The organism is Pseudomonas sp. GW823-FHT02C05, from assembly GCF_058797595.1.
The window spans coordinates 451205-564572 of sequence record NZ_JBXAJU010000002.1; the positions used below are offsets into that span (position 1 = coordinate 451205).

Annotated in this window: 108 protein-coding genes and 2 pseudogenes (1 of these 110 only partly in view); 84 read left to right on the top strand and 26 right to left on the bottom strand. The window is 62.5% G+C overall.

Translation table 11 applies throughout. The annotated features are described in order from the left end of the window. Positions 1-40 precede the first annotated feature (40 nt). Both AC1RGE_RS13015 and AC1RGE_RS13020 read right to left on the bottom strand, forming a co-directional pair. Positions 41-484 carry a hypothetical protein gene (locus tag AC1RGE_RS13015; RefSeq protein WP_015634300.1) on the bottom strand — a complete coding sequence of 148 codons (444 nt, stop codon included), beginning with the start codon at positions 482-484 and terminating at the stop codon, positions 41-43. Next, positions 474-884, bottom strand: a complete 411-nt coding sequence (locus AC1RGE_RS13020; protein WP_019093917.1) for a hypothetical protein — start codon at positions 882-884, stop codon at positions 474-476. The genes AC1RGE_RS13015 and AC1RGE_RS13020 overlap by 11 nt, the downstream gene beginning before the upstream one ends. A gap of 272 nt (positions 885-1156) precedes the next feature. Here AC1RGE_RS13020 and AC1RGE_RS13025 point away from each other — a divergent pair, with 272 nt between their 5' ends. The 8 genes from AC1RGE_RS13025 to AC1RGE_RS13060 all read left to right on the top strand — a co-directional run bounded on the left by AC1RGE_RS13025 (position 1157) and on the right by AC1RGE_RS13060 (position 10589). Further along, the gene (locus AC1RGE_RS13025) at positions 1157-1882 is read left to right on the top strand and encodes a tellurite resistance TerB family protein (protein WP_011059476.1); all 726 of its coding nucleotides are present in this window, start codon (positions 1157-1159) and stop codon (positions 1880-1882) included. A 216-nt stretch (positions 1883-2098) separates the two neighbouring features. After that, positions 2099-3721, top strand: a complete 1623-nt coding sequence (locus AC1RGE_RS13030; protein ID WP_011059477.1) for a methyl-accepting chemotaxis protein — start codon at positions 2099-2101, stop codon at positions 3719-3721. Further along, complete coding sequence (locus AC1RGE_RS13035; protein ID WP_161466247.1) at positions 3721-4257, top strand: chemotaxis protein CheW; 537 nt, start codon at positions 3721-3723, stop codon at positions 4255-4257. The genes AC1RGE_RS13030 and AC1RGE_RS13035 overlap by 1 nt, the downstream gene beginning before the upstream one ends. Continuing rightward, positions 4254-5528: a CheR family methyltransferase gene (locus tag AC1RGE_RS13040; protein WP_492584421.1), complete on the top strand. Its 1275-nt coding sequence runs from the start codon at positions 4254-4256 to the stop codon at positions 5526-5528. Before AC1RGE_RS13035 ends, AC1RGE_RS13040 begins: the two co-directional genes overlap by 4 nt. Beyond that, positions 5525-6211 carry a chemotaxis protein CheW gene (locus AC1RGE_RS13045; RefSeq protein ID WP_015634305.1) on the top strand — a complete coding sequence of 229 codons (687 nt, stop codon included), beginning with the start codon at positions 5525-5527 and terminating at the stop codon, positions 6209-6211. Before AC1RGE_RS13040 ends, AC1RGE_RS13045 begins: the two co-directional genes overlap by 4 nt. Further along, positions 6208-8532 (top strand): hybrid sensor histidine kinase/response regulator, encoded by a 2325-nt coding sequence (locus AC1RGE_RS13050; RefSeq protein ID WP_492584423.1) that lies wholly within the window; start codon positions 6208-6210, stop codon positions 8530-8532. Before AC1RGE_RS13045 ends, AC1RGE_RS13050 begins: the two co-directional genes overlap by 4 nt. Further along, positions 8529-9539 carry a chemotaxis response regulator protein-glutamate methylesterase gene (locus AC1RGE_RS13055; RefSeq protein WP_011059482.1) on the top strand — a complete coding sequence of 337 codons (1011 nt, stop codon included), beginning with the start codon at positions 8529-8531 and terminating at the stop codon, positions 9537-9539. The genes AC1RGE_RS13050 and AC1RGE_RS13055 overlap by 4 nt, the downstream gene beginning before the upstream one ends. Before the next feature lie 48 nt (positions 9540-9587). Further along, on the top strand, positions 9588-10589 hold the full coding sequence (locus AC1RGE_RS13060) for a response regulator (protein ID WP_011059483.1): 1002 nt from the start codon (positions 9588-9590) through the stop codon (positions 10587-10589). 5 nt (positions 10590-10594) lie between these two features. Here AC1RGE_RS13060 and AC1RGE_RS13065 read toward each other — a convergent pair whose 3' ends face one another. Then, complete coding sequence (locus tag AC1RGE_RS13065) at positions 10595-11110, bottom strand: hypothetical protein (protein ID WP_015634307.1); 516 nt, start codon at positions 11108-11110, stop codon at positions 10595-10597. Between the two features lie 188 nt (positions 11111-11298). On the opposite strand from AC1RGE_RS13065, the gene prfB reads away from it, so the two are divergent. The 7 genes from prfB (at position 11299) to AC1RGE_RS13100 (ending at position 18145) form a co-directional block, all read left to right on the top strand. Continuing rightward, positions 11299-12394 (top strand): peptide chain release factor 2 gene (gene prfB, locus AC1RGE_RS13070; protein ID WP_100255254.1). Its coding sequence is split into 2 segments (ribosomal slippage): positions 11299-11370 and positions 11372-12394, totalling 1095 coding nucleotides; the frame shifts between segments, so codons are not numbered across the junction. A gap of 112 nt (positions 12395-12506) precedes the next feature. Further along, the gene (lysS, locus tag AC1RGE_RS13075) at positions 12507-14009 is read left to right on the top strand and encodes a lysine--tRNA ligase (RefSeq protein ID WP_072451182.1); all 1503 of its coding nucleotides are present in this window, start codon (positions 12507-12509) and stop codon (positions 14007-14009) included. A 105-nt stretch (positions 14010-14114) separates the two neighbouring features. Continuing rightward, positions 14115-14831, top strand: a complete 717-nt coding sequence (locus AC1RGE_RS13080) for a TetR/AcrR family transcriptional regulator (RefSeq protein ID WP_492584425.1) — start codon at positions 14115-14117, stop codon at positions 14829-14831. A gap of 88 nt (positions 14832-14919) precedes the next feature. Continuing rightward, positions 14920-15465: a hypothetical protein gene (locus AC1RGE_RS13085; RefSeq protein ID WP_492584427.1), complete on the top strand. Its 546-nt coding sequence runs from the start codon at positions 14920-14922 to the stop codon at positions 15463-15465. Between the two features lie 35 nt (positions 15466-15500). Beyond that, positions 15501-16778 (top strand): flavohemoglobin expression-modulating QEGLA motif protein, encoded by a 1278-nt coding sequence (locus AC1RGE_RS13090; protein WP_011059489.1) that lies wholly within the window; start codon positions 15501-15503, stop codon positions 16776-16778. 117 nt (positions 16779-16895) lie between these two features. After that, entirely contained in the window at positions 16896-17822 is a 927-nt protein-coding gene (locus tag AC1RGE_RS13095) for an alpha/beta hydrolase (RefSeq protein WP_492584429.1), read from the top strand. Beyond that, positions 17819-18145: a PA3694 family proteiin gene (locus AC1RGE_RS13100; protein ID WP_011059491.1), complete on the top strand. Its 327-nt coding sequence runs from the start codon at positions 17819-17821 to the stop codon at positions 18143-18145. Before AC1RGE_RS13095 ends, AC1RGE_RS13100 begins: the two co-directional genes overlap by 4 nt. A 112-nt stretch (positions 18146-18257) precedes the next feature. Here the strand turns inward: AC1RGE_RS13100 and lptF are convergent, their stop codons facing one another. The 3 genes from lptF to AC1RGE_RS13115 all read right to left on the bottom strand — a co-directional run bounded on the left by lptF (position 18258) and on the right by AC1RGE_RS13115 (position 20146). Then, positions 18258-19046 (bottom strand): lipotoxin F family OmpA-related lipoprotein LptF, encoded by a 789-nt coding sequence (lptF, locus tag AC1RGE_RS13105; RefSeq protein ID WP_492584431.1) that lies wholly within the window; start codon positions 19044-19046, stop codon positions 18258-18260. A 53-nt stretch (positions 19047-19099) separates the two neighbouring features. Further along, positions 19100-19513 (bottom strand): DUF4398 domain-containing protein, encoded by a 414-nt coding sequence (locus tag AC1RGE_RS13110; RefSeq protein ID WP_016967758.1) that lies wholly within the window; start codon positions 19511-19513, stop codon positions 19100-19102. 288 nt (positions 19514-19801) lie between these two features. Continuing rightward, positions 19802-20146 (bottom strand): hypothetical protein, encoded by a 345-nt coding sequence (locus tag AC1RGE_RS13115; RefSeq protein ID WP_015634311.1) that lies wholly within the window; start codon positions 20144-20146, stop codon positions 19802-19804. Positions 20147-20350: 204 nt separating this feature from the next. Here AC1RGE_RS13115 and ppc point away from each other — a divergent pair, with 204 nt between their 5' ends. The 7 genes from ppc (at position 20351) to AC1RGE_RS13150 (ending at position 27605) form a co-directional block, all read left to right on the top strand. Continuing rightward, the gene (gene ppc / locus AC1RGE_RS13120) at positions 20351-22981 is read left to right on the top strand and encodes a phosphoenolpyruvate carboxylase (RefSeq protein ID WP_492584433.1); all 2631 of its coding nucleotides are present in this window, start codon (positions 20351-20353) and stop codon (positions 22979-22981) included. Positions 22982-23270: 289 nt separating this feature from the next. Continuing rightward, a complete protein-coding gene (gene adk / locus AC1RGE_RS13125) occupies positions 23271-23918 on the top strand; it encodes an adenylate kinase (protein ID WP_015634313.1) in 648 nt (215 codons plus the stop codon). Between the two features lie 90 nt (positions 23919-24008). Further along, the gene (tsaB, locus tag AC1RGE_RS13130; protein ID WP_019093910.1) at positions 24009-24683 is read left to right on the top strand and encodes a tRNA (adenosine(37)-N6)-threonylcarbamoyltransferase complex dimerization subunit type 1 TsaB; all 675 of its coding nucleotides are present in this window, start codon (positions 24009-24011) and stop codon (positions 24681-24683) included. 186 nt (positions 24684-24869) lie between these two features. Next, positions 24870-25172, top strand: coding sequence for a hypothetical protein (locus AC1RGE_RS13135; RefSeq protein ID WP_015634315.1), 303 nt, complete (start codon positions 24870-24872; stop codon positions 25170-25172). After that, positions 25169-26029 (top strand): DUF72 domain-containing protein, encoded by an 861-nt coding sequence (locus AC1RGE_RS13140; RefSeq protein WP_026020060.1) that lies wholly within the window; start codon positions 25169-25171, stop codon positions 26027-26029. Before AC1RGE_RS13135 ends, AC1RGE_RS13140 begins: the two co-directional genes overlap by 4 nt. A gap of 33 nt (positions 26030-26062) precedes the next feature. Beyond that, positions 26063-26893 carry an isocitrate lyase/PEP mutase family protein gene (locus tag AC1RGE_RS13145; protein ID WP_011059500.1) on the top strand — a complete coding sequence of 277 codons (831 nt, stop codon included), beginning with the start codon at positions 26063-26065 and terminating at the stop codon, positions 26891-26893. Positions 26894-26906: 13 nt separating this feature from the next. Next, positions 26907-27605: an extensin-like domain-containing protein gene (locus AC1RGE_RS13150; protein ID WP_011059501.1), complete on the top strand. Its 699-nt coding sequence runs from the start codon at positions 26907-26909 to the stop codon at positions 27603-27605. 8 nt (positions 27606-27613) lie between these two features. Here AC1RGE_RS13150 and AC1RGE_RS13155 read toward each other — a convergent pair whose 3' ends face one another. Then, positions 27614-28231, bottom strand: coding sequence for a hypothetical protein (locus tag AC1RGE_RS13155; RefSeq protein WP_015634318.1), 618 nt, complete (start codon positions 28229-28231; stop codon positions 27614-27616). 94 nt (positions 28232-28325) lie between these two features. Here AC1RGE_RS13155 and AC1RGE_RS13160 point away from each other — a divergent pair, with 94 nt between their 5' ends. After that, positions 28326-29108 (top strand): class I SAM-dependent methyltransferase, encoded by a 783-nt coding sequence (locus AC1RGE_RS13160; RefSeq protein ID WP_011059503.1) that lies wholly within the window; start codon positions 28326-28328, stop codon positions 29106-29108. 98 nt (positions 29109-29206) lie between these two features. Here AC1RGE_RS13160 and AC1RGE_RS13165 read toward each other — a convergent pair whose 3' ends face one another. Then, a complete protein-coding gene (locus tag AC1RGE_RS13165; RefSeq protein WP_011059504.1) occupies positions 29207-29842 on the bottom strand; it encodes a TetR/AcrR family transcriptional regulator in 636 nt (211 codons plus the stop codon). Positions 29843-29936: 94 nt separating this feature from the next. Between AC1RGE_RS13165 and AC1RGE_RS13170 the strand changes: the two genes are divergently transcribed. Further along, entirely contained in the window at positions 29937-31025 is a 1089-nt protein-coding gene (locus AC1RGE_RS13170; protein ID WP_011059505.1) for an efflux RND transporter periplasmic adaptor subunit, read from the top strand. Positions 31026-31031: 6 nt separating this feature from the next. After that, positions 31032-34088, top strand: a complete 3057-nt coding sequence (locus AC1RGE_RS13175; RefSeq protein WP_011059506.1) for an efflux RND transporter permease subunit — start codon at positions 31032-31034, stop codon at positions 34086-34088. 122 nt (positions 34089-34210) lie between these two features. Here the strand turns inward: AC1RGE_RS13175 and AC1RGE_RS13180 are convergent, their stop codons facing one another. From AC1RGE_RS13180 to plsB, 3 genes are read right to left on the bottom strand one after another with little or no spacing between them, the layout of a single operon-like run. Beyond that, complete coding sequence (locus AC1RGE_RS13180) at positions 34211-34900, bottom strand: DUF4197 domain-containing protein (protein ID WP_011059507.1); 690 nt, start codon at positions 34898-34900, stop codon at positions 34211-34213. Positions 34901-34924: 24 nt separating this feature from the next. Beyond that, the gene (locus tag AC1RGE_RS13185; protein ID WP_262213032.1) at positions 34925-35323 is read right to left on the bottom strand and encodes a YbaY family lipoprotein; all 399 of its coding nucleotides are present in this window, start codon (positions 35321-35323) and stop codon (positions 34925-34927) included. A gap of 51 nt (positions 35324-35374) precedes the next feature. Continuing rightward, entirely contained in the window at positions 35375-37879 is a 2505-nt protein-coding gene (plsB, locus tag AC1RGE_RS13190; RefSeq protein ID WP_401261397.1) for a glycerol-3-phosphate 1-O-acyltransferase PlsB, read from the bottom strand. Between the two features lie 247 nt (positions 37880-38126). Between plsB and AC1RGE_RS13195 the strand changes: the two genes are divergently transcribed. Further along, on the top strand, positions 38127-38336 hold the full coding sequence (locus AC1RGE_RS13195; RefSeq protein ID WP_011059510.1) for a cold-shock protein: 210 nt from the start codon (positions 38127-38129) through the stop codon (positions 38334-38336). A 103-nt stretch (positions 38337-38439) separates the two neighbouring features. Here the strand turns inward: AC1RGE_RS13195 and AC1RGE_RS13200 are convergent, their stop codons facing one another. The 4 genes from AC1RGE_RS13200 to AC1RGE_RS13215 all read right to left on the bottom strand — a co-directional run bounded on the left by AC1RGE_RS13200 (position 38440) and on the right by AC1RGE_RS13215 (position 43640). Continuing rightward, a complete protein-coding gene (locus AC1RGE_RS13200; RefSeq protein WP_011059511.1) occupies positions 38440-38817 on the bottom strand; it encodes a hypothetical protein in 378 nt (125 codons plus the stop codon). Positions 38818-38902: 85 nt separating this feature from the next. Next, complete coding sequence (locus tag AC1RGE_RS13205; RefSeq protein ID WP_072451176.1) at positions 38903-39712, bottom strand: putative RNA methyltransferase; 810 nt, start codon at positions 39710-39712, stop codon at positions 38903-38905. Beyond that, positions 39712-40863 (bottom strand): succinyl-diaminopimelate desuccinylase, encoded by a 1152-nt coding sequence (dapE, locus tag AC1RGE_RS13210; protein ID WP_019093668.1) that lies wholly within the window; start codon positions 40861-40863, stop codon positions 39712-39714. Before dapE ends, AC1RGE_RS13205 begins: the two co-directional genes overlap by 1 nt. 185 nt (positions 40864-41048) lie before the next feature. Continuing rightward, positions 41049-43640 (bottom strand): glycosyltransferase, encoded by a 2592-nt coding sequence (locus AC1RGE_RS13215; protein ID WP_011059514.1) that lies wholly within the window; start codon positions 43638-43640, stop codon positions 41049-41051. Between the two features lie 211 nt (positions 43641-43851). Here AC1RGE_RS13215 and tcdA point away from each other — a divergent pair, with 211 nt between their 5' ends. After that, positions 43852-44673 (top strand): tRNA cyclic N6-threonylcarbamoyladenosine(37) synthase TcdA, encoded by an 822-nt coding sequence (gene tcdA, locus AC1RGE_RS13220; RefSeq protein WP_019093667.1) that lies wholly within the window; start codon positions 43852-43854, stop codon positions 44671-44673. A gap of 82 nt (positions 44674-44755) precedes the next feature. Here the strand turns inward: tcdA and AC1RGE_RS13225 are convergent, their stop codons facing one another. From AC1RGE_RS13225 to AC1RGE_RS13240, 4 genes are all read right to left on the bottom strand, one after another. Continuing rightward, the gene (locus tag AC1RGE_RS13225) at positions 44756-45166 is read right to left on the bottom strand and encodes a SufE family protein (protein ID WP_011059516.1); all 411 of its coding nucleotides are present in this window, start codon (positions 45164-45166) and stop codon (positions 44756-44758) included. Further along, positions 45163-46368, bottom strand: a complete 1206-nt coding sequence (locus AC1RGE_RS13230; protein WP_019093666.1) for an aminotransferase class V-fold PLP-dependent enzyme — start codon at positions 46366-46368, stop codon at positions 45163-45165. Before AC1RGE_RS13230 ends, AC1RGE_RS13225 begins: the two co-directional genes overlap by 4 nt. Positions 46369-46444: 76 nt before the next feature. Beyond that, positions 46445-47479 carry a 2,3,4,5-tetrahydropyridine-2,6-dicarboxylate N-succinyltransferase gene (gene dapD / locus AC1RGE_RS13235; RefSeq protein ID WP_011059518.1) on the bottom strand — a complete coding sequence of 345 codons (1035 nt, stop codon included), beginning with the start codon at positions 47477-47479 and terminating at the stop codon, positions 46445-46447. Positions 47480-47512: 33 nt separating this feature from the next. Then, positions 47513-47875 carry an ArsC family reductase gene (locus AC1RGE_RS13240; RefSeq protein WP_492584435.1) on the bottom strand — a complete coding sequence of 121 codons (363 nt, stop codon included), beginning with the start codon at positions 47873-47875 and terminating at the stop codon, positions 47513-47515. Positions 47876-48112: 237 nt separating this feature from the next. Between AC1RGE_RS13240 and AC1RGE_RS13245 the strand changes: the two genes are divergently transcribed. Next, entirely contained in the window at positions 48113-49759 is a 1647-nt protein-coding gene (locus AC1RGE_RS13245) for a Na+/H+ antiporter (protein ID WP_015634329.1), read from the top strand. A gap of 55 nt (positions 49760-49814) precedes the next feature. On the opposite strand, the gene dapC is transcribed toward AC1RGE_RS13245, so the two are convergent. From dapC to map, 3 genes are read right to left on the bottom strand one after another with little or no spacing between them, the layout of a single operon-like run. After that, a complete protein-coding gene (gene dapC, locus AC1RGE_RS13250; RefSeq protein ID WP_492584437.1) occupies positions 49815-51014 on the bottom strand; it encodes a succinyldiaminopimelate transaminase in 1200 nt (399 codons plus the stop codon). Positions 51015-51052: 38 nt separating this feature from the next. After that, positions 51053-53755, bottom strand: coding sequence for a [protein-PII] uridylyltransferase (locus AC1RGE_RS13255; RefSeq protein ID WP_011059522.1), 2703 nt, complete (start codon positions 53753-53755; stop codon positions 51053-51055). A 48-nt stretch (positions 53756-53803) separates the two neighbouring features. Next, positions 53804-54586, bottom strand: a complete 783-nt coding sequence (gene map / locus AC1RGE_RS13260) for a type I methionyl aminopeptidase (RefSeq protein WP_011059523.1) — start codon at positions 54584-54586, stop codon at positions 53804-53806. 408 nt (positions 54587-54994) lie between these two features. Between map and rpsB the strand changes: the two genes are divergently transcribed. The 23 genes from rpsB to ispD all read left to right on the top strand — a co-directional run bounded on the left by rpsB (position 54995) and on the right by ispD (position 81133). Continuing rightward, on the top strand, positions 54995-55732 hold the full coding sequence (gene rpsB, locus AC1RGE_RS13265) for a 30S ribosomal protein S2 (protein ID WP_011059524.1): 738 nt from the start codon (positions 54995-54997) through the stop codon (positions 55730-55732). A gap of 203 nt (positions 55733-55935) precedes the next feature. After that, on the top strand, positions 55936-56802 hold the full coding sequence (tsf, locus tag AC1RGE_RS13270; RefSeq protein ID WP_011059525.1) for a translation elongation factor Ts: 867 nt from the start codon (positions 55936-55938) through the stop codon (positions 56800-56802). 209 nt (positions 56803-57011) lie between these two features. Beyond that, positions 57012-57755, top strand: coding sequence for a UMP kinase (gene pyrH / locus AC1RGE_RS13275; protein WP_011059526.1), 744 nt, complete (start codon positions 57012-57014; stop codon positions 57753-57755). Next, positions 57752-58309 carry a ribosome recycling factor gene (gene frr / locus AC1RGE_RS13280; RefSeq protein ID WP_011059527.1) on the top strand — a complete coding sequence of 186 codons (558 nt, stop codon included), beginning with the start codon at positions 57752-57754 and terminating at the stop codon, positions 58307-58309. Before pyrH ends, frr begins: the two co-directional genes overlap by 4 nt. Positions 58310-58324: 15 nt before the next feature. Beyond that, positions 58325-59080, top strand: coding sequence for a polyprenyl diphosphate synthase (gene uppS, locus AC1RGE_RS13285; RefSeq protein WP_011059528.1), 756 nt, complete (start codon positions 58325-58327; stop codon positions 59078-59080). Further along, on the top strand, positions 59080-59886 hold the full coding sequence (locus tag AC1RGE_RS13290; protein WP_011059529.1) for a phosphatidate cytidylyltransferase: 807 nt from the start codon (positions 59080-59082) through the stop codon (positions 59884-59886). The genes uppS and AC1RGE_RS13290 overlap by 1 nt, the downstream gene beginning before the upstream one ends. Further along, positions 59883-61073, top strand: a complete 1191-nt coding sequence (gene ispC / locus AC1RGE_RS13295) for a 1-deoxy-D-xylulose-5-phosphate reductoisomerase (protein WP_053149254.1) — start codon at positions 59883-59885, stop codon at positions 61071-61073. The genes AC1RGE_RS13290 and ispC overlap by 4 nt, the downstream gene beginning before the upstream one ends. Before the next feature lie 49 nt (positions 61074-61122). Next, positions 61123-62475 carry a sigma E protease regulator RseP gene (rseP, locus tag AC1RGE_RS13300; protein WP_011059531.1) on the top strand — a complete coding sequence of 451 codons (1353 nt, stop codon included), beginning with the start codon at positions 61123-61125 and terminating at the stop codon, positions 62473-62475. A 74-nt stretch (positions 62476-62549) separates the two neighbouring features. Continuing rightward, positions 62550-64940: an outer membrane protein assembly factor BamA gene (bamA, locus tag AC1RGE_RS13305; protein WP_492584439.1), complete on the top strand. Its 2391-nt coding sequence runs from the start codon at positions 62550-62552 to the stop codon at positions 64938-64940. 45 nt (positions 64941-64985) lie between these two features. Beyond that, on the top strand, positions 64986-65489 hold the full coding sequence (locus tag AC1RGE_RS13310) for an OmpH/Skp family outer membrane protein (RefSeq protein WP_011059533.1): 504 nt from the start codon (positions 64986-64988) through the stop codon (positions 65487-65489). A 3-nt stretch (positions 65490-65492) separates the two neighbouring features. After that, a complete protein-coding gene (lpxD, locus tag AC1RGE_RS13315; protein WP_011059534.1) occupies positions 65493-66548 on the top strand; it encodes a UDP-3-O-(3-hydroxymyristoyl)glucosamine N-acyltransferase in 1056 nt (351 codons plus the stop codon). A 109-nt stretch (positions 66549-66657) separates the two neighbouring features. After that, positions 66658-67098, top strand: coding sequence for a 3-hydroxyacyl-ACP dehydratase FabZ (gene fabZ, locus AC1RGE_RS13320; protein WP_007924058.1), 441 nt, complete (start codon positions 66658-66660; stop codon positions 67096-67098). After that, positions 67095-67871, top strand: coding sequence for an acyl-ACP--UDP-N-acetylglucosamine O-acyltransferase (gene lpxA, locus AC1RGE_RS13325; RefSeq protein ID WP_011059535.1), 777 nt, complete (start codon positions 67095-67097; stop codon positions 67869-67871). The genes fabZ and lpxA overlap by 4 nt, the downstream gene beginning before the upstream one ends. A gap of 2 nt (positions 67872-67873) precedes the next feature. Next, entirely contained in the window at positions 67874-68998 is a 1125-nt protein-coding gene (gene lpxB / locus AC1RGE_RS13330) for a lipid-A-disaccharide synthase (protein ID WP_015634335.1), read from the top strand. Between the two features lie 17 nt (positions 68999-69015). Then, the gene (gene rnhB / locus AC1RGE_RS13335) at positions 69016-69648 is read left to right on the top strand and encodes a ribonuclease HII (protein ID WP_015634336.1); all 633 of its coding nucleotides are present in this window, start codon (positions 69016-69018) and stop codon (positions 69646-69648) included. Positions 69649-69717: 69 nt separating this feature from the next. Continuing rightward, positions 69718-73239, top strand: coding sequence for a DNA polymerase III subunit alpha (dnaE, locus tag AC1RGE_RS13340; RefSeq protein ID WP_053149264.1), 3522 nt, complete (start codon positions 69718-69720; stop codon positions 73237-73239). A gap of 139 nt (positions 73240-73378) precedes the next feature. After that, the gene (locus AC1RGE_RS13345) at positions 73379-74326 is read left to right on the top strand and encodes an acetyl-CoA carboxylase carboxyltransferase subunit alpha (RefSeq protein WP_011059539.1); all 948 of its coding nucleotides are present in this window, start codon (positions 73379-73381) and stop codon (positions 74324-74326) included. A gap of 133 nt (positions 74327-74459) precedes the next feature. After that, positions 74460-75776, top strand: coding sequence for a tRNA lysidine(34) synthetase TilS (gene tilS / locus AC1RGE_RS13350; RefSeq protein WP_492584441.1), 1317 nt, complete (start codon positions 74460-74462; stop codon positions 75774-75776). Between the two features lie 274 nt (positions 75777-76050). After that, positions 76051-77682: a CTP synthase gene (pyrG, locus tag AC1RGE_RS13355; RefSeq protein WP_011059541.1), complete on the top strand. Its 1632-nt coding sequence runs from the start codon at positions 76051-76053 to the stop codon at positions 77680-77682. 5 nt (positions 77683-77687) lie between these two features. Further along, positions 77688-78533, top strand: coding sequence for a 3-deoxy-8-phosphooctulonate synthase (gene kdsA / locus AC1RGE_RS13360; protein WP_011059542.1), 846 nt, complete (start codon positions 77688-77690; stop codon positions 78531-78533). A 155-nt stretch (positions 78534-78688) separates the two neighbouring features. Further along, complete coding sequence (gene eno, locus AC1RGE_RS13365; protein WP_011059543.1) at positions 78689-79978, top strand: phosphopyruvate hydratase; 1290 nt, start codon at positions 78689-78691, stop codon at positions 79976-79978. 172 nt (positions 79979-80150) lie between these two features. Next, complete coding sequence (gene ftsB / locus AC1RGE_RS13370) at positions 80151-80429, top strand: cell division protein FtsB (protein ID WP_011059544.1); 279 nt, start codon at positions 80151-80153, stop codon at positions 80427-80429. Beyond that, positions 80426-81133, top strand: coding sequence for a 2-C-methyl-D-erythritol 4-phosphate cytidylyltransferase (gene ispD / locus AC1RGE_RS13375; RefSeq protein WP_011059545.1), 708 nt, complete (start codon positions 80426-80428; stop codon positions 81131-81133). The genes ftsB and ispD overlap by 4 nt, the downstream gene beginning before the upstream one ends. A gap of 117 nt (positions 81134-81250) precedes the next feature. On the opposite strand, the gene AC1RGE_RS13380 is transcribed toward ispD, so the two are convergent. After that, positions 81251-82150: a LysR substrate-binding domain-containing protein gene (locus AC1RGE_RS13380; RefSeq protein WP_011059546.1), complete on the bottom strand. Its 900-nt coding sequence runs from the start codon at positions 82148-82150 to the stop codon at positions 81251-81253. Positions 82151-82254: 104 nt separating this feature from the next. Here AC1RGE_RS13380 and AC1RGE_RS13385 point away from each other — a divergent pair, with 104 nt between their 5' ends. From AC1RGE_RS13385 to rpoS, 8 genes are all read left to right on the top strand, one after another. Then, on the top strand, positions 82255-83367 hold the full coding sequence (locus tag AC1RGE_RS13385; RefSeq protein WP_011059547.1) for an S-(hydroxymethyl)glutathione dehydrogenase/class III alcohol dehydrogenase: 1113 nt from the start codon (positions 82255-82257) through the stop codon (positions 83365-83367). Positions 83368-83453: 86 nt separating this feature from the next. Further along, positions 83454-84299 carry an S-formylglutathione hydrolase gene (gene fghA / locus AC1RGE_RS13390; RefSeq protein ID WP_019093198.1) on the top strand — a complete coding sequence of 282 codons (846 nt, stop codon included), beginning with the start codon at positions 83454-83456 and terminating at the stop codon, positions 84297-84299. Positions 84300-84351: 52 nt separating this feature from the next. After that, a complete protein-coding gene (gene ispF / locus AC1RGE_RS13395; RefSeq protein ID WP_011059549.1) occupies positions 84352-84825 on the top strand; it encodes a 2-C-methyl-D-erythritol 2,4-cyclodiphosphate synthase in 474 nt (157 codons plus the stop codon). Next, the gene (gene truD / locus AC1RGE_RS13400; RefSeq protein WP_072443135.1) at positions 84822-85880 is read left to right on the top strand and encodes a tRNA pseudouridine(13) synthase TruD; all 1059 of its coding nucleotides are present in this window, start codon (positions 84822-84824) and stop codon (positions 85878-85880) included. Before ispF ends, truD begins: the two co-directional genes overlap by 4 nt. Beyond that, positions 85868-86617: a 5'/3'-nucleotidase SurE gene (gene surE, locus AC1RGE_RS13405; RefSeq protein WP_011059551.1), complete on the top strand. Its 750-nt coding sequence runs from the start codon at positions 85868-85870 to the stop codon at positions 86615-86617. Before truD ends, surE begins: the two co-directional genes overlap by 13 nt. 41 nt (positions 86618-86658) lie before the next feature. Further along, positions 86659-87294, top strand: coding sequence for a protein-L-isoaspartate(D-aspartate) O-methyltransferase (locus AC1RGE_RS13410; RefSeq protein ID WP_169892832.1), 636 nt, complete (start codon positions 86659-86661; stop codon positions 87292-87294). 212 nt (positions 87295-87506) lie between these two features. Next, positions 87507-88367: a peptidoglycan DD-metalloendopeptidase family protein gene (locus tag AC1RGE_RS13415; protein ID WP_011059553.1), complete on the top strand. Its 861-nt coding sequence runs from the start codon at positions 87507-87509 to the stop codon at positions 88365-88367. A 106-nt stretch (positions 88368-88473) separates the two neighbouring features. Next, positions 88474-89481: an RNA polymerase sigma factor RpoS gene (rpoS, locus tag AC1RGE_RS13420; RefSeq protein WP_011059554.1), complete on the top strand. Its 1008-nt coding sequence runs from the start codon at positions 88474-88476 to the stop codon at positions 89479-89481. A 512-nt stretch (positions 89482-89993) separates the two neighbouring features. Here the strand turns inward: rpoS and fdxA are convergent. Together fdxA and mutS are read right to left on the bottom strand one after the other, a co-directional pair. Then, positions 89994-90317 carry a ferredoxin FdxA gene (gene fdxA / locus AC1RGE_RS13425; RefSeq protein ID WP_011059555.1) on the bottom strand — a complete coding sequence of 108 codons (324 nt, stop codon included), beginning with the start codon at positions 90315-90317 and terminating at the stop codon, positions 89994-89996. A 143-nt stretch (positions 90318-90460) separates the two neighbouring features. Further along, complete coding sequence (mutS, locus tag AC1RGE_RS13430) at positions 90461-93040, bottom strand: DNA mismatch repair protein MutS (RefSeq protein ID WP_011059556.1); 2580 nt, start codon at positions 93038-93040, stop codon at positions 90461-90463. A 186-nt stretch (positions 93041-93226) separates the two neighbouring features. Between mutS and AC1RGE_RS13435 the strand changes: the two genes are divergently transcribed. The 25 genes and pseudogenes from AC1RGE_RS13435 (at position 93227) to recX (ending at position 112459) form a co-directional block, all read left to right on the top strand. Further along, positions 93227-93973, top strand: coding sequence for a LexA family transcriptional regulator (locus tag AC1RGE_RS13435; protein ID WP_019093195.1), 747 nt, complete (start codon positions 93227-93229; stop codon positions 93971-93973). Positions 93974-94489: 516 nt separating this feature from the next. Beyond that, complete coding sequence (locus AC1RGE_RS13440; protein ID WP_011059558.1) at positions 94490-94840, top strand: phage holin family protein; 351 nt, start codon at positions 94490-94492, stop codon at positions 94838-94840. Positions 94841-94938: 98 nt separating this feature from the next. Beyond that, positions 94939-95250: pseudogene (locus AC1RGE_RS13445) on the top strand (phage late control D family protein); the annotation flags it as partial. Between the two features lie 49 nt (positions 95251-95299). Next, positions 95300-96436: a glycosyl hydrolase family 18 protein gene (locus tag AC1RGE_RS13450; protein ID WP_492584443.1), complete on the top strand. Its 1137-nt coding sequence runs from the start codon at positions 95300-95302 to the stop codon at positions 96434-96436. A gap of 157 nt (positions 96437-96593) precedes the next feature. Further along, positions 96594-97175, top strand: coding sequence for a phage tail terminator protein (locus AC1RGE_RS13455; RefSeq protein ID WP_492584444.1), 582 nt, complete (start codon positions 96594-96596; stop codon positions 97173-97175). Continuing rightward, positions 97172-97354 (top strand): DUF2635 domain-containing protein, encoded by a 183-nt coding sequence (locus tag AC1RGE_RS13460; protein ID WP_011059562.1) that lies wholly within the window; start codon positions 97172-97174, stop codon positions 97352-97354. The genes AC1RGE_RS13455 and AC1RGE_RS13460 overlap by 4 nt, the downstream gene beginning before the upstream one ends. Continuing rightward, complete coding sequence (locus AC1RGE_RS13465; protein WP_492584446.1) at positions 97354-98850, top strand: phage tail sheath subtilisin-like domain-containing protein; 1497 nt, start codon at positions 97354-97356, stop codon at positions 98848-98850. The genes AC1RGE_RS13460 and AC1RGE_RS13465 overlap by 1 nt, the downstream gene beginning before the upstream one ends. 66 nt (positions 98851-98916) lie before the next feature. After that, positions 98917-99264 (top strand): phage tail tube protein, encoded by a 348-nt coding sequence (locus AC1RGE_RS13470; protein WP_011059564.1) that lies wholly within the window; start codon positions 98917-98919, stop codon positions 99262-99264. After that, positions 99261-99557 (top strand): phage tail assembly protein, encoded by a 297-nt coding sequence (locus AC1RGE_RS13475; RefSeq protein WP_011059565.1) that lies wholly within the window; start codon positions 99261-99263, stop codon positions 99555-99557. The genes AC1RGE_RS13470 and AC1RGE_RS13475 overlap by 4 nt, the downstream gene beginning before the upstream one ends. Positions 99558-99687: 130 nt before the next feature. Then, entirely contained in the window at positions 99688-101286 is a 1599-nt protein-coding gene (locus AC1RGE_RS13480) for a phage tail protein (RefSeq protein WP_492584448.1), read from the top strand. Then, positions 101276-102520 (top strand): DNA circularization protein, encoded by a 1245-nt coding sequence (locus AC1RGE_RS13485; protein WP_492584450.1) that lies wholly within the window; start codon positions 101276-101278, stop codon positions 102518-102520. Before AC1RGE_RS13480 ends, AC1RGE_RS13485 begins: the two co-directional genes overlap by 11 nt. Before the next feature lie 3 nt (positions 102521-102523). Continuing rightward, a complete protein-coding gene (locus AC1RGE_RS13490) occupies positions 102524-103564 on the top strand; it encodes a phage baseplate assembly protein (RefSeq protein WP_492584452.1) in 1041 nt (346 codons plus the stop codon). A 110-nt stretch (positions 103565-103674) separates the two neighbouring features. Next, on the top strand, positions 103675-104181 hold the full coding sequence (locus tag AC1RGE_RS13495; RefSeq protein WP_492584453.1) for a phage baseplate assembly protein V: 507 nt from the start codon (positions 103675-103677) through the stop codon (positions 104179-104181). A gap of 2 nt (positions 104182-104183) precedes the next feature. Further along, positions 104184-104582, top strand: a complete 399-nt coding sequence (locus tag AC1RGE_RS13500; protein ID WP_011059570.1) for a phage GP46 family protein — start codon at positions 104184-104186, stop codon at positions 104580-104582. Continuing rightward, positions 104572-105612 carry a baseplate J/gp47 family protein gene (locus AC1RGE_RS13505; protein ID WP_492584455.1) on the top strand — a complete coding sequence of 347 codons (1041 nt, stop codon included), beginning with the start codon at positions 104572-104574 and terminating at the stop codon, positions 105610-105612. The genes AC1RGE_RS13500 and AC1RGE_RS13505 overlap by 11 nt, the downstream gene beginning before the upstream one ends. After that, positions 105600-106199: a YmfQ family protein gene (locus AC1RGE_RS13510; protein ID WP_011059572.1), complete on the top strand. Its 600-nt coding sequence runs from the start codon at positions 105600-105602 to the stop codon at positions 106197-106199. Before AC1RGE_RS13505 ends, AC1RGE_RS13510 begins: the two co-directional genes overlap by 13 nt. Positions 106200-106214: 15 nt before the next feature. Then, a pseudogene (locus AC1RGE_RS13515) lies at positions 106215-107025 on the top strand (phage tail protein); the annotation flags it as partial. A gap of 295 nt (positions 107026-107320) precedes the next feature. Beyond that, complete coding sequence (locus tag AC1RGE_RS13520) at positions 107321-107698, top strand: phage tail assembly chaperone (protein ID WP_011059574.1); 378 nt, start codon at positions 107321-107323, stop codon at positions 107696-107698. 50 nt (positions 107699-107748) lie between these two features. Then, a complete protein-coding gene (locus AC1RGE_RS13525; RefSeq protein ID WP_220223787.1) occupies positions 107749-108312 on the top strand; it encodes a glycoside hydrolase family 19 protein in 564 nt (187 codons plus the stop codon). A 108-nt stretch (positions 108313-108420) separates the two neighbouring features. After that, positions 108421-108936 (top strand): hypothetical protein, encoded by a 516-nt coding sequence (locus AC1RGE_RS13530; RefSeq protein ID WP_492584457.1) that lies wholly within the window; start codon positions 108421-108423, stop codon positions 108934-108936. A 73-nt stretch (positions 108937-109009) separates the two neighbouring features. Further along, a complete protein-coding gene (locus AC1RGE_RS13535; protein WP_080512171.1) occupies positions 109010-109195 on the top strand; it encodes a Com family DNA-binding transcriptional regulator in 186 nt (61 codons plus the stop codon). Between the two features lie 8 nt (positions 109196-109203). Then, positions 109204-110046: a putidacin L1 family lectin-like bacteriocin gene (locus AC1RGE_RS13540; protein ID WP_011059577.1), complete on the top strand. Its 843-nt coding sequence runs from the start codon at positions 109204-109206 to the stop codon at positions 110044-110046. A 300-nt stretch (positions 110047-110346) separates the two neighbouring features. Next, positions 110347-110847, top strand: a complete 501-nt coding sequence (locus tag AC1RGE_RS13545; RefSeq protein ID WP_011059578.1) for a CinA family protein — start codon at positions 110347-110349, stop codon at positions 110845-110847. An 83-nt stretch (positions 110848-110930) separates the two neighbouring features. After that, positions 110931-111983 (top strand): recombinase RecA, encoded by a 1053-nt coding sequence (recA, locus tag AC1RGE_RS13550; protein WP_011059579.1) that lies wholly within the window; start codon positions 110931-110933, stop codon positions 111981-111983. An 8-nt stretch (positions 111984-111991) separates the two neighbouring features. Next, positions 111992-112459 carry a recombination regulator RecX gene (gene recX / locus AC1RGE_RS13555; RefSeq protein ID WP_492584459.1) on the top strand — a complete coding sequence of 156 codons (468 nt, stop codon included), beginning with the start codon at positions 111992-111994 and terminating at the stop codon, positions 112457-112459. 40 nt (positions 112460-112499) lie between these two features. On the opposite strand, the gene AC1RGE_RS13560 is transcribed toward recX, so the two are convergent. Further along, positions 112500-113368, bottom strand: the 3' portion of a protein-coding gene (locus tag AC1RGE_RS13560) for an LOG family protein (RefSeq protein ID WP_011059581.1). 250 nt of this gene lie beyond the right edge of the window; the window shows 869 of its 1119 coding nt (coding positions 251-1119); its start codon lies beyond the right edge, outside the window; its stop codon occupies positions 112500-112502.

Consider the following 113368-nt stretch of genomic DNA (forward strand, 5'->3'; position numbering starts at 1 on the left):
ATCCGGGGGCGATACAGAACAGGCATGTGGGCAAGCAGGCTCATTGGCTTTGCGGGTCGCAATACAGCACCGAGCTGCCGGGAGTATGGCGGTCTTCGGTGAGCAGCGGGCGTTCCCGGCCATCACCGAAGAAGGCGGTTCCCAGACGCTGGCGCACGCTGTCGACACTGTCCTTGAGATACAGGGCGTGGACCGAGAACGGCCCGCGATAGGGAATCATCACCGCGCTGACTGCCAGGCCGTGGTACTGGTCGTCGACGCAATAGCGGGCGGCTTCGTCCAGCTCGCAGGGCTGCAGTTGGCGTTCGCTGAAGTACGCGCCCCGGGGCTGGTGGTCGCTGGCGTCCAGATAGACGTTTTCCATGGAGCAGTCGGCAAGCCCGGCGAACTGCTGCTCCAGGCTCATGGCCAGGCAGGGGCGGCCAATGATCAGCAGCACAAGCGCCAGCCAGAAGCGCGCAATTGGGGTGTTTCTACTGGGCATGCAACTGCTCCCCGGGCAGGCACAGCCGGCACAGACCCTGCGCCAGCCAGATCGCCAGCAATGGCGGCACGGTCATCAGGAAGCAATAGACGTAGCCGCGTATCGGATGGTCGGGAAACATTGCCCAGGCGGTGAACAGCGCCAGGGTGCCGATCAGGACCAGCTTGACCTTGAGCTGGGGCACCAAGACCTGCAGGAAGCTGACGACGATCAGCAGTTGCAGCAGCAGTTCCACCATCATCCCCAGACCGAAGCCCTTGGCGAGAGCGCCGAAGTGGCTGCGGTACACCGGTATGCCCCAGACATGGGCGTAATAGAACAGCAGCGGTGGCAGGCAATGGGGCGCCAGGCCGGTGAGGATTCGCGTCACCTGATAACGGCTGGCAGCGTCCAGGCTCATGGGCGGCACTCGCAGGCGGTGGCGGGGTTGTCACGGGGCATGGGCGCATCCTTGCTGCCGGAAGGTATGGGGTGAGCCCGGGCAGTGGCGCCGGTGCTTTTCAGGAGGCGGATAGTGCCGTAACTCGGGGCGCCAATCCAGTGGGGCGACGCCGGTGTTCCAGGCCGGGCAAAGCAACATTCAGAAGCACTATCGCGGCATCGACCCGGGCACTTCTCTCTAGGCTTACAGCCTTATGTGTCGACATGACACCTATTTTCCGGAGGCAGCAGATGAACACCCGTGGATTGCTCGATCAATTACTCAGGTCCGGCCAGGAAATGCTGCAGAACAAGGCAGGCGCAGCGCCGGCGGAGCACGGCAAGGGCTCGCAGGGCGGCCTCGGCGGCTTGCTCGGTGGCCAGTCCGGCGGCCTCGGTGGGCTGCTTTCCGGCGCCGGTGGCGGTGCCTTGGCAGCCGGGGCCATGGGCCTGCTGCTGGGCAACAAGAAGGCCCGCAAGTACGGCGGCAAGGCCCTGACCTACGGCGGTCTCGCGGCCCTCGGCGTGCTGGCCTACAAAGCCTACGGCAACTGGCAGGCGCAGCAGGGCGCCGCCCCGCGCAGCGAACCCCAGACCCTGGACCGCCTGCCGGCGCAGCAGGTGGAATTGCACAGCCAGGCGATCCTCAAGGCGCTGGTGGCGGCGGCCAAGGCCGACGGCCATGTGGACGAGCGCGAGCGGGCGCTGATCGAGGGCGAGTTCCGCAAGCTGGACAACGACCCGCAATTGCAGCAGTGGCTGCACAGTGAACTGAACAAGCCCCTGGACCCGGCGGATGTCGCCCGGGCCGCGAGCACGCCGGAAATGGCCGCGGAAATGTACCTGGCCAGCGTGATGCTGGTGGATGAAGAGCACTTCATGGAAAAAGCTTACCTGGACGAGCTGGCGCGCCAGTTGCAACTGGCGCCGGGGCTCAAGGCCGAACTGGAGAACCAGGTGCGCCAGAACAACCTCTGAAGCGGTGTTGGGAGTGCCGTTCGCCAGGGATGGCGGTTCTGCCGGGTGGATTTGCCGAATTGCCTTGGCCGGGGTGATAAAACTGCCGCTGAGCCGCCATCCAGAGCGGGTGCACAAATTTATCGAAAGTGCCAACCGTGGTGCTAAACCACCCATAAAACCTGCATCGTCCTCGGCTATACTCCCCACATTTTTGAATGGCCTCGAGGACTGACTGTGAAGAACTGGACGTTGCGCCAACGCATTTTGGCGAGCTTTGCGGTGATTATCGCCATCATGCTGTTGATGGTCGTCGTCTCGTACTCGCGGCTGTTGAAGATCGAATCCGGTGAAGAGCGCATGCGCAATGACGCGGTGCCCGGGGTCTATTTCAGTTCGATGATCCGCAGCGCCTGGGTCGACACCTACCTGCAGACCCAGGAAATCATCGGCCTCAAGCAGAATCAGGACATCAGCGCCGAGGACAAGGCGGACTTCAAGGCCTTCGAAGAACGCCTGCAGACCCAGATGACCAATTACAAGCAGACCATCAACAGCCGCGAGGACCAGAGCGAGTTCGATGCCTTCGAGAAGGATCTTCAAGAGTTCAACCGCATCCAGGCCGCCGTGCTCGATCTGCACCAGCGTCGCCAGGAGGCCGAGGCAATCCGCCTGTTCAATGAGCAACTGACCCCGGCCTGGACCGCCGGGCGGATGAAACTCAACGACATCATCAGCGAAAACAAGGCCGTGGCCGACTCCGCCACCGCCGCCATCGACGATGCAGTGGCCGCGGCCAAGGTCAGCATGGGCGTGTCGTTGCTGCTGGCGGTGCTGGCTGCCGGGCTCTGCGGCCTGCTGCTGATGCGCGCAATCATGGCGCCGATGAACCGCATCGTGAGCATTCTGGAAATCATGCGCACCGGTGACCTGAGCGGCCGCCTGAACCTGGACCGCAAGGACGAGTTCGGCGCCGTGGAAACCGGCTTCAACGACATGATGACCGAGCTCACCGCCCTGGTGTCCCAGGCCCAGCGCTCCTCGGTGCAGGTCACCACCTCGGTGACCGAGATCGCCGCCACCTCCAAGCAGCAACAGGCCACCGCCACCGAGACGGCCGCCACCACCACGGAAATCGGCGCCACCTCGCGGGAGATCGCCGCGACCTCCCGGGACCTGGTGCGCACCATGACTGAAGTGTCCAGCGCCGCCGACCAGGCCTCGGTGCTTGCCGGCTCCGGCCAGCAGGGCCTGGCGCGCATGGAAGACACCATGCACTCGGTGATGGGCGCGGCAGACCTGGTGAACGCCAAGCTGGCGATCCTCAACGAGAAGGCCGGCAACATCAACCAGGTGGTGGTGACCATCGTCAAGGTCGCCGACCAGACCAACCTGCTGTCGCTCAACGCCGCCATCGAGGCCGAGAAGGCCGGCGAGTACGGCCGTGGTTTTGCCGTGGTCGCCACTGAAGTGCGGCGCCTGGCGGATCAGACCGCAGTGGCCACCTATGACATCGAGCAGATGGTCCGTGAGATCCAGTCGGCGGTGTCGGCGGGGGTCATGGGCATGGACAAGTTTTCCGAGGAGGTGCGCCGCGGCATGGCCGAGGTGCAGCAGGTGGGTGAACAGCTGTCGCAGATCATCCATCAGGTCCAGGCCTTGGCTCCGCGGGTGTTGATGGTCAATGAGGGCATGCAGGCCCAGGCCACGGGTGCCGAGCAGATCAACCATGCCCTGGTGCAACTGGGGGATGCCAGCAGCCAGACCGTCGAGTCCCTGCGCCAGGCCAGCTTTGCCATTGACGAGCTGAGCCAGGTGGCGGTGGGGCTGCGCAGCGGCGTTTCGCGTTTCAAAGTCTGATGGATGAGCTCGCGCACAAGCGCAACGGCGCAACTGGTGCCAGGAATGCTCTGTTCCTGGTGTTCCGCATCGGCCAGGAGCGCTATGCGCTGCAGGCCGTGGATGTGGTGGAGGTGTTGCCGCGCCTGCAGCTCAAGCCCATTGCACAGGCGCCGTCCTGGGTGGCCGGGGTGTTTGCCTATCGCGGCGTGGTGGTGCCAGTCATCGACCTGTGCGAGCTGACCTTCGGCCGCCCGGCGCAGTTGCGCACCAGTACCCGGCTGGTGCTGGTGCACTACCGTGGCGATGTCGGGCAGCCGGCGCGGATTCTCGGGCTGTTGCTGGAGCAGGCCAACGACACCCTGCGCTGCGACCCGGCGCAGTTCCAGCCCTATGGCCTGGACAACCGCCAGGCGCCATACCTGGGGCCGGTGCGCGAAGACGCCCAGGGCCTGCTGCAATGGGTGCGGGTCGACGACCTGCTGCCCCTCAAGGTGCGTGAGCTGCTGTTTCCCGCCGTGCCCCTGGATCCGGCATCGCTTGAGGAGCCTCGATGAGCGAGGAGCAACGATTTTTCGATTTCCTCAAGGAACGTATCGGTCTGGATGTCGCCTCCGTGGGGCCGGCGATCATCGAGCGCGCGGTACGCCAGCGCTGCAATGCCCTGTATGCCCGCAGCAGCGATGAGTACTGGCAGAAACTGCAAGGCTCGCGGGATGAGCAGCAGGCCCTGATCGAAGCGGTGATCGTTCCGGAAACCTGGTTTTTCCGCTATCCGGAATCCTTCGCGACCCTGGTCAAGCTGGCCAAGGCGCGGCTGGCGCAGATCAAGGGCATGCGGGCCCTGCGCCTGTTGAGCCTGCCGTGCTCCACCGGCGAGGAGCCCTATTCCATCGCCATGGCCCTGCTCGATGGCGGCCTGGCGCCGCATCAGTTCAAGGTCGACGGCCTGGACGTCAGCCCGTTGTCGGTGGAGCGGGCCAAGGCTGCGCTGTACGGCAAGAATTCCTTTCGTGGCCAGCCCATCGAGTTTCGCGAGCGGCATTTCAACGCTGAAGAGGGCGAGCGTTATCGCCTGAGCGAGCGGGTTCGTGAGCAGGTGCGGTTGCAGGTGGGCAATGTCCTGGATCCGGGCTTGCTGGCCAGTGAACCGGCCTTCGATTTCGTGTTCTGCCGCAACCTGCTGATCTATTTTGACCAGCCGACCCAGCGCCAGGTGTTCGAGGTGCTCAAGCGCCTGACCCATGAAGAGGGCGTGCTGTTCATCGGCCCCGCCGAAGGCAGCCTCCTGGGCCGCCTGGGCATGCGCTCCATCGGCATCCCGCAGTCCTTCGCCTTCAGCCGCCACCATGAGCCCGAGCCGGCCCCGGTGGTGCTGCCGCAACCCTTGCCGCTGCCGGTTCCCGTGCGCAGCGTGGTGCCCCCGGCGCCGCGCCCACGGCCATTCGCCGGGCGCCCGGTTGCGGCGCCGTTGAGCAACGGCGTGCTGATGGAAAGTGATGCCGCCAGCCTGCTGGCCACCATTGCCGCCCTGGCCAACGAGGGCAAGAGCGCCGAGGCCCGTGCCGCCTGCGAGCGTTATTTGCAGCAGCACGAGCCGGTGGCCCAGGTGTTCTACTGGCTGGGCCTGCTCAGTGATGTGGCCGGCAACGCCATGGAAGCCCAGGGTTACTACCGCAAGGCCCTGTACCTGGCGCCCCAGCACCCCGAAGCCCTGGCGCACCTGGGCGCGCTGCTGGCTTCCCAGGGTGATGTGGCCGGGGCCCAACGATTGCAGGAGCGCGCGGCCCGCAGCGTTCGCTCTGCCGACAGTGAGTTGAAACGATGAGCCATCCCTATTCATTGGACGTCACCCGTGAAGATGCGCAGGCCATCGATGATTGCTGGAACCGCATCGGTATCCATGGCGACAAGTCCTGCCCGTTGCTGGCCGAGCACATTCATTGCCGCAACTGCTCGGTGTATTCGGCCGCCGCCACCCGCCTGCTGGACCGCTATTCGTTGCGCCAGGAGGACCGCGAGCATTCGGTGGTGCTGGAGGCCGACAGCGATGTGGTCACTCGCTCGCTGCTGATGTTCCGCCTCGGCGAAGAGTGGCTGGGCCTGCCGACCCGCTGCCTGCTGGAAGTGGCACCGCAGCAGGCGATTCATTCCTTGCCGCACCAGCGCTCGCGCGCCCTGCTGGGGGTGGCCAATGTCCGCGGGGCGCTGGTGGCCTGCCTGTCGCTGACCGAGCTTCTGGGGCTGGATCCTTCCCCGGCCGCGCCGGCAGGAGGACGGGTGATGCCGCGCATGCTGATCATCGGCGCCGCCGGAGGCCCGGTGGTGGTGCCGGTGGACGAAGTGCACGGCATCCACGCCATCGACGAGCGCATCCTCAACGGCGCCTCGGCCTCCGGCGAGCAGGCCAATGCCAAGTACACCCGTGGCGTGTTGCAATGGCAGGGGCGCAGCCTGCGCCTGCTGGACGAAGAGCAATTGCTCGCGGCCGTGACCCGGAGCCTGACATGACCCCCGATCAGATGCGCGACGCCTCGCTGCTGGAGCTGTTCAGCCTGGAAGCCGAAGCCCAGACCCAGGTGCTCAGCACCGGGCTGCTGGCCCTGGAGCGCAACCCGACCCAGGCCGACCAGTTGGAAGCCTGCATGCGCGCAGCCCATTCCCTCAAGGGCGCGGCGCGGATTGTCGGGGTCGATGCCGGGGTCAGCGTTGCCCACGTGATGGAAGACTGCCTGGTGAGCGCCCAGGAAGGGCGGCTGTACCTGCAGCCCGAGCATATCGACGCCCTGCTGCAGGGCACCGACCTGCTGATGCGCATCGCCACCCCGGGCGGTGCGGAGCTGGTCGCCGCGGACATCCCGTTGTACGTGGCCCTGATGGAGCGCCTGTTGACCCCAGGGGCCGCGATGCCGGCGGCGCAAACGCCGGAACCGCCAGTACCGGAGCTGCCAATCGCACAACCGCAAGCCCCGGTGCAAGCCCATGGAGCGTTCCTGGGCGAGCCCGAGGCCGAGCCCGTGCTGCTGGCTGCCAGCGAACCCGCCCATGAGCCCGCTCGCCCGGGCAAGCGCATGACCGAAGGCGGCGAGCGGGTGCTGCGGGTCACGGCCGAGCGTCTCAACAGCCTGCTGGACCTGTCGAGCAAATCCCTGGTGGAAACCCAGCGGCTCAAGCCCTACCTGGCCACCTTGCAGCGCCTGCGGCGGATCCAGAGCAACAGCCTGACCGCCCTGGAAAACCTCAACCTGCACCTCAAGGAACATGCCTTGAGCCTGGAGGCTCAGGAGGCCCTGGCGGATGCGCGGCGCCTGCTGGCCGAATCCCAGCAGTTGCTGGCGGAAAAAACCGCCGAGCTCGACGAATTCGGCTGGCAGGCCAGCCAGCGCGCCCAGGTGCTCTACGACACCGCGCTGGCCTGCCGCATGCGGCCCTTTGCCGACGTACTCACCGGCCAGGTGCGCATGGTTCGCGACCTGGGTCGCAGCCTGGGCAAGCAGGTACGCCTGGAGATCGAGGGGGAGAAGACCCAGGTCGACCGCGATGTGCTGGAAAAACTCGAAGCGCCGCTGACCCACTTGCTGCGCAACGCCGTCGATCACGGCATCGAACTGCCGGAGCAGCGCCAGCTGGCGGGCAAGCCGGCGGAAGGGGTGATTCGCCTGCGGGCATCCCACCAGGCCGGTCTGCTGGTGCTGGAACTCAGTGACGACGGCAATGGGGTCGATCTGGAGCGTTTGCGCCAGAGCATTGTCGAGCGCCAGTTGTCGCCGGCGCAGACCGCGGCCCAGCTCAGTGAGGAAGAGTTGCTGACCTTCCTGTTCCTGCCGGGCTTCAGCCTGCGGGACAAGGTCACCGAGGTCTCCGGTCGCGGCGTCGGCCTGGATGCGGTGCAGCACATGGTGCGTCAGCTGCGCGGGGCGGTGGTGCTGGAACAGGACACTGGCCAGGGCAGCCGTTTCCACCTGGAGGTGCCGCTGACCCTGTCGGTGGTACGCAGCCTGGTGGTGGAGGTCGGCGACGAGGCCTACGCCTTCCCGCTGGCCCATATCGAACGCATGTGCGACCTGGAGCCCGAGGTCATCGTCCAGGTGGAAGGGCGCCAGCATTTCTGGCACGAAGGCCGGCATGTCGGCCTGGTCGCCGCCAGCCAGTTGCTGCAGCGGCCGGCAACCCAGGAAAGCGCGCCAACTCTGAAGGTGGTGGTGATCCGCGAGCGCGATGCGGTGTACGGGATCGCCGTGGAGCGTTTCATCGGCGAGCGCACCCTGGTAGTGCTGCCGCTGGACGACCGCCTGGGCAAGATTCAGGACATCTCCGCCGGAGCCCTGCTCGATGACGGCCGGGTGGCGCTGATCGTGGATGTCGAGGACATGCTGCGCTCGGTGGACAAACTGCTCAATACCGGGCGTCTGGAGCGCATTGCGCGCAACCATCAGCAGCACGCACAGGCCGCGCGCAAGCGTATTCTGGTGGTGGACGATTCGCTGACGGTGCGTGAATTGCAACGCAAGCTGCTGATCAACCGCGGTTACGACGTGGCGGTGGCAGTGGATGGCATGGATGGCTGGAATGCCTTGCGTTCGGAAAGCTTCGACCTGTTGATCACCGACATCGACATGCCGCGAATGGATGGAATTGAATTGGTCACACTCTTGCGTCGTGACAATCGCCTGCAGTCCCTGCCGGTGATGGTGGTGTCCTACAAGGACCGTGAGGAAGACCGGCGCCGTGGACTGGATGCCGGTGCCGACTATTATCTAGCCAAAGCCAGTTTCCATGACGACGCCCTGCTGGATGCAGTGGTGGAACTGATTGGAGGAGCGCGGGCATGAAGATAGCGATAGTCAATGACATGCCCATGGCCGTGGAGGCCCTGCGCCGTGCCCTGGCCTTCGACCCCAGCCACGAGGTGGTGTGGGTCGCCACCAATGGTGCGGAAGCGGTGAAGTACTGTGCCGAACTGACCCCGGACCTGATTCTCATGGACCTGATCATGCCGGTGATGGATGGCGTCGAGGCCACGCGGCGGATCATGGCCGAGTCGCCGTGCGCCATCGTGATCGTCACCGTCGATCGCCAGCAGAATGTGCACCGGGTGTTCGAAGCCATGGGCCACGGCGCGCTGGATGTGGTGGACACTCCGGCCCTGGGCGCGGGCAATGCCCAGGAAGCGGCGGCGCCACTGTTGCGCAAGATCCTCAATATCGGTTGGCTGATCGGCCAGCGCGGCAGCCGGGTGCGTTCCGCGCCCCAGCCACTGCGCAGCGGTGCGCCACGCCAGAGCCTGGTGGCCATTGGCTCCTCCGCGGGTGGGCCGGCGGCTCTGGAAGTGTTGCTCAAGGGCTTGCCAAAGGACTTTGCCGCCGCCATCGTGCTGGTCCAGCACGTTGATCAGGTGTTTGCCGCAGGCATGGCCGAATGGCTCAGCAGTGCCTCCGGCCTGGAGGTGCGCCTGGCCCGGGAAGGCGAGCCGCCGCAAAGCGGCAAGGTCCTGCTGGCGGGCACCAACCATCATATCCGTCTGTTGAAGAACGGCACCCTGGCCTATACCGCCGAGCCGGTGAACGAGATCTACCGGCCCTCCATCGATGTGTTTTTCGAGAGCGTTGCCAGTTTCTGGAATGGCGATGCGGTGGGGGTGCTGCTGACCGGCATGGGCCGTGACGGCGCCCAGGGCTTGAAGCTGATGCGTGATCAGGGTTATCTGACCATCGCCCAGGACCAGAACAGCAGTGCGGTGTATGGCATGCCCAAGGCGGCCGCTGCCATCGGCGCCGCCTCAGAGATTCGCCCGCTGGACAAGATCGCTCCACGTTTGCTGGAGATATTTGCCAAATGACTGATAAACGCAGCTGTCCTGGCCAGGTAGCAATTCAGGTGACAACCCATGAATGACTTACAGCTCGACGAATTCAAGACCGACGAAAATGCCGCCATGGTGTTGCTGGTGGACGACCAGGCCATGATCGGCGAAGCGGTGCGGCGTGGGTTGGCGAACGAGGAAAACATCGATTTCCACTTCTGCGCCGATCCGCACCAGGCCATTGCCCAGGCGATCCGCATCAAGCCCACGGTGATTCTCCAGGACCTGGTGATGCCGGGCCTGGACGGCCTGACCCTGGTGCGCGAGTACCGCAACCACCCGGCGACCCAGAACATCCCGATCATCGTTCTCTCCACCAAGGAAGACCCGCTGATCAAGAGCGCGGCCTTTGCCGCCGGGGCCAACGACTACCTGGTCAAGCTGCCGGACAACATCGAGCTGGTGGCGCGCATTCGCTATCACTCCCGTTCCTACATGACCCTGTTGCAGCGTGACGCGGCCTACCGCGCCCTGCGGGTCAGCCAGCAGCAACTGCTGGACACCAACCTGGTGCTGCAACGGCTGATGAACTCCGACGGCCTGACCGGGCTGTCCAACCGCCGGCATTTCGATGAGTACCTGGAGCTGGAGTGGCGGCGGGCGATGCGTGAACAGAGCCAGCTGTCGCTGTTGATGATCGACGTCGACTACTTCAAGACCTACAACGACACCTTCGGCCACCTGGAGGGCGACGAAGCCCTGCGCAAGGTGGCCACGGCGATTCGCGAGGCCAGCAGCCGGCCTTCCGACCTGCCGGCCCGCTACGGCGGCGAAGAGTTCGTGCTGGTGCTGCCCAATACCTCGCCGGGCGGGGCGCGACTGGTGGCCGAGAAGCTGCGCCAGACCGTGGAAGCCTTGAAAATCCCCCATATCGCGCCGGTGGAGGGCGCGAGCCTGACCATCAGCATCGGTCTTTCCACCGTAACGCCGCAGCCCAACAGCCATTGCCGGCAGTTGATTTCGGCGGCGGACAAGGGGCTGTACCTGGCCAAGAACAACGGCCGCAACCAGGTCGGGATCGAGTAACCGCCTCAGCTTCCAGGCTGCTCGTCGGTCGCCGGGTCCCGAGGGACGGTGACCAGGGTGTCGCCGAACAGGTAGTAGCTGTGGCTCGCGGTTTGCGAGCAGGTGAGAAGGGCGGCTTCGACCCTGTATCGGGTGTGCAGGTCGAGCCTTTTCTCGTTGAAGAGGTTGTTCAGCCGGCAGCAGGCGGCGATGGGGTAGTCACCGAAGCTGTAGCTGAAGTGGCCATTTCTGTGGCTGGAGACCCAGGTGGCACTAAATTGGCCTTGCAGCCACTGGGTCCGGGCTGCCACCTCGCTTTGCTGGCCTTTCAGACGATGCAAGACCCACCACCACAGGAAGATCGCCCACGGCACCAGCAGGGCGCAGGCCAGCTGTGGGGAGATCAACAGCCAGACCCCTTGCAGCAGGATCAGCACGAACAGGCTCAGGAACAGGCATATGAATGCCTGTGCTCCCCTGAGATTGCGACGCTCGCGGGCCTTGATGTAGCGGATTTGCGAGTCGCTGAGGGTTCTCTCCATGGCGGGCTGTTTCCTGGTTCTGCTGGCAATCGAGTGCGAGAAGTGGCATTCACGCTCGGATTGTATAGGTCCTGGCGCTTAAATTAGCGGGTCTAATTGCGCTTAAAGCCGCTAAGCGGGCTGCCGTGAATCAGTGATTCCGTTATAATCTCCGGCTTTCAAAAGTTCGCCAACGAGTGCCGCCCCCCATGGAAATCAACCCGATCCTGAACACCATCAAGGACCTGTCCGAGCGCTCCGAAACTATTCGGGGGTATCTTTGACTACGATCAAAAGCATGAGCGTCTGACCGAGGTCAATCGCGAGCTTGAAGATCCGAGTGTCTGGAACAAACCCGAATACGCCCAGGAACTGGGCCGCGAGCGCGCAGCGCTGGCACAGATCGTCGAGACCCTGGACGAACTGAACGGCGGCCTGGCCGATTGCCGCGATCTGCTGGACATGGCGGTCGAGGAAGAGGACGAAGGCGCGGTAGGCGATGTCGTCGCCGAGCTGGCCCGTCTCGAGGAAAACCTCGCCAAGCTCGAATTCCGCCGCATGTTCAGCCACGAAATGGACCCGAACAACGCCTACCTGGACATCCAGGCCGGCTCCGGCGGCACCGAGGCCCAGGACTGGGCCAACATCCTGCTGCGCATGTACCTGCGCTGGGCCGACAAACGCGGTTTCGACGCGACCATCATGGAACTGTCGGCCGGTGAAGTCGCCGGTATCAAAGGTGCGACCGTGCACATCAAGGGCGAATACGCCTTTGGCTGGCTGCGCACCGAGATCGGCGTGCACCGTCTGGTGCGCAAGAGCCCGTTCGACTCCGGCAACCGTCGCCACACCTCGTTTTCCGCCGTTTTCGTCTCGCCCGAGATCGACGACAAGGTGGAAATCGAAATCAACCCGGCAGACCTGCGGATCGACACCTATCGTTCCTCCGGTGCCGGCGGTCAGCACGTAAACACCACCGACTCGGCCGTACGTATCACCCACGTACCGACCAACACCGTGGTCAGCTGCCAGAACGAACGTTCCCAGCACGCCAACAAGGACACCGCCATGAAAATGCTGCGGGCCAAGTTGTACGAGCAGGAAATGCAGAAGCGCAACGCCGCGTCGCAAGCGCTGGAAGACACCAAGTCGGACATCGGCTGGGGTCACCAGATCCGCTCCTACGTGCTCGATGCGTCGCGGATCAAGGATCTGCGCACCAACATCGAACGCAGCGACTGCGACAAGGTACTCGACGGCGACATCGACGAATACTTGGAAGCCAGCCTGAAATCGGGCTTGTAATACTGCAATACGGGATCGGCTGACACGGTGCGATCCCGTAGGAGCCGGCTTGCCGGCGATCTCCAGGCCGAAGGCCTGGGGGCAATGAACCTGTGATGGAATTTCAAAAGACATGAGCGACCAACAACTCGACCCGCAAGCCCTGCAACAGGAAGAAAACTCCCTGATCGCCCTGCGCAAGGAAAAGCTTGCTGCCGAGCGCGCCAAGGGCAATGCCTTCCCGAACGACTTCCGCCGCGAAAACTACTGCGAAGATCTGCAGAAGAAATACGCGGACAAGACCAAGGAAGAGCTCGCAGAGGCTGCAATCCCGGTCAAGGTTGCCGGTCGCATCATGCTCAACCGTGGCTCGTTCATGGTGATCCAGGACATGACCGGTCGCATTCAGGTCTACGTCAACCGTAAAACCCTGTCCGAAGAAACCCTGGCCTGCGTCAAGACCTGGGACATGGGCGACATCATCGCTGCCGAAGGCACTCTGGCCCGTTCCGGCAAGGGTGACCTGTACGTTGAAATGACCAATGTGCGCCTGCTGACCAAGTCGCTGCGCCCGCTGCCGGACAAGCACCACGGCCTGACCGACACCGAGCAGCGCTACCGTCAGCGCTACGTCGACCTGATCGTCAACGAAGAAGTACGCCAGACTTTCCGCGTGCGTTCGCAAGTGATCGCCCACATCCGCAGCTTCCTGATGAAGCGCGACTTCCTCGAAGTCGAAACGCCGATGCTGCAGACCATCCCTGGCGGCGCGGCGGCCAAGCCGTTCGAAACCCACCACAACGCGCTGGACATGGAAATGTTCCTGCGTATCGCCCCTGAGCTGTATCTGAAGCGCCTGGTGGTTGGCGGTTTCGAGAAAGTGTTCGAGATCAACCGCAACTTCCGTAACGAAGGCGTTTCGACCCGTCACAACCCTGAATTCACCATGTTGGAGTTCTACCAGGCTTACGCCGACTACGAAGACAACATGGACCTGACCGAAGAACTGTTCCGCGAACTGGCGCAGTTGGTCCTGGGCAGCACCGACGTGCCGTACGGCGACAAGGTGTTCCACTTCGGCGAGCCGTTCGCGCGCCTGTCGGTGTTCGACTCGATCCTCAAGTACAACCCCGAGCTGACCGCTGATGACCTGAACGATATCGACAAGGCTCGCGCCATCGCCAAGAAGGCCGGTGCCAAGGTGCTGGGCTTCGAAGGCCTGGGCAAGTTGCAGGTGATGATTTTCGAGGAACTGGTGGAGCACAAGCTGGAGCAGCCGCACTTCATTACCCAGTACCCGTTCGAAGTGTCGCCGCTGGCCCGTCGCAACGACGATAACCCCAACGTCACCGACCGTTTCGAGCTGTTCATTGGTGGTCGCGAAATCGCCAACGCCTACTCCGAGTTGAACGACGCGGAAGACCAGGCCGAGCGCTTCATGGCCCAGGTGGCGGACAAGGACGCCGGTGATGACGAAGCCATGCACTACGACGCCGACTTCGTCCGTGCCCTGGAATACGGCATGCCGCCCACCGCCGGCGAGGGCATCGGTATCGACCGCCTGGTGATGTTGCTGACCAACTCGCCGTCGATTCGCGACGTGATCCTGTTCCCGCACATGCGGCCGCAAGCTTAAGTGCTCTGAATAATCAGCCGCCTTTATCAGGCGGCTTTTTATTGTCTGGTTGGAACTGACGTACCGCTTCTAATTCTGTGTGATTTTTAAGAGGGAATACCTGTCGTGAACCGCGCAATTGCTCAAGAAGGTGCAGCTGGCATCGCCACTGCGGTGGCTGAAAGTGTTCAGTACCAGGGCCGCAAGGCCAGCCGCCAAGGCAGTGAGCAGCGTAGACAGGACATTCTCGATGCCGCCATGCGCATTGTCGTGCGTGACGGCGTGCGGGCCGTGCGCCATCGTGCGGTGGCCGCCGAAGCCGGTGTGCCCTTGTCGGCCACCACCTATTACTTCAAGGATATCGATGACCTGCTCACCGATACCTTCGCCCAGTACGTGGAGCGCAGCGCGGCGTTCATGGCCAAGCTGTGGGCCAGCAACGAGGGGCTGCTGCGGGAAATGGTCGCCTATGGCGACGGCAGCGCTGCCTCGCGCTCGCAACTGGCCGACGATATCGCGCGTATGACCGCCGATTACGTACGGCGCCAGTTGAGTACCCGTCGTGAACACTTGATGGCCGAGCAGGCCTTCCGCCAGGAAGCCTTGCTCAACCCGCGCCTGGCGCAGCTGGTGCGCTCGCACCAGCAGATCCTGCTGCACGGCACTTGCCAGTTTTTCCAGGTCCTGGGCTCGCGGGAGCCGCAGCAGGATGCCAAGGTATTGACGTCGATAATCGGCCGGATGGAATATCAGGGCCTGCTCAACGGCGCCGAGCCGCTGGTGGAAGAAGAGATACTCGGCATCCTCACGCGCTATATGCATCTGGTTCTGGCTTCGGTCTGAGCCGCCCGGCCTGGCTTGCCGGCTGCGGCCTGGCGGTCGTGGCCCGCGCCAGCGGCTACAGTGATTCTGGTGTTCATGGGAGAGTTGCATGCAAGCCTGGCGCGTCCTGATTGCCCTGTCGTTCCTGCTGCTCAGCGGTTGCCTGGTGGCCTTCAAGGAGCCGCTGCCGGCTGCGCAGGCGGCGCCTGCCCAATTGCTGGGCAAGTGGGCCAGCAAGAATGCCTGGGGCGAGCCGCTGAACATCCAGCTCAGCCAGATCGGCGCCAACCGCTACCGTGCCTCGAGTTACCCAGGCGGCACGGCGCGCCCGCGGGACACCTATGATTTCACCGTCTCCCGGCATGGCAACCGCTGGTACCTGTCGGCGGCGGTGCCCCAGGCCTTTGGCGGGCACTACAGCATTGCCGGCTTCGAGTTGACGGCAAGGCACGAACTGGTGCTTTACACCCTGGATCTGGAACAGATTCGCCAGGCCCTGGGTCAAAAGGCCTTGAACGGTGAGCCCATGGCCACGGCCGAAGGCGATGGCGTGCTGATCAGCAGCCCCTTGCCCGAGGTCTTCGCCTACCTGGACGACCCCGCCAATTCCGACGTGTTCGTCGAGGCGGCGCGCTTCAAGCGCGTGGGCAAGTGACCCCGCGCTACAGACCCATTCAATAGGAGCTTTTGGTGGACGATTACCAGCAGACGATACGCACCTTGTCCGATCGCATAGTGCTGGCCCAGACACCGATCCGCGTGCTGGATGCGGTGAAGTGGGACGAGAACGTCCGCAAAGGCTTTCTCAAGGCCAAGGGCAAGGAAATGCCGGCGGTGGACCGCGCCTATTACGAGGGGCGGCCACTGTCTTTCGATTCTGGCGCGGTGAAGCTGGAATTCCAGAACATCGAGCGCGACATCACCCGCCAACTGGGCCAGTTCAACCCGGTGGGGCAGATCATGCGCCGCATGTGCAAGGAATACCGCATGGTGGTGCGCATGCTCGAAGCACGGGGTACCGGCGACTTCGGCCTGATCTCGCAGGAGCTGTACGGCGCCGCATCCGATGCCTTCCATGCCGGCGACCCGACCCTGGCGGACCTGGGGCTGATGATGTCCGATTACCTGAACAACATCGACGGTCGGGGCGATCTCAAGGACGAACCCAAGACCCTGAGTGCCAAGGATGCCGTGAGCCTGCTGCAGAGCCGCCTGAACAAGGTGTTCGGCGAGGCCGAGGAAACCATCCGGGTGTTCGAGTCCGACGGTATCGTCGCCGACGCCGCGGCGGGCGCCGACTACATCAAGATCCGCAGCGATGCGATGTTCAACAACCGTGACGTGCGGGCCCTGGAAGTCCATGAGGGGCTGGTGCACGTGGGCACCACCCTGAACGGCCTCAACCAGCCGATCTGCACCTTCCTGGCCAAGGGCCCGCCCTCGTCCACGGTGACCCAGGAGGGGCTGGCGATCCTGATGGAGATCATCACCTTTGCCTCTTACCCCAGCCGCTTGCGCAAGCTGACCAACCGCACCCGGGCCATCCATATGGTGGAGGAGGGCGCGGACTTCCTGCAGGTGTTCGAGTTCTTCCGCGAGCAGGGCTTCGAGATGGCCGAGAGCTACGGCAATGCCAGCCGGGTGTTCCGCGGGTCGGTGCCCACGGGGCTGCCGTTTACCAAAGACTTGTCCTACCTCAAGGGCTTCATCATGGTTTACAACTACATTCAGCTGGCTGTGCGCAAGGGCAAGCTGGAGCAGGTGCCGCTGCTGTTCTGCGGCAAGACCACCCTCGAGGACATGCGCACCCTGCGCCAGCTGGTGGACGAAGGGCTGGTGGTGGCACCCAAGTACCTGCCCGAACAGTTTCGCGACATGAACGCGCTGTCGGCCTGGATGTGTTTCTCCAACTTCCTCAACCACCTGAGCCTGGACCGGATCGAGGCGGACTACTCCAACATTCTTTGACTTCTGCCGGGGGGCGCACATGGACGTATCCACAGACAGCTGTAGCCACTGGCACAGGCTGCGACAAGGCCCGCAGGGCCTTCAGCGCCCATCCGGGTACACGCCAGGGGGCTGCGGATGAGCCGGGTCCTGAAGTACTGCGCAGTGTTTGCCCTGGTGCTGGGCCTGCAGGGCTGTAGTTCGCTGCTGTTCTATCCCGAACCCGGACTACCTTTCACCCCTGAGCGGGCCAGGCTCGAATACCGTGACGTGACCCTGACCACCGCCGACGGCCTCAAGCTGCACGGCTGGTGGCTGCCGGCCAAACCCGGAGTGGCAGTCAAGGGCACGGTGCTGCACCTGCATGGCAACGGCGGCAATCTGGCCTGGCACCTGGGGGGCAGTTGGTGGCTGCCGGAGCAGGGCTATCAGGTGCTGCTGGTGGACTATCGCGGTTATGGCCTGTCCGAAGGTGCACCGAGCCTGCCGGCGATCTATCAGGATCTGGATGCCGCGTTCAAGTGGCTGGACCAGGCTCCCGAAGTGCAGGGCAAGCCATTGATCGTGCTGGGGCAAAGCCTGGGGGGCGCCCTGGCCATCCACTACCTGGTACAGCACCCCGAGCGCCAGGCCCAGCTCAAGGCCATCGTCCTCGATGGGGTACCGGCCAGTTATCGCGATGTCGGGCGCTATGCCCTGAGCACTTCCTGGCTGACCTGGCCGTTGCAGGTGCCGTTGTCGTGGGTGGTGCCGGATACCGACAGCGCGATTCACTCGATGCCGCGCCTGACCGGGGTGCCGAAACTGATCTACCACAGCATCGACGATCCCATCGTGCCCCTTTCCAATGGCATCCGTGTGTATCAAGCTGCGCCCCCGCCCAGGGTCCTGCAACTGACCCGCGGCGGCCATGTGCAAACCTTTGCCGATCCGACCTGGCGCCGCGTGATGCTGCGCTACCTCGATGATCCGCAGCATTTCAACGGGTTGCGCCGCCTGGGGGAAATCCCCAATTACCCGACGCCCCCGAATTCAGCAGTTGAACCTCCAGAGAGTCCGCAATGAGTGAAGAACGCAACGCCATTCCCATGATCATCACCGGTATCTGCAGCATCATCGTCACCGTGGGCAGCCTGTGGTACTACGGCTACCTGCACTTCGCCAAACCGGAGGATGCATTGCTGCTCAGCGACTTCACCATGCTCAAGACCGTGCCCGGCGAGGACTACAAGATCTCCCTGCAACCGGCCGATGAAGTGGCCCAGTGCATCGACGGTGTCCTGGTGCTGTTCGACACCCAGCAGAAAGGCCTGACCGGGGTGCTGGTGAACAAGAAGAAGCAGGCCGTGCGCTGCATGGGGCAGGAAACCCCGCAACTGGAGCAGTGATCTGTTCGCCGGCAAGCCGGCTCCTGCTTGGATAACGGCATAAAAAAACGCCGCCGACCTGAAAGGGTCGGCGGCGTTTTGTCTTACCTGCCTATATAAGCAGGGCGTCCGATCAGTTGCTGCTGACCGACGAACGCGGTGCTACCGGCTGGTTGTCGTTGGAGATGGTGACTTCCACGCGACGGTTCATGGCGCGGCCGGAAACACTGCCGTTATCGGCTACCGGGTACTCCTTGCCATAGCCTTGGCTAACGATGCGCGACGGGTCGACACCCATGCGGATCAGCGCCATCTGCACCGAGCCGGCACGGCGCTCGGACAGCGACTGGTTGTAGGAATCGCTGCCGGTGCTGTCGGTGTAGCCTTCGACGATCACCTTGCGATCAGGGTTCTGCTGGAGGAATTGCGCCAGCTTGTTGATGTTCACCAGGCCGCTGGATTTCAGGTCGGACTTGTTGGTGGCGAACAGCACGTCACCGAAGGTCACCAGGGTGCCGCGGTCGGTCTGCTTGGCGTTGAGGCTGTTCTGCAGTTGCTTGATCTGCGCGTCGCGGGCATCGAGGATGGCGCGGGCGCGCTGGTCGCCGGCGTCCTTGAGCTTGGCTTCGGCGGTGCGCAAGGCAATGGTTTCCTTGGCCACTTCAACCCGCTGGTTGGTCAGGTAGGCCAGTTGGTCGACCTTCTTTTCGTCCTCTTTGTCCAGGTAGGCCTTGTCGGCCTTGTCCATCCAGTCGGCGGCGTCCTTGGTTTCCAGGGCGGCGACCTTGCTGGCTTGCGGGTTGGCCTGCAGGGCGGAGAAGTTGGTGCGGGCGTTTTCCAGGTTGGCGTTAGGCGGGGTGGAGCAGGCCGCCAGGGCTACGCTCATGGCCAACAGGGCTGGGATCATCAATTGGTTGCGCATAATGGTTCGTCCTTTCAATCAAATACGAGTACGTGGGAATCGGCGGCGGCTTCTTACTGCACGCTACGCATACCTTCCTGACGCAGTTCCTGAACGCCTTTTTGTGAGTCTTTCAGCGCCTGCTCGGCCTTGGCGGCCTGGGCCTTGCGCTCTGCTACGCGTGCGTCCCACTCGGCTTGTTCGGCCAGGCGGCGGGCTTCGTCGTACTTTTTGTCGTGCATGGCAATCTCGGCTTGCTTGAGCTTGTCCTGCGCCGACTTCATTTCCACGGCGGCGAATTCGGTACCGCCTGCGCTCACTGCGCTATTGACCGCAGATTGCGTGACCGCGTACTGCTCGGAGGGCGGGTTCCCGGCACAACCGGCCAGTACCATGCTGCTACCGAGGGCCAGCGCGGCCAGCTTCAGCCCGCGCAGAGAGGTGAACGAGGATTTGGCAGTGCTGATCTTCATGGTCTTCAACTCCATTGGGTAACTCCTGGAAAACATCAAAATCCATCCTGGTTCTGCTGCCGTGACGCTTCAGTGACAACGGGCGCTGATGGCAAAATTTGAAACGGCCGTTCCAGTGATGGCTAATGGGTGTGACCCGAGGCGTTTTTGAATAGTTCATAGAAAGATGGCGATTGGCCGGAAAAAAATCTGACGCGTCGGCCAAGGCTCTAGACCGGGAACTTTTGCCGTGCGCAGGGGTATCCCCGACCCTTTGCAGGGCCGGGAAGGATGATGCTCAGGTTGACGCAAGAATATGGACGTTCAGTGCTTGGGCTTATCGGACTGGCTCGCCAGCAGGTGCAGGTGCTGGCGCGACAAGGCCAGGAAACGAGGGGTGGGGCCCACATCCTCGTACAGTGGATCGCCCTCTTCATCGGTGGCCACGACGTGCTGGCCCTGGATGTAGGGGAAGCTTGCCTCCAGCTCTTCCAGAGCGGCGCCGATCAGCTCTCCGAGCAGTTCTTCGGTCTGGCGTTTGGGGTACATCTCGGAAAGGGCGGCCAGGCGTGCGGCGGCTTCCACATCCAGGTGAATCCGGTAGCCGGTCCGGGTCAGGCGACCCTTGGCGTTTTCTTCCCAGTGTTGCGCAAGTTCACGGATTTTCATGATGACCTCAATGAACACCTGCTCGTGGCAGGCTGGGTTGAGTGGACCGGCCGGGGCCGGTGGGCGGCCCTCGTGCGGCCTATGCTTGAGACTAGCTGCATCGCCGAAGGTTTGGTGCGCTTTGCCCCACGCTTGCTAAGCGAGGTGTGCAGGCGGCACTCTTGAGCCTTCCGTGCCGCCTTGAGTCCGCTGGAGAACACCTCGATGACCGATATTGATGCGCGCTTGCGCGAAGACGTTCACCTCTTGGGGGAACTGCTGGGCAATACCATCCGCGACCAGTACGGGGAGGTTTTCCTCGACAAGATCGAGCAGATTCGCAAAGGCGCCAAGGCCGATCGCCGGGGCTCGCCGGGGGCCGAACTGAGCGCCAGCCTCGACCAGTTGAGCGAGGACGAACTGCTGCCGGTGGCCAGGGCCTTCAACCAGTTCCTCAACCTGGCGAACATCGCCGAGCAGTATCAGTTGATCCACCGCCGCGACGAGTCGCAGCCGGCACCCTTCGAGGCTCGGGTGCTGCCGGAGCTGCTGGCTCGCCTGCGGGCCGAAGGGCATAGCGCCGATGCTCTGGCCCGGCAACTGGGGCGCCTGGAAATCGAGCTGGTGCTGACCGCTCACCCCACCGAAGTGGCGCGCCGCACCCTGATCCAGAAATACGATGCGATTGCCGGGCAACTGGCGGCCCAGGACCACCGTGACCTCACCAGCGCCGAGCGCGGGCAGATCCAGGAGCGCCTGCAACGCTTGATCGCCGAGGCCTGGCACACCGAGGAAATCCGTCGGACCCGACCCACCCCGGTGGATGAAGCCAAGTGGGGCTTTGCGGTGATCGAGCATTCGCTGTGGCAGGCGATTCCCAATTACCTGCGCAAGGCCGACAAGGCCTTGTTCGAGGCCACCGGGCTGCACCTGCCGCTGGAGTCGGCGCCGATCCGCTTTGCGTCGTGGATGGGCGGCGACCGTGATGGCAACCCCAATGTCACCGCTGCGGTAACCCGCGAAGTGCTGCTGCTGGCGCGCTGGATGGCCGCCGACCTGTACCTGCGGGACATCGACCACCTGGCGGCCGAGCTGTCCATGCAGCAGGCCAGCCCGGCGCTCCTGGCCAGGGCCGGAGATAGCGCCGAGCCTTATCGGGCGCTGCTCAAGCAATTGCGTGAACGCCTGCGGGCCACCCGCAACTGGGCCCACGCGGCGCTCAGCGCGGCGGTGCCGGCGGGCGCCGAGGTGTTGCACAACAACCGTGACCTGCTGGAGCCGCTGCAGCTGTGCTACCAGTCGTTGCACGAGTGCGGCATGGGAGTGATTGCCGACGGGCCGCTGCTCGACTGTCTGCGCCGGGCAGTGACCTTCGGTCTGTTCCTGGTGCGCCTGGATGTACGCCAGGATTCCAGCCGGCATACCTCGGCCATGACCGAAATCACCGATTACCTGGGCCTGGGGCGTTACGAGGACTGGAGCGAGGAGGATCGCATCACCTTCCTGATGCGCGAACTGAGCAGCCGTCGGCCGTTGTTGCCAGGCTATTTCAAGCCCTCGGCGGACACCGCCGAAGTGCTCGCCACCTGCCGCGAAATCGCTGGTGCGCCAGCGGCGTCCCTGGGTTCCTATGTGATTTCCATGGCCGGCGCGGCCTCCGATGTGCTGGCGGTGCAGTTGCTGCTCAAGGAATCCGGTGTGCTGCGGCCGATGCGCGTGGTGCCTCTGTTCGAGACCCTGGCGGACCTGGACAACGCCGGCCCGGTGATGGAAAAACTGCTGCACATGCCGGGCTATCGTTCGCGCCTGCAAGGGCCGCAGGAAGTGATGATCGGCTACTCCGACTCGGCCAAGGATGCCGGCACCACGGCTGCGGCCTGGGCCCAGTACCGGGCCCAGGAGCGGCTGGTGGACATCTGCCGCGAGCAACAGGTGGAACTGCTGCTGTTCCACGGCCGCGGTGGCACCGTGGGGCGTGGCGGCGGCCCGGCCCACGCGGCCATTCTGTCGCAGCCGCCGGGTTCGGTGGCGGGGCGTTTCCGCACCACCGAGCAAGGGGAAATGATCCGCTTCAAATTCGGCCTGCCGGACATCGCCGAGCAGAACCTCAACCTCTATCTGGCCGCGGTACTGGAGGCGACCCTGTTGCCGCCGCCGCCACCGCAGCCGGCCTGGCGTCACCTGATGGACGAGCTGGCCAGCGATGGCGTCCGGGCCTACCGCGAGGTGGTGCGGGACAATCCGCAGTTCGTCGAGTACTTCCGCCAGTCCACTCCGGAACAGGAGCTGGGCCGCCTGCCGCTGGGCAGCCGCCCGGCCAAGCGCCGTGCCGGGGGCATCGAGAGCCTGCGGGCGATCCCCTGGATCTTCGGCTGGACCCAGACCCGCCTGATGTTGCCCGCCTGGCTCGGCTGGGAAGCGGCCTTGAGCAAGGCCCTGGCCCGTGGCGAGGGTGACCTGCTGGGGCAGATGCGTGAGCAATGGCCGTTCTTCCGCACCCGCATCGACATGCTGGAGATGGTGCTGGCCAAGGCCGATGCGGATATTGCCCGCTCCTATGACGAGCGCCTGGTGGAGGCCGAACTGTTGCCGTTGGGCGAGCATTTACGCGACCTATTGTCGCAGGCTTGCGCGGTGGTCCTGGGCCTGACCGGGCAGTCGCAACTGCTGGCGCACAGCCCCGATACCCTGGAGTTCATCCGCCTGCGCAACACCTACCTCGACCCGCTGCATCTGTTGCAGGCCGAGCTGCTGGCGCGCTCGCGCAAGCAGCAGGCGCCGCAAGGAAGCCCCGTGGAACAGGCGTTGCTGGTCTCCGTGGCCGGTATCGCCGCTGGCTTGCGCAATACCGGCTGAGGTGCGAGAGGGCTGCCAGCCAGCTGCGCGGCAGCCCCGATCAAGGCAATTGCGAGGTGTCGTTCTGGTTCATCTGGCGACACTTTGTTGTCGGGTTGCGACTTGTTCTACCCGGCCAATGGGGCACAAAAGGGCCGGGTTCCTCCGACTTTCGACTGCTTGTGTGCGCTGTGTCGGCTGTGTATCTTGATCAGCCTTTGGCCGTTTGGGCGGCCACACCCCCATTTTTGAGATTGGCCCCACGAGGCGAATCCGAGCGTTTCTAAATAAAAAATTGAGGAGCACATCGATGCGCGTAATTCTGCTGGGAGCTCCCGGGGCCGGTAAAGGTACTCAGGCAAAGTTCATCACCGAAAAGTTCGGTATTCCACAGATCTCCACCGGTGACATGCTGCGTGCTGCGGTCAAGGCCGGCACCGAGCTGGGCCTGAAGGCCAAGAGCGTGATGGACAGCGGTGGCCTGGTGTCCGATGACCTGATCATCAACCTGGTCAAGGAACGCATCAGCCAGGCCGACTGCGCCAATGGCTTCCTGTTCGACGGCTTCCCGCGCACCATTCCCCAGGCCGAAGCGCTGGTGAAGGCCGGTGTCGAGCTGGACAACGTGGTGGAAATCGCCGTCGACGACGAAGAGATCGTCCAGCGCATCGCCGGTCGCCGTGTGCACGAAGCTTCGGGCCGGGTCTACCACACCGTCTACAACCCGCCGAAGATCGCCGGCAAGGATGACATCACCGGTGAAGACCTGGTGCAGCGCAAGGACGACACCGAGGAAACCGTGCGTCATCGCCTGTCGGTCTACCACTCGCAGACCAAGCCGCTGGTGGAGTTCTACCAGCAACTGGCTGCCACCCAGGGCAAGCCTAAGTACAGCCATATCCCTGGCGTCGGTTCGGTGGAAGTGATCACCGGCAAGGTACTCGAAGCCCTGAGCTGAGTTGCCTGAGCGTTTGATCGTTGAACGGCCCGCTTGCGGGCCGTTGCTGTTTATAATGCGTCACTTTTTTCAATGCCTATGGAACCCCGAATGAGCACCTTGCTGGCCCTGGACACCGCGACTGAAGCTTGCTCCGTTGCTTTGCTGCATGACGGCAAGGTCACGAGCCATTACGAGGTGATCCCGCGCCTGCATGCGCAGAAGCTGTTGCCGATGATCCAGGAACTGCTGGCCAATGCCGGGGTGACCTTGCAACAGGTCGAGGCCATTGCCTTTGGCCGTGGCCCGGGCGCCTTCACCGGGGTGCGCATCGCCATCGGCGTGGTGCAGGGCCTGGCCTTTGCCCTGGAGCGCCCGGTGCTGCCGGTATCCAACCTGGCGGTGCTGGCCCAGCGCGCTCTGCGCGAGCATGGCGCGACCCAGGTGGCTTCGGCCATCGATGCGCGCATGGATGAAGTCTATTGGGGCTGCTACCAGGAAGTTGCCGGCGAGATGCGCCTGGTGGGCGCGGAAGCGGTATTGCCGCCGGAAGTCGCGGCCCTGCCCGAAGGTTCCAGCGGCGACTGGTTCGGCGCGGGCACCGGTTGGGGGTATGGCGAGCGCATTGCCGTCGAACTCAGCGGCCAGGACGCCGGCATGCTGCCGCATGCGGTCGACCTGCTGACCCTGGCGCAATTTGCCTGGGAGCGCGGCGAGGCGATCGTTGCCGACCAGGCCCAACCTGTCTATCTGCGGGACAAGGTCGCTACTCCCAAGGCCCGTTGAACCCAGAGCAAATGTGCGCGGTTATGCGGATAACTCCTGCATACGCCCGCCAATCGTCCGTTTTTTCAGCCTGAACCTGCCCGGTTTTAAACCTTTTGGCTTTTCTGTGTTCTAGTTATCACTTGGGCATTTGCTAAGTCGAAGCGGTGCCGCTAAATTGCCATCATCGACCCCGGGCTTTTCTGTATGCGTATAGACGGCATCTCCTCTCAGTCCTACCCCATCAAGCGCAAGCCTCGCAAAGGCCGTGCGCTGGTAGACGAGTCCCTGGACGATGCCGACGCCATTGAAGTGCAGCCCGAGCCTTCGGCCCAGAGCCGTTCCCAGGCTTCTTCCCCACGTACCGGCAATCTTCCCGCCCGCCCCCAGGACATGATCTTCCAGCGGGCGATGAAAAAGAGCGTGGCCAACGCCCTGGCCAGCTACCTGACCACCGCCGGCTTTGTCGATTGGGATATGGAAGTGGTGGGTCTCGACCTGCATATCTGATGCTGCCTTATTTCCTCGGTTGTCCTTCCTGGAGCGAAAACGCCTGGCGTGAGTACCTGTACCCGGAAGACGCCCGGCCCAATGATTTCCTCGGCCTGTATTGCCAGGTCTTCAACGCCGTCGAAGGCAATACCACCTTCTATGCACGGCCGGCGCCCGGAACCGTGCAGCGCTGGGCCGAGATCATGCCCGAGCACTTTCGCTTTACCGCCAAGTTCCCCGGTGACATCAGTCACGGCGGCGACCTGCGCGAGCAGTTGAGCGCCGCTGAGTCCTTTATCCAGCTGCTCAGCCCCCTGGGTGAGCGGGTGTCGCCGCTGTGGCTGCAGTTGCCGGCCAGCTTTGCGCCACAGCGTCTGGCGGAACTGGCCGGGTTCATCGATGGCCTGGAGCGGCCGCTGGCGGTGGAAGTGCGGCACCCGGAGTTCTTCACCAAGGGCGATGCCGAACGCATGCTCAACCGGCTGCTGCGCGAGCGTGGCGTGGAACGTATCTGCCTCGACCCGCGGGCCCTGTTCAGTTGCACGTCGACCGCTCCTGCGGTGCTGCATGCGCAGTCGAAAAAGCCCAAGGTGCCACCGCGCCCCGCAGCCTTCACCCAGTTTCCCCAGGTGCGCTTCATCGGTCATCCGGAGCTTGAGGCCAACGATCCTTTCCTTGAGCCCTGGATCGACAAGGTCGCCGGCTGGATCGAAGAGGGGCGTACGCCCTACGTGTTCCTGCACACTTCGGACAACCGTCTGGCGGCCGAACTGGCGCGGCGTTTTCACGCCCGGCTGATGCAACGTTTGCCTGGCTTGCCCGCATTGCCTGAGTTATACAGAGAGCCCGCTGCGGAGCAACTCGGCTTGCTCTGAAGCGCCTTCACGGCCTTCTTCAGGAGCGAGCCAATGGACGCGCAAACCCTTCGAGCCACTGCCTTCAGGGCCCTGCATGAACGTGCCGGAGCCTTCGTCATTCCCAACCCCTGGGATGCCGGTTCGGCGAAGATGCTCGCCAGCCTCGGCTTCGAGGCCCTGGCCACCACCAGCGCCGGCTATGCCTTTTCCCTGGGGCGCCCGGATGCCGAAGGTGCACTCAGCCTGGAGGACACGCTGGACAACGTGCGCAGCATCGTCGGCGCCAGCAGCCTGCCGGTGGCGGCGGACCTGGAAAACGGGTTTTCCGACAGCCCCGAAGGCTGTGCCCAGGCGCTGCTTCTTGCGGCGGCCAGCGGTGTGGTCGGTGCTTCGATCGAGGACGCCACGGGCCATGCCGAGCAGCCGATCTACGATTTCCAGCTGGCGGTGGAACGCATCGAGGCCTGCGTGGCGGCCGTTCGCAGTCTGCCCTTTCCCTTTACCCTGACCGCCCGGGCGGAAAACCTGCTGCACGGGCGTGATGATCTGGCAGACACCATTCGCCGCTTGCAGGCCTTTGCCGAGGCCGGTGCCGATGTGCTCTATGCCCCGGCCCTGGGCAGTGCCGAGGATATCCAGCAGGTGGTGCGGGCGGTGGCGCCCAAGCCGGTGAACGTGCTGATGTCGGGAGGCCTCAACCTCAGCGTGGCGCAACTGGCGGAGCTGGGCGTCAAGCGCATCAGTGTCGGTTCGGCCCTGGCGCGGGCCGCTTACGGAGCCTTCTACCGGGCTGCGCAAGATATCCATAGCCACGGGCGTTTCGATTTTGCCGACCGGGCGATGCCGTTCGGGCAGATCAATCAAATGTTCAAGCAGCCGTGAAACGGGAGTGTCTGTGCGGGTAGTGAAAGTCCTGGGCGCCTTGTTGTTGCTGGGCGCCCTGTTGTTGATCGGTGTTCGCCTGGGCTGGTTGCCCGTCGCGGACAGTTGGAATCCCTGGGCGCCGCTGGACGTGCGGGCCAAGCCCAACCTGTTGACCCGTTTCAAGCTGGCGCGGCTGCGGGATGACCCGCAACTGTGCGACCAGGTGCTGGCGGGCTCGGGTTTGCGTACCAGCCGCCAGCTCGACAGCCGCAGGGACGTCGCTTGCCCATTGAGCAATACCCTGCGTGTACAGGGTGGCGACGTGGCCCTGAGCAGCAGCTTTCTTGCCAGTTGCCCGCTGGCGGTGGCCTTTGCCCTGTATGAGCGCCACGGCCTGCAGTCGGCCGCGCAGGCGGTGTACGGCCAGCGGGTGGCGCGAGTCGATCACCTGGGCAGTTTCGCCTGCCGCAACATGTACAGCCGCGAGAGCGGTGCCCGCAGCCAGCATGCCAGTGCCAATGCCCTGGACATCGCCGGCTTTCGCCTGGGGGATGGGCGCAGCATCAGCGTGCTCCGGGATTGGCCCAAGGACAGCAATGAAGGCCGGTTTCTGCGCCTGGCCCGGGATGGCGCCTGTGATGCGTTCAACGTGGTGCTGGGGCCGGACTACAACAATGCCCATCGCAACCACTTTCATCTGGATGTAGGGCCTTGGTGGGTGTGTCGCTGAGGCTGGGCTCAGGCGGCGATGCGCAGGTTCTGCAGGATCAGTGGGCGGGCCCAGCCGATATCGAAGTCCATCGCCCGCTGTTGCTCGATGAGTTCCTGAGGCGGGAACGGCTCGGCGGGTTTGTCCAGCAGGTCCAGTTCGAATTCGGCGATCGGCAGGTGCAGTGGGCGGGGCTCCGGCGCAGGGCCTGGAGCAGGAATCGGCTGGCCGGCGTTGAGCACGATCGGGCGTACCCAGCCACTTTCGAAATCCTGCTGGCGCTGCTGGGCCACGATCTCTTCTGGCGGGAAGGGCGGGGCGGGTTTATCCAGCAGGTCCATTTCAAACTCGGCGATAGGCAGGAACAGCGGCTCCGGCGGGCGGACCTCGGTGTCTTGCACGTCGCAATGACGCTGGTTGACGATCTGCGCCAGCACATCGCTGCCGCCAGCCGGTTCAACCGGGCCATCGATGGCCACCGCCGGTACCGATTCAACGCTCGCACCTTCACCCCGTTGCTCGGCCAGGGCCTGGGCAAAGAAGTCCTGCCACAGATGGCTGACGCCGCTCAGTGCCTGGGAGTTGCGCAGGCCATAGTCGCCGTGGGGCGAGATATAACCTATCGATGTGCGTTGAATGTCTGACATTGCTCTCGGTCGACGCTTGAGCTCTGGCAAAATGGCCGATAGTCCTGTTATCGGCAGTTTTTGCCGATCATTAATTTTTTGAGTGTGTTTTCAGATGAATGAGCAACCCGCAGCCTGCCGCATCAAAGTCGAGGCCCTGGGCGCCGGATTCGCCCCAGCGGCCGAGCAATGGGCCGAGCGCCTGGGGCTGGCGCTGCAGGTCGATGAGGCCGAGTTCGCCTTGCAAGTGGGGGAGCAGGGCCTGCAGTTGCAGCAATTGGGGCCGGACGCGCCCGGGCCGGTACGGGTGGATTTCGTCGAGGGTGGTGCAGCCCATCGGCGGCTGTACGGCGGCGGCAGCGGGCAGATGATCGCCAAGGCGGTGGGCGTGGCCCAGGGCGTGCGACCACGGGTGCTGGATGCCACGGCCGGTCTGGGCAAGGATGGCTTCGTGCTGGCGACCCTGGGTTGCGAGATGAGCCTGATCGAGCGCCAGCCATTGATTGGTGCGCTATTGGAAGACGGCCTGGCCCGCGCTGCGCAGGACGCCGAGGTAGGGCCTATCGTGGCCCGCATGCACCTGCTCAAGGGCAATTCCATCGAGCTGATGCGCAACTGGCAGGGTGAACCGCCCCAGGTGATCTACCTCGACCCGATGTTTCCCCATCGGGAGAAAAGTGCCCTGGTGAAGAAGGAAATGCGCTTGTTCCGGCCACTGGTGGGCGATGACAACGACGCCCCGGCCCTGCTCGCCGCGGCCCTGGCCCTGGCCAGCCACCGGGTGGTGGTCAAGCGTCCGCGCAAGGCGCCGTGCATCGAAGGGCCCAAGCCCAGCCATGGGCTGGAGGGCAAATCCAGCCGCTACGACATCTACCCGAAGAAGGCCCTCAAGGCCTGAGCCCCCTGTAGCAGCCAGCTTGCCGGCGAAGGCGGTCTTCAGTCCGCTTCGCTGGCAAGCCCGCTCCTACATCAGCCAGCGCTTGCACCTGCCGGTTTCTACGGCCGGTAGGCGCGGATGAACAGCGCCACCACTTCCTGCACATGCTCCTCTGCGGCGGCGCCCCTCAAGGGTTCGCCGCAGCCGTAGAGCAGGCGGAAATTCGCCCCGCCCTTGAGCATGCAGAAAAAGTGCTCGGCGGCGTTGCGCGGCTTGTCGATGCGCAGGGTGCCCAGTTGATTGATCTTCGCCAGCAGCCGCTCCATGCCCTGCAGCACCCGTTCGGGACCGGCCTCGATGAAGATCTGCGAGAGCTTGGGGTCCTGGCTGCCCAGCGTCATGATCAGGCGGTGCAGGTTCACCGACTCGTCGCTGTTGATCAGATGGTGAAAGCCCCGGGCGATGTTCAGCAGAACATTCTCCACCGGCGTTTCGGGGGTCAGTTCGTAGATCAGCGTGGGCAGCTGTTCTTCGCACTTGGCCACCACAGCGGCGGTGAACAAGGTCTCCTTGTCATTGAAATGGCTGTAGACCGTGAGCTTTGAAACCCCGGCCTCAGCGGCGACCGCATCCATGCTGGTACTGGCGTAGCCATTGCTCAAGAACAGGACTTTGGCTGCTTCGAGAATGGCCTGGCGCTTGGCCAGATCCTTGGGCCTGCCTGGCCCAACGTTTGCGGAAATATTGTCGGACATTTTTTCGCTGTTAATACTGGACTGGTGAGTTTGCTATTAATAACATACCGGCCAGTATAAATATTCCAAGCACCATTAGCGAAAGGTCGCCGCCATGTTCCGCTATGCCTTGCCAGTCAGCCTGGCTTTTTTTCTGTCTGCTTGTGGGCACGAAGAGCCCGTTCAAATTGGCATCCGGCCGGCCATGGTGGTCCAGCCAGAGCCTTCTGCAAGAGCTTCGGACAGCTACCCGGGCGAGGTGCGCGCCCGCTATGAGCCGGACCTGGCATTCCGTATCGGCGGCAAGGTCAGCCGACGGCTGGTGGAGGAGGGCGAGCGGGTCAAGGCCAACCAGCCCCTGGCGGAGCTCGACCCGCAGGACGTGCGCCTGCAACTTGAAGCCACCCGGGCCCAGGTCACTGCAGCCAGCGCCAACCTCAACCTGGTGCGCGCCGAGCGTGATCGCTACAAGACCCTGCTGGAGCGGCAGATGGTCAGCCATTCCCAATACGACAACGCCGAGAACCTCTACCGTTCCGGCGAAGCGCGCCTGAAGCAGATCAAGGCCGAGTTCGATGTGGCCAACAACCAGGCCGGCTACGCGGTGCTGCGCGCGCCGCAGGACGGCGTGGTGGCCAAGCGTGCGGTGGAAGTGGGGCAGGTGGTGGCGGCCGGGCAGACGGTCTTCACCCTGGCCACCGATGGCGAGCGTGAGGTGCTGATCAGCTTCCCCGAACAGAACTACGGCCGCTTCAAGGTCGGCCAGCCGGTATCGGTGGAGCTCTGGACCCAGCCGGGCCAGCGTTTCGACGGGCGCATCCGCGAGCTGTCGCCTGCTGCCGATCCCAAGTCCCGGACCTTCGCCGCGCGTATTGCCTTCACTGCCGGCAAGGTTCCCGCCGAGCTGGGCCAGAGTGCCCGGGTGTTCATCCAGAGCGGCGATGCGGTGCCGCTGTCGGTGCCGCTGTCGGCGTTGTCCGCGGAAGGCGGGGCGACTTATGTCTGGCGGGTGGATGCCAACAATACCCTGCACAAGACCCCGGTGCGGGTCGGCGCCTTCGGCGAGAAGAGCGTGCCGGTGCTGGAAGGGCTGAGCGCCAGCGATTGGGTGGTGGCCGCGGGGGTGCATGTGCTCCATGAGGGCTTGCAGGTGCGCCCGGTGGATCGCTCCAACCGCGTGGTCAATCTGGCGGCCAAGGAGTAATCCCCGATGGGTTTCAACCTTTCCGCCTGGGCGTTGCGCAATCGCCAGATCGTTCTGTTCCTGATGCTGCTGCTGGCCATTGTCGGTGCGCTGTCCTACACCAAGCTGGGGCAGAGCGAGGATCCGCCTTTCACCTTCAAGGCCATGGTGATCCGCACCAACTGGCCCGGGGCCACGGCCCAGGAAGTCTCGCGCCAGGTCACCGAGCGCATTGAAAAGAAGCTGATGGAGACTGGCGAGTACGACCGCATCGTGTCCTTCTCGCGGCCGGGGGAGTCCCAGGTGACCTTCATCGCCCGGGACTCGATGCACTCCAACGAGGTTCCCGAGCTGTGGTACCAGGTACGCAAGAAGATCAGCGATATCCGGCAGACCCTGCCGCCCGGTATCCAGGGGCCGTTCTTCAACGATGAGTTCGGCACCACCTTCGGCAATATCTATGCGTTGACCGGGCAGGGCTTCGACTACGCGGTACTCAAGGACTACGCCGACCGCATCCAGATCCAGCTGCAACGGGTCAAGGACGTGGGCAAGGTCGACCTGCTGGGCCTGCAGGACGAGAAAATCTGGATCGAGCTGTCCAACGTCAAGCTGGCGACCCTGGGCCTGCCCCTGGCGGCGGTGCAACAGGCCCTGGAAGAACAGAACGCAGTGTCCACCGCCGGGTTCTTCGAGACCCCGAGCGAGCGGGTGCAACTGCGGGTGTCGGGCAATTTCCAGACCGTGGAGCAGATCCGCAATTTCCCGATCCGCGTCGCCGGTCGTACCTTCCGCATTGGTGATGTGGCGGACGTGCGTCGTGGTTTCAACGATCCACCCGCGCCGCGCATGCGCTTCATGGGTGAAGACGCCATCGGCCTGGCTGTGGCGATGAAGGAGGGGGGTGACATCCTGGTGCTGGGCAAGGCCCTGGAAGGCGAGTTCTCGCGCCTGCAGAAAAGCCTGCCGGCGGGGATGGAACTGCGCAAGGTGTCCGACCAGCCGGCGGCGGTGAAGACTGGGGTGGGCGAGTTCGTCCGGGTGCTGGCCGAGGCCCTGATCATCGTGCTGCTGGTGAGTTTCTTCTCCCTGGGAGTGCGGACCGGGATGGTGGTGGCCCTGGCGATTCCCCTGGTGCTGGCGATGACCTTCGCCACCATGTACTACCTGGGGATCGGCCTGCACAAGATTTCCCTGGGGGCACTGGTGCTGGCCCTGGGCTTGCTGGTGGACGACGCGATCATTGCGGTAGAGATGATGGCGATCAAGATGGAGCAGGGCTTCGACCGGATCAAGGCCGCCAGCTTCGCCTGGACCAGTACCGCCTTCCCCATGCTCACCGGCACCCTGATCACTGCGGCGGGCTTCCTGCCGATCGCCACGGCCCAGTCCGGCACGGGCGAATACACCCGTTCGATCTTCCAGGTGGTGACCATTGCCCTGGTGGCCTCGTGGATTGCAGCCGTGGTGTTCGTGCCGTACCTGGGGGAAAAACTGTTGCCGGACCTGGCGAAGATCCACGCCGCCAAGCACGGCGCCGAATCCAATCCCCACGGTACACCCTTCTACCAGCGGGTCCGGCGGGTAGTGGGCTGGTGCGTGGAGCGGCGCAAGACGGTGATCGTCCTGACCATCCTGCTGTTCGTCGGCTCGGTGATGCTGTTCCGTTTCGTTCCCCAGCAGTTCTTCCCGGCCTCGGGTCGCCTGGAACTGATGGTCGACCTGAAGCTGGCGGAAGGCGCGTCCCTGAGCAACACCGCCGATGAGGTCAAGCGCCTGGAAGCCCTGCTCAAGGAGCATGCGGGCATCGACAACTACGTGGCCTACGTGGGCACCGGTTCGCCGCGGTTCTACCTGCCGCTGGACCAGCAACTGCCGGCCACCAGCTTTGCCCAGTTCGTGGTGCTGGCCAAGAGCATCGAGGAGCGTGAAGAGCTGCGCGGCTGGTTGATCGAAACCCTCAACGAGCAGTTCCCGGCGCTGCGCTCGCGGGTCACGCGCCTGGAGAACGGGCCGCCCGTGGGCTACCCGGTGCAGTTCCGGGTCACCGGCGAGCACATCGAGGAAGTCCGCGCCCTGGCGCGCAAGGTAGCGGCCAAGGTGCGAGAGAACCCCCATGTGGTCAACGTGCACCTGGACTGGGAAGAGCCCAGCAAGGTGGTCTACCTGAACATCGACCAGGACCGGGCCCGGGCCTTGGGAGTGAGCACCGCCAACCTGTCGAAATTCCTCCAGAGTTCGCTGATCGGCTCCACCGTCAGCCAGTACCGGGAAGACAACGAGCTGATCGAGATCCTGCTGCGGGGCACCCGCGAGGAACGCACCGAGCTGTCGTTGCTGCCGAGCCTGGCGGTGCCTACCGAGAATGGCCAGAGCGTGTCCCTGTCCCAGGTGGCGACCCTGGAGTACGGCTTCGAAGAAGGGGTGATCTGGCACCGCAACCGCCTGCCCAACGTCACCGTGCGCGCCGATATCTACGGCAAGGAGCAGCCGGCGACCCTGGTGCAGCAGATCCTGCCGACCCTGGAGCCGGTTCGCGCCGAGCTGCCCGATGGTTACCTGCTGGAAGTGGGTGGCACGGTCGAGGACTCGACCCGGGGCCAGAACTCGGTGAAGGCCGGCGTGCCGCTGTTCATCGTGGTGGTGCTGACCTTGCTGATGATCCAGCTGCGCAGTTTCTCGCGCACGGCCATGGTGTTCCTCACGGCGCCCCTGGGATTGATCGGGGTCACCTTGTTCCTGCTGGTGTTCCGCCAGCCCTTCGGCTTCGTGGCCATGCTCGGCACCATTGCCCTGTCGGGGATGATCATGCGCAACTCGGTGATCCTGGTGGACCAGATCGAGCAGGACATCAAGGCGGGGCACAAGCCCTGGGATGCGATCATCGAAGCCACGGTGCGGCGTTTCCGGCCCATCGTGCTGACCGCCCTGGCGGCGGTGCTGGCGATGATCCCGCTGTCGCGCAGTGTGTTCTTCGGGCCGATGGCAGTGGCCATCATGGGTGGGCTGATCGTGGCGACGGCGCTGACCCTGTTGTTCCTGCCGGCGCTGTATGCGGCCTGGTTCAGGGTCAAGAAAACCTAGGAACCGGTATGCGGGAATACATCCTGTAGGAGCCGGCTTGCCGGCGAAGAGGCCCTTGGGGCAGGCGCTTGTCCTGGCGACGTCTTCGCCGGCAAGCTGGCTCCTACAGGTAGCGGGGAGGCTTACAGGGTGCCGAAGACTTTCTTGGCCAGGCTGGTGGCGGCTGCCGCCGGGTTCTGGCGAATGGTTTCTTCCTGCTTGCCGATCATTTCGAACAGGCCATTGAGGGCTTGTTCGGTCACGTAACTCTCGATGTTGGCGCTCTTGGCATCCAGCACGCCGAGCGTCGCAGCCTGGCCGGCGAAGGAGTTGTACTGCTTGGCCAGGCCGACCTGGTCAGTGGCCTGCTTGACGATCGGCAGGAACTTGGCGCGGATCTGCTCGCGGCTGCTCTTGTCCAGGTATTGGGTGGCGGAGTCCTTGCCGCCGGCAAGAATGCCCTTGGCGTCAGCCACGGTCATCTTCTTCACGGCATCCACCAACAGGGCCTGGGCTTGCGGCACAGCGGCCTCGGCAGCCTTGTTCATGCTGGTTTCAAGCTGATCGACCTGGTCGCCCATGCCGAACTGTTTCATTTTTTTCGCGACCTTGCCCAGGTTGCCCGGCAGCTCGATGCGCACCTCGGGGTTGTTGCTGAAACCACCTGGGGTGCCCAGCTGTTTGACGGCGATCTGCGCACCCTGGGTCAGGGCATCTTTCAGGCCACCGCTGGCGTCACCCTGGGACAGGTCGCTCAGGGACAGGGCCAGGGCGCTGGCGGAGATCAACAGGCCAGCGCACAGGCTGGTGAAACGAAGCGAAGTACGGAGCATGGCGGCTTCCTTGTGCAATAAGAATTAACGAACAGCATCGACCCGCAGCTTCAAGGGCTGCGGGTCGCTGCCGTCGAGTTTAACGGCGTTGTTTTCGGTGGTGATGAAGACCAGCTGGCCAGCCACTTCAATCCGCGCGCTGACCGAATAGCGGTGGCCGGGCTTGACCTGGGTCGGGTCGTAGCTGAGGTGAAAGGGCAGCGGCACCTGGCCCTTGACCGGACCGCTCTGCTCGGCCAGGACCACGGCAGGGGCGTCGGCCAGTGACACGTCCTGCAGGCTCACGCTCAGGGTGGCGGCCGGAGGCAGGGCGATGCGCTGCAAGTAGAAGACTTCGCCGTCGAGGCTGGCCTTGGCAGGGGGATTCATGGACTGGCAAGCGCCGAGCAGCGCGGTGGCGGCCAGCAGGCTGAGCTTTTTCATCGCGGATCTCCGTATCGAGGGCGCCGCAGCTGCTCCGGCGCCCGTAAGAATCTAGTCGTTTTGCGCAGGTGCCGCGAGCTGGTCGGCGGCGTCTTCGCTGCGGTGCAGGGCGACCTGGCGGATCGACAGGCGAATTTCTGCCGGCAGCACGCGCTTGGCGGCACCTTCGGCCAGTTCCCCCAGTGCTTCGTGGTAGCTCAGCTTGCCGGCTTCGTCGCGGCGCAGCACACCCTGGTCCAGCAGGGTCTGGATAAAGTGGCGGAACAGGCTCTTGTCGAAGAACTCCGGGGCATTGAGGCCATGCAGGATCGACAGGCGCTGGGCCATGACCGTGCACAGGTCTTCCAGCTCCTCGGCGCTGATGCTGTTCTGGCCGCTGTTGAGCAACAGGGAAATGGCCATGTAGAAGCGTTGCAGGGTCTGGGCAATGCTCTTGGACAGCAGGGTCAGCAGGACGAAATGCCGCGAGCTCGGGGCCGGACGCTGGTACAGGTCCTTCTCGAAGCGCAGCAGGCCCTGTTCGACAAAGGCCTCCAGCCACTGGTCCACCACCGCGTCCAGCTCATCCAGCGGCCAGCGGATGAACAGCTCCGATTGCAGGTAGGGATAAAGCGCGCGGGTATAACGCAGGATCTGTTCGCGGCTCATGCGCGACGAGCTCTGGAAGAAGCTCGCCAGCAACGCCGGCAGGGCGAAGATGTGCAGCACGTTGTTGCGGTAGTAGGTCATCAGGACGGCGTTCTGCTCGTCCAGGTAGAGGATCTTGCCCAGGGCGTCGCTCTGTTCGGCCAGCAGGTCCATGTCCTTGACGTGCTGGATCAGAGCCCGGCCGTCGCCTTCGGGCAAGGTGGTGTGGGGCGAGTAGGGCACGCGACGCAGTAGCGCCAGGTACAGGTCCAGGACCCGCGCCATGGCGCGGTCGTCCAGGGCCAGGCGGGTGGTGGAGAGCAGGGCCAGGGCCACCAGGTTCACCGGGTTGATCGCCGCGGCTTCGTTGAGGTGCTGGGCCACCCGCTCGCCGAGACGGTTGGTGGCTTCATTGAGCCAGGCCGGGCGGTACTGCGGGCCCAGCTCCTGGGTCCGCCAGTCCGGCTGTTCCTGGTCGAGGAATTCCGCCAGCTTGATCGGTTCGCCGAAGTTCACTGCCACCTGGCCGAAGCGCTGCTTGAGGGCGCCGATGACCTTGAAGATGTCGAAAATCGACTCTTTCTTCTTGCTCGCGCCGCGCAGCTCGCCCAGGTAGGTCCGGCCTTCCAGCACCCTTTCATAGCCGATGTACACCGGTACGAAGACGATGGGCATGCGCGAGGAGCGCAGGAAGCTGCGCAGGGTGATTGCCAGCATCCCGGTCTTGGGTTGCAGCATGCGCCCGGTGCGCGAACGGCCGCCCTCGACGAAGTACTCCACCGGGAAACCCTTGGTGAACAAGGTGTGCAGGTATTCGTTGAACACCGAGGTGTAGAGCGGGTTGCCCTTGAAGGTGCGGCGCATGAAGAAGGCCCCGCCGCGACGCAGCAGGCCGCCGATCACCGGCATGTTGAGGTTGATCCCGGCGGCGATGTGCGGCGGGGTCAGGCCGTTGCGAAACAGCAGGTAGGACAGCAGCAGGTAGTCGATATGGCTGCGGTGGCAGGGCACGTAGATCACTTCGTGGCCCTGGGCGATCTTCTGCACGCCTTCGAGGTGGTTGACCTTGATCCCGTCGTAGATCTTGTTCCAGAACCAGCTCAGCACCACTTCCAGGAAGCGGATCGCGGTGTAGGTGTAGTCCGAGGCGATCTCGTTGCCGTAGCGCAGGGCCTGGGCCTTGGCTTTTTCCGGGGAAATCTTTTCGCGCTCGGCCTCGTCGAGGATCGCCTGTTTCACCAGGGGCTGGTTGAGCAGGCCCTTGACCAGGTTGCGCCGGTGGGAAATGTCCGGGCCGATGACCGCAGCCTTGAGGTTGCGAAAGTGCACCCGCAGGATGCGCTGGGCCATGCGCACGGTGCGCTCGTGGCCCTTGTTGTGCTCGATCAGCTCGCGCAGGTTGATCGGTGCGGAGAACTGCACCCGGGTCTTGCGTCCCAGGATCATGATGCTCAGCAGCCGGCGCAGGCGCCCGGTGACCGCCCAGCTGTCGGCGAACAGCAGCTTCCACGGGCTCGACTCGCTGTCCGGCGACTGGCCCCAGAACACGCTGACCGGAATGATCTGTGCATCTTCGGCGGCATTCTGGGTCAGTGCGCTGACCAGCCGGGTCAGGGTCGGTGGCGCCCCGCGCTTGTCCTGGCGACCAAGCCAGTCGGGCTCCGGGGTCAGGTAGAAGAAGGCCGCCGGTTCCAGCAGGTTGCCCACCGACACCGGCAGTACCGGACGTGGCAGCCCGGCCTTGGTGCATTCGGTATCGACCACGGCGAGATCGGTCAGGGACGGGTTTTGCAGGACGTAGAACACCGGTCGGCTGCGGTCGAGGTCGAGGGTGAAGGACGACTGGTTGATGGTTTCCGAGCGGACCCAGAGGTACAGCAGTCGGCGCAAGGTGCCAAACACAAGACGGCGGATCGGGGAGCGGGTCATACGGCTTCTGCGTGAGTGAGTAGAAAACCGAGCAACTGCTCGGGGCCGGTAGTGTGCCGGATTCGCCGAAAATCGGCAAAAAAGCGCCGAAACAAGATTGAGTTGAGAGTTTTTACGCCTGTCATATACTCGGCCGACTCTCCCGCGGTCGTATCGCTTTCACTCATAGAGAGGCAGGCTGGGGGAAAGTTCTCAGGGTTTGGTTGCAGTGCGCCAATCCAATAATAAAAAAATGAGGTATGGATTCATGACTACTCGTGAGACAGGCAACGTGAAGTGGTTCAACGACGCCAAGGGCTACGGTTTTATCCAGCGTGAAGGCGGGGCGGACGTATTTGTCCACTACCGGGCGATCCGTGGCGAAGGCCACCGCTCCCTGACCGAAGGCCAGCAGGTGGAATACGCTGTGGTCGAAGGCCAGAAAGGTCTGCAAGCCGAAGACGTCGTCGGCCTGTAACCCACCCTGTAGGAGCTGGCTTGCCAGCGAAGGCGCCCGTCTATCGAACGCAAGTCTTGAAGGCCTCTTCGCCGGCAAGCCGGCTCCTACGGGTATGCACTGTTCAGGCAGTGCGCCAGGTAATCTCTTCTTCACCGTCGGCGCTGATGCGAATCCAGCGATCGGCGGACTCTTCACCCTCTTCCTCGACCCAGCTGCCCGGTGCGCAGCGCACCTCCACATTCAACGCGGCAAAGGCGGCGCGGGCGCAGGCGATGTCGTCATCCCACGGGGTCTGGTCGCTTTCCAGGTACAGGCTGTTCCACTTGCCCACGGCCTTGGGCAGCCAGGTCACGGGCACCTGGCCTGCGGTGCATTTGTAGGTCTGGCCTTTTTGTACCCAGTCGCTGCACGGGCCAAGCACGGCGCCCAGCCAGGCGGCGATGGCCTTGTAGTCGACGTCGGCGTCTTTCAGGTAAATCTCGATATCGGGCTGGCGCATGGATGTCCTCATTGCCGGTCTGAAAAATCCATTCGCGGATTTCTTCGGCCGCGAGCACAGGCTCGGGGCCTTGGGTTTTAGTGGGTTATTGCAGCACGAAGTAATCGTAGCGCATCGATACGCTGACCTCGAAAGGCTCGGCCTGCTCGATCACCGCGGCGCGGCGCTCGGCGCTGGCGCGCCAGCCGTGGGGCGTCATGGCCAGCAGGTTGGCGCGGTCTTGCGGGCGTTCCAGGTGCAGCTTGAACTCCAGGGTTTCGCTGTGGGCCAGGGCCATGCCTTCGGGCACCAGGGCCAGGTGCTTGTCGTCGGTGTATTCGCGCACTTCGTCGTACAGGCGTTCGCGCAGTTCCATCAGGTGGCCGCTGGTGGGACCTACCTTCATCAGGCCGCCGCCGGGGCTGAGCAGGCGCTTGGCCTCCCGCCAGTCGAGGGGGCTGAAGACGCTAGCCAGGAACTGGCAGCTGGCGTCCGCCAGGGGGATGCGCGCCATGCTGGCGACCATCCAGGTCAGTTGCGGGGCACGACGGCAGGCGCGCTTCACCGCCTCCCGGGAAATATCCAGGGCGTAGCCATCGGCAGCGGGCAGGGCCTGGGCCAGTTGCGCGGTGTAGTAACCCTCGCCACAGCCGATGTCGACCCAGCGCTGGGGCGCGCGTTCTGCCGCCAGCTCCGCCAGGCGCCGGGCCACCGGGGCGTAGTGCCCGGCGTTGAGAAAGTCGCGGCGGGCCTCGACCATGGCCTGGTTGTCGCCCGGGTCACGGCTGTTCTTGTGCTGCACCGGCAGCAGGTTCAGGTAGCCCTGGCGTGCCCGGTCGAAACGATGCCCGGCCGGGCAGACCACGCCGTTGTCCACGGCGTTCAGCGGGGCACTGCAGAGAGGACAGGCAAGCATCAGGCGAGCAACTTGATCAGGGTCTGGTAGTAGATTTCGGTCAGCACATCGAGGTCGCTGGCCAGTACCCGCTCGTTGACCTGATGGATGGTGGCGTTGACCGGGCCCAGCTCCACTACCTGGGTGCCCAGGGTGGCGATGAAGCGCCCGTCGGAGGTGCCGCCACTGGTGGAGGCCTTGGTGTCGCGCCCGGTGACCTGCTTGATGCTGGCCGATACCGCGTCCAGCAGGGCGCCGGGTTCGGTGAGGAACGGCAACCCGGACAGGGCCCACTCCACATGCCAGTCCAGGCCGTGCTTGTCGAGGATGGCCGCGACCCGCTGCTGCAGGCCTTCCACCGTGGATTCGGTGGAGAAGCGGAAGTTGAACAGCGCGGTCAGTTCACCGGGAATCACGTTGGTGGCGCCGGTGCCGGAATTGAGGTTGGAGATCTGGAAACTGGTGGGTGGGAAGAAGGCGTTGCCGTCGTCCCAGTGCTCCGCCGCCAGTTCCGCCAGGGCCGGCGCCGCCAGGTGGATCGGGTTCTTCGCCAGGTGCGGGTAGGCCACGTGGCCCTGTACCCCGCGCACGGTGAGCTTGGCGCCGAGGGAGCCGCGGCGGCCGTTCTTGACTACGTCGCCCACCAGGCTGGTGCTCGAAGGCTCACCGACGATGCACCAGTCCAGGCGCTCCTTGCGTGCCGCCAGGCGCTCCACCACGGCCTTGGTGCCATGGTGCGCGGGGCCTTCTTCGTCGCTGGTGATGAGGAAGGCTACCGAGCCCTTGTGGTCCGGGTAGTCGGTGACGAAACGCTCAGCGGCTACCAGCATGGCCGCCAGGCTGCCCTTCATGTCCGCTGCGCCACGGCCGCAGAGCATGCCGTGCTCGTCGATCAGAGCGTCGAACGGGTCGTTCTGCCAGGCCTGGACCGGGCCGGTAGGCACCACGTCGGTGTGGCCGGCAAAACACAGCACCGGGCCTTCATGCTGGCCATGGCTGGCCCAGAAGTTGTCCACGTCCTCGATGCGCATCGGTTCCAGCTTGAAGCCGGCATCCCCCAGGCGCTGCATCATCAGCTTCTGGCAGTCGGCGTCGATCGGCGTCACCGAGGGGCGACGGATCAGATCACAGGCAAGTTGCAGGGTCGGCGAAAGCTCGGCATGGGCCGTCATGGGTAACTCCGGTGCAAGGCATTGTGCAGGAGCCGGCGGGGCGGCGAGGGCGGTTTAATCGATACACCGCGTTGCTTGGTTCGCTGGCAAGCCAGCTCCTACAGGGTTGGGCGAGGCGCGCAAAATGGCGGATATCTTAAAGCAAAACGGCGGCCAGAGGCCGCCGTTTAGTGCTTTGGATCGATTTAGGCTGCGGGAGCCGGCTGGCTTTCTTCCGCCGGTTTTGGCAGCGACGAAAGGAAGGCCATGACCAGCGCTGCCACGTAAGGCAAAGACTGCACCAGGAGCATGGTCACCCAGAAGCGCATGTCGTTGCTCGGCAGGCCCTGCACCAGGAAGATCCCCAGCGCCGCGCCCCACAACAGCAGCATGATGAACAGCTCTTCCCGGGCTTCCGAGATCGCCACCCAGAAGCCGTGGTTGTCGGCGTTCTTCGGGGTGCGGAAGAACGGAATGCTGCTGGTGAAGAAGCCGTACAGCACCGCCTTGGCGATGGTGTGGGACAAGGCCAGGCCCGCCAGGGCCGCGCAGAACGCGTCCTTGAGGTTGACCCCCACCGCACGGCGGTAGAGGAAGATGATCTTGCCCACCTTGAACACGAACAGCGCCAGCGGCGGGATGGCGAAGATCAGCAGCGGCGGGTCGACCCGTTGCGGCACGATGATCATCGCCGCCGACCACAGCAGGGCGCCGACGGTGAAGAAGATGTTCATGCCGTCCGCTACCCACGGCAGCCAACCCGCGAGGAAGTGGTAGCGCTGGCCACGGGTCAGCTCGGTGTTCTTGCCGCGCAGCAGGCTGGCGGTGTGGCGCTTGATGATCTGGATCGCGCCATAGGCCCAGCGGAAACGCTGCTTCTTGAAGTCGATGAAGGTGTCGGGCATCAGGCCCTTGCCGTAGCTTTCGTGGTGGTACGCCGCCGACAGGCCTTTCTCGAACACCCGCAGGCCCAGCTCGGCGTCTTCGCAGATGCACCAGTCGGCCCAGCCCAGCTCTTCGAGCACTGTGCGCCGGGTCATGGTCATGGTGCCGTGCTGGATGATCGCGTCACGGTCGTTGCGGGTGACCATGCCGATATGGAAGAAGCCTTTGTATTCCGCGTAGCAGAGCTTCTTGAAGGTGCTTTCGTTCTGGTCGCGATAGTCCTGGGGCGACTGCACGATGGCGATCTTCGGATCGGCGAAGTGCGGCACCATGTGCTTGAGCCAGTTGCGGTCGACGCAGTAGTCGGAGTCGATCACCGCGATCACTTCGGCGTCCTTGGCGGTGTGCGGCAACAGATAGTTCAGCGCACCGCCCTTGAAGCCGGCCAGGGGCGCGACGTGGAAGAACTTGAAGCGCGGGCCGAGGGTCTCGCAATAGGCCTGCACCGGTTCCCAGACCGCCGGGTCCTTGGTGTTGTTGTCGATGATCAGGACTTCGAAGTCCGGGTAATCGAGGTTGGCCAGGGCATTGAGGGTCTGTTTGACCATCTCCGGCGGCTCGTTGTAGCAGGGCACGTGGATCGAGACTTTCGGCCGGTAGCTGGAGTCCCCCTCCACCGGCAGGAATTCGCGCCGGCGCTTGTGGATCCACACCGCTTCGGCCAGTTCATGGGCCTCGGTCAGCAGCACGATGAACACCCCCAGCGCGCCGAGGGCCAGGAGGAAGCCCACCGTCAGGCTGAACCAGGTGCTGTATTGCTGGCTGTAGTCGTAGCCGATCCACACCAGCACCGAACCGCAGAGGAACGCGATAAAGGTCAGGAAGGTGCGGCCGCGCTGGCGCAGGGCCGAGCCGTCGATCATCAGCAGGGTCAGCGACAGCAGCGCCAGCACCACCGAGCCGATGGCCAGCACCCGCCATTGCGGGATGGCCACCACCGGGCCTTCGAAGTTGAATTTCTGCTGGCGCGCGGCGTTGAACACGCCCCAGTAGGCGCCCACCGAACCTTCGTCGCTGGCCTTCCACGGCTGGTCGAAGGCTTCGATGACAAAGTAGTTGTAGCCCTGGCGGTTGAGCTTGTTGACCAGGGTACGCAGGTAGATCGCCTGGTCCGCCGGGCTGGCGTCGGCGCCACCACGCATGCGGCCGTTGCTCGGCCAGCCGACCTCGGACAGCAGCAGCGGTTTTTTCGGGAACATCTTCTTCAGGTCCCGGGCGCGGTCGAGGACGAACTGCTCGGCCTTGTCCACCGGGATGAACTCCCAGTAGGGCAGGATGTGCGCGGCGATCAGGTCGACGTGCTTGGCCAGCCCCGGGTTTTCCTCCCAGACGTGCCATTGCTCCGAGGTGGTGACCGGAACTTTTACCGCGGCACGCACCCGGTCGAGAATCACCGACAGTTGGTCGGCGGTGATTTCCTTGCGGAAGATCGCCTCGTTACCCACCACCACCCGCACGACGCTGCGGGAGGTATTGGCCAGTTCGATGGCACGCATGATTTCCCGCTCGTTGCGCTCCAGGTCCGGGCTGATCCAGATCCCCAGGGTCACGCGCAGGCCGAACTCTTCCGCGAGCCTCGGGATGTCTTCCAGGCTGCCGTCCACCGAATAGGTACGGATGTTGTCGGTCAGCTTGCTCATGATCTCCAGGTCGCGACGCATTTCATCGTCGGACGGGTACTGGTCCTTCTGCGGGAACTGGCCCTGCTGGAAAGGCGAGTAGGAAAAACCGGAGATCTGTTCCGGCCAGTCGGGGGCCGAGACCGGGCGATTGATCAGCGCCCAGAAACCGGTGAACAGCGCGGCAATGGCCAGCACTATCACCAGGTTGAGTCCAAATTTACGCGATGACATAGCTATTTCGGGTTCCAAAAGGTGTGGAACGAGGGAAGGGTTGGCAGGCGCCAAACGGCGGGCATCCTACACCGGCCCTCAACTGAGCGTACAGCGCACAGAGGAAAGCCAGACCTTGGGCACTGTATTCGGGTTTAAGTTCTTTACTTGTAGCTTCAAGGTTAAAACTTGTCGCGTTGAGGCCCTATAATGCGCGCCGGTTTTTTAGGTGATGGTCATGAGTACAGAAGATCCACGGTTTGCCGGCGTCGCCCGTTTGTATGGCATTGAAGGCCTGGAGCGGCTGCGGGCGGCCCATGTGGCGATCGTCGGAGTCGGCGGGGTCGGTTCCTGGGCGGCGGAAGCCATCGCCCGTTGCGGGGTGGGCGAGATCTCGCTGTTCGACCTCGATGACGTCTGCGTCAGCAACAGCAACCGCCAGTTGCACGCGCTGGACAGCACTGTGGGCAAGCCCAAGGTCGAGGTCATGGCCGAACGCCTGCGGGGCATCAATCCGGGCTGCAGGGTGCACGCGGTGGCGGACTTCGTCACCCGCGAGACCATGGCCGAGTACATCACCCCAGACATCGATTGCGTGATCGATTGCATCGACAGTGTCAATGCCAAGGCGGCGCTGATTGCCTGGTGCAAGCGACGCAAGATCCAGATCATCACCACCGGCGGCGCGGGGGGGCAGATCGACCCGACGCTGATCCAGGTCTGCGACCTGAACCGTACCTTCAATGACCCGTTGGCCTCCAAGGTGCGGTCCACCCTGCGCCGCGACTACGGTTTCTCGCGCACCGTAACCCGGCACTACAGCGTGCCTTGCGTGTTTTCCACCGAGCAGCTGCGTTATCCGAAGCCGGACGGCAGCATCTGCCTGCAGAAGAGTTTTGTCGGCGATGGCGTCAAGCTCGACTGTGCCGGCGGCTTTGGCGCGGTGATGATGGTGACCGCGACCTTCGGCATGGTGGCGGCGACCAAGGCAGTGGACAAGATTGTCGCCGGCGTGCGCCGCCCGTCGGAGCGCAGCAAGCCCGCCGCCCCGTAGGAGCTGGCTTGCCAGCGAAGAGGGCCGCGAGGAGGGTGCAAGGCTTATGGGCCTGTTGGCCAGCAAGCAGGCTCCTACGGAGTTAGGGGGCGCTGGCCAGTTCGCTCATGCGTTGCAAGACGGCGTTCAGGCCATTGCTGCGTGAAGGCGAGAGTTGGCGCGACAGGCCCAACTGGTTGAACCAGTCGGCCAGGTCCACTTCCCGCAACTGCTGTGCCGTCAGGCCATTGACCCGCGCCAGGAGCAGGGCCACCAGCCCGCGAATCAGCCGCGCGTCGCTGGCCGCGGCAAACTGCCAATGACCGTTTTCCAGGGCCGCCACCAGCCAGACCTGGCTTTCACAGCCGTGCACCCGGTTGGCCTCGACCTGGTCGGCCTCGCTCAGGGGCGGCAGGCGCTCGCCCCATTGCATCAGCAGGCGCGCCCGCTGTTCCCAGCCGGCAGCCCCCTGGAAAATCTCCAGGGCGGCGACGGCATCCGCCGGCAGGCTCATCGCAGCAGCTCCAGGGCCTGATCCAGGGCTTCGAAGAAACGCTCCAGGTCCTCGGAATCGTTGTACAGCGCCAATGACACGCGAATCGCTCCGGCCAACCCCAGGCTCTTCATCAGCGGCATGGCGCAGTGGTGCCCGGCGCGTACGGCAATGCCTTGTTCGGTCAGCAGGTGCGCCAGGTCGGCGTTGTGCACCCCATCCACGACAAAACTGACCAGGGCCACTTGCGGCGAGCCCAGCAGGCGGATGCCATTGCGCGCCTGCAAGCCGTGCAGCAGGTAGGCGTGCAGCGCTGCTTCTTGGTCGGCCAGTGCTTGCTGATCCAGGCCGGCGAGATAATCCAGGGTGGCACCCAGGCCGATGACCCCGGCAATCGGCGGTGTACCGGCCTCGAACCCCAGGGGGGCGGGGCGGAAGCTGGCGTGCTGGTAATCGGCGTCCTGGACCATTTCACCGCCGAACTGCCAGTGGCGCAGGCCCTTGAGTGCTGCATGACGGCCAAACAGCACGCCGACCCCATCCGGGCCGTACAGCTTGTGACTGGAGAACACATAGAAGTCGCAGCCCAGGGCCTGCACATCGTGGCGGCCATGGACCACGCCCTGGGCGCCGTCGATCACCGTCAGTGCGCCCTGGGCCCTGGCCATGGCCAGCAGTGGGGTCAAGGGTTGCCAGGCGCCAAGCACATTGGACAGCTGGCTCACCGCCAGCAAACGGGTGCGCGGGCCGATCAAGCGGCTTGCCGCGTCGACGTCGATCAGGCCGTCCGGGTCCAGGGGCAGGACCAGCAGCTTGAGCCCGCGACGTTGGGCCAGTTGCTGCCAGGGCAGCAGGTTGGCGTGGTGCTCCAGGGCGCTGATGACGATTTCATCGCCCGGGGAAAATTGGTGCTCCAGGCCGTAGGCCAGAAGATTCAGCGCGGAGGTCGCGCCGTGGGTGAAGACGATCTGCCCACTGTCACCGGCATTCAGCCATTGGCCGACCTTGCTGCGGCTGTCTTCGAACGCTTGGGTGGCGTGGGCGCCCGGCAGGTGTTGCGCACGATGCACATTGGCCGCGCCATTGGCGTAGTAGTGCGCCAGCGCGTCCAGCAGGGCTTGGGGTTTTTGCGTGGTGGCGGCGTTGTCCAGGTACGTCTGGTCCTGGCGATGCAGGGCGGCGATGGCCGGGAAGTCGGCGCGCCAGGGGGAGGCTACAAGCATGGTGGCAGAACTCGTTTGAACAGGCCGGGCGCCGATGATAAGCGCCCGACCGGTTCCAGTGAAACCGAATCGCTGCTTAGTTGTGAGCGTGCAGCGCTTCGTTCAGCTCGATGGCCGACTTGTGGGTCTTGCACTCCACGGCGCCGGTTTCCGAGTTGCGACGGAACAGCAGGTCCGGCTGGCCGGCCAGTTCCCGGGCCTTGAGCACTTTGACCAGTTGGTTGTTCTCGTCCAGCAGCGCCACCTTGGTGCCGGCGGTCACGTACAGGCCCGACTCCACGGTATTGCGGTCGCCCAGCGGGATGCCGATACCGGCGTTGGCGCCGATCAGGCAACCTTCGCCGACCTTGATCACGATGTTGCCGCCACCCGACAGGGTGCCCATGGTGGAGCAACCGCCGCCCAGGTCCGACCCCTTGCCGACGAACACGCCTGCGGAAACCCGGCCTTCGATCATGCCCGGGCCTTCGGTGCCGGCGTTGAAGTTGACGAAGCCTTCGTGCATCACGGTGGTGCCTTCGCCGATGTAGGCGCCCAGGCGGATCCGCGCACTGTCAGCGATACGCACGCCGCTCGGCACCACGTAGTCGGTCATTTTCGGGAATTTGTCCACCGAGAACACTTCCAGCAGCTCGCCGCGCAGGCGGGCTTCCAGTTGACGCTCGGCCAGCTCGCCGAGGTCGATGGCGCCCTGGCTGGTCCAGGCCACGTTCGGCAGCAGCGGGAACACGCCGGCCAGGCTCAGGCCGTGCGGCTTGACCAGGCGGTGGGACAGCAGGTGCAGCTTGAGGTAGGCCTCTGGAGTGGAGGTCAGTTGGGCATCTTCGGCCAGCAGGGTCGCTACCAGCGGCTTGTGGCTTTCGGCCAGGCGGGTCAGCAGGGCGGCCTGGGTGGCGTCGATGCTTTTCAGTGCGTCGGCCATTTGCGCGGCCTGGGCGGTGGTGAACGTGATGGCCTGGTTGCCTTCGCTGTAGCCGAGGATCGGCGCTACGGCAGCGACGATTTCAGCTGCAGGCTGGAGCAGGGGCGATGCGTAAAACACTTCCAGCCAAGCGCCTTGACGGTTCTGGGTGCCGACACCGAATGCCAGGCTGAACAGGGTAGTGGACATGCAGTTACCTCTTGCGAAATTGATTGAGCAGGCTTACTTGAGCGCCGCTGCGTAAAGCTCTGGCTTGAAGCCAATCAGGGTCTTGTCTCCGAGATCGAGCACCGGGCGCTTGATCATCGAAGGTTGCGCGAGCATCAGTTCAACGGCTTTCGCCTGGTCGAGATCGGCTTTGCTTTCGTCATCGAGTTTGCGAAAGGTCGTGCCCGCGCGGTTCAACACCACCTGCCAGCCGTGCTCGTCGCACCACTGATTCAGGTGCTCACGGTCAATGCCGGAGGTTTTGTAATCATGGAAGTCATAGCTGACAGCGTGTTCATCGAGCCAGGTGCGCGCCTTTTTCATGGTGTCACAGGCTTTGATGCCGAAAAGGTGCAACGTTTTGCTTGAAGCGGTCAAGGAATTGCCCCCTTTGGAGATGCTGGAGATGAAAGGTCACGGATTATGCCACGACCGCGCCGATTCGGCGTCGGCTGCTGCGGGGCTTTGTCGCATTGTGTTTCCACGCCCGGGCGCCGTTGCGACTTTTGTGCAGCGGCGTAAACGCAGCTTAAGCGGCTAATATGGCACTTCTGCGGTGAATTCCTGCCGCCGTTGTGTGTCTGCTTTGAAGTTTCAGATCGGGAAGCCCGCTTTATGCAAACCGCCTATACCGTCCTCATCCTGCTGATGCTGGTGAGCCTCTCGCGTCTTGTCGGACGGGTGATTCCACTGCCGCTGCCCCTGGTGCAGATTGCCGCCGGCGCCTTGCTGGCCTGGCCGACCCTGGGGTTGCACGTGGCCCTGGACCCGGAGCTGTTTCTCTTCCTGTTCTTGCCGCCGCTGTTGTTTTCCGATGGCTGGCGCATGCCCAAGCGCGAATTCTGGCGCCTGCGCGGGCCGATCCTGACCCTGGCAGTAGGGCTGGTGCTGTTCACCGTGGTGGGCGCCGGCTACTTCATCCATTGGCTGCTGCCGAGCATTCCGTTGCCGGTGGCCTTTGCCCTGGCCGCCGTGCTTTCGCCCACCGACGCCGTGGCGGTATCGGCGATTTCCCAGAACCGCTTGCCCACGCCCCTGATGCACATGCTCCAGGGGGAGGCGCTGATGAATGACGCCTCGGGCCTGGTGACCTTCAAGTTCGCCTTGGCAGCGGCGGTGACCGGGGTGTTCTCCCTGGCCAACGCCAGCCTGACCTTCGTCCTGGTGGCGGTGGGCGGCCTGGCGGTCGGGGTGGCACTGAGCTGGCTGGTGGGGCGCCTGCGGGCCTGGATGATCGCCCGAGGCTGGGATGACCCGGCGACCCACGTGGTGTTCATGCTGCTTTTGCCGTTCGCCGCCTATGTGCTGGCCGAGCGCCTTGGGGCCTCGGGCATTCTCTCGGCGGTGGCGGCGGGGATGATGCAGAGCTGGCTCGACCTGCTGCCGCGCCAGACCAGCACCCGGCTGCTCAATCGCAGCGTCTGGTCACTGCTGGAGTTCGCCTTCAACGGCCTGATCTTCCTGCTCCTGGGGTTGCAGCTGCCGGACATCATCAAGGCCGTGGTCAGTCACGAGACCTCGCTGTGGCCGACCCTGTTCTACCGTTGCCTGGATGTGGTGGCGATTTTCCTGGTGCTGCTGGTGTTGCGTTTCATCTGGGTGCAGAGCATCTGGCGCCTGTCCGGCCTGCTGCGGCGCTGGCGCGGCAAGGGCGAATTGACCCTGGTACCGACCGCCCGTTCCTGCTGGTTGCTGACCGTGGGTGGAGTGCGCGGGGCGGTAACCCTGGCCGGTGTGATGTCGGTACCGTTGTTTCTCGGTGCCGGCGAAGCCTTTCCGGAGCGCGACCTGCTGATCTTCATCGCTGCCGGGGTGATCCTGCTGTCCCTGGTGGCGGCCTGCATTGCCCTGCCGCTGCTGCTGCGCGGCATTGTGAAGAGCCCTGACGACAAGCGCCGTGGGGAAGTGCGGGATGCCTGGCGCAAGACTGCCGAAGCGGCGATCCATGCCCTGGAAGCCGAAGAAGTGGCTGACACCGGTGAGACCCCGGATGCTGCCCAGGCGGCCCTGGCCACCGAACTCAAGGGGCGCTTGATGGCCGAGTACCGGCATCAGTTGGAGGTCTACAACGATTCCGCCGAGGCCCAGGCCCTGGCGTTCCAGATGGACTTGCTGGAGCGGCGCCTGCGGATCAAGGCCCTGCGTGCGCAACGGCTGGAGCTGTATCGGCTGAGCCGCCAGCATCAGATTGGCGACGATGTGCTACGCGAAGTACTGGCCGACTTGGATATGAGCGAGGCCAATCTGGGGCAGGTGAAGTGAGGCGTTCGCCGGCAGTCGGCTCCTGCTGTGGGAGCCGGCTTGCCGGCTAAAGACCTCAAGCGCGACGCAGCACGAAATCGCGAATCCGTTCCGCGGCTTCCACGCATTCCGCCAGCGGCGCTACCAGCGCCATGCGTACCCGGCCGGCGCCCGGGTTGGTGCCGTCCACATCCCGCGACAGGTAGGAGCCCGGAACCACGGTCACATGCTCCTGTTCGAACAGGTCGCGGCAGAAGGCTGCGTCATCCCCGGCCACGTTCGGCCACAGGTAGAAGCTGCCGTCCGGGCGCTGCACATCCATCACGGGCGCAAGGATCGCCAGCACCGCGTCGAATTTCTCCCGGTACAAGGCGCGGTTGGCGCGCACGTGCACTTCGTCGTTCCAGGCGGCGACGCTGGCCAGTTGGGTCTGCACCGGCATGGCGCAGCCGTGGTAGGTGCGGTACAGCAGGAAGCCCTTGAGAATCTCGGCATCACCGGCGACGAAGCCCGAGCGCAGGCCCGGCAGGTTGGAGCGCTTGGACAGGCTGTGGAACACCACGCAGCGCTTGAAGTCCTTGCGGCCCAGTTCGACGCAGGCGCTGAGCAGGCCCGGGGGCGGTGTCTGTTCGTCGAAGTACAGCTCGCTGTAGCACTCGTCGGCGGCGATCACGAAGTCGTGCTCGTCGGCCAGCGCGATCAGCTTCTTCAGGGTGTCCAGCGGGATCAGCGCGCCGGTGGGGTTGCCCGGCGAGCACAGGAAGAGGATCTGGCAGCGCTGCCAGATCTCCGCCGGCACGGCGTCGAAGTCCGGGTTGAAGCCGTTTTCGTCGAGGCACGGCAGGTAGTGCGGCTTGGCCCCGGCGAGGAAGGCCGCGCCTTCGTAGATCTGATAGAAGGGGTTGGGGCTGACCACCAGGGCATCTTCGCCGCGGTTGACCACGGTCTGGGTGAAGGCGAACAGCGCTTCGCGGGTGCCGTTGACCGGCAGTACATTGCGCGCCGGGTCGAGCCAGAGCGCGGGCATGCCAAAGCGCCGTTCGCACCAGCCGGCGATGGCTTCGCGCAGGGCCGGGATGCCCAGGGTGGTGGGGTAGACCGCCATCTGATCGAGGTTGCTGGCCAGGGCTTCGGCGACAAAGCTTGGCGAGCGGTGCTTGGGTTCGCCGATGGACAGGGCGATGGCGCGCTTGTCCGGGTTGGGCGTCACGGTGCCGAGCAAGGCGCGCAGCTTTTCGAACGGGTAGGGCTGCAACTGGTTCAGAGCGTTGTTCATGGAGGCGGTATCTCACTCAAAGCGGTAGTTCGGACCCGTCAGATGCTCAGGCGGGTCATTTCGATAGTCGGTTCGTGGCTGACGCTCAACTGCTCGACGATCGCATCCTGCAAGCGGCTGCACAGCTGGGGGTCGGACAGGGGCTGGTTGTGCGCATCGGTGATGAAGAACACGTCTTCCACGCGCTCGCCCAGGGTGGCGATCTTGGCGTTCTGCAGCGACAGGTCGAACTCCAGGAAGATCTTGCCGATCCGCGCCAGCAAACCCGGGCGATCCGGGGCGCTGAGTTCCAGCACGGTCACCGGGCGTTGGGCGTCGTTGTGGATAGTCACCTCGGGGGCGAAGGCAAAATGCTTGAGCTGGCGCGGCACCCGGCGCTGGATGATGGTCGGGTAGTCGTCGGGGTTGCGCAGGGCGTCGGTCAGGCCCTTGCGGATCTGCTCGACTCGCTGCGGGTTGTTGCCGATGGATTCGCCGTCGTTGTCCAGGACGATGTAGGTGTCGAGGGTGAACTGGCTGCTGGAGGTGATGATGCGCGCGTCATGGATGTTCAGGTTGAGCTGGTCCATGGCGGCCACGGTCACCGCGAAGAAGTCGTGCTGGTCCGGGGCGTAGATGAAGATCTGGGTGCCGCCCTCGAACTCGCGCTGGGTGATTTCCTTGATCAGCACCAGCGGCCCGCCATCGGCCGGCTGCTGGAGGATCGCGTCGCTGTGCCAGGCCACGTCGCCGGCGGTGTGGCGCAGGAAGTAGTCGTCCCCCAGTTGGGACCAGAGTTGTTCCACTTCGTCCGGGTCGGTGCCGTTGCGCACCAGGATGTCCAGGGCGGCGCTCTGGGTCTGGCGGATCTGCTCTTCGCGGTCCACCGGGTTTTCCAGGCCGCGGCGCAGGGCTCGCTTGGTTTCGGTGTAGAGCTGGCGCAACAGGCTGGCGCGCCAGGAGTTCCACAGCGTCGGGTTGGTGGCGTAGATATCGGCGACGGTCAGTACGTAGAGGTAGTCGAGGCGGGTCTGGTCGACCACGATCTGTGCGAAATCGTGAATCACCTGCGGGTCGGACAGGTCCTTGCGCTGAGCCGTGGTGGACATCACCAGGTGGTTCTGCACCAGCCAGACGATCAGCCGGGTATCCCACTGCGGCAACTGGTGGCGCACGCAGAAGGCTTCGGCATCCACGGCGCCGATTTCCGAGTGGTCGCCATGACGGCCCTTGCCGATGTCGTGGTACAAACCGGCCAGGTAGATCAGCTCGGGCTTGGGCAGCTTGCCCATGAGCTTGCTGGCCAGCGGGAATTTCTCGGAGATCGGCGTGTACTGCATTTTGCGCAGGTGCTTGATCAGGTTCAGCGTGTGGGCGTCCACGGTATAGATGTGGAACAGGTCGTGCTGCATCTGCCCGACGATGAAGCCGAACTCCGGCAGGTAGCGTCCGAGAATGCCGTAGCGGTTCATCCGCCGCAGGTTGCGGTGGATGCCGATTTCGCACTTGAACAGCTCGATGAACAGGCTGGTGTTGCGGATATCGTGGCGGAAGTCGTCATCGATCAGGTGCCGGTGTTCGCGCAGCAGGCGGATGGTGTCGGCGCGCACGCCCTTGATTTCCGGGTGCTGGGCCATCAGCACGAAGATCTCCAGCATGGCGAACGGCGTGCGCTTGAATACGTTGTCGTTGATCGCCTCGATGTAGCCGTCGTGCAGTTGGAAACGCGCATTGATCGGCTGTGGCGGTGCTTCGTCCTCGGGGGCGAGGATCACCTCCTCGAAGTGCTGGATGATCAGGTCACTCAACTGGGCGATGCTCATCACCACCCGGTAGTACTGCTGCATGAAGCTTTCGATGCTCTGTTTCGCATCTTCGCCCTCGAAGCCCAGCAGGGTGGCGATGGAGCGCTGGTGGTCGAGCAACAGGCGGTCCTCGGCGCGCCCCGCGAGCATGTGCAGCGCGTAGCGGACCTTCCACAGGAACTCCTGGGACGAGGCCAGGAGCGCGTTTTCGCTTTCCACCAGGAAGCCTTCGCCGGCCAGGGCCCGCAGGTTCAGGGTGCCGTACTGGCGGCGCGCGACCCAGAGGATGGTCTGGATGTCCCGCAACCCACCCGGCGAGCCTTTGACGTTGGGCTCCAGGTTGTATTCGGTGTCGTTGTACTTGTGATGGCGGGCCTTCTGCTCGGCCCGCTTGGCCAGGAAGAAATCCTTGCTCGGCCACATGTGCTCGGTGCTGGTCACTTGCAGCATGCGCTGGCGCAGGTGCTCGGGGCCGGCAATGGTGCGGCTTTCCATCAGGTTGGTGATCACCGTCAGGTCGGCCCGCGCCTGTTCGGCGCATTCGTCCACCGAGCGCACGCTTTGCCCGACTTCCAGGCCAATGTCCCAGAGCAGGGTAAGAAAGCGTTCGATGGAGTCGCGGAAAATTTCGTGGTCGGCGCTGTCCAGGAGGATCAGCAGGTCGATGTCGGAATAGGGGTGCAGCTCGCCGCGACCGTAGCCGCCGACCGCCACCAGGGCGATGTCGGCGTCTTCGCTCCAGCTGAACTGGTCCCAGGCCTTTTGCAGGATGTTATCGATGAACCAGGCGCGGTCTTCGATCAGCCGGCGGATCTCCCGCCCACTGCGAAAGCGCGTATCCAGCACTTCCCGTGCCTGGCGGATGGCCTTCTTGAAGGCGGCGATAGGGCTGGCCTTCAGGGCCAGTTCCGCCTGGAACTGGCCGCGGTCGAAGAGTTCGGGGTCCACCTGCGGCATCGATTGGCTTTCCTTTCTATCTATAAGGTCGGGACGCAGCGTTGTGGATCAGGCAGATACCCGGGCGATGGTGTCATCGCTGCGCAGGGTGAAGATCTCGTAGCCGGTCTCGGTCACCAGCAGGGTGTGTTCCCACTGCGCGGAGAGCTTGCGGTCCTTGGTGATGGCGGTCCAGCCGTCGCCCAGGACCTTGGTGTCGGCCTTGCCCTGGTTGATCATCGGCTCGATGGTGAAGGTCATGCCGGCCTTGAGTTCCATGCCGGTACCGGCACGGCCGTAGTGCAGGATCTGCGGCTCTTCGTGGAACACCTTGCCGATGCCGTGGCCGCAGAACTCGCGAACCACCGAGAAACCGTTCTTTTCCGCGTGCTTCTGGATCACTTCGCCGATGTCGCCCAGGCGGCAGCCCGGTTTCACCAGTTCAATGGCCTTGTACATGCATTCCTGGGTGATCTGCGACAGGCGCTCGGCCCAGACCGGCACGGTGCCGACGTGGAACATGCGGCTGGTGTCGCCGTGGTAGCCGTCCTTGATGACGGTCACATCGATGTTCAGGGTGTCGCCATCCTTCAGCGGCTTCTCGTTGGGAATGCCGTGGCACACCACGTGGTTGATCGAGGTGCAGATGGATTTGGGGAAGCCCTTGTAGTTCAGCGGGGCAGGGATCGCACCCTGCACATTGACGATGTAGTCATGGCAGATGCGGTCCAGTTCTTCGGTGGTGACACCGGGTTTGACATGCTCGGCAATCATTTCCAGCACGTCGGCGGCCAGTTTGCCGGCGACACGCATTTTGGCGATGTCCTCGGGAGTTTTGAGGGTGACGGTCATACAGGCTCTCTTGACGCCCAGGGGCGCGATAAACACGGAAATGGCTCGAAAACCCGCATGCGCAAGGCTTGGCCTACGATGGGCCAGCAAGGTTTTCAAAAGCCGCAAAGGTGCGATTCTAACAGAGGCTCAGCGCAAATCTGAGGTTCTGCTGGCGCTTCTCTCTATACAATGGTGCATTCTGGACCGATTCCAAGAGGCGGGCAAAATGCCTGCGGATCGCCGAGTGTGAATCCGGGTTCCGTTTTTGCCCTTGCTGTGGTATAAAATGCGCCGCTTTCCGGGGATGCCCCGAAAAGCTCAAACCCACACACGTGTCGACACGATGACCTGGGTGCCCTCAGCACAAGCTGTTGGTTGGTCATTGGGATACGTGGAGGCCTAACCCGACTTAATTAAGGAACTATCATGTCCCAAGTCAACATGCGCGATATGCTGAAGGCCGGTGTGCACTTCGGTCACCAAACCCGTTACTGGAATCCGAAAATGGGCAAGTACATTTTCGGCGCGCGCAACAAGATCCACATCATCAACCTTGAAAAAACCCTGCCAATGTTCAACGAAGCTCTGACTTTCGTAGAGCGTCTGGCCCAGGGCAAAAACAAGATTCTGTTCGTCGGCACCAAGCGTTCCGCTGGCAAGATCGTTGCTGAAGAAGCAGCACGTTGCGGTTCGCCGTACGTCGATCACCGCTGGTTGGGCGGCATGCTGACCAACTACAAAACCATCCGTGCTTCCATCAAGCGTCTGCGTGACCTTGAAGTGCAAGCAGAAGACGGCACCTTCGCCAAGCTGACCAAGAAAGAGGCGCTGATGCGCACTCGCGATCTGGAAAAGCTGGATCGTTCCCTGGGTGGTATCAAGGACATGGGCGGCCTGCCTGACGCACTGTTCGTGATCGACGTTGACCACGAGCGCATCGCGATCACCGAAGCCAACAAGCTGGGCATCCCGGTCATCGGCGTTGTCGATACCAACAGCAGCCCGGAAGGCGTTGACTACATCATCCCAGGCAACGATGACGCCATTCGCGCCATCCAGCTGTACATGGGTTCGATGGCTGACGCTGTGATCCGTGGTCGCAACAACGTTGCTGGCGGCACCGAAGTGTTCGAAGAAGCTGCAGCACCGGCGGCTGAAGCCTGAGTAACTGACGCGTAGCGTTGACTCAGCACGCAAAAAGGGGGCTTGGCCCCCTTTTTGCCAACTCGAAAATCATTTCGTCGTCGCGCCCCAACAGTTTCTGTAATGCGGGGCTGTTATGAAGTGGTTTCGGGGCAATGCCCAAGAATTGAGCGCCCGTTCGATCGGGTGGAATGGTTGAAAACCTATCCAAGAGGATTTTGAAAATGGCAGAGATTACTGCAGCGTTGGTCAAAGAACTGCGCGAGCGTACCGGCGAAGGCATGATGGATTGCAAAAAGGCCTTGACCAAGGCCGGCGGCGACATCGAAAAAGCCATTGATGACATGCGTGCTTCCGGCGCCATCAAGGCTGCCAAGAAAGCAGGCAACGTTGCTGCTGAAGGCGCTATCGCCATCAAGGACGACGGTAAAGCCGCTGTCCTGCTGGAAGTCAACTCGCAGACCGACTTCCTGGCTCTGCAGGACGATTTCAAGGCATTCGTTGCCGCTAGCGTGGAAAAGGCTTTCGCTGACAAGCTGACTGACGCCGCTCCGCTGATCGAAGCTCAAGAAGCTGCGCGCCTGATCCTGGTTGGCAAGACTGGCGAGAACGTCAACATCCGTCGTCTGGCTCGCGTTGAAGGCGACGTGGTCGGCACCTACCTGCACGGCAACAAGATCGGTGTTGCGGTTGTTCTGAAAGGCGGTTCCGTTGAACTGGCCAAAGACATCGCCATGCACGTAGCGGCCAGCAACCCTGAGTTCCTGCTGCCATCGCAAGTTTCGGCTGAAGCGATCGAGCGTGAAAAGGCTGTGTTCCTGCAGCTGAACGAAGACAAGATGAAAGGCAAGCCAGCCGAAATCGTTGAAAAAATGATCGCTGGTCGTATCAGCAAGTTCCTGGCCGAAGCCAGCCTGGTTGAGCAAGCTTTCGTCAAGGATCCAGAAATCACCGTAGGTGCTCTGGCCAAGAAAGGCGGCGCTGAAATCGTTTCCTTCACCCGTTTCGCGGTAGGTGAAGGCATCGAGAAGAAAGAAGACAACTTCGCCGAAGAAGTTGCTGCACAACTGGCTGCTGCCAAGCAACAGTAAGACGGTTTTTTCAACTGTCGCCCAGAAGAGGCTGCCCGCTCACGCGCGCAGCCTCTTTTCAAATGGGCAGGGTAATTTAGTTGTTTATCCTCGGAACCGCCTTACAAAGTCGTGTTCTGATGGCGCTGTGACAGCGTCAAGCTAGAGTGAACGCAGGCTGTAAACAGCCCGCAAAGAATTTTTTAAATACGCCGCAGGAGAGATTCGCAATGGCTCAGCAGGGCAGTGGTTATCAAGCTCGCTATAAACGCATTCTACTCAAGCTTAGCGGCGAGGCCCTGATGGGCTCGGAAGAGTTCGGGATCGATCCCAAGGTGCTGGATCGCATGGCGCTGGAAGTCGGCCAGCTGGTTGGTATCGGCGTCCAGGTAGGCTTGGTGATCGGTGGTGGCAACCTGTTCCGCGGCGCTGCATTGAGCGCGGCCGGGATGGATCGGGTCACGGGCGACCACATGGGCATGCTGGCCACTGTGATGAACGCCCTGGCCATGCGTGATGCACTGGAACGTGCGAATATCTCGGCCATCGTGATGTCGGCTATTTCCATGGTCGGCGTGACCGATCACTATGACCGTCGCAAGGCGATGCGCCACCTGAACTCCAAAGAGGTGGTGATCTTCGCGGCCGGTACCGGCAACCCGTTCTTCACCACCGACTCCGCAGCCTGCCTGCGCGCTATCGAGATCGATGCCGACGTGGTGCTCAAGGCAACCAAGGTCGATGGTGTTTACACTGCAGACCCGTTCAAGGACCCGCATGCCGAGAAGTTCGATCATCTGACTTACGATGAAGTGCTGGATCGCAAGCTGGGAGTGATGGACCTGACGGCAATCTGCCTGTGCCGCGACCACAAGATGCCGCTGCGGGTATTTAACATGAACAAGCCCGGCGCCCTGCTGAATATCGTGCATGGTGGCGCTGAAGGAACCCTGATCGAGGAAGGCGAGCAATGATCAACGAAATCAAGAAAGACGCTCAAGAGCGCATGAAGAAATCCCTGGAGTCCCTGGCCCATGCATTCGGCCAGATTCGCACCGGCAAGGCTCACCCCAGCATCCTGGGCAGTGTGATGGTGCCTTACTACGGTACCGACACACCGTTGAGTGGCGTTGCCAACGTTACCGTGAAGGACTCCCAGACCCTGCAGGTAGTGCCGTTCGAGCGCAATATGCTCGGAGCCATCGACAAGGCCATCGGCAGTGCCGGTCTTAACCTCAATCCGACCAACCTGGGTGAGCTGCTGCTGATCAAGATGGCACCGCTGACCGAGGAAACCCGCAAGGGCTTCACCAAGCAGGCGCGTGCTGCCGCCGAGGATGCGCGGGTTGCAGTGCGCAATATTCGCCGCGATGCCCTGGGTGAGTTGAAGAAGCTGACCAAGGACAAGGAAATCAGCGAAGACGAAGAGCGCCGTGGCAGCGCCGAAATCGATAAGCTGATCAAGGACTTTGAAGCTCAGATCGCCAAGGCGACTGAGGAAAAAGAAAAGGACTTGATGGCCGTATAAGGGTCAGGCGTTTTCATGGAAAAGACCAAGCAGTCTGTGTTGTCCTCGGTGCCGCGCCATGTGGCGATCATCATGGACGGTAATAACCGCTGGGCAAAAAAACGCTTTATGCCGGGTGTCGCCGGGCATAAGGCGGGTGTCGATGCGGTACGTGCAGTGATCGAAGTGTGCGCTGAGGCCAAGGTCGAGGTGCTGACCCTGTTTGCCTTTTCCAGTGAAAACTGGCAGCGCCCGGCTGACGAAGTCAGTGCCTTGATGGATCTGTTCTTCAAGGCCCTGCGTCGTGAAGCCAAGCGCCTCAACGAGAACAACATCAGCCTGCGGATCATTGGCGATCGTTCACGCTTCCATCCCGAGTTGCAGGCGGCGATGCGCGAAGCGGAGGCCATTACCGCGGGTAGTGATCGTTTCATCCTGCAGATCGCCGCCAACTATGGCGGCCAGTGGGATATCGCTCAGGCCGCCCAACGCCTGGCGCGCGAGGTCCAGGCCGGGCATCTGCGGCCCGAGGACATCACTCCGGGCCTGCTGCAGACCTGCCTGGCGACCGGCGACCTGCCGCTGCCGGACCTGTGCATCCGGACCGGTGGCGAGCATCGCATCAGCAATTTCCTGTTGTGGCAGCTGGCCTATGCCGAGCTGTATTTCTCCGACCTGTTCTGGCCGGACTTCAAACACGAAGCCATGCGTAACGCATTGGCCGATTACGCATCTCGCCAGCGGCGCTTCGGTAAGACGAGCGAGCAGGTCGAGGCTGGAGCCCGGGTTTAATGCTTAAACAACGAATCATTACTGCGCTGATCCTGCTGCCGATCGCCTTGTGCGGGTTCTTCCTGCTCGAAGGCTCGGGGTTCGCCCTGTTCATCGGCCTGGTAGTAAGCCTCGGTGCTTGGGAATGGGCGCGCCTGGCGGGCTTCGAGGCGCAGCCGGCTCGGGTGGCCTTCGCCGTGGTGGTGGCGGCGCTGTTGTTCCTGATGCATCTGGTTCCGGGCGTTGCGCCCTGGGTGCTGGGGGCTGCGGTGCTGTGGTGGGCGCTGGCGACCTACCTGGTGCTGACCTATCCGCGTTCCAGCGAGCAATGGTCCGGTGCCGCACCCAAATTGTTGATCGGCCTGCTGATTCTGCTGCCGGCCTGGCAAGGGCTGGTGTTCATCAAGCAATTGCCACTGGGCAACTGGTTGATCATGGCGGTGATGGTGCTGGTGTGGGGCGCGGATATCGGTGCCTACTTCTCCGGCAAGGCCTTCGGCAAGCGCAAGCTGGCGCCCCAGGTCAGCCCGGGCAAGAGCTGGGAGGGCGTGTACGGCGGCCTGGCGTTGAGCCTGGTGATCACCGCGGTGGTGGGGCTGGTGCGTGACTGGACCCTGGGGCAGATGATCCTGGGGCTGCTGGGTGCAGCGATCGTTGTATTCATTTCGGTGGTCGGCGACCTGACCGAGAGCATGTTCAAGCGCCAGTCGGGTATCAAGGACAGTAGCAACCTGTTGCCCGGTCATGGTGGGGTGCTGGACCGCATCGACAGCCTGACCGCGGCCATTCCGGTGTTTGCCGTGCTGTTGTGGATGGCTGCGCTGTGACTGCTGTACAGCAGATCACGGTTCTGGGGGCTACCGGCTCTATCGGTCTGAGCACCCTGGATGTGATTGCCCGTCATCCGGATCGTTATCAAGTGTTTGCCCTGACGGGCTTCACGCGTCTGGCCGAGTTGCTGGCGTTGTGCGTAAAGCATGAGCCCCGTTTTGCGGTGGTGCCCGAGGCCGCGGCCGCCAGCCGCCTTCAGCAAGATTTGCGCGCCGCCGGCCTGGCTACCCAGGTGCTGGTGGGGGAGCAGGGGTTGTGCGAGGTGGCCTCGGCTCCGGAAGTCGATGCCGTGATGGCGGCGATTGTCGGGGCGGCGGGGCTGCGCCCGACTCTGGCGGCGGTTGAGGCCGGCAAGAAGATCCTGTTGGCCAACAAGGAAGCGCTGGTGATGTCTGGCGCGCTGTTCATGCAGGCAGTGGGCAAGAGTGGTTCCGTGCTGTTGCCTATCGACAGTGAACACAATGCGATCTTTCAATGCATGCCCGCGGATTTTTCCCGCGGGCTGAGTCGGGTCGGTGTGCGACGTATTCTTCTGACGGCTTCGGGCGGTCCTTTCCGTCAGACGCCTCTGGAAGAGCTTGAGCATGTTTCCCCCGAACAGGCCTGTGCCCATCCGAACTGGTCCATGGGGCGCAAGATCTCCGTGGACTCGGCAAGCATGATGAACAAGGGGCTGGAGCTGATCGAGGCCTGCTGGCTATTTGATGCCAGGCCTTCCCAGGTTGAAGTGGTGGTGCACCCGCAAAGCGTGATCCACTCGCTGGTGGATTACGTCGATGGCTCGGTCCTGGCGCAGTTGGGTAATCCGGATATGCGCACCCCGATCGCCAATGCCCTGGCCTGGCCGGAGCGCATTGATTCCGGTGTAGCGCCGCTGGATCTGTTCGCCATTGCTCGCCTGGATTTCCAGGCACCCGACGAGCAGCGGTTCCCTTGCCTGCGCCTGGCACGGCAAGCTGCCGAGGCGGGTAACAGCGCTCCGGCCATGCTGAATGCGGCCAATGAGGTGGCGGTATCGGCGTTTCTCGAGCGGCGCATCCGCTACCCGGAGATCGCGAGTATCATCGATGAGGTTTTAACCCGTGAGCCTGTGGTCGCAGTCAATGAACTCGACGCAGTGTTTGCGGCAGACGCCAGGGCTCGAGTCCTGGCGCAACAATGGTTGCAGCGTAACGGGCGATAGGATTCGCGACCGGGGCGAGTGGCGGCGAATAGGATTGCGGAGAAAGTAGATGAGCGCGCTCTATATGATTGTCGGCACCCTGGTAGCCCTGGGTGTGCTGGTCACCTTCCATGAATTCGGTCACTTCTGGGTCGCCCGTCGCTGTGGCGTCAAGGTTCTGCGCTTCTCCGTGGGCTTTGGCATGCCCTTGCTGCGCTGGCATGATCGTCGCGGCACCGAGTTCGTCATCGCCGCTATCCCGCTGGGCGGCTATGTGAAGATGCTGGATGAGCGTGAAGGCGAGGTAGCTGCCGAGGAGCTCGATCAGTCCTTCAACCGCAAGTCGGTTCGCCAGCGTATCGCGATTGTTGCTGCCGGTCCGATTGCCAACTTCCTCCTCGCACTGGTGTTTTTCTGGGCCCTGGCGATGCTGGGCAGCCAGCAGGTGCGGCCGGTCATCGGTGATGTAGAGGCTGGCAGTATTGCTGCCAAGGCCGGGCTCAGTGCCGGCCAGGAAATCGTCGCCATCGACGGCGAGCCGACTACCGGCTGGGCGGCCGTGAACCTGCAACTGGTGCGGCGCCTGGGTGAAAGCGGTGCGCTGCAGGTGCTGGTGCGTGAGCAGGGCGCCACTGTGGATTCGCCACGCCAGCTGGAATTGGATAAATGGTTGAAAGGGGCTGATGAGCCGGATCCGATTCGCTCCCTGGGCATTCGTCCGTGGCGTCCGGCCCTGCCGCCGGTGCTGGCTGAACTTGACCCCAAGGGCCCGGCCCAGGCCGCTGGCCTGAAGACCGGCGATCGTCTGTTGGCCCTTGATGGCCAGCCCCTCAATGACTGGCAGCAAGTGGTGGATTGGGTCCGTGTGCACCCTGATACGAAAATTGTGCTGCATGTCGAGCGCGATGGTGCTCAAATCGACGTCCCCGTGACCTTGGCCAGCCGCGGTGAAAGCAAAGCGCCAAATGGCTACCTGGGGGCCGGGGTGAAAGCGGTAGATTGGCCGCCGCAGATGCTTCGCGAGGTCAGCTACGGGCCGTTGGAGGCGATTGGTGAAGGGGCCCGACGGACCTGGACCATGAGCGTTCTGACCCTCGAATCGCTGAAGAAAATGTTGTTCGGCGAGCTCTCGGTAAAAAACTTGAGTGGACCGATAACCATTGCTAAAGTGGCGGGCGCTTCTGCCCAGTCGGGCATTGCTGATTTCTTGAATTTCCTTGCTTATCTGAGTATTAGCCTGGGTGTTCTGAATTTGTTGCCCATCCCGGTGCTGGATGGGGGGCATTTGCTGTTTTATCTGATCGAGTGGGCGCGTGGTCGTCCCTTGTCGGATCGGGTGCAAGGTTGGGGGATACAGATCGGTATCAGCTTGGTGGTCGGAGTCATGTTGCTTGCTCTGGTCAACGATCTGGGTCGTCTGTAACGCTTCGCTGAATTGCGAATCTGCCGCATTTTGCGGCAGTTTGTTTATTGCCAGTTGGAATAAGAAAGGACTTCATGAAACGTCTGCTGCTAACTGCGGTTCTCACCGTATTGATGATCGCCGAAGTTCACGCCGAGTCCTTCACTATCTCCGATATCCGCGTCAACGGCCTCCAGCGCGTTTCCGCGGGTAGCGTCTTTGGTGCCTTGCCGTTGAACGTCGGCGAGCAGGCGGACGACCGTCGCCTGGTGGAATCCACTCGTGCGCTGTTCAAAACCGGTTTCTTTCAAGACATCCAGCTGGGCCGCGATGGCAACGTCCTGGTCATCACGGTAGTCGAACGTCCGTCGGTTGCCAGTATCGAGATCGAAGGCAACAAGGCGATCTCCACTGACGACCTGATGAAAGGGCTCAAGCAGTCCGGCCTGGCGGAAGGTGAAATCTTCCAGCGCGCGACCCTCGAAGGCGTGCGCAACGAGCTGCAGCGTCAATACGTCGCTCAGGGTCGTTACTCGGCCAGCGTTGAAACCGAAGTCGTGCCGCAGCCACGTAACCGGGTTGGCCTGAAGGTCAAGATCAACGAAGGCACAGTCGCAGCCATCCAGCACATCAACGTGGTAGGCAACACCGTCTTCCCCGATGAAGACCTGATCGGTCTGTTCGAACTCAAGACCACCAACTGGCTGTCGTTCTTCAAGAACGACGACAAGTACGCCCGTGAAAAACTCTCCGGTGACCTGGAGCGCCTGCGTTCCTACTACCTGGACCGCGGCTATATCAACATGGATATCGCCTCGACCCAGGTGTCCATCACCCCGGACAAGAAGCATGTCTACATTACCGTCAACGTCAACGAAGGCGAGAAGTACAGCGTTCGTGACGTGAAGCTCAGCGGTGACCTGAAAGTCCCTGAAGACCAGGTCAAGGCGCTGCTGCTGGTGGAGAAGGGCCAGGTGTTCTCGCGCAAGCTGATGACCACCACTTCCGAACTCATCACTCGCCGCCTGGGCAACGAGGGTTATACCTTCGCCAACGTCAACGGCGTGCCTCAGCCTCACGATGAAGACCACACCGTGGACATCACCTTTGTGGTGGACCCGGGCAAGCGTGCTTACGTCAACCGCATCAACTTCCGTGGCAACACCAAGTCCGAGGACGAAGTGCTGCGCCGCGAGATGCGCCAGATGGAAGGCGGCTGGGCTTCGACCTACCTGATCGATCAATCCAAGACTCGCCTTGAGCGCCTGGGTTTCTTCAAGGAAGTCAACGTCGAGACCCCGGCCGTGCCGGGTGTTGATGACCAGGTAGACGTGAACTACGCGGTTGAAGAACAAGCGTCCGGTTCGATCACCGCCAGCGTCGGTTTTGCCCAGAGCGCGGGCCTGATCCTCGGTGGTTCGATCACCCAGAACAACTTCCTGGGTACCGGTAACAAGGTCAGCATCGGCCTGACCCGCAGCGAATACCAGAGCCGCTACAACTTCGGCTACGTAGACCCCTACTGGACCGCCGATGGCGTGAGCCTGGGCTACAACGCCTTCTATCGCACCACTGACTACAAAGACCTCGACGTCGACGTGGCAAGCTATGCGGTGGACAGCCTGGGTGCCGGCGTGAGCGTGGGCTATCCGATCAGCGAGACTTCGCGCCTGACCTTCGGCTTGACTGCACAGCAGGACAAGATCAAGACCGGCCTGTACACCGTCGACGAAATCTTCGACTTCGTGAACAAGCAGGGCGACAACTACCTGAACTTCAAGGCGTCGGCCGGTTGGTCCGAATCGACCCTGAACAAAGGCGTATTGGCGACCCGCGGTCACTCGCAAAGCCTGGTGCTGGAAACCACTATCCCTGGCAGCGACCTGTCGTTCTTCAAGCTCGACTACCGTGGCCAACTGTTCACGCCATTGAGCGAGAACTACACCATGCGCTTCCATACCGAGCTGGGTTATGGCGACGGCTTTGGTGATACCAAGGGGCTGCCGTTCTACGAGAATTACTATGCTGGTGGTTTCAACTCGGTTCGCGGCTTTAAGGACAGCACCCTGGGCCCACGCAGTACCCCGAGCCGTGGTGTAGCTGTAACCGGCAACGCTGGTACAGCCAGGGACCCGGATCAGGATCCACTGCCATTCGGCGGTAACGTATTGATCCAGGGTGGTGCCGAGTTGCTGTTCCCGCTGCCGTTTGTCAAGGATCAGCGTTCCCTGCGTACGTCCCTGTTCTGGGATGTGGGTAACGTCTTCAACTCTCGTTGCGAATCCACGTCCAACACCATTGCGGCGTCGAACGTGAAAACGCAGTGCAACGATATCAGCCTGAGCAATCTGGCCAGTTCGGTGGGTGTCGGTGTGACTTGGGTCACCGCTCTGGGTCCATTGAGCTTCGCCCTGGCAATGCCGATCAAGAAACCGGATGACGCTGAAACTCAGGTGTTCCAATTCTCTCTCGGTCAGACTTTCTAACAGCCTGATCCAAGATAACGACAATGGATTTTGTAGGAGTGCATCGTGCGTAAGTTGACTCAATTGGTTCTCCTGGCCACCGTTCTGGTCGCGAGCCCGGCATTTGCCGAAATGAAAATCGCTGTCCTGAACTATCAGATGGCCCTGCTGGAATCTGACGCAGCCAAGAAGTACGCCGTGGATGCCGAGAAAAAGTTCGGCCCGCAGTTGACCAAGCTGAAGACTCTGGAAAGCAGCGCCAAAGGCATCCAGGACCGTCTGGTGGCCGGTGGCGACAAGATGCAGCAGGGCGAGCGTGAACGCCTGGAGCTCGAGTTCAAGCAAAAGGCCCGTGACTTCCAGTTCCAGTCCAAGGAGCTGAACGAAGCCAAAGCCGTTGCCGACCGCGAAATGCTCAAGCAGCTGAAGCCGAAGCTGGACAGCGCTGTGGAAGAAGTCATCAAGAAAGGCGGCTTCGACCTGGTCTTCGAGCGTGGCGCAGTGATTGATGTCAAACCTCAGTACGACATCACTCGCCAGGTTATCGAGCGTATGAATCAGCTGAAGTAAGCCATGACCGCGACCATAAAGCTCGGCCAGTTGGCCGAGTTCCTCGGCGCCACCTTGAGTGGCGACGGGGAGAAGGAAATCACTGGGCTAGCCACCTTGCAGGAGGCTGGCCCAGCTCAGTTGAGCTTTTTGGCAAATCCCCAGTACCGCAAGTACCTGGTGGATTGTCAGGCCGGCGCGGTGCTGTTGAAGGCCGCGGATGCCGAAGCCTATGCCGGTGATGCACTGGTAGTGGCCGATCCCTACTTGGCCTATGCGCGCATTTCCCATTTGTTCGATCCCAAGCCAAAGGCACAGGCAGGTGTTCATCCTTCTGCGGTGATTGCCGCTGATGCGCAGGTAGATCCTGCGGCCAGCATTGGTCCCTTTGCCGTGATCGAGAGCGGTGCGCGGATTGCTGCAGGTGTGACCATCGGCGCTCACTGCTTTATCGGCGCCCGCTGCGAAATCGGCGAAGGTGGCTGGTTGGCACCACGGGTGACCCTGTACCACGACGTGCGTATCGGCAAGCGTGTGGTCATTCAGTCAGGTGCTGTGCTGGGGGGGGAAGGCTTTGGTTTTGCCAATGAAAAAGGCGTCTGGCAGAAAATCGCCCAGATTGGCGGCGTGACCATCGGTGACGATGTGGAAATCGGCGTCAACACGGCGATCGACCGCGGTGCCCTGGCCGATACCGTCATTGGCAATGGCGTGAAGCTGGACAACCAGATCCAGATCGCCCACAACGTCCAGGTCGGTGATCACACCGCCATGGCTGCTTGTGTGGGGATCTCCGGCAGTACCAAGATCGGCAAGCACTGTATGCTCGCCGGTGGCGTGGGCCTGGTTGGGCATATCGATATTTGCGACAACGTATTCCTCACCGGGATGACCATGGTGACCCACTCGATTACTGAGCCGGGCGCCTACTCTTCCGGTACGGCCATGCAGCCTGCTGCCGAGTGGCGCAAAAGCGCGGCACGCATCCGCCAGCTGGATGACCTTGCACGGCGCTTGCGTCAGTTGGAAAAGCGCGTTGGGGACGTGACCCCCGGCGGCAATGCTTCATCTGATGGCTGATACCATTTCCATATCAAGTGTGCACAGCCGCTAGACTGCCTCCTTGATTTGCTAGAGGAGCGTGCGTTAGTCGCGCGCTCCCACTCTTTACTACAGGCTTCCCCCCGAAATGATGGACATCAACGAGATTCGCGAATACTTGCCTCACCGTTACCCTTTCCTGTTGGTGGATCGGGTAGTGGACCTGGATGTTGAAGGCAAGTGCATTCGTGCCTACAAGAATGTCAGCATCAATGAACCGTTCTTCAATGGTCACTTCCCTGCGCACCCGATCATGCCGGGCGTGCTGATCATCGAGGCCATGGCTCAGGCTGCGGGCATTCTCGGTTTCAAGATGCTCGACGTGAAGCCCGCCGACGGCACCCTCTATTACTTCGTCGGTTCCGACAAGCTGCGCTTCCGCCAGCCGGTGCTGCCGGGCGACCAGTTGATCCTTGAAGCCAAGTTCATCAGCTGCAAGCGCCAGATCTGGAAGTTCGAATGCCAGGCTTCGGTCGACGGCAAGCCGGTGTGCTCTGCCGAGATCATCTGTGCGGAACGCAAACTATGAGTTTGATTGACCCTCGCGCAATCATCGATCCGACGGCCGTCCTGGCCGACGACGTTGAGGTTGGCCCGTGGTCGATCGTCGGCGCTGGTGTGGAAATCGGCGAGGGTACAGTGATCGGGCCCCATGTGATTCTCAAGGGCCCCACCCGGATCGGTAAGCACAACCGCATCTACCAGTTTTCGTCGGTAGGTGAGGACACGCCTGATCTGAAATACAAGGGCGAGGAAACCCGCCTGGTGATCGGTGACCACAACGTGATCCGCGAAGGCGTGACCATTCACCGTGGCACCGTCCAGGATCGTTCCGAAACCACTCTGGGTGATCACAACCTGGTCATGGCCTATGCCCACATCGGCCATGACAGCGTTATCGGCAACCACTGCATCCTGGTCAACAACACCGCCTTGGCCGGCCATGTGCATGTGGATGACTGGGCGATTCTCTCCGGTTTCACCCTGGTGCATCAGTATTGCCATATCGGCGCCCACAGCTTTTCCGGCATGGGCACCGCCATCGGCAAGGACGTGCCGGCATTCGTCACCGTATTCGGCAACCCCGCCGAAGCCCGCAGCATGAACTTCGAAGGCATGCGCCGTCGCGGCTTCAGCGAAGATGCGATCCACGCGCTGCGTCGTGCCTACAAGACGGTCTATCGCCAGGGGCTGACGGTTGATCAGGCCTTGGCCGAGCTGGCCGAGCCGGCTGCACAGTTCCCTGAAGTCGCGGTCTTTCGTGACTCGATCCAGTCCTCGACTCGCGGCATCACCCGTTAATCATGAGCACTCTGCGTATTGCGCTGGTGGCTGGCGAAGCCTCCGGCGACATTCTCGGCGCCGGTTTGATGCGAGCTCTCAAGGCTCAGCACCCGGCCGTCGAATTCATAGGGGTCGGTGGTCCGCTGATGGAGGCCGAAGGCCTTGTTTCCTATTTCCCCATGGAGCGCCTGGCGGTCATGGGGCTGGTAGAGGTGCTTGGGCGCCTGCGTGAGCTTCTGGCTCGACGCAAGAAGCTGATCCAGACCCTGATTGCTGAAAAGCCGGATGTATTTATCGGTATCGATGCCCCGGATTTCACCCTGAATATCGAACTCAAGCTGCGTCAGGCCGGGATCAAGACCGTGCACTACGTCAGCCCTTCGGTCTGGGCCTGGCGGCAGAAGCGGGTGCTGAAGATCCGCGAAGGCTGCGACCTGATGCTGACCCTGTTCCCCTTCGAAGCCCGCTTCTATGAAGAGAAGGGGGTACCGGTGAAGTTCGTCGGTCACTCTCTGGCCGATGCCATTCCGCTGGAGGCCGACCGAGCCGCTGCACGCGCGGAGCTGGGGTTGCCAGAAGGGCCGTTGGTGGCCTTGATGCCCGGTAGTCGCGGTGGCGAAGTAGGGCGCCTGGGCGCCTTGTTCCTGGATGCCGCTCAGCGCCTGCGGGCCATGCGCCCCGGCGTGCGTTTCATCATGCCTTGTGCCAGCCCGGAGCGGCGGGTCCAGCTGGAGCAGTTGCTGGCCAATCGTGATCTGCCACTGACGTTGCTCGATGGCCAGTCCCACAAGGCGCTGGCTGCTTGCGATGCGGTGTTGATCGCCTCCGGTACCGCGACCCTGGAAGCCTTGCTCTACAAGCGCCCGATGGTCGTGGCTTATCGCCTGGCGCCGCTGACCTTCTGGATTCTCAAGCGCATGGTCAAGAGCCCGTACATTTCCCTGCCGAACCTGCTGGCCCAGCGCCTCCTGGTGCCTGAGCTGCTGCAGGACGATGCCACGGCCGATGCTCTGGCCCAGACCTTGTCGCCGCTGATCGAAGGTGGTGAAGAGCAGACTCGCGGCTTTGACGAGATCCACCGAACCTTGCGTCGCGACGCATCCAACCAGGCCGCGCAAGCCGTGCTTGGGCTGATCGGCAAATGACTGTGAGTAACCCGAAAATGCAAATGGGCCTGGATTTCACCTTGGTGGCGGACGCCGAGGACCTGGTGGCCGGGGTCGATGAGGTCGGCCGCGGTCCTTTGTGTGGTGCAGTGGTCACCGCGGCAGTGATTCTCGACCCGACGCGGCCGATTCTCGGCCTCAACGATTCGAAGAAGCTCACCGAAGCCCGGCGCGAGAAGCTGTTCGACGAAATCTGCGAGAAAGCCCTGAGCTGGTGCATCGCCCGGGCTGAGGTCGAGGAAATCGACGAGCTGAATATCCTCCATGCCACGATGTTGGCCATGCAGCGCGCGGTGGAGGGGCTGAGTGTGACCCCGAAGCTGGCGATGATCGATGGCAACCGTTGCCCGAAGCTGGCGATGCCGGCTGAAGCGGTGGTCAAGGGCGATAGCAAGGTTCCGGCGATTGCTGCGGCATCGATCCTGGCCAAGGTCAGCCGTGACCGAGAAATGGCCGCTTTCGAGCTGATCTATCCGGGATATGGCATCGGTGGCCACAAGGGCTACCCGACCCCGGTGCATCTGGAAGCCCTGGCCCGCCTGGGGCCGACCCCGATTCACCGGCGCTCTTTCGCTCCGGTGCGGCAAGCCTACGAAGCCCGCGAGGCGCTGGGCGAGATTCAGTCCTGAGGCTGATGTTTTAGTCGAGGCCCGGTACAATCCGGGCCTTGTTGTTTTCGCGCTTATTACAGGATCACTATGCCGGCTTCATTCGTTCACCTGCGCCTGCACACTGAATATTCCCTGGTCGACGGTCTGGTGCGGATCAAGCCGCTGGTCAAGGCGCTGGCCGGCATGGGCATGCCGGCGGTGGCGGTCACCGACCAGAACAACATGTGTTCCCTGGTCAAGTTCTATAAAACCAGCATGGGGGCGGGGATCAAGCCGATCTGCGGCGCCGACCTGTGGCTGTCGAACAAGGACCCGGATAACCCCCTGAGCCGCATCAGCCTGCTGGTGATGAACGCCGTGGGTTATCGCAACCTGACCGAGCTGATTTCCCGCGGCTTCATCGATGGCCAGCGCAACGGCCAGATCATCATCGAGCGTGAGTGGGTGGCGGAGGCCGCGGAAGGCTTGATCATGCTCTCGGCGGCCAAGGAGGGCGAGATCGGCATGGCCCTGATCGCCGGCGATCTCGAGGTTGCCGAGACCCTGGCCCGGGAGTGGATGGCCGTATTCCCCGAGCGCTTCTACCTGGAAGTGCAGCGTACCAACCGCCCCAACGACGAAGAGCAATTGCACGCTGCGGTGGCCCTGGCCGACAAGATCGGCGCGCCGCTGGTGGCGACCAACGACGTGCGTTTCATCAAGCAGGAAGACTTCGAAGCCCACGAAACCCGGGTTTGCATCGGTGAAGGCCGGGCCCTGGACGATCCGCGCCGCTCAAAGAACTACAGCGACCAGCAGTACCTGAAAAGCGCCGAGGAAATGGCCGAGCTGTTCAGTGACCTGCCCGAGGCGCTGGAAAACACTGTCGAGATCGCCAAGCGCTGCAACATCGAGGTCAAGCTGGGCAAGCACTTCTTGCCTGACTACCCGATTCCCGATGGCATGACCATCGATGAGTATTTTCGCAAGGTTTCCTTCGACGGCCTGGAAGAGCGCCTCAGCGTGCTGCTGCCCAAGGACACCACCGAGGACTACGAGGCCAAGCGTCAGGTCTACGTCGACCGGCTGAATTTCGAACTGGATATCATCATCCAGATGGGCTTCCCCGGTTACTTCCTGATCGTTATGGACTTTATCCAGTGGGCCAAGAGCAACGGCGTACCGGTAGGTCCGGGCCGGGGGTCGGGTGCCGGTTCCCTGGTGGCCTATGTGCAGAAGATCACTGACCTCGATCCGCTGGAATACGACCTGCTGTTCGAACGTTTCCTTAACCCGGAACGGGTCTCCATGCCCGACTTCGACGTCGACTTCTGCATGGACGGTCGCGACCGGGTGATCGACTACGTGGCCGAGAAATACGGCCGCAACGCGGTGAGCCAGATCATCACCTTCGGTTCCATGGCGGCCAAGGCGGTGGTCCGTGACGTGGCGCGGGTGCAGGGCAAGTCCTACGGCTTGGCCGACCGTCTGTCGAAGATGATCCCCTTCGAAGTCGGCATGACCCTGGAAAAAGCCTACGAGCAAGAGGAGATCCTGCGGGACTTCATCAAGGTCGATGAAGAGGCGGCGGAAATCTGGGAGATGGCGCGCAAGCTCGAGGGCGTGGTGCGTAACGTCGGCAAGCACGCCGGGGGTGTGGTAATCGCGCCCACCAAGCTCACCGACTTCTCGCCGATCTACTGCGATGAAGAAGGCGGCGGCCTGGTGACCCAGTTCGACAAGGATGACGTCGAGGCTGCTGGCCTGGTGAAGTTCGACTTCCTCGGTCTGCGGACCCTGACCATCATCGACTGGGCACTGAAAACCATTAACCGCGACCGCGCCAAGGTCGGCGAGGAACCGCTGGATATCGCTTTTATCCCGCTGGACGACAAGCCGACCTACAGCCTGTTGCAGAAAGCAGAAACCACCGCGGTATTCCAGCTTGAATCCCGGGGCATGAAGGAGCTGATCAAGAAGCTCAAGCCCGACTGCCTGGAAGACCTGATCGCACTGGTGGCCCTGTTCCGTCCGGGGCCGCTGCAATCGGGCATGGTGGATGACTTCATCAACCGCAAGCACGGCCGCGCCGAGCTGGCCTACCCGCACCCGGACTATCAGTACGACGGCCTGCAGCCGGTACTGGCGCCGACCTACGGCATCATCCTGTACCAGGAACAGGTGATGCAGATTGCCCAGGTCATGGCCGGCTACACCCTGGGCGGTGCGGACATGCTGCGTCGGGCCATGGGTAAGAAAAAGCCCGAGGAGATGGCCAAGCAGCGTGGCGGCTTCATTGAGGGTTGCGCCAGCAACAACATCGATGCGGACCTGGCGGGCAACATCTTCGACCTGGTGGAAAAGTTCGCCGGCTACGGCTTCAACAAATCCCACTCCGCCGCCTACGGCCTGGTGTCGTACCAGACCGCCTGGCTCAAGGCGCACTACCCGGCGCCGTTCATGGCGGCGGTACTCTCCGCGGATATGCACAACACCGACAAGGTCGTGACCTTGATCGAGGAAGTGCGGATCATGAAGTTGCGCCTCGACGCGCCGGACGTGAACACCTCCGAGTTCAAGTTCACGGTGAACGACGAAGGTCGCATCGTCTACGGCCTGGGGGCGATCAAGGGCGTCGGCGAGGGGCCGGTGGAAGCCATCACCGAAGCCCGCGAGGAAGGCCCTTTCAAGGATCTGTTCGATTTCTGCGCCAGGGTCGACCTCAAGCGCATCAACAAGCGGACCCTGGACGGCTTGATTCGAAGCGGCGCCCTGGACCGCCTGGGGCCGCACTTCTTCGATGAGCCCAAGGCCTACCAGGCCAATATCGACCAGAACCGCGCCGTGCTGCTGGCGGCCATGGAAGAAGCGATCAAGGCCGCGGAGCAGACCGCCCGTACCCACGACAGTGGCCACGCCGACCTGTTCGGCGGGGTCTTCGTCGATGAGGATGCGGATGTCTACGCCAACCATCGCAAGGCCAAGGAACTGACCCTCAAGGAACGCCTGAAAGGCGAGAAAGATACCCTGGGGCTGTACCTGACCGGGCACCCGATCGACGAATACGAAGGCGAGATCCGTCGTTTCGCCCGCCAGCGCATCATCGACCTGAAGCCGGCCCGGGATACCCAGACCGTGGCCGGCATGATCATCGCCCTGCGGGTGATGAAGAACAAAAAGGGCGACAAGATGGGCTTCATCACCCTCGACGACCGCTCGGGGCGGATCGAGGCCTCGCTGTTTGCCGATGCGTTCCACTCGGCGCAGTCGCTGCTGCAGACCGACGCCATGGTGGTGGTGGAGGGCGAGGTCAGCAACGACGACTTCTCCGGCGGCCTGCGCCTGCGGGTCAAGCGGGTGATGAGCATGGAGGATGCGCGGACCAACCTGGCGGAAAGCCTGCGCCTGAAGATCCACAGCGATGCCCTGAAGGGCGATCAGCTACGCTGGCTGGGTGATCTGTTCAAGCGCCACCGCGGCGCATGCCCGATCACCATGGAGTACACCCGGGATGACGCCAAGGCCCTGCTGCAGTTTGGCGAGAACTGGCGGATTGATCCGGCGGACAGCTTGATTCAAGCCCTGCGTGACCAGTTCGGGCGAGACAACGTCTTCCTCCAATACCGTTGACGGTGAGGTGCCATCATTGCGCCTCATCGTCACTTGAATTTTTAATCTCGACCTCAACGCGTCCGTCCCTTAAGGTAGGGCGCGAATAGACAACCGGCCGGCCCAAGCTCCCTTGGACGTCGAGCCCAGACGGACGCCTATGAACCCGAATTTTCTTGATTTCGAACAGCCGATCGCCGACCTGCAAGCCAAGATCGAAGAGTTGCGCTTGGTCGGTAATGACAATTCGCTGAATATCGGCGATGAGATTTCCCGCCTGCAGGACAAGAGCAACACCCTGACCGAGGACATCTTCGGCAAGCTCACCAGCTGGCAGATCGCACGTCTGGCGCGGCACCCGCGTCGCCCGTACACCCTGGACTACATCCAGCACATCTTCACCGAGTTCGACGAGCTGCATGGCGATCGCCACTTCTCCGACGACGCCGCCATCGTAGGCGGCGTTGCTCGCCTGGACGAGCAGCCGGTAATGATCATCGGGCACCAGAAAGGCCGTGAAGTACGCGAGAAGGTCCGCCGCAACTTCGGCATGCCGCGTCCGGAAGGCTACCGCAAGGCCTGCCGCCTGATGGAGATGGCCGAGCGCTTCAAGATGCCGATCCTGACCTTCATCGACACACCCGGCGCCTATCCGGGCATCGATGCTGAAGAGCGCAACCAGAGCGAGGCCATTGCCTGGAACCTGCGGGTCATGGCGCGCCTGAAGACCCCGATCATCGCCACCGTGATTGGTGAGGGTGGTTCCGGCGGTGCCTTGGCCATCGGTGTCTGTGACCAGTTGAACATGCTGCAGTACTCCACCTACGCGGTGATCTCGCCGGAAGGCTGCGCCTCGATCCTGTGGAAAACCTCGGAAAAGGCTGCCGATGCCGCCGAAGCCATGGGTATTACCGCCGAGCGCCTCAAAGGCCTGGGTATTGTCGACAAGGTCATCGGCGAGCCATTGGGCGGTGCCCATCGGGATCCGGCTGCCGCGGCGGCCTCGATCCGTGCCGAGCTCAGCACGCAGCTGGCCATGCTCAAGGAAATGGACAACGACACCTTGCTGGCCCGTCGCTATGACCGCCTGATGAGCTACGGTCTCTGATCGAGCACTGCCTCCCCTTGTAGGGGCACGCTCGTTCGCGACCCAGGCGCCGCCATCGATTCGATGGCGGCGTTGTTGCTTATGCGGGCAAGCAGTACGCCACCCGGCCGCTCCTACAGGTCTTGAACACGTCATGAACGCTCTCTCCGCCAAACTACTGCACAGCCTCGCGCCCTGGCGCGACTCCAGGAGTTGGCGCGTGGCTTTCTCCGGTGGCCTGGATTCCACCGTCCTGTTGCATCTGCTCGCCGATCTGGCGCAGCACCATCGCCTTCCTCCACTTTCGGCTGTGCATATCCATCATGGACTTCAGGCTGCGGCCGACGCCTGGCCGGAGCATTGTCAGGCCTTCTGTGATGCGCTGGGGGTGCCGCTGCAGGTGCTTCGCGTCCATGTGCCAGCCGGTGCCAGCCTGGAGCGCGCCGCCCGTGAGGCACGCTATGGCGCTTTCGCGCGGCTCACGGCGAGCACTGAAGTGCTGCTGACGGCGCAGCATCGTGACGACCAGGCGGAAACGCTGCTGTTTCGCCTGCTGCGCGGTGCCGGAGTTAGGGGCTTGTCGGCAATGCCGTCAGCGCGGCCGTTGGGTGACGGGCACCTGCTGCGACCCTTGCTTGATGTGTCACGTGCCGAGCTGCAGTGCTACGCCGCGGAGCATCAGTTGAGCTGGGTCGAAGACCCATCCAACGCCGATCATCAGTATTCGCGCAATTACCTGCGCCACCAGGTCATGCCGGCAATCACCGCGCGCTGGCCCCAGGCGGCACTCAGCATGAGCCGCAGCGCCGCGCACTTGAATGAAGCCCAGGGCCTGCTCGATGAGCTGGCGATCATGGATCTGGATGCAGCCCGCGGTGCTAGCGTCTGGCCCTGGCTGGATCTGCCCTCACTAGCCCTGGCACCTTTGCAGTCTTTGTCGGGCGCGCGCCAACGCAATGCCTTGAGCCATTGGTTGAGCCGGTTTGGCCGTCTGCCGGATACCGATCACTGGCGCGGCTGGGACAGCCTGCGAGACGCGGGTGCCGCAGGGCGACCGGTGTGGCGTTTGGCCGATGGCGAGTTGCATCGTGCGGCAGGGCGAGTCTGGTGGCTGTCCGGCAGCTGGCTGCAACCGGTCGACGGACGGTTGCAGTGGCTCGATCCGCAAAAGCCCTTGCATCTGCCGGGCAACGGTCAGGTGTCGTTCCCTGGGCCAGTGCCGACCGGGTCGCTGCATATCCGCTATCGCCAGGGGGGCGAGATCATGCAGCTGGCCGGCCGCGGCCATCGGGACTTGAAGCGTTTGCTCAATGAAAGCGGGCTGCCGGGTTTCGTCCGTGGCAGATTGCCGCTGCTGTATCAGGACGACCGCTTGCTCGCGGTGGCGAACCTGCCGGCGCTTGCGACAAACCCCCAGGGTGGCTGGCCATTGCAATGGCTGCCACCAACCAGCGATCAAGGTTTGAGCTGAAAGGGGCTTTCCGGTAGACTACGCTCCCTTCTTGATACAACTTCTGTGGATTCGCCTGAATTGCAGGAGTTGCCGATTACCAAGCAGTCTTTGCTGGGCGATTCCAAAAAATGTGTAGCGAGCAACCTACCGGTGTTTTTGCATCCGGTCTGTCACCACGCGGCGGTTTTTTTGAAAGGTGCACTGTGATTAATGCAGGTGATCGGGGGCTTCGGCCTTCCTTCGCTTTCCCCGGCGGCACTGACCGCTTTAACGCAGACTTCTAGGGTTTTTCATGACGCGCTACATATTCGTCACGGGCGGTGTTGTTTCTTCATTGGGGAAAGGCATTGCCTCGGCTTCATTGGCGGCCATCCTGGAGGCGCGGGGGCTTAAGGTCACCATGCTCAAGCTGGACCCGTACATCAACGTCGACCCGGGCACCATGAGCCCGTTCCAGCACGGTGAAGTGTTCGTCACCCACGACGGCGCCGAGACCGACCTGGACCTGGGCCACTACGAGCGGTTCATCCGCACGACCATGACCCAGAACAACAACTTCACCACCGGCCGCGTGTACGAGCACGTGCTGCGCAAGGAGCGCCGTGGTGATTATCTGGGTGCCACCATCCAGGTGATTCCGCACATCACCGACGAGATCAAGCGTCGCATCATCAAGGGCGCCGGCGATGCCGACGTGGCCCTGGTGGAAATCGGCGGTACTGTGGGTGACATCGAGTCGCAACCGTTCCTCGAAGCCATCCGTCAACTGCGTGTGGAAGTCGGTTCCAAGCGCGCGATGCTGATGCACCTGACGCTGGTTCCGTACATCGCCACCGCTGGCGAGACCAAGACCAAGCCGACCCAGCACTCGGTAAAAGAGCTGCGTTCGATCGGCTTGCAGCCGGATGTGCTGATCTGCCGCTCCGACCATCCGGTGGATGTGTCGTCGCGCCGCAAGATCGCGCTGTTCACCAACGTTGAAGAGCGTGCGGTGATCTCCCTGGAAGACGTCGACACCATCTACAAGATCCCGGCTGTACTGCACGCCCAGGGCCTGGACGATTTCGTCGTCGAGCGTTTCGGCCTGCAGTGCAACGGTGCTGACCTGTCCGAGTGGGAAAAAGTGGTGGACGCCAAGCTCAACCCAGAGCACGAAGTCACCATCGCCATGGTCGGCAAGTACATGGAACTGCTGGACGCCTACAAGTCGCTGATCGAAGCGATGAGTCATGCCGGCATTACCAACCGTACCAAGGTCAACCTGCGCTACATCGATTCCGAAGACATCGAGAACCAGGGCACCGCGCTGCTGGAAGGCGTCGACGCGATCCTGGTTCCAGGCGGTTTCGGCCTGCGTGGCGTGGAAGGCAAGATCACCGCGGTGCAATACGCTCGCGAGAACAAGGTGCCGTACCTGGGTATCTGCCTGGGCATGCAAGTGGCGGTCATCGAGTTCGCCCGTAATGTCATGGGCTGGAAAGACGCCAACTCCACCGAGTTCGATCGCACCAGCGGCCATCCGGTCGTCGGCCTGATCACCGAGTGGGAAGACGCCACCGGTGCCGTTGAAGTGCGTACCGAAGCTTCCGACCTGGGCGGCACCATGCGTCTGGGTGCTCAGGAATGCTTGCTGGAAGCGGGCTCCAAGGTCCACGACTGCTACGCCAAGGACGTGATCATCGAGCGTCACCGTCACCGTTACGAAGTGAACAACAAGCTGCTGCCGCAACTGATCGAAGCTGGCCTGAAGATCTCCGGTCGCTCGGGTGACGGCGCGCTGGTTGAAGTGGTCGAGGCCCAGGATCATCCATGGTTCGTCGCTTGCCAGTTCCACCCCGAGTTCACCTCGACTCCCCGTGACGGCCACCCACTGTTCAGCGGTTTCGTCAAAGCAGCATTGGCTCAACACCAGAAGAAGGCGTGACCCTGATGGCGCAGAAGATCATCCGCGTAGGCAACATCGAGATCGCCAACGACAAGCCGATGGTGCTGTTCGGCGGCATGAACGTGCTGGAAAGCCGCGACATGGCGATGCAGGTTTGTGAAGAATACGTGCGGGTCACCGAGAAGCTCGGTATCCCCTACGTGTTCAAGGCCAGTTTCGACAAGGCCAACCGTTCGTCGGTGACCTCCTACCGTGGCCCGGGCCTGGAAGAAGGCATGCGGATTTTCGAAGACGTGAAGCAGGCCTTTGGCGTGCCGATCATCACCGACGTCCACGAGCCGGCCCAGGCTGCCGTGGTCGCCGAAGTCTGCGACATCATCCAGCTGCCGGCCTTCCTTTCGCGGCAGACCGACCTGGTGGTGGCCATGGCCAAGACCGGCGCGGTGATCAACATCAAGAAAGCCCAGTTCCTCGCACCCCAGGAAATGAAACACATCCTGAGCAAGTGCGAAGAGGCGGGCAACGATCAGTTGATCCTCTGCGAGCGCGGTTCCAGCTTCGGCTACAACAACCTGGTCGTGGACATGCTCGGTTTCGGCATCATGAAGCAGTTCGAATACCCGGTGTTCTTCGATGTGACCCACGCCCTGCAGATGCCGGGTGGTCGCGCCGACTCCGCTGGCGGTCGCCGGGCCCAGGTCACCGACCTGGCCAAGGCCGGCATGAGCCAGTCTCTTGCCGGGCTGTTCCTCGAAGCCCATCCGGATCCGGACAACGCCAAGTGCGACGGTCCTTGCGCCCTGCGCCTGGACAAGCTCGAGCCGTTCCTGGCCCAGCTCAAGGCCCTGGACGAGCTGGTCAAGAGTTTTCCGACGGTAGAAACCGCGTAAAACCGATTTCTCCGGTAAAGTACCGCACGATTATTGCTCAGGCCCCCGGGCCTGAGCCTTATCGTCTGCAAGACTGCCCGCTTTCCCCGCCTTGCCGACGGTAAAAGATTTCCTACAGCTGCGTCGTTTTCGTCAACTTTGGAGTGTTTACAACAATGGCAAAAATCGTCGACATCAAAGGTCGTGAAGTTCTCGACTCCCGTGGCAACCCCACTGTCGAAGCGGACGTGCTTCTCGACAACGGCATCATCGGCAGTGCATGCGCGCCGTCCGGTGCTTCCACCGGCTCGCGCGAAGCGCTGGAGCTGCGTGATGGCGACAAGAGCCGTTACCTGGGCAAGGGCGTGCTCAAGGCGGTAGCCAACATCAACGGTCCGATCCGCGACCTGCTGCTGGGTAAGGACCCGATCGATCAGAAGGCCCTGGATCAGGCCATGATCAAGCTCGACGGTACCGAGAACAAGGCCACCCTGGGCGCCAACGCGATCCTCGCCGTGTCCCTGGCTGCTGCCAAGGCCGCCGCTCAGGACCAGGACCTGCCGCTGTACGCCCACATCGCCAACCTCAATGGCACTCCGGGCGTCTACTCGATGCCGGTACCGATGATGAACATCATCAACGGTGGCGAGCACGCCGATAACAACGTCGACATCCAGGAGTTCATGGTGCAGCCGGTTGGCGCCAAGTCCTTCTCGGAAGGCCTGCGCATGGGCACTGAAATCTTCCATCACCTCAAAGCCGTGCTGAAGGCCCGTGGCCTGAACACCGCAGTGGGTGACGAAGGCGGTTTCGCACCGAACCTGGCTTCCAACGAAGACGCTCTGAAAGTGATCTCCGAAGCCGTGGCCAACGCCGGTTACACCCTGGGCACCGACGTGACCCTGGCCCTGGACTGCGCTGCCAGCGAATTCTATGAAGATGGCAAGTACAACCTGTCCGGCGAAGGCCAGGTGTTCACCGCCGAAGGTTTCGCCGAGTACCTCAAAGGCCTGACCCAGCGCTACCCGATCATCTCCATCGAAGACGGCCTGGACGAGTCCGACTGGGCCGGCTGGAAAATCCTTACCGACAAGATCGGCGAGAAGGTTCAACTGGTCGGCGACGACCTGTTCGTGACCAACACCAAGATCCTGAAAGAAGGCATCGACAAGAAGATCGCCAACTCGATCCTGATCAAGTTCAACCAGATCGGCACCCTGACCGAAACCCTGGAAGCCATCCAGATGGCCAAGGCTGCCGGCTACACTGCGGTGATCTCCCACCGTTCCGGTGAAACCGAAGATTCGACCATCGCCGACCTGGCCGTGGGTACCTCGGCTGGCCAGATCAAGACCGGCTCCCTGTGCCGTTCCGACCGCGTTTCCAAGTACAACCAATTGCTGCGTATCGAAGAGCAATTGAACGGCAAGGCCAAGTACAACGGTCGCGGTGAGTTTCGCGGCTAAGCAGTAGATGGTAAAAAGACACCGGATTGTGTCGGGAAAATCGCTACAGCGAGTTTTTTGCCACTAATCTGATGCCTTAAGAGCACAAGCCTGGGTCTTCCAGGCTTCGTGCTATCAGTAGGTCCGAAGTTGTTGGCATGGCTGTCTTTTTTCACTGGATACCCGATATTCGATGCGCAGTCCCAATTGGTTGTTCCTGGTCTTGCTCTTGCTGCTGGCTGGCTTGCAGTACCGCCTGTGGGTGGGGAACGGCAGCTTGGCCCAGGTTGCTGACCTGACTCAGCAGATTGCCGACCAGCACGCTGAAAACGAGCGTTTGCTGGAACGAAATCGCGTACTCGATGCGGAAGTCATGGAGCTGAAAAAAGGCATGGAGACCGTGGAAGAACGGGCTCGCCATGAGTTGGGTATGGTCAAGGAGGGTGAAACCCTCTACCAGTTGGCCCAATGAGCGACGTATTGCCGGCCTTCTGGGCCGTGATTCCTGCCGCGGGCGTTGGTGCCCGCATGGCCGCGGACCGCCCCAAGCAGTACCTGCAACTGGGTGGACGCACAATTCTTGAACACAGCCTGGGCTGCTTTCTCGACCACCCCGGGCTCAAGGGGCTGGTGGTCAGCCTGGCGGTTGATGATCCTTACTGGCCGGCCCTGGCTTGCGCCCATGATTCGCGGATCCAGCGGGTCGAAGGTGGTGCTGAGCGTTCCGGCTCGGTGCTCAATGCCTTGCTCCATCTGCATGCCCAGGGCGCAGCCGATGACGACTGGGTGCTGGTTCACGATGCCGCCCGGCCCAATCTTTCCCGGGATGACCTGGACAAACTGCTGGGTGAGTTGATGGATGACCCGGTGGGGGGGCTGCTCGCAGTTCCGGCCCGGGACACCCTGAAACGTGTGGACAAGCACGGTCGAGTGCTGGAAACCGTTGACCGCAGTTTGATCTGGCAAGCCTACACACCGCAGATGTTCCGCCTCGGTGCCCTGCATCGGGCCCTGGCCGACAGCCTGGTGGCCGATGTGGCGATTACCGATGAAGCTTCGGCGATGGAATGGGCCGGCCAGGCGCCGCGCCTGATCGAAGGCCGCTCGGATAACCTCAAGGTCACCCGTCCCGAAGACCTGGAATGGTTGCGCCAGCGCTGGTCCAACCGCCGCTGACTGCCGGCTTGCGCTGCACCTTGTAGCTGCTGGTGCAGGCTGCGAACGACTCGGAAGGAGGCGCCGCTCTTGAGGCCCTGAAGGCCCGGCGGGCCTTGTCACCGCCTGCGGCAGCAGCTATAGGTCGCGGTATTCCGGGCGCTGCGCCAGCCCTTGTTTCAGATAATCCACCAGCTTGCGCACTTTCGGTGACAGGTGCCGTTGCTGCGGGTACAGCGCCCAGACTGCGGTGTTGGGCGGTTGGTGAGCTTCCAGCAAGGAAATCAGCGTACCGTTCTGCAGGTGCTCCAGGACGTAGTAGTCCGGCAACTGGCACAGCCCTACCCCTTGCAAGGCCGCATCCAGCACCGCCTGCCCGCTGTTGCAGCGCCAATTACCCTGCACCCGTTGCGAAAATTCGCGCCCATCCAGTTCTAATTGCCAGATATCCGAGCTGCCGATCAGGCAGTTGTGCCGGCTCAACTCCGACAGGCTGTGTGGGCGTCCATAACGTTCCAGGTAGGAGGGCGAGGCGCATAGGTACATGCGGCGTGGGGCCAGGCGAGTGGCGACCAGGCGCGAGTCCTGCAGGCGCCCAAGGCGAATCGCCAGGTCCAGCCCTTCATGCACCAGATCCAGGGGGCGGTTGCTGAGCTCTATATCCACCCGCAACTGCGGATAAAGGCTCATGAACCGGGTAACCAGGGGCACGATAAAGCGCTCGCCGTAGGCCACTGCACAGGTCATGCGCAGCATTCCCTTGGGCTCGCTGGTCAGGTCGCCTACGGCCCGCAGGGCCTCCTCGCGACCATCCTGCAAGCGTTGGCAATGCTGGAGAAAGGTCTGCCCGGCCTCGGTCAGGGTCACCCGGCGGGTACTGCGATACAGCAGGCGAGTCTGCAAGCGTTCCTCGAGCCGCGCCACCTGACGGCTGATATGGGACGAAGAAACCCCCAGGCGCTCGGCGGCGGCGGTGAACTGGCTGCATTCGGCGACCGCGACAAATTCGTCGATACCTTCCCAACGGTTGTCATTCATTGATTGTCCCCATACAGCAATAATGTTTTGCTTTTGCGTGGATTATTCATCGCATTGCGCTGTTTTACACTCAGCGCCTCGTTTTTATTCGCTGGAGAGTCAGGATGATCAAGTCACGTGCTGCCGTAGCCTTCGAGGCCAAGAAGCCGCTGGAAATCGTCGAAGTGGATGTCGCCATGCCCAAGGCGGGCGAGGTGCTGCTGCGGGTCGTCGCCTCCGGCGTCTGCCACACCGACGCCTACACGCTGTCTGGTGCCGACCCTGAAGGCATCTTCCCGGCGATCCTCGGCCACGAAGGCGGTGCGGTGGTGGAGGCGGTGGGCGAGGGCGTGACCTCGGTGGCTGTGGGTGACCATGTGATCCCGCTGTACACTCCGGAATGCGGCAAGTGCAAATTCTGCCTGTCGGGCAAGACCAACCTCTGTCAGGCCATTCGCGCCACCCAGGGCAAGGGTCTGATGCCTGATGGCACCACGCGTTTTTCCTACAAGGGTCAGCCGATTTTCCACTACATGGGTACCTCGACCTTTTCCGAGTACACCGTGCTCCCGGAAATCTCCGTGGCCAAGATTCCCAAGGAAGCGCCGCTGGAAAAGGTCTGCCTGCTGGGGTGCGGCGTGACCACCGGGATCGGAGCGGTGATCAACACCGCCAAGGTCAAGGCCGGTGATACCGTGGCCATCTTCGGCCTGGGCGGCATTGGCCTGTCGGCGGTCATCGGTGCGGTCAAGGCCAAGGCCGGGCGTATCATCGCCATCGATATCAACCCGGCCAAGTTCGAGATCGCCAAGCAACTGGGCGCCACCGACTGCGTCAATCCGAAGGATTTCGACCGTCCGATTCAGGAGGTCATTGTCGACATGACTGATGGCGGCGTGGATTTCTCCTTCGAGTGCATCGGCAATGTGCAACTGATGCGTGCGGCCCTGGAGTGCTGCCACAAGGGCTGGGGCGAATCGGTAATCATCGGCGTGGCCGGTGCCGGCCAGGAAATCTCCACCCGTCCCTTCCAACTGGTGACCGGCCGGGTATGGCGCGGCTCAGCCTTTGGTGGCGTGCGCGGGCGCAGCGAGCTGCCAAGCTACGTGGAAATGTCCCAGACCGGCGAGATCCCCCTGGATACCTTCATCACCCACACCATGGGCCTGGAAGATATCAACAAGGCGTTCGACCTAATGCACGAAGGCAAGAGCATTCGCTCCGTCATTCACTTCTAAGAGCAGCGGCAGGCGGCAAGCCACAGGCGCCAAGCGGGAGTTCCGCTTGCGGCCCATGGCTTGCGGCGTGCCGCTGGAGGTCTGCCATGAGTCTGGAAAACCTTTCCTGCCAGAAAAGCTTCGGCGGCTGGCATAAACGCTACAAGCATCATTCCCGGGTGCTGGGCTGTGACATGGTGTTCGCCGTGTATTTGCCGCCCCAGGCCGAACAGGGCGGCAAGCTGCCGGTGCTTTACTGGTTGTCCGGCCTGACCTGTACCGACGAGAACTTCATGCACAAGGCCGGGGCTCAACGCATGGCTGCCGAGCTGGGCTTGATCATCGTCGCTCCGGATACCAGCCCGCGTGGCCCCGGCGTGCCCGGTGACCCGGACGGTGCCTGGGATTTCGGTCTGGGTGCCGGGTTCTACCTGAACGCGACGCAGGAGCCCTGGGCCCAGCATTACCGGATGCACGATTATGTGGTGAACGAGCTGCCGGAGCTGGTGGAGGCGCATTTTCCCGCTTCGCACAAGCGTGGGATCAGCGGGCACTCCATGGGCGGTCACGGGGCATTGGTGTGCGCGCTGCGTAATCCGGGGCGCTATCAGTCGGTTTCGGCCTTCGCTCCCATCAGCAACCCGATGGATTGCCCCTGGGGGCAGAAGGCGTTTTCCCGTTACCTGGGGGAGGAACGCTCACGCTGGCGCGAGTGGGATGCCAGCGTGCTGATCGCCGAAGTCACCGAGAAGCTGCCGTTGCTGGTGGATCAGGGGGATCGTGACGATTTCCTCGCCGGCCAGCTCAAGCCTGAAGTGCTGCAGCAAGCGGCAAAGAATGCCGGGCATGAGCTGACGTTGCGGATGCAGCCGGGGTACGACCACAGCTACTTCTTTATCGCCAGTTTCATAGACGACCACTTGCAGCACCATGCACGTGCTCTTAACGCCTAATACCTGCCAAAGCAGGTAGAATCACGCCCTGACTTTTTCGGGGCGTTTTTTTATGCGTATTGGCCACGGCTACGATGTGCACCGTTTCGCTGAGGGCGACTTCATCACGTTGGGGGGGGTGCGTATTGCCCACCATTTCGGGCTGCTCGCGCACTCCGATGGTGATGTGCTGTTACACGCACTCAGTGATGCCCTTCTGGGCGCTGCCGCGCTGGGTGATATCGGCAAGCACTTTCCGGACACCGACCCGCAGTTCAAGGGCGCCGACAGCCGTGTCCTGCTGCGTCATGTTGTCGCGCTGATTCATGCCAAGGGCTGGAAGATCGGCAACGTCGACAACACCATCGTCGCCCAGGCACCGAAAATGGCACCTCACATTGAAACCATGCGGGCCTTGATTGCCGAGGACCTGCAGGTCGAGCTGGACCAGGTGAACGTGAAGGCAACCACCACCGAAAAACTCGGCTTTGTCGGCCGCGAGGAAGGCATCGCCGTGCATTCCGTGGCCTTGTTGCAACGCCCATGAATGAACTGCAATTGTTGGGCCCGCGGGCCTATGGCGATGCCCTGGGCAGCGCCGTACTCAAGGCCACTGCCGAAGACTTCCAGGTTGATGAAGTACTCGATATCCCGCTGAGCGGGGAAGGCGAGCATCTGTGGCTGTGGGTGGAAAAACGCGGCTTGAACACCGAGGAAGCGGCGCGGCGGATCGCCAAGGCGGCGGGGGTGTCGTTGCGCACTGTCAGCTATGCCGGGCTCAAGGATCGCCAGGCGCTGACCCGCCAGTGGTTCAGTGTGCAACTGCCGGGCAAGGCCGATCCGGATCTTGGCGCAGCGGAAAATCACACTCTGAAGATCCTCGAGGCCACCCGCCACAAGCGCAAATTGCAGCGTGGGGCCCATGCCGCCAATGGCTTTACCCTGCGTCTGACAGAGCTCAAGGCGGATCAGGCAGCCATCGACGAGCGCCTGAAGAGGATTGCCGCTCAAGGTATTCCCAACTATTTCGGCGCCCAGCGCTTCGGCTACGACGGTGGCAACCTGACGGACGCCCGTAGCTGGGCTGCCCGCCAGGCGCTGCCGGAGCAGCGCAATGTGCGTTCGCGCCTGTTGTCCACCGCCCGCAGCTACCTGTTCAACCAGGCGCTGGCAGCGCGAGTGGCGGACGGCACTTGGCAGCAGGCGCAAGTGGGCGACTTGCTGGCATTTACCGACAGCCGCAGCTTTTTCATGGCCGGCCCGGATGAATGCACGGATCCGCGCCTGGCAATTCTTGACTTGCATCCCACAGGCCCGTTGTGGGGCGAAGGCGAGTCTCCGGCGGGTGGTGCGGTTCATGAACTTGAACAGCAGATGGCCGACCGCGAGGCGGCACTGTGCGAATGGCTGATAAAAGCCGGCATGAGCCACGAACGACGCATCCTGCGGCTGCCCATTGGCGGTTTGACGTGGCATTATCCCGAGCCTGATATTCTGCAACTGGAATTCGTCCTCCCGGCCGGATGTTTCGCCACCGCCTTGGTGCGTGAACTCGTCGATCTGGTGCCGGTGGGGCAGACGGACAGCTCATGCGCATTCTGATTTCTAACGATGATGGGGTAACTGCACCCGGTATCGCGGCGTTGCACGCTGCGCTGGCGGATTACGCCGAGTGCGTGGTTATCGCTCCGGATCAAGACAAAAGCGGCGCCAGCAGCTCGCTGACGCTCGACCGTCCGTTGCATCCGCACACCCTTGGCAACGGCTTTATCAGCATCAATGGCACCCCCACCGACTGTGTTCACCTGGGGCTCAACGGCCTGCTGGAGCATGACCCGGACATGGTGGTGTCGGGCATCAACCTGGGGGCCAACCTCGGTGATGACGTGCTGTACTCCGGGACGGTCGCCGCTGCATTGGAAGGGCGCTTCCTGCAACGCCCTGCGATCGCCTTTTCGCTGGTCTCGCGCCAGGTGGAGAACCTTGCGACCGCAGCCTATTTCGCGCGCAAGCTGGTGCAAGCCCAGGGCTTGCTGGATTTACCACCACGGACGGTGTTGAACGTGAATATTCCCAACCTGCCGCTTGATCATATTCGGGGCATCCAGCTGACCCGCCTGGGCCATCGCGCCCGTGCTGCGGCACCGATGAAGGTGGTCGACCCCCGCGGCAAGGCGGGTTACTGGATCGCTGCCGCCGGCGACGCCGAGGACGGCGGGCCCGGTACCGACTTTCATGCAGTGATGCAGGGCTACGTGTCTGTCACGCCGCTGCAGCTGGATCGCACCTTCAATGACGCGTTCAGGAGTCTGGATGGCTGGTTGGAGGGGCTGCGCTGATGGCTCGCGAGCAAGACGATCTGCTGCGGCGGGGAATCGGCATGACTTCCCAGCGTACCCGCGAACGCCTGATCCAGCGCCTGTATGACGAGGGGTTGTCCAACCCTCAGGTACTGGAAGTGATTCGGCGCACACCGCGGCATCTGTTTGTCGATGAGGCCCTGGCCCATCGTGCCTATGAAGACACGGCGCTGCCGATCGGCCACAACCAGACCATCTCCCAGCCTTATATGGTGGCCCGCATGAGTGAGCTGCTGCTGGCGGCCGGGCCGCTGGACAAGGTACTGGAGATCGGTACCGGCTCGGGCTACCAGACGGCGGTGTTGTCGCAGCTGGTGGAGCGGGTGTTTTCGGTGGAGCGGATCAAGGTCCTGCAAGACCGGGCCAAGGAGCGCCTGCAGGAATTGAACCTGCGCAACGTCGTGTTTCGCTGGGGAGACGGCTGGGAAGGTTGGCCGGCGCTGGCGCCCTATAACGGCATCATCGTCACTGCCGTCGCCACCGATATCCCCCAGGCCCTGCTCGATCAACTCGCGCCTGGCGGGCGCCTGGTGATTCCGGTGGGGGCAGGGGAGGTGCAGCAGTTGATGCTGATCATCCGTGAAGAACAGGGCTTTGCCCGGCACGTCCTGGGGGCGGTGCGTTTTGTGCCGTTGCTCAATGGTCCCCTGGCCTGAAGGCATTTATCAGGCTGGGGTGAATTCTGTCTGGCGGGCTGTGTCTTAGTGCCGTATCGATCGTCAATGAGTGATACGACGGTCAGAGGCAGGTTCTTGCGGCTGTCCTTGTGCTGGGCCAGCGGTAAAGCGCCTGTGTCCAGTTATACTTGCGTCACTTCACGCCTGAGTCAGGCAATCTATATCGTCAACCACCACAAAGGGAGCGGCGGGTGAGTCTCACAGTCATTGCGCAGCGTATAGGTACAACAAGCTTTCAGCGACTGATGATTGGCCTTGCCTTGAGTTCCTTGTTGGTCGGTTGCTCCAGCACCAAATCCAGCAGCGTGGGGGTGGTCGAGCGCAGTAACACTGTTGCGCCGCAGCGCCCTACGGTGACCACCGGGCAGTACGCGGTGCGTCGCGGAGACACCTTGTTTTCCATTGCCTTCCGCTATGGCTGGGACTACAAGGCGCTGGCCGCTCGCAACAACATCGCCGAGCCTTACACCATCCATCCCGGGCAGGTCATTCGCTTTGACGGCCGCACTGGCACTACGCCGGCGACGGTTGTTACCAGCACCCAGTCCAGTGCCTCTTCCTCCAGCAAGACCACGGTCATTCGTCGCCCGGCAGGCACCACGACAACGCCTGCAACTGCCACCACCACCAACCCAGCGAGCAAGCCGGCGCCTGCTCCGGCTACCCCCGCGGGCCCCGCTCCTACGGGTTGGGGATGGCCTTCGAACGGTGTTCTGATTGGAAAATTTTCTTCAAACGGTAGTTTGAATAAAGGCATTGATATCGCCGGAGATTTGGGACAGCCTGTTTTAGCTGCGTCTGATGGGACGGTGGTTTACGCCGGGAGTGGCTTAAGGGGCTACGGCGAATTAGTCATCATCAAACACAACGAAACCTACGTCAGTGCTTACGGCCACAACCGCAAGCTATTGGTTCGGGAGGGACAGCAGGTCAAAGTCGGACAGACAATTGCCGAGATGGGATCAACTGGTACAGACCGGGTGAAACTGCACTTTGAGATTCGCCGACAAGGTAAACCTGTAGATCCGCTGCAATTCCTGCCACGTCGTTGATCCGTTACCAGCCTGTTCCGCTCACGTAGAGGGAACAGGCTCCAGCGTTGCCAGGGATAAAGGCGCCGCTTGAGCCTGAGGTCGAACTCACCAAAGGACTATAACAATGGCTCTCAGTAAAGAAGTGCCGGAGTTTGACATCGACGATGAGGTTCTCCTTATGGAGAGCAGCATCGATATGGATTCGATGTCGAATAATGAGGGGGCAACTCCACCTTCCGTTCGCACCAAATCCAAAAGCTCCGCTTCATTAAAGCAACACAAATACATTGATTACACGCGTGCACTCGATGCGACGCAGCTGTACCTCAATGAAATCGGTTTTTCTCCATTGCTCTCCCCCGAAGAGGAAGTGCACTTTGCGCGGTTGTCGCAAAGTGGTGATCCGGCCGGGCGCAAGCGCATGATTGAAAGCAACTTGCGGCTGGTGGTGAAAATCGCCCGGCGCTATGTCAATCGTGGCCTGTCGCTGCTGGACCTGATCGAAGAGGGCAACCTCGGGCTGATCCGAGCGGTGGAGAAGTTCGATCCGGAACGCGGCTTCCGCTTCTCGACCTATGCCACCTGGTGGATTCGTCAGACCATCGAGCGGGCCATCATGAATCAGACCCGGACCATCCGGTTGCCGATCCATGTGGTCAAAGAACTCAACGTCTACTTGCGCGCCGCCCGTGAGTTGACGCAAAAACTCGATCATGAACCCTCCCCCGAAGAAATCGCCAACCTGCTGGAGAAGCCGGTGGCCGAAGTCAAACGCATGCTCGGCCTGAACGAGCGGGTTTCTTCGGTTGATGTCTCCCTGGGCCCGGATTCGGACAAGACCCTGCTGGATACCCTGACCGACGACCGTCCGACAGATCCTTGTGAGCTGTTGCAGGACGACGATCTGTCACAAAGTATCGATCAGTGGCTTTCCGAATTGACCGAGAAGCAGCGCGAAGTGGTGGTTCGACGCTTCGGTCTGCGTGGACACGAGAGCAGCACCCTTGAAGATGTGGGCCTGGAGATCGGTCTGACCCGTGAGCGGGTTCGGCAGATCCAGGTTGAAGGGCTCAAGCGCCTTCGGGAAATTCTCGAGAAGAATGGATTGTCCAGTGAGTCGCTGTTTCAGTAGCCACTGGATCGATTCACAAGAGCCCCGATCGACTCGGGGCTTTTTATTGCACGCAGCTTGTGGTTTTGAATGGGCTATTGCCAGAGAAGTTGGCTTAACTCTCAACCGTCATGTAAGCCAAAGATTACTTTTTCGTACGCATTCGGTTCTCGGCTACTTCTGCGTTGTCTAGTTTTGCGTAGGCTGTTTTTTATATTATTGATTTATATAATATTTTTTATGAATGGCTATGAGTTTCGACAAAGTTTCACACGAATAGTGCGATTGCTCTTGCCGGGGAACTCTCTAATATCAGCCCTGTGTCGACGGATAGACACAGCCATCAAGGACGATGGTCAGGACATCGCAGGAAGCGATTCATCAGGACGATGAAAAGGAACACAGGGACTAGGGAAAAATGTGGGCGGGTCATACCGCCCCTTTTTTTCGTCTGTCGAAAAGTCCCGCCGGCATTTCCTTGCCCCAGAAACGCAAAAAGGCCCGCAAGGGGCCTTTTGGGAACGCGGGGGGAATCAGCGTTCGAGATCCTTGATCTTGCCTTTGACGCCATCCCACTCTTCGGCATCCGGCAACGGATCTTTCTTTTCAGTGATATTCGGCCAGATCTCTGCCAGCTCGACGTTCAACTGAATGAATTCTTGCATCTCTTCCGGGACTTCATCCTCGGAGAAAATCGCTACAGCGGGGCATTCAGGCTCACACAGTGCGCAATCAATGCACTCATCCGGGTGAATCACCAGGAAGTTCGGGCCTTCGTAAAAGCAGTCCACCGGACAGACTTCTACGCAGTCGGTGTACTTGCACTTGATGCAGTTGTCGGTGACGACGAAGGTCATTTCTAATTCTCTCCTCAGGCGGCGGCAGCGGAGCCCCTACATGACGGGGTCGCCAGGTTTGGGAGCGATAGTCTGCGCAACCAGGCTAATAGTCCGCAGCATCCCAAACCGCGCGAGATTCTAACAGCTTGAAGGCGTTCGCGTTAGATGCGTGTCTTCAATGTATAGAGCATTTCCAGCGCTCGGCGTGGCGTCATGTCATCCAGATCCAGCTTGGCCAGGTCGTCGAGCACCGGGTGCGGCAGGCTGGCGAACATGTCGCTTTGTTGCGGAACCGAGGGTTTGCCCGGCGCTTGAGGCGCCACTTCATGGGGCAAGCTGGTGGTTTCCAGGCGGCTCAAGTGCTCCCGGGCGCGGGTGATGACTGCGCTGGGAACCCCGGCCAGCTGGGCTACCGCCAGCCCATAGCTCTGGCTGGCTGGGCCTGGAAGGACATGGTGCAGGAACACAATGCGCTCATTGTGCTCGGTGGCATTGAGGTGCACGTTGGCCACCAGCGGCTCGCTTTCCGGCAGTACCGTCAGTTCGAAATAGTGGGTGGCGAACAGGGTATAGGCGCGCAGGTGGGCGAGACGTTCTGCCGCAGCCCAGGCCAGGGAAAGTCCGTCAAAGGTGCTGGTACCGCGTCCCACTTCGTCCATCAGCACCAGGCTGCGTTCCGTTGCGTTGTGCAGGATGTTCGCGGTTTCGCTCATTTCCACCATGAAGGTCGAACGGCCGCCGGCCAGGTCGTCGCTGGAACCGATCCGGGTAAAGATCCGGTCCACCAGGGACAGCTCGCAGCTCGCCGCCGGGACGAAGCTGCCGATATGGGCCAGCAGCACGATCAGGGCCGTCTGGCGCATATAGGTGGATTTACCGCCCATGTTCGGACCGGTGATCACCAGCATCCGCGTGTTGTCGTCCAGGCTCAGGTCGTTGGCCACGAACGGAGTGGTCAATACTTGCTCCACCACTGGGTGACGACCCTGGGTGATGCGCATGCAAGGCTCGCTGACAAAACGTGGGCAGTTGAGGTCCAGGTTCAAGGCGCGCTCGGCCAGGTTGCTCAACACGTCCAGCTCAGCCAGGGCACCAGCGGTATCCTGCAACGGCGGCAAATGGCTGATCAGGGTTTCCAGCAGCGCGTCGTAGAGCATCTTCTCCCGGGCCAGGGCACGGCTCTTGGCCGATAGCGCCTTGTCTTCGAACTCCTTGAGTTCCGGAGTGATGAAGCGCTCGGCGCCTTTCAATGTCTGGCGGCGAATGTAGTCCGCCGGGGCCTGTTCGGCCTGCTTGCTTGGCAGCTCGATGAAATAGCCATGGATACGGTTGTAGCCGACCTTGAGGTTGGCCAGGCCGGTACGGGCTTTCTCGCGGGCTTCCAGGTCAATCAGGAACTGTCCGGCGTTCTCGCTCAGCGACTGCAGCTCGTCGAGCTCGGCGTCGTAGCCGGTCTTGAGTACACCGCCGTCACGGATCACCGCCGGCGGGTTGTCGATGATGGCCTTGGCCAGCAGAGCGGCCAGCTCCGGGTAGGTGCTGGTGGTGGCGGCCAGCTGATTGAGGTGAGTGGCCTCCAGCTCGGTCATGGCTTCTTGCAGCTCGGGCAGTGCAGCCAGGGCATCACGTAGACGGGCCAAGTCCCGCGGACGAGCATTGCGCAGGCCGATTCGCGCCAGAATCCGCTCGATATCGCCGATTTCCTTCAACTGCGGTTGCAGCCGTTCGAAACGGTAGCCGTCCAGCAGGCAAGTAATAGAGGACTGGCGCGCTTCCAGCACCTTGAGGTCGCGCAGCGGGCGGTTCAGCCAGCGGGTCAGCAAACGGCTGCCCATGGCGGTCTGGCAGCGGTCGACCACCGATTGCAGGGTGTTGTCGCGCCCGCCCGCCAGGTTGGTGTCCAGTTCCAGGTTGCGACGGCTGGCACCGTCCAGCACCACGGTGTCATCCAGGCGCTCATGACGCAGGCTGCGCAGGTGGGGCAGGGCGGTACGCTGGGTTTCCTTGGCATAGCTGAGCAGGCAACCGGCGGCGCCGATGGCCAGGGTCAGGGTTTCGCAGCCAAAGCCCTTGAGGTCCTGGGTAGAGAACTGCTGGCAGAGGCTCTTGTGCGCCGAGTCCCGCTCGAAATCCCAGGGGGCACGGCGTCGCACACCGCGGCGTTTTTCCGCCGGCAAGCCTTGTGGCCAGTCGTCGGGGATCAGCAGCTCCACTGGGTTGATCCGCTCCAGCTCGGCCAGCAGGTTCTCCCAGCCCTTGATCTCCAGGACGCTGAAGTTGCCGCTGGTGATGTCCAGCACCGCCAGGCCGAACAGACGCTCGTCGCCCAGCACGGCGGCGATCAGGTTGTCGCGGCGCTCATCCAGCAGAGCCTCGTCACTCACGGTGCCTGGCGTGATGATACGCACCACCTGGCGTTCCACCGGGCCCTTGCTGGTCGCCGGGTCCCCCACCTGTTCGCAGATCACCACCGACTCGCCGAGCTTTACCAGCTTGGCCAGGTAGCCCTCGGCGGCGTGGTAGGGAATACCGCACATGGGAATCGCCTGGCCGGCCGACTGCCCGCGCGCCGTCAGGGTAATGTCCAGCAGCTTGGCGGCCTTCTTCGCGTCTTCATAGAAGATCTCGTAGAAGTCGCCCATGCGGTAGAACATCAACTGATCAGGGTGCTGGTTCTTGAGGCGCCAGTACTGCTGCATCATCGGCGTGTGGGAGGACAGATCGGAGGTATTTTTACTCATCGGTATTCAGGCGGATTCGTTGAATGGGTGAAGCAAAGGAGCGCTGGGCTCGGCTTTTTGCAGATGGCGGCAAGGTTACCATGGGTGCCCCGGCCTCGCAGGCACCAAGGCGCTCCTGTGGTTGTCCGGTAAATGCATTACATATATGCAAATCAGCATTTGTCATTGCGCAAAAGATCAAGCAATATGCGTTCTATGCAAATACGCAACGTTTCTACTGTCTTAAGAGAGCTGCTGGATCGTGACGGAATCTCCCCCACGGAGCTTCACCGTCGCACCGGTGTGCCTCAATCCACCCTCTCGCGGATTCTCAGCGGGAAGATCGTCGATCCTTCGGATAAGCACATCTCGCGGATCGCCGAATACTTCCAGGTGAGCACCGACCAGTTGCGTGGGCGCGTGGATATCGCGCCTGCCCGGGCTGCTGCGCCCCGTGACGAGATTCATTCGGAACTCAAGGACATAAGCCTGTGGGACGACGATACCCCTGTCGATGACGACGAGGTGTCGGTTCCCTTTCTGCGCGAGGTTGAATTGGCTGCTGGATCAGGAAGATTCGTCATCGAGGAAAGCGAACGCGCCAGCCTGCGCTTCGGCAAGCGCAGCCTGCGGCACAACGGCGTGCAGTTCGACCAGGCCAAGTGCGTCACGGTGCGTGGCAACAGCATGTTGCCGGTGCTGCGGGACGGCGCCACGGTGGGCGTCAATGCCGGCAAATGCGCAATTGGCGACATCGTTGATGGCGACCTCTACGCGATCAACCACAACGGCCAATTGCGGGTGAAGCAGCTGTATCGCCTACCTACAGGGATCCGCCTGCGCAGCTTCAACCGCGATGAACACCCGGATGAGGACTACAGCTTCCAGGAGATCCAGGAAGAGCAGATCAGCATCCTCGGTCACGTCTTCTGGTGGGGCATGTACGCCCGCTAAGCCAGCCCTCTTGAACAAAGCCCGCCCTTGAGCGGGCTTTTTTTGCCCGCGAAAAATCCCCAGCCCTTTGTTTATGCGCCTTCCATGCATTTCAGCAAATCTTGCGCATAAATAAATGCATTTACGCATTGACTGCATATGCATGAATGCATAATATGAGCCTCAAGCCGCGCAACAGCGGCTGCAAAGACGCTCTTTAGTGGCAAAGCAAAGGCAGCGATGAACCGGCCTCGACGGTTCAGAGGGTTGGCAACTGGCCCGGGTGTGCAGCGTAAAGCACCAGAAGCAGTTATCCGGCGGACAGGGTCGCGGTCGGAGGAACAATTTGAATGGGTCCGTACCGCACCAGTAGTGCCGAAAGACCAAGGTTTGCATTACTGAAAAGCCCGGGCGACCGGGCTTTTTGGAATGCCTGCCTAACGTGGGCCACCAACAGACAGGGACCCTTTGAAACATCGTTATCAGCCTTCTATCAACCGGCCATTTCGCTGGCCCCAATCCGCACGGGAGACGTGAATGACAAACGAGCAACAAGCGTTGCTGGACATGCCGATCTGGCTGGTCATCGTCCTGGCCCTGGTCGGTGGCGTTTCCGGCGAAATGTGGCGCGCCGACAAGGAGGGCGCCCGTGGCTGGTCGCTGCTGCGGCGCCTGGCGCTGCGCTCCGGGGCCTGCGTGGTCTGCGGGGTCTCGGCGATCATGCTGCTGTATGCCGCCGGCGTGTCGATCTGGACCGCCTGCGCCTTCGGTTGCCTGACCGCCATGGCCGGCGCCGACGTCGCCATTGGCCTTTATGAGCGCTGGGCGGCCAAGCGCATCGGGGTATGCGAACCGCCTTCCCGGGATTCCCATTCGGACCAGCCTTGACTCACCGGGCGGCTACCGCCCTCAACACGGTCGTGCGCCCCGGGCTTTCGCCGCCGGGGCCGCTTCGGCCTGATTCTGGAAGCAGGCGATGAGTGTACCGCCACCTCTACCCGAACCAGTCTGCCGCCGAGCAGGCCGCCAAGGCGCGCCTGGCGGCCTTCAACCGCAGTACCGCCAGCCTGCGCCTGGACCTTGCGGGGCGCACCGATCTGTTCGCCGAGCGAATGATCAATGCCCAGGGCTTCAAGGCCGGGCTCGACGGTGACTATCTGGTGGACTCGGTCGAACAGTTGTTCACCCAAGCCGGATGGACGACCACGGTCCAGTGCAACGGCGGCAAGCAAGGCAAGGCCAAGGCCAAGGGCAAGCCGCCCCAGGCCCGCAACCCCCTCAGGGTCGAGCAGCTTTAAGCCTTGATCCCATTCCCACTGACGGGGCAACCCGCCCACAGGAGTATTCATGAAACCAGGCATCACCCTGGCGATCCGGCATTTTCTCCGGACCTTGATCGCCGGTTGCAGCTTGCTGCTGGCCGCTGCCGCCCATGCGGCACCCTTTGTCCTGGCCTATACCGACGGCCAGGTCGAAGCGTCCTACAGCAATCTGCAGGCGTTCCACCGCAACCTGTCCGCCGTCGGCCTGGGCAGCACCTACGGCCTGACCGTCACCGGCAAGCTGCATCAGGACGGCATGAACGAAACCACGCAGAACATCATCCGCTTTGCCAAGAGCCAATCCCTGCCGCTGTACCCGACTGTTTCCGACTACAACGAAGACATCGGCGCCTTCGACCCGGCTATTTCCCACTCCATCCTCAACGACCGGGCCTTGAGCGCCGGCACCGTCAAGCAGTTGGTCAAGCTGGCCAAAGAGGGCGGATTCGCCGGCATCAACCTGGACTTCGAGAAGGTCGAACCCAGGAATCGCGCCGCGTTTTGCGCCTTCGTCAAGACCCTGGGCAACGCCCTGCATGCCGGCAACAAGAAGCTGATCATCAGCATACCGCCCAAGCTCAGCGACACCGAGCCTGAGTACCTGCAGGGCTACGACTACAAGGCCCTGGGCGCGGCGGTGGACTACTTCCAGGTGATGACCTACGACCAGGTCGGGCCGGGCTGGAGCAGCGGCGGCTTTCACAATGAAGCCTGGCCCGGCCCCGAATCGGGCTTCGACTGGCAGCAGGCGCTGCTCAGTTACGCCGTTTCCCGAGTCCCGGCGAGCAAGATCCTGGCGGGGCTGCCCGCATACGGCCAGGACTACAGCATCGGCAACCGGGTGCACTGGTCGGCCTATCAGGAAATCATTGCCGAGCACCGGGCAGCCACTCATCGGGATGCCGCTTCTGCGACGCCTTATGCCACCTGGGGCCCGGTCAAGAGCTTCGCCGATGGCGTGGAATGGACCCCGGAACGAGCGCAACCCGTGCTCTGGTACGACGATGCCGCCAGCATCAAGACCAAGACCGCCCTGGTGACCAGGTTGGGCCTGGGCGGCACCAGCGTCTGGGCCATGGGCTATGAAAATGCCGAGTTCTGGGCTGCGCTGCAGTCAGGGCTCAAGGCCAGCAATGAGCTCTTGCCGACCGGGCGGGAGTGACTGGCCGGATGGGCTCTGGAGCTGGCTGCCACAGATTCTGCAGCACGCCTGGGGCCGTGATTCCAGAGCGCTTTTGCGAAACCCGTCTCGACGGGTTTTTTCATGCCCGGCAGAAACAAGCCTCACCGCAGCCTCATCCCGTTCCAGGAGCCTTGTCATGAAACTCGCGGCTGTTCTCGATCAGCTACAAGCACAGTGCCCGAGCTTTACCGGGCGCATCATTGTCGGCACCCATGCCGATTCTGCTTCAGGCGTTGGTGCGCCAATGCCAGTCGCCTATCTGGCGCCCAGCAACGATCTGGCCAGTGCCAGCGCCGGGCAGAACATCATTCGCCAGACCATCCGCGACCGCTTTGACGTGGTCCTGGCGCTTGGCGCCGCCGAGCCTGCAAAAGCGCTGAATCCGCTCCACGACCTGCGCGCCGAAGTCTGGCGTGCCCTGGTCGGCTTCAAGCCCGGCGCCGAGTACAACCCGATCCAATACGACGGCGGTGAACTGGTGTCGTTCGACGCCACCCGCCTGCTCTACCGCCTGCGCTTCTTCGCCGAGTTCCAGCTGGGGCGCAACCTGCCCGGCCAGCCGGCGGAAACCTGGCATGAACGTGAACTCGACGGCTTGCCGTCCTTGACCGGGGTCACGGTGCGGGTCGATGCCATCGATCCGGCGGACCCCAATCTGCAACGCCCAGGGCCCGATGGGCGCCTGGAGCTGACTTTTTCAGGAGAGCTGAAGCAATGAGCAAACGCATCACCGTGCTGCCGGTCGCCGGCCGCGCCGTACCGGACCCGGAAGCGGGCGATCTGCTGCCCGCTTCCGGCCGTGAAGTGTCGGACAGCGCCTGGTGGCGCCGGCGTCTGGCCGATGGCGATATCACTAGCAAAGCCGTGAAAGCGGCGAAATCTCAAGGAGCCAAATAATGGCGATCGGTTTCAGCAATATCCCGGCGGACATCCGTGTGCCGCTGTTCTACGCCGAGATGGACAATTCGGCGGCCAATAGCGCGTCCTCGGCCATGCGTCGTCTGATCGTCGCCCAGGTCAACGACAACCAGGCTGGCGACGATCTCGGCAAACTGGTGCTGGTGTCCAGCGTGGCCCTGGCCAGGAGCATCGGCGGCCAGGGCTCGATGCTCGCTTCGATGTACGAAACCTGGCGCAAGACCGACCCGGTGGGCGAGATCTGGTGCCTGCCGCTGCACAGCACCGAGGGCAGCGTGGCCAAGGCCGAGCTGAAGATCAGCGGTAGCGCCAGCGCCGCCGGCCTGCTCAATCTGTACGTCGGTGGGGTGCGGGTGCAAGCCTCCATCGTCAGCGGCGCCAGTGCCGCACAAGCGGCCAGCGCCCTGGCCTTGAAGGTCAACGCTGCAGTAGATCTGCCGGTGACCGCCACCGCGGCCGAGGGCACTGTGACCCTGAACGCCAAGTGGACCGGCGACAGCGGCAACGACATCAGCCTGCAACTCAATCGCCTGGGCAAGAGCAATGGCGAAGAGACCCCGGCGGGCCTGACCCTGGTGCTGGGCAAGATGGCCGGTGGCACCGGTGTGCCGGATCAGGTCGCGGCGCTGGCCGCCCTGGGCGACGAGCCGTTCGAGTTCATCTGCATGCCCTGGACCGATACCGCCAGCTTGAATGCCTGGCAAACGGTGATGGACGACAACACCGGCCGCTGGTCCTGGGCCAAGCAGCTGTTCGGCCATGTCTACAGCGCCAAGCGCGGCACCGTCGGCACCCTGGTGGCGGCCGGCCAGGCACGCAACGACCAGCACATCACCATCCAGGCCCTGGAAACCGGCGTGCCGCAACCGGTGTGGGTCCAGGCCGCCGCCCTGGCGGCGCGGACTTCGGTGTTCATCTCCGCCGATGCCAGCCGCCCGACCCAGAGCGGCAGCCTGCCGGGCGTCGACCCGGCGCCGGCCAGCGAGCGCTTCACCCTCACCGAGCGCCAGTCGCTGCTGAGCTACGGCATCGCCACCGCCTACTACGAAGGCGGCTACATGCGTATTCAGCGGGCGATCACCACCTACCAGAAGAACGCCTACGGCCAGGCCGACAACTCCTACCTGGACAGCGAAACCATGCACCAGTCGGCGTTCATCGTGCGCCGCCTGCAAAGCGTGATCACCAGCAAATACGGGCGCCACAAGCTGGCTGCCGACGGCACTCGTTTCGGCGCCGGCCAGCCGATCGTTACCCCGAGCACCATTCGCGGTGAGCTGATTGCCCAGTACGCCAAGCTGGAGCTGGAGGGCCATGTGGAGAACGCCGAGCTGTTCGCCGAGCACCTGATCGTCGAGCGCGATGTGCAGGACCCGAGCCGGGTCAACGTGCTGTTCCCGCCGGACTACATCAACGGCCTGCGGGTATTCGCGCTGCTCAACCAATTCCGCCTGCAGTACGACGCGGCGGCCTGAGCCGGACCTGCATCGCTGCGCTTTTTCAGCCCGCCTTGAGCGGGCTTATTTTTTGGGAGAAACAACATGGGTCAACTGATCGCGGGCACCTGCTACGTCAAAGTGGACGGCGCTCAACTGACCATCAGCGGCGGCTGCGAAGCACCACTGATGGCCGTCAAGCGGGAAACCGTGGTTCCGGGCTTCTACAAGGAAACCGACCTCACGCCGTCGTTCAAAGTCACCGCGCTGCACACCCCGGACTTTCCGCTCAAGCAACTGATCGAAGGCGTCGACATGACCGTCACCTGCGAGTTCGCCAACGGCAAGGTCTACGTACTGGCCGGTGCCTACCTGGTGGACGAGCCTATTGCCAAGGGCGACGACGCCAGCATCGAGCTGAACTTCGAAGGGCAGAAGGGGACCTGGCAATGAGCAACACGGTGAAGCTGCAGGTGCCCATCGAGGCCCACGGCGAGCCCCTGGCCGAACTCAGCCTGCGCCGCCCGACGGTGCAGGAAGTGCGAGCGATCAAGGCGCTGCCGTACAAGATCGACAAGAGCGAAGAAGTCAGCCTCGACATGGACGTCGCGGCCAAATACATCGCGGTCTGCGCCGGCATTCCACCGTCCTCGGTGAACCAGCTCGACCTGGTGGACCTCAACGCCCTGAGCTGGGCGGTGGCGAGTTTTTTCATGAGTGCGGCATCGCAGCCATCGCCGACCTGATCGCTGTCGCCTATGACCTGGCCTGGTTCTGGAAGGTTGACCCCGAACAGATGATGGCCAGGCCACTGGATGTGCTCCGCGAATCCCTGGAGCACGCGCAACGGATCAATGCGATGCAGCAGGTGCAGTGATGGCAGATACACAAACCTTAGAGAAGAAGTCGGTGCTGTTGACCGGCCTCGACGAACTGTCACCCAAACTCGTCGCCCTTCAAGGCAAGGTCGACTCGTTCAAGAAAAACCTTGAGCAGACCGGGTTGGGCAAGCTGGATATCAGCGGGCTGTTCAAGGGCGGCAGCCTGATCACCCCGTTTCTGGACGGGATCAAAGCCTGCGATGCGTTCAAGGGCAAACTGGCCGGGGTCGGCGACTCCAGCGCGCCGGCTGATGCGGCCAAAGGCATGAATGTATTCAGTCAGTCGATGGCCAAGGTGTCCTCGGCCATTGATGCCGCCCTGGCGCCGGCGGTGGGGGCGCTGGTGGTCGGTCTGGAGCCCATGCTCAACAGTGTGGGGACGCTGCTCGACGACAACCCGAAGCTGGTCGAAGGACTGGCGATGGGCGCCATCGCCTTCTCGGCGATGCAAACCGCCGTGACCGGAGCAACCCAGGTGCTCGATCTGATGGGCACGGTGGCCAAGGCCAACCCGGTGATGTTGATTGCCATGGGCATTGCACTGGCCGCCGGGGTGATCATTGCCAACTGGACGCCGATCTCGGCCTTTTTCGTCAGCCTCTGGGAAGGTGTGCAGAGCTTCGCGGCGCAGGCGATGGAGGTGCTCAGTACTCTGTTTGGCTGGACGCCCCTGGGCATGCTGATTGGCAACTGGGGGGCGATCACGGCGTTCTTTGCCGGGCTCTGGGACAGTATCCAGGTGATGACGGCTTCGATCGTCGGCTTCCTCAAGGAGGTGTTCTCCTGGTCGCCTCTGGGACTGATCATCGATAACTGGGCTGGGTTGACGGGGTTATTCGCCTCTATCTGGGAATCCCTCAAGGCCTTGACAGTGCCGGCGATGGCCTTTCTAAAAGGCCTGTTCGACTGGGTGCCGATGGACATGATCTCCAGGAGCTGGGGGGCAGTCACCGGCTTCTTCGCGTCGATCTGGGCGGGGCTGCAACCGGGTATCGACGGGGTCAAGAAAGTCCTGCAAACGCTATTCGACTTCTCTCCGCTGGTGGTTCTTTACAACAACTGGGGCGCGGTTACGGGCTTTTTCAGTTCGATCTGGGCCGAGCTGCAACCGGGTATCGACTCGATCAGGAAGGCCATCGAGGCCCTGTTCGACTGGTCGCCGATGGAGCTGATCATGACCAACTGGGCGCCCATCGCCGATTGGTTTTCCGGGCTGTGGAGCAAGCTTCAAGAGCTGATGGTGCCGATCAAGGAGCTGTTCGAGAGCGGCTTCGGCGGGCTGATTGCCACTGTCACCGCCAAGGTCGAAGGCTTTACCGAGGCGCAAAAGCAGATCAATGCCGAGGGTAAAGGCGGGCTGGCATCACCCTTTGCCGCGACCCGGGGCAGCTCGCTGACCCAGGGCTCCAGTGCGCTGATCCAGCAGAACGCCGCGAACAACCGCACCCAACTCGAAGGCGGTTTGACCCTGCGCTTCGAAAACGCCCCGGCTGGCCTGCGCGCCGAGCAGGCCACGACCAATCAACCGGGTTTGAACATCGCTTCGACCCTGGGCTATCGCTCACTGTCCCTAGGAGGTTCCCATGGCGGATAACTGGCGTGATCGTGTGTTGCCCGCATCCTTTCGCGGCGTGCCCTTCTGGGTCGACCAGGCGAAAACCCCGGTGGGGCAAAAAGGCCAGTTGCATGAGTACCCGCAGCGCGACCAGCCGTTTTTCGAGGGCCTTGGCCAGCAAGCGAAAGTCCATGACCTGACGGCTTTTATTGTCGGTGCCGATTGCCTGGAGCAGCGTGACCAACTGCTTAAGGCCCTGGAGCAGGGCAGTGGCGAGCTGGTTCACCCCTGGCTTGGACGGATGCAGGTCAAGGTTGGCGAGTGCGAGATGACCCAGAGCCGCCAGGATGGTGGCCTGGTGACCTTCAGCCTGAAGTTCTACCCGGACCAGCCGCTGCGCTTTCCTTCGGCGGTGGTCAACACCCAGCAGCAGGTGCTGGTGGCCAGCGATACCCTGCTGGGTTCGGCGGTGCTGCGGTTCGAGTTCGCCACCCAGCTGATCAAGCAGGCGCGGATCGGCGTGGATTCGCTGCGCAAGGGATTGACCGAGGTGTACGCGGTCATCGAACACGAGTTCAAGCCGCTGATCGAGTTCTATGGCGACCTCAACACCCTGGTCAAGGCGGTCAAGGAAATACCCAAGGAGCTGAGCACGGAGTTCACGGGGTTGCTGGAGGATGTACGCGGGCTCAAGGATTTTGCCCGCACCGGCTATCGGCAGATGCTCGCCGATATTTCCCAGCGGGTGGAGGCGGCCAGGCGCATCGATGCGCCCAAGCTGACCACCGGCAAGGACACCACCGCGGCGGCCGAGGCGGTAGCGAACCTGGTCCAGGATGTGTTGCTGGTGCAGATCGCCCGGTTGGTGTCGGCCTTGCCGGTGGCCACCCCGGTGGTCAAGCTCAAGAGTACGCCGCCCCTGGCGCAGCAGGCCAGCCAGCCGGTGCAGCGCCTGGAGGTGCCGGTGGCCGACGATGTACTGGCCCTGCGTGACCAGCTCAACGAAGTGATCTGGCAAGCCGCGCTCAAGGCCGACCCGATGCATTACCAGGCGCTCAACACCCTGCGCCAGCAACTGCAGGGCCACCTCAATGCAGTGGCTTCGTCCGGGGTACGGCTGGTCAGCCTCAGCCCCAAAAGCAGCATGCCGGCGCTGGTCCTGGCTTATGAGCGGTTTGCCGATGCGACGCGTGTCGGTGAAGTGGTACAGCGCAACCGGGTGGCCCATCCGGGCTTCCTGCCGCCGGCCGATCTGCAGATTGCGCGGGAGTGACCCATGGACGAACTGGCAAATATCGTCACCCTGACGGTGGACGGGCTGGACTACAGCGGCTGGAAAAGCGTGGAGATCACGGCGGACCTGGAGCGCCAGTTCCGCACCTTCAGCCTCAACATCACCTGGCAATGGCCGGGGCAGGATGGGCAGGTGCGGATCCGCCCGGGCGCTCGCTGCCAGGTGCGCATCGGCTGCGACCTGGTGCTCACCGGGCATGTCTACAAGGCGCCGGTCAGTTATGACGGCAGGCAGATCAGCCTGAGCATCCAGGGCAGCTCCCTGACCCAGGATCTGGTGGATTGCGCGGCCATCAACCGGCCGAGCCAGTGGCGCCAGCAGGATGTGCTGAGCATCGTCCGCGCCCTGGCCGGCTCCTACGGGGTCGGGGTGCGTAGCGAGATCGCCGCCACCAGCAAGCTGCACACCCATAGCATCGTGCCGGGGGAGACGGTGTTCGCCTCCATCGACCGCTTGCTGACCCTGTACCGGGTGTTCTCCACCGATGACACTGACGGCTATCTGCTGCTGGCGGCGCCGGGTAGTGGCGGGCGTGCCAGCGACGCCCTGGAGCTGGGCAAGAACATTCTTTCGGCCAACGCTCCCATGGATTTTTCCGCGGTGTTTTCCGAGTACCGGGTGATCGGCCAGCACAAGGGTAGCGACCAGAGCAGCGGGGTGGCGGTCAGCGAAGTGTCCGGCCAGTCCTGCGATGCCGGCGCTGCGCGCAAGCGGGTGACGGTGATCAGCGAGGCGGCGCAACTGAGTGCGGAACTGGCTCAGCAGCGGGCTGACTGGGAGTGCGGCACCCGTACCGGCAAGGCGCTGACCACCACCTATCAGGTGCAGGGCTGGCGCCAGAGCAATGGTGATTTGTGGCGACACAACACGTTGGTGCGGGTCATCGACCCGGTGCTGGGTTTCGACCAGGACATGCTGATCTCCAAGGTCACCTGGTCGCTGTCCGACCAGGGCTCCATCACCACCTTGCAGGTGGCGCCGCCGCAGACCTTCGATGCCAACCCGACACCCGCAAAAAACTGAAACCTGCGCCCAACCGCAGGAGCCGGCTGGCCGGCTAAGGCACCCGGCACGAAACCGCGCAATCCCTGTTCGCCGGCAAGCCGGCTCTTCTCCCCCCCAAGGAACCCAGCATGAGCCTACTGACACGCCTGTTGGCGCGGGGCACCGTGGTGCTCGCCCATTCGGCCAACAAATTGCAATCGCTGCAAATGCGCCTCACCGCCGGCGAGGTCAACGACGACATGGAGCATTTCGAGCCTTACGGTTTTACCAGCAACCCCCTGGCCGGCGCCGAGGGCATCGCCACCTTCCTCGGCGGCGATCGCTCCCATGGAGTGGTGCTGGTGGTGGCCGACCGGCGCTATCGCCTCAAGGCCCTGGCCGCCGGTGAAGTGGCGATCTACACCGACGAGGGCGACAAGATTCACTTCAAGCGCGGGCGGGTCATCGACATCGACACCGCCACCTTGAATATCCGCGCCAGCAGCGGCGTCATCATCGACAGCCCGACCCTGAGCATGAGCGGCAAGATCGTCTCCCAGGGCGATCAGGTCGCCGCCGGCATCAGCCAGATCAACCACGTCCACAGCGGCGTGCAACCCGGCCCGGGGCAGACCGGCGTGTCGGTGGGAGGTTAAGCATGTTCGCCACTTATGACCTGAAGAACGCCCTGACCCGGGCCGTGGAAATCAGCCTGTTCACCTGGCGCCGCGCCGCCGATGACGACGCCCTGGATGACGACCAGCGCTACGGCTGGTGGGGCGACAGTTTTCCCAGCGTGGCCGACGACCGTATCGGCTCGCGGCTGTGGCTGTTGCGCCGGGTCAAGCTGAGCCGGCAGACCCAGCTCGATGCCGAGTTCTATGCCCGCGAGGCCCTGCAGTGGCTGATCGACGATGGCCACTGCAACGCCGTGGAGATCATGACCGAGCGCCTCGATGCCCAGCGCCTGAACCTGCGCACTGTGCTGATCCTGGCCGACGGTGAGCGCCTGGACATCAACCCCATTCACAGTTGGCAGGTGACCTATGCCGTTTGAAACCCCTTCGCTGCCGGTGCTGATTCAGCGCACCCAAAGCGACCTGGCCAGCGATTCGCTGCGCCAGTCCGATGCCCAAGTGCTGGCCCGCACCCTGAGCGGTGCCGCCTTTGGCCTGTATGGCTACCTGGATTGGATCGCCGAGCAGATCCTTCCGGACAAGGCCGATGAGTCGACCCTGGAGCGCATCGCCGCGCTGCGTCTGAACCAGCCACGCAAGGCGGCCCAGGCGGCCAGTGGCAGCGTCAGTTTCAACGCGGCAGCCGGTGCCGTGCTGGATCTCGGCACCCTGTTGCAAAGCAGCGACGGTCGCAGCTACACAGTGACCGCCGCGCGAACCACCAGCGCAGGCCTCAACAGCACCACGATCCAGGCCGTCGACGGCGGTACCCTGGGCAATGCCGATGCCGGCCTGGAGCTGACCGCGGTGCAGCCGGTACAGGGCATCAGCAACTCGTTCACCGTCCTGGCCCCGGGCCTGAGCGGTGGCGTGGCCCGGGAAAGCCTCGAATCCCTGCGCTCGCGGGTGATCCGTTCCTATCGGATCATTCCCCATGGCGGCTCGGCGGACGACTACGAAACCTGGGCCATGGAGTGCCCGGGCATCACCCGCGCCTGGGGCCGGCGCAATTACCTGGGGCCGGGCACCGTGGGCCTGTTCGTCATGCGTGATGACGACCTGCAGCCGTTTCCCAATGCCGAGCAGCTGGCTCGGGTTCTGGCCTATATCGAGCCCTTGCGCCCGGTAACCGCCGAGGTGCATGTGCTGGCGCCAGTGATACAGCCGGTGATCTACCAGGTGCGCCTGACCCCCGACACCAGTGCGGTGCGGGCCGCGGTCGAGGACCAACTGCGCGACCTGCACAGCCGCGAGGCCGGCCTGGGAGAAACCCTGCTCTTGAGCCACATCCGCGAGGCCATCAGCAGCGCCACCGGTGAACAGGATCACCGCCTGCTGGCGCCGCTGGCCGATGTGCCGGCAAGCAGCAACCAACTGCTGGTATTTGGAGGTTGCCAATGGCTGCAATAAGAAGCGCCGCCCAGTACCAGGGCCAGCTGCGCAGCCTGCTGCCCAGCGGCCCGGCCTGGGACCCGGAACGGGTGCCGGAGCTTGAACGGGTGTTGCAGGGCATCTCCCAGGAGCTGGCGCGCATCGACGCCCGGGCCGTGGACCTGCAAAACGAAATGGACCCGGCCAGCGTCAGCGAACTGGTGACGGATTGGGAAAAGGTCATGGACCTGCCCGACCCCTGCCTGGGGCTGACCCCGCTGTTCGAAGACCGGCGCCTGGCCGTGCGCCGTCGTCTGTTGGCGGTGGGCAGCCAGCGCGCCGCCTACTTCGTCGAAATCGCCCGCAGCCAGGGCTATCCCAATGCCAGCGTCACTGAGCTGAGTACCCCGCGCATGGGCCGCTCACGCTTTGGTCACGCGCATTTCGGCACCTGGCGGGCGAACTTCATGTGGACCCTCAATACCGGCGGCCGCCTGCAACTGGGCCGGCGCTTCGGCGCCAGCTATTGGGGCGAACGTTTTGGCATGAACCCGGGCAGCGCCCTGGAGTGCCTTATCCATCGCAGTACACCGGCGCATACACAGGTGTACATCAACTATGACTAGAGAAGACAAGAACAAGTGGATTATCCGAAAAGTGTTCCCAGCGTAGGGCTGGTGAACGGGAAGTTTGTCGACGAGAACCCGGTGACCGGGCAAGTCGGCTCACTGATTTCCTCTGAGTGGGGAAACGCGGTTACCGACGAATTGCTCAACGTGATTCGTGCGGGAGGGGAAGAGCCGGCCGAGGCCGAGCATGACCAGTTGCTGGCGGCGATCAAGGCGATCGTGCGTGATTCGATCCCACCGGAGAAGATCCGCACCACCCTGGCCGAGTACGGGATCACCGATGCCTATACCAAGTCGGTGACCTATACCAAGGCGGAGATCGAGGCGCTGCTGAAGAACATGTCGGCGTTGCCGGTGGGGGCGATGGTACCGTTTCCCAAGGGTACGGTGCCGGCTGGGTTTCTGGAGGTGGATGGCAGTGTGCAGAGTGCTGCGACCTATCCGGACCTGGCGGCTTATCTGGGGACTATATTCAATACCGGGGGTGAGGGGGCGGGTAACTTCCGCTTGCCTGAGTCGCGAGGTGAATTCCTGCGGGGCTGGGATCATGGACGTGGGGTGGATGTTGGGCGGGCGCTTGGGTCATATCAAGCCCATGCAGTAGGCAGTCACCAACACCCTATGAATTATTGGGCTTGGCGAGATGGTACGGGAACAGGCACCCACAACTACGCAAAACCCTGGGGCGATGCAGGAATTACTGGAGTAAAGGATCCTGGCACCGGGGCGAACGCGGGGGATTCTGAAACCCGGCCGCGCAACTTGGCTGTCATGTGGTGCATCAAGGCTTGGAATGCCCCCGTCAACCAGGGGAATATCGACATTTCCGGTCTGGCTGCAAACGTTTCAGCGTTAGAGGCCCGACCTCGGGGCTTGGGTGATGGACAGGCCTGGCAGAATGTTACGGCCAGTCGCGTTTCAGGCACTGTCTACACCAATACTACGGGGCGCCCGATTCAAGTTCAGGCATCTATTACGACCGGTGCGGTTACTGCAACTTGCGGTGGTGTGGCCGTGGCAACTTCCGCCTATCACGCATCGTTCGTGGTGCCGGTCGGAGCAACTTACTCAGTAACTTTTGGTAGTCCAGTCAATCCAGTTTGGTCGGAGTTACGTGCATGAAGTATTTCCATAATCCCGAGACAAACCGTGTCCATGCTTACGATGACGATGCCCCCGCGCATTTTATATCCAGCCAGTTGATCCCGATGTCCGAAGAGGAAGTTCGGCTCCACATAGAAAGTGCGACGGCGCCGTTACCTGTATCGGTAGGAGAGCGTGTCTGGCGTGATTCAGCACTGGATTCGGTGAGGTGGTTGCGTGAGCGGCACCGTGATCAGTTGGAGATCGAAGTACCTACAACGCTTGCCAGTGCACAGTTCAAGCAACTGCTTGTGTACATGCAGGCCTTGCGTGACTGGCCGCAATCGCCGCACTTCCCCGATTCTCAGTACCGCCCTGTCGCGCCATCCTGGGTTACTGAACAAACTGAATAAACGCCCCGTACCGCCGGGGCGTTTTCTTATCCGACCTTCAAACACTGACCATGCCAATAACCGAAGAACAACTGCTGCAAATCATGCCTAACGCCCGCCGCCAAGCGGGCGTTTTTGTTTCTCCACTCAACACCGCCATGGCCAAGCGGCAGATCGATACGCCGAAGCGCCAGGCGGCCTTTCTGGCTCAGATCGGACACGAATCCGGGCAGCTGCAATACGTACGCGAACTGGGCAGTGATCAATACCTGAGCAAGTACGACACGGGCTCTCTCGCCGCGCGCCTGGGCAATACCCCCGAGGCGGATGGCGACGGCCAGCGGTATCGCGGGCGCGGGCTGATCCAGATCACCGGGCGCAGCAACTATCACCAGTGCAGCCTCGGGCTGTTTGGCGATGAGCGCCTGCTGGAGTTGCCGGAGCTGCTGGAGCAAGCGCAATGGGCCGCCGAGTCGGCGGCCTGGTTCTGGGAGCGCGGTGGGCTCAATGCCCTGGCTGATCGCGATGAGTTCAACAGCATTACCCGGCGGATCAATGGGGGCCTGAATGGCTTGCAGGACCGCCTGCAACTCTGGGCCAGGGCGCGGGCGGTGCTGTGTTCGCCGGTGGTGTGAGGGCTGCCGTCTGAAGGTCCTGCGGACCTTTTCGCAGCCTGCGGCAGCGGCTACAGGTTTTTTTGGCAGGCTGGGTGATTCATTTCCTGCCCGCCTCAGGAGGGCTTGATGAATATCCGTAGCTGGCTGGCCATCGCTGTGGCGGCCGGGTTGCTTTATGCACTCGGCTACGTCAGCGGTGCCGGCAGTGAGCGCAGTAACAACCAACGCCTCGATGAGGCTCGTCTCAAACAATCCTTTGAACAAGGCCGGGCCCTGGGCACGGTCAGGGAAAAGGTGGTGGTCGAGTACGTCGACCGTATCGTCAAGGTCTATCAGGCGGGCGCCACCATCACCAAGGAGGTTCCTGTCTATGTTTCGAAAGCGGCTGATAGATCCTGCGTTGTGCCTGCTGGTTTTGTCCGGGTGCACGACGCCGGCGCCGCCAACCTGCCCGTGGCCGGAGGCCCCAGCGTCACTGATGGCGCCGCCTCGGGCCTTGCACTCTCTACCGTCGCCGCCAGCGTCGTCGACAACTACAGCGAATGCCACGCCAATGCCGAGCAATTGAAGGCGTTGCAGCAGTGGGTGCGCGAATCCCAGGCTGTGCTGGGGGGCGCTTCGACAGCCGAGCAACGGCACTGAAATCAGTACAAAGCCTCGACGCTCTCTTGGAGTAGGGGGGTAGCAGTCAGGGGATAATCAAATGGATGTACCGATGCTAAAAGAATGCAGATGCGGTCATTGCAAGCGACTTCTTGCCCGAGTGGGTGAGTTCACCGAGCTCCAGATCAAGTGTTCTCGATGTGGCACCTTGAATCATGTGAAGGCCTCGAGCCTCGAGCAATCGCCTCTGAGCGGCATGAGAGCGGAATTTTCCGCAACCCATCATTCGACTCAATAGGTAACTACATGGCTTGGATTCGATACGACTTTACTGACAACGGTTCTTCTGTGCTGCCAGCGCGCTACTACATGGCGCCCAACCAGTACCTTCAGTCCCCTAACAAGCGCTTCAAGCTGCTCTTTCAGGCAGATGGCAACCTCGCGCTCTATGACGGTGCTCAATTGGCATGGGTCGCTGACCAGAACACCCCGTTCACGAATGTGAGTAAGGGCAATAAAAAAGACCCAATGATGGTCTTCATGAATTACGGCTTCGTCCTTGACGACCCGCTGCGTGGCCGGATCTGGTCGACGACCCCAAGCGATCCCACCATGGGTTCTCGTGAAGATGCTTCGCTGCGCGCGTTCACCCAGGTTCAGGATGACGGGAACATCGTAACCGTCGACACCATTCCTCACTGGTATGCGCCCAACGGGCGAGTGTTTACCCCGGCAGTCGGGGCCGCAATGATCATCGGCGGTACTACTGAACTGGTACCGGGGCAGTTCTACAGCGCTGGTGAGCACTCCTTGGTTTTCCAGGGTGATGGCAACCTGGTGGTTTACGGTCCGAATTCCAGTGTTATCTGGGCGACTTACACCCAGAACAAAGGAGGCGTGCGATGCGTCATGCAGGAAGACGGTAACCTGGTGATCTACGCAGCGAACAATGGCGTCGTGTGGCAAAGCGGTACTGGTGGTCACCCTGGCGCAACTATCCGCCTGCAGGCGAACGGCAGCTTCACCATCGTAACAGAGCGGCCGGTCTGGGCTCGTTTCGGGTACACCCCAACCATCAAGCCTCCGCGTGTCTTCTATCCCGACCACAAGTGGAAAACCGGTAGCTACACCTGGAACAACGTGTTCTAAAAAACCGCAAGGAGCTCCGCGATCAGGCGGGGCTCCTTGCATATTGTTTCTTTAGCAGCCATTCAGGGAGCGCGGGCGAGCAAGCTCAGATGTCGATGCCATACCCGGCGTTCATATCGGCGGGGCCAGGCATTCGGGCAAGCCGCATCAGCTTAGTTGCCGAGGCCGCAGCTACTGACGAGCTGGACTTCCTCGCCCGAGCCGTGATCCTGAGTCGTTCGGTTTCATGATGGCTTGTCACTTGCACGCCACCTCGCCTGGTGTACGGTAAGCACACGCCAGCCCCATCAGGAGAGGATTGTGAAAGAAATCACCCAGCTTGCCGCTGAACTCGGCAGGCGTTTGCAGGTTCTGAATGCCCACGTCACCACCGCGGAGTCCTGCACCGGGGGAGGCATCGCCGAGGCGATCACGCGGATCCCTGGCAGTTCGGCCTGGTTCGAGGCCGGTTATGTCACCTATTCCAATCGCCAGAAGACCCTGCAATTGAATGTGCCGGCCGATTTGTTCAATTCGGTCGGCGCTGTCAGTCGTGAAGTGGTCGAGGCCATGGTCCGGGGGGCACAGGCCAGGAGTCATGCGCATTTTGCCGTGGCGGTCAGCGGTATCGCCGGGCCGGATGGCGGTTCTGCGCAGAAGCCTGTGGGCACTGTGTGGCTGGCCTGGGGGGCGGGAGAGACGCTGACCACCGAGTGCCGGCACTTTCCGGGGAATCGCGATGAGGTCCGCCGACAAACGGTGAAGGCCGCGCTAGAGGGGTTGCTGCAACATGCTGCGGCAGAAATCGCAAATCAGGGGTAGGCGATCCTCGAGCGCTGTGGAATAATACTGGCTACTTATACAGGTGTTGGCCGTCAGGCCTTATTGATTACGTGAGGACTTTAATGGACGACAACAAGAAGAAAGCCTTGGCTGCGGCCCTGGGTCAGATCGAACGTCAATTCGGCAAGGGTGCCGTAATGCGTATGGGCGATCACGACCGTCAGGCGATCCCGGCCATTTCCACCGGCTCTCTGGGTCTGGACATTGCTCTGGGCATTGGCGGTCTGCCAAAAGGCCGTATCGTTGAAATCTACGGCCCTGAGTCGTCCGGTAAAACTACCCTGACTCTGTCGGTTATTGCCCAGGCGCAGAAAGCTGGTGCCACTTGTGCGTTCGTCGATGCCGAGCACGCACTGGATCCGGAATACGCCGGCAAGCTGGGTGTGAATGTTGACGACCTGCTGGTTTCCCAGCCGGACACCGGCGAACAGGCCCTGGAAATCACCGACATGCTGGTGCGTTCCAACGCGGTTGACGTGATCATCGTCGACTCCGTGGCGGCCCTGGTACCCAAGGCTGAAATCGAAGGCGAAATGGGCGACATGCACGTGGGCCTGCAAGCCCGCCTGATGTCCCAGGCGCTGCGCAAAATCACCGGTAACATCAAGAACGCCAACTGCCTGGTGATCTTCATTAACCAGATCCGCATGAAGATCGGCGTGATGTTCGGTAGCCCGGAAACCACCACCGGTGGTAACGCGCTGAAGTTCTACGCTTCGGTCCGTCTGGACATCCGCCGTACCGGCGCGGTGAAGGAAGGCGACGAAGTGGTGGGCAGCGAAACCCGGGTCAAGATCGTCAAGAACAAGGTGGCTCCGCCGTTCCGTCAGGCCGAGTTCCAGATTCTTTACGGCAAGGGCATCTACCTCAACGGTGAAATCATCGATTTGGGCGTGCTGCACGGCTTCCTGGAGAAATCCGGTGCCTGGTACAGCTACCAGGGCAACAAGATCGGTCAGGGCAAGGCCAACTCGGCCAAGTTCCTGCAGGACAACCCGGAAATCGGCAACGCGCTGGAGAAGCAGATCCGTGAAAAACTGCTGACTGCATCGCCAGACGTCAAAGCCAACCCGGTCAAAGAGACCGAAGACGATATGGCCGACGCTGATATCTGATTGATCCAATGACCGCCGTACTCGATACCCTCGTCGCGGTGCGGCGAACCGCAATGGACCTGCTCGCAAGACGCGAGTACGGTCGTGTCGAGCTGACGCGTAAACTGCGTCAGCGCGGCGCCCCTCCTGAAATGATCGAAGCAGCCCTTGACCGTTTGACGGAAGAAGGCCTGCTATCCGAATCCCGTTATCTCGAAAGCTTTGTGTCCTATCGTGCACGGTCCGGTTACGGGCCCATGCGTATTCGCGAAGAACTGGGCCAGCGCGGCTTGCAGCGCAGCGATATTGATCTTGCGCTGCGCGAGTGCGGTATCGATTGGCAGGAGCAATTGCGTGACGTCTGGCAGCGCAAGTTTGCTGGGCGGTTTCCTGTAGATGCTCGAGAGCGTGCCAAGCAAGGGCGTTTCCTCAGTTATCGCGGGTATTCCATGGACATGATCAGCCGCTTGTTGAGTGGCCGAGGCATGGACGACTGAAGCCGTACCCGCTGCATAACGCAGCGGGCTAGGGCTGGGGTCAGTTGGCTTTGCTGGTTTCTCGTGCCCGTTGCGTTGTTTGGGGCTGAGGCCTAGCCCAGTTTTCCGGCAGGTTGATGAAGTCGATCAGCTCGCGCAGGCGACCGTTGTCGCGAGCATTGAAGGCGAATGACAGCCGCGCCAGATGGCTGAACTGCACTTCATCGTGTTCCTCCCCGCTGTAGGCATGCTGTTGAAACTGACCACTCAGGCACAGGTCGGCGAATGCTGTCTGCATCTGCTCCAGCGCCTGCTCATTGAGGTTGTAGTTCATGCGGATGACGAACTGCTGCTTGAGCCAGCGGCTGGAGTGGAAGTTGGCATAGAACTGCTGGATTTCCTGCACCGCTTCTTCAGTGCTGTGCACCAGGCGCACCAGCTTCATGTCACTGGGCAGAATGTAGCGATTGGCTTCCAGTTGGTTGTGGATGAAGTCCAGGGCGCCTTGCCAGAACTGTCCACCCGGCATGTCCAGCAGTACCACGGGTACCAGCGGGCTTTTGCCGGTCTGAATCAGGGTCAGTACTTCCAGGGCTTCATCAAGGGTGCCAAAGCCGCCAGGGCAAAGCACCAGTGCGTCGGCTTCCTTGACGAAGAACAGCTTGCGGGTGAAGAAAAAGTGGAACGACAGCAGGTTCTCCGTACCGCCAACGGTGGGGTTGGCATGCTGCTCGAAAGGCAGGGTGATGTTGAACCCCAAGCTGTGCTCCAGGCCTGCACCATCGTGGGCGGCGGCCATGATGCCCCCGCCGGCCCCGGTAATGACCATCAGATCCGAGCGGGCCAGGGCCGCGCCCAGCTCTCGGGCCATGGCGTATAGCGGGTGTTCACTGGGGGTGCGTGCCGAGCCGAAGACCGTCACTTTGCGTC

Bases quoted from the DNA above. Each gene is read 5' to 3' on its own strand.
- AC1RGE_RS13015 (WP_015634300.1), bottom strand. From the start codon at position 484: ATGCCCAGTAGAAACACCCCAATTGCGCGCTTCTGGCTGGCGCTTGTG.
- AC1RGE_RS13020 (WP_019093917.1), bottom strand. From the start codon at position 884: ATGAGCCTGGACGCTGCCAGCCGTTATCAGGTGACGCGAATCCTCACC.
- AC1RGE_RS13025 (WP_011059476.1), top strand. From the start codon at position 1,157: ATGAACACCCGTGGATTGCTCGATCAATTACTCAGGTCCGGCCAGGAA.
- AC1RGE_RS13035 (WP_161466247.1), top strand. From the start codon at position 3,721: ATGGATGAGCTCGCGCACAAGCGCAACGGCGCAACTGGTGCCAGGAAT.
- AC1RGE_RS13040 (WP_492584421.1), top strand. From the start codon at position 4,254: ATGAGCGAGGAGCAACGATTTTTCGATTTCCTCAAGGAACGTATCGGT.
- AC1RGE_RS13045 (WP_015634305.1), top strand. From the start codon at position 5,525: ATGAGCCATCCCTATTCATTGGACGTCACCCGTGAAGATGCGCAGGCC.
- AC1RGE_RS13050 (WP_492584423.1), top strand. From the start codon at position 6,208: ATGACCCCCGATCAGATGCGCGACGCCTCGCTGCTGGAGCTGTTCAGC.
- AC1RGE_RS13055 (WP_011059482.1), top strand. From the start codon at position 8,529: ATGAAGATAGCGATAGTCAATGACATGCCCATGGCCGTGGAGGCCCTG.
- AC1RGE_RS13060 (WP_011059483.1), top strand. From the start codon at position 9,588: ATGAATGACTTACAGCTCGACGAATTCAAGACCGACGAAAATGCCGCC.
- AC1RGE_RS13065 (WP_015634307.1), bottom strand. From the start codon at position 11,110: ATGGAGAGAACCCTCAGCGACTCGCAAATCCGCTACATCAAGGCCCGC.
- lysS (WP_072451182.1), top strand. From the start codon at position 12,507: ATGAGCGACCAACAACTCGACCCGCAAGCCCTGCAACAGGAAGAAAAC.
- AC1RGE_RS13085 (WP_492584427.1), top strand. From the start codon at position 14,920: ATGCAAGCCTGGCGCGTCCTGATTGCCCTGTCGTTCCTGCTGCTCAGC.
- AC1RGE_RS13095 (WP_492584429.1), top strand. From the start codon at position 16,896: ATGAGCCGGGTCCTGAAGTACTGCGCAGTGTTTGCCCTGGTGCTGGGC.
- AC1RGE_RS13100 (WP_011059491.1), top strand. From the start codon at position 17,819: ATGAGTGAAGAACGCAACGCCATTCCCATGATCATCACCGGTATCTGC.
- lptF (WP_492584431.1), bottom strand. From the start codon at position 19,046: ATGCGCAACCAATTGATGATCCCAGCCCTGTTGGCCATGAGCGTAGCC.
- AC1RGE_RS13110 (WP_016967758.1), bottom strand. From the start codon at position 19,513: ATGGAGTTGAAGACCATGAAGATCAGCACTGCCAAATCCTCGTTCACC.
- AC1RGE_RS13115 (WP_015634311.1), bottom strand. From the start codon at position 20,146: ATGAAAATCCGTGAACTTGCGCAACACTGGGAAGAAAACGCCAAGGGT.
- ppc (WP_492584433.1), top strand. From the start codon at position 20,351: ATGACCGATATTGATGCGCGCTTGCGCGAAGACGTTCACCTCTTGGGG.
- adk (WP_015634313.1), top strand. From the start codon at position 23,271: ATGCGCGTAATTCTGCTGGGAGCTCCCGGGGCCGGTAAAGGTACTCAG.
- tsaB (WP_019093910.1), top strand. From the start codon at position 24,009: ATGAGCACCTTGCTGGCCCTGGACACCGCGACTGAAGCTTGCTCCGTT.
- AC1RGE_RS13135 (WP_015634315.1), top strand. From the start codon at position 24,870: ATGCGTATAGACGGCATCTCCTCTCAGTCCTACCCCATCAAGCGCAAG.
- AC1RGE_RS13145 (WP_011059500.1), top strand. From the start codon at position 26,063: ATGGACGCGCAAACCCTTCGAGCCACTGCCTTCAGGGCCCTGCATGAA.
- AC1RGE_RS13155 (WP_015634318.1), bottom strand. From the start codon at position 28,231: ATGTCAGACATTCAACGCACATCGATAGGTTATATCTCGCCCCACGGC.
- AC1RGE_RS13160 (WP_011059503.1), top strand. From the start codon at position 28,326: ATGAATGAGCAACCCGCAGCCTGCCGCATCAAAGTCGAGGCCCTGGGC.
- AC1RGE_RS13165 (WP_011059504.1), bottom strand. From the start codon at position 29,842: ATGTCCGACAATATTTCCGCAAACGTTGGGCCAGGCAGGCCCAAGGAT.
- AC1RGE_RS13170 (WP_011059505.1), top strand. From the start codon at position 29,937: ATGTTCCGCTATGCCTTGCCAGTCAGCCTGGCTTTTTTTCTGTCTGCT.
- AC1RGE_RS13175 (WP_011059506.1), top strand. From the start codon at position 31,032: ATGGGTTTCAACCTTTCCGCCTGGGCGTTGCGCAATCGCCAGATCGTT.
- AC1RGE_RS13180 (WP_011059507.1), bottom strand. From the start codon at position 34,900: ATGCTCCGTACTTCGCTTCGTTTCACCAGCCTGTGCGCTGGCCTGTTG.
- AC1RGE_RS13185 (WP_262213032.1), bottom strand. From the start codon at position 35,323: ATGAAAAAGCTCAGCCTGCTGGCCGCCACCGCGCTGCTCGGCGCTTGC.
- plsB (WP_401261397.1), bottom strand. From the start codon at position 37,879: ATGACCCGCTCCCCGATCCGCCGTCTTGTGTTTGGCACCTTGCGCCGA.
- AC1RGE_RS13195 (WP_011059510.1), top strand. From the start codon at position 38,127: ATGACTACTCGTGAGACAGGCAACGTGAAGTGGTTCAACGACGCCAAG.
- AC1RGE_RS13200 (WP_011059511.1), bottom strand. From the start codon at position 38,817: ATGCGCCAGCCCGATATCGAGATTTACCTGAAAGACGCCGACGTCGAC.
- AC1RGE_RS13205 (WP_072451176.1), bottom strand. From the start codon at position 39,712: ATGCTTGCCTGTCCTCTCTGCAGTGCCCCGCTGAACGCCGTGGACAAC.
- dapE (WP_019093668.1), bottom strand. From the start codon at position 40,863: ATGACGGCCCATGCCGAGCTTTCGCCGACCCTGCAACTTGCCTGTGAT.
- AC1RGE_RS13215 (WP_011059514.1), bottom strand. From the start codon at position 43,640: ATGTCATCGCGTAAATTTGGACTCAACCTGGTGATAGTGCTGGCCATT.
- tcdA (WP_019093667.1), top strand. From the start codon at position 43,852: ATGGTCATGAGTACAGAAGATCCACGGTTTGCCGGCGTCGCCCGTTTG.
- AC1RGE_RS13225 (WP_011059516.1), bottom strand. From the start codon at position 45,166: ATGAGCCTGCCGGCGGATGCCGTCGCCGCCCTGGAGATTTTCCAGGGG.
- AC1RGE_RS13230 (WP_019093666.1), bottom strand. From the start codon at position 46,368: ATGCTTGTAGCCTCCCCCTGGCGCGCCGACTTCCCGGCCATCGCCGCC.
- dapD (WP_011059518.1), bottom strand. From the start codon at position 47,479: ATGTCCACTACCCTGTTCAGCCTGGCATTCGGTGTCGGCACCCAGAAC.
- AC1RGE_RS13245 (WP_015634329.1), top strand. From the start codon at position 48,113: ATGCAAACCGCCTATACCGTCCTCATCCTGCTGATGCTGGTGAGCCTC.
- dapC (WP_492584437.1), bottom strand. From the start codon at position 51,014: ATGAACAACGCTCTGAACCAGTTGCAGCCCTACCCGTTCGAAAAGCTG.
- AC1RGE_RS13255 (WP_011059522.1), bottom strand. From the start codon at position 53,755: ATGCCGCAGGTGGACCCCGAACTCTTCGACCGCGGCCAGTTCCAGGCG.
- map (WP_011059523.1), bottom strand. From the start codon at position 54,586: ATGACCGTCACCCTCAAAACTCCCGAGGACATCGCCAAAATGCGTGTC.
- rpsB (WP_011059524.1), top strand. From the start codon at position 54,995: ATGTCCCAAGTCAACATGCGCGATATGCTGAAGGCCGGTGTGCACTTC.
- tsf (WP_011059525.1), top strand. From the start codon at position 55,936: ATGGCAGAGATTACTGCAGCGTTGGTCAAAGAACTGCGCGAGCGTACC.
- pyrH (WP_011059526.1), top strand. From the start codon at position 57,012: ATGGCTCAGCAGGGCAGTGGTTATCAAGCTCGCTATAAACGCATTCTA.
- frr (WP_011059527.1), top strand. From the start codon at position 57,752: ATGATCAACGAAATCAAGAAAGACGCTCAAGAGCGCATGAAGAAATCC.
- uppS (WP_011059528.1), top strand. From the start codon at position 58,325: ATGGAAAAGACCAAGCAGTCTGTGTTGTCCTCGGTGCCGCGCCATGTG.
- AC1RGE_RS13290 (WP_011059529.1), top strand. From the start codon at position 59,080: ATGCTTAAACAACGAATCATTACTGCGCTGATCCTGCTGCCGATCGCC.
- rseP (WP_011059531.1), top strand. From the start codon at position 61,123: ATGAGCGCGCTCTATATGATTGTCGGCACCCTGGTAGCCCTGGGTGTG.
- bamA (WP_492584439.1), top strand. From the start codon at position 62,550: ATGAAACGTCTGCTGCTAACTGCGGTTCTCACCGTATTGATGATCGCC.
- lpxD (WP_011059534.1), top strand. From the start codon at position 65,493: ATGACCGCGACCATAAAGCTCGGCCAGTTGGCCGAGTTCCTCGGCGCC.
- fabZ (WP_007924058.1), top strand. From the start codon at position 66,658: ATGATGGACATCAACGAGATTCGCGAATACTTGCCTCACCGTTACCCT.
- lpxA (WP_011059535.1), top strand. From the start codon at position 67,095: ATGAGTTTGATTGACCCTCGCGCAATCATCGATCCGACGGCCGTCCTG.
- lpxB (WP_015634335.1), top strand. From the start codon at position 67,874: ATGAGCACTCTGCGTATTGCGCTGGTGGCTGGCGAAGCCTCCGGCGAC.
- rnhB (WP_015634336.1), top strand. From the start codon at position 69,016: ATGCAAATGGGCCTGGATTTCACCTTGGTGGCGGACGCCGAGGACCTG.
- dnaE (WP_053149264.1), top strand. From the start codon at position 69,718: ATGCCGGCTTCATTCGTTCACCTGCGCCTGCACACTGAATATTCCCTG.
- AC1RGE_RS13345 (WP_011059539.1), top strand. From the start codon at position 73,379: ATGAACCCGAATTTTCTTGATTTCGAACAGCCGATCGCCGACCTGCAA.
- tilS (WP_492584441.1), top strand. From the start codon at position 74,460: ATGAACGCTCTCTCCGCCAAACTACTGCACAGCCTCGCGCCCTGGCGC.
- pyrG (WP_011059541.1), top strand. From the start codon at position 76,051: ATGACGCGCTACATATTCGTCACGGGCGGTGTTGTTTCTTCATTGGGG.
- kdsA (WP_011059542.1), top strand. From the start codon at position 77,688: ATGGCGCAGAAGATCATCCGCGTAGGCAACATCGAGATCGCCAACGAC.
- eno (WP_011059543.1), top strand. From the start codon at position 78,689: ATGGCAAAAATCGTCGACATCAAAGGTCGTGAAGTTCTCGACTCCCGT.
- ftsB (WP_011059544.1), top strand. From the start codon at position 80,151: ATGCGCAGTCCCAATTGGTTGTTCCTGGTCTTGCTCTTGCTGCTGGCT.
- ispD (WP_011059545.1), top strand. From the start codon at position 80,426: ATGAGCGACGTATTGCCGGCCTTCTGGGCCGTGATTCCTGCCGCGGGC.
- AC1RGE_RS13380 (WP_011059546.1), bottom strand. From the start codon at position 82,150: ATGAATGACAACCGTTGGGAAGGTATCGACGAATTTGTCGCGGTCGCC.
- AC1RGE_RS13385 (WP_011059547.1), top strand. From the start codon at position 82,255: ATGATCAAGTCACGTGCTGCCGTAGCCTTCGAGGCCAAGAAGCCGCTG.
- fghA (WP_019093198.1), top strand. From the start codon at position 83,454: ATGAGTCTGGAAAACCTTTCCTGCCAGAAAAGCTTCGGCGGCTGGCAT.
- ispF (WP_011059549.1), top strand. From the start codon at position 84,352: ATGCGTATTGGCCACGGCTACGATGTGCACCGTTTCGCTGAGGGCGAC.
- truD (WP_072443135.1), top strand. From the start codon at position 84,822: ATGAATGAACTGCAATTGTTGGGCCCGCGGGCCTATGGCGATGCCCTG.
- surE (WP_011059551.1), top strand. From the start codon at position 85,868: ATGCGCATTCTGATTTCTAACGATGATGGGGTAACTGCACCCGGTATC.
- AC1RGE_RS13410 (WP_169892832.1), top strand. From the start codon at position 86,659: ATGACTTCCCAGCGTACCCGCGAACGCCTGATCCAGCGCCTGTATGAC.
- rpoS (WP_011059554.1), top strand. From the start codon at position 88,474: ATGGCTCTCAGTAAAGAAGTGCCGGAGTTTGACATCGACGATGAGGTT.
- fdxA (WP_011059555.1), bottom strand. From the start codon at position 90,317: ATGACCTTCGTCGTCACCGACAACTGCATCAAGTGCAAGTACACCGAC.
- mutS (WP_011059556.1), bottom strand. From the start codon at position 93,040: ATGAGTAAAAATACCTCCGATCTGTCCTCCCACACGCCGATGATGCAG.
- AC1RGE_RS13435 (WP_019093195.1), top strand. From the start codon at position 93,227: ATGCGTTCTATGCAAATACGCAACGTTTCTACTGTCTTAAGAGAGCTG.
- AC1RGE_RS13440 (WP_011059558.1), top strand. From the start codon at position 94,490: ATGACAAACGAGCAACAAGCGTTGCTGGACATGCCGATCTGGCTGGTC.
- AC1RGE_RS13450 (WP_492584443.1), top strand. From the start codon at position 95,300: ATGAAACCAGGCATCACCCTGGCGATCCGGCATTTTCTCCGGACCTTG.
- AC1RGE_RS13455 (WP_492584444.1), top strand. From the start codon at position 96,594: ATGAAACTCGCGGCTGTTCTCGATCAGCTACAAGCACAGTGCCCGAGC.
- AC1RGE_RS13460 (WP_011059562.1), top strand. From the start codon at position 97,172: ATGAGCAAACGCATCACCGTGCTGCCGGTCGCCGGCCGCGCCGTACCG.
- AC1RGE_RS13465 (WP_492584446.1), top strand. From the start codon at position 97,354: ATGGCGATCGGTTTCAGCAATATCCCGGCGGACATCCGTGTGCCGCTG.
- AC1RGE_RS13470 (WP_011059564.1), top strand. From the start codon at position 98,917: ATGGGTCAACTGATCGCGGGCACCTGCTACGTCAAAGTGGACGGCGCT.
- AC1RGE_RS13475 (WP_011059565.1), top strand. From the start codon at position 99,261: ATGAGCAACACGGTGAAGCTGCAGGTGCCCATCGAGGCCCACGGCGAG.
- AC1RGE_RS13480 (WP_492584448.1), top strand. From the start codon at position 99,688: ATGGCAGATACACAAACCTTAGAGAAGAAGTCGGTGCTGTTGACCGGC.
- AC1RGE_RS13485 (WP_492584450.1), top strand. From the start codon at position 101,276: ATGGCGGATAACTGGCGTGATCGTGTGTTGCCCGCATCCTTTCGCGGC.
- AC1RGE_RS13490 (WP_492584452.1), top strand. From the start codon at position 102,524: ATGGACGAACTGGCAAATATCGTCACCCTGACGGTGGACGGGCTGGAC.
- AC1RGE_RS13495 (WP_492584453.1), top strand. From the start codon at position 103,675: ATGAGCCTACTGACACGCCTGTTGGCGCGGGGCACCGTGGTGCTCGCC.
- AC1RGE_RS13500 (WP_011059570.1), top strand. From the start codon at position 104,184: ATGTTCGCCACTTATGACCTGAAGAACGCCCTGACCCGGGCCGTGGAA.
- AC1RGE_RS13505 (WP_492584455.1), top strand. From the start codon at position 104,572: ATGCCGTTTGAAACCCCTTCGCTGCCGGTGCTGATTCAGCGCACCCAA.
- AC1RGE_RS13510 (WP_011059572.1), top strand. From the start codon at position 105,600: ATGGCTGCAATAAGAAGCGCCGCCCAGTACCAGGGCCAGCTGCGCAGC.
- AC1RGE_RS13520 (WP_011059574.1), top strand. From the start codon at position 107,321: ATGAAGTATTTCCATAATCCCGAGACAAACCGTGTCCATGCTTACGAT.
- AC1RGE_RS13525 (WP_220223787.1), top strand. From the start codon at position 107,749: ATGCCAATAACCGAAGAACAACTGCTGCAAATCATGCCTAACGCCCGC.
- AC1RGE_RS13530 (WP_492584457.1), top strand. From the start codon at position 108,421: ATGAATATCCGTAGCTGGCTGGCCATCGCTGTGGCGGCCGGGTTGCTT.
- AC1RGE_RS13535 (WP_080512171.1), top strand. From the start codon at position 109,010: ATGCTAAAAGAATGCAGATGCGGTCATTGCAAGCGACTTCTTGCCCGA.
- AC1RGE_RS13540 (WP_011059577.1), top strand. From the start codon at position 109,204: ATGGCTTGGATTCGATACGACTTTACTGACAACGGTTCTTCTGTGCTG.
- recA (WP_011059579.1), top strand. From the start codon at position 110,931: ATGGACGACAACAAGAAGAAAGCCTTGGCTGCGGCCCTGGGTCAGATC.
- recX (WP_492584459.1), top strand. From the start codon at position 111,992: ATGACCGCCGTACTCGATACCCTCGTCGCGGTGCGGCGAACCGCAATG.